We start from the raw sequence: 115343 nt of genomic DNA on the forward strand, positions 1-115343 counted from the left end.
GGGCCATGGCGACCGACCGACCGCGTCGGCGTGCGTCGCGCCCCGGGGCCGGGCGCCCCGTGACGGGCGAGGTGCGTCGACCGCAGGCCGCCGACGGGGTGCGGTCGGTGGTCGCCGGCACGGCGCCCGAGTCCGGGGGCGACGTCGGCCCGCTCGACGACACCATCGTGCGCGGGGTGCCCCTCCAGCTGGCTGTCGCGCCCGAGCGCGCTGCCGGACGACCCGGTGCACCGCTCCGCCCGCAAGGACCGCAGCGGCACCCCACGGGTGGGGGGGCCGCACGGCGCGCGGGCGGCCGCCCGGGCTCGTCGTCGCACCGGGCGTCCGCTCCGCGCCGACGGACCGGGCCGGTCGTGCTCGGCTGCGCGGCGGCGGTGGTGGTCGGCGGACTCGTGGCGGCGTACCTGGTGGTCGGACCGCGGGGCGCGTCGGAGGCGGCCGGTCGCGAGCGGGCCTCAGCGTCCGCGGTGGACGGGTCGCCCCGGCCCACGGCGTCCGCCGTGCCGGCGCCGGACCCGCGCGCCGCCGGCGTCCCGGACCTCGGCCCGACCACGGAGCGCGGCGACCCGGCCGGAGCGGCCGCCGCGCTCACCCGGGCGCGTCCGGGGGTCGTCGCCGGACGCGTGACCGCCGCGGACGTGACCGCTGCGGACAGCCCCGCGCGCGCCGCCGACGACGCCCTCACGCACCGCGTGGCGGGCCAGGGGACGTTCGTGACCGTCCCCGTGGCGGACGTCCGGGCGTCGCGGGTCGTCCGCGCGACCGGCCGTGCCGGCGCGGGGACCGTCGCCACCGTCGACGTCACCTACACGCTGGGCGCCGGCGTGCTGCGCGCGGCCGACGGCTCCACGGTCCGCGTCCCCGGGACGGCGCTCCGGACCGATCGCCTCGACCTCGTCTGGACCGACGACGGGTGGCGCGTGCAGGACGTCGGTTGACCCGTCCTGGGGCCGCCCGCGGCACGCGGCCCGAGGGGTGGTCAGCGGGCGGCGACCCACTCGGCGGCGTCGACGACGGCCGGGTGCTCCCACCGGAAGCCGCTGGCGTGCAGCACGGCGGGCACCTGGCGCCGGGAGGCGACCAGCTCTGACGCGAAGCCGCCCAGACCGACACGCAGCGCGACCTCGGGCACACGCAGCACGGCGGGCCGGTGCAGGGCGGAGGCGAGCGCCCGGACGAGGTCGGCGTTGCGGACGGGCTCGGGCGACGTCAGGTTGACGGGCCCGGCGACCGAGTCGGTGACGAGCAGGTGCTCGCACGCCGCGACGTGGTCCGGGAGCGACACCCACGACCAGTACTGCCGGCCGGTGCCGAGCGGACCGCCGACGCCGGCACGCACTATCGGCAGGAGGCGTCCCAGCGCGCCGCCCGAGCGGGACAGCACGATCGCGGTCCGCAGCAGCACCACGCGCACGCCCGCGTCGGCGGCCGGCGACGCCGACGCCTCCCAGTCCGCGACGACGTCGGCGAGGAACCCGTCGCCGCGCGGTGCCGACTCGGGCAGCGGCTCGTCCCCGCGCTCGCCGTACCAGCCCGACGCCGACGCCTGCAGGAGCACGCGTGGGCGACCGCCGGTCCCGGCGCGCGCGGCGAGGTCGGCGAGGGTGCGAGCGAGCAGCAACGTCCCGAGGGTGCGCGACAGGCGGATCTCGCGCCGGTAGGCGTCCGTCCAGCGGCGGTCCCCGACGCCGACGCCGCCGAGGTTCACGACGGCGTCGGCCGTCGCGAGCACGGCGGGGTCGAGCTCGCCGCGGCGCGGGTCCCAGGGCGCGTCAGCCGGGCCGGGCGGGCCGCCCGGCCGGACCAGGCGCCGGACGGTGTGGCCGCGCCCGGTGAGACGCGCGACGAGCGCCTCGCCGATCAGCCCGTGCGAACCCGCGACGACGATCTCCATCGTCCGAGCCTAGGCGCGTGGCGTCCCGCGGCACGCCGGGCGGGTGACGTCCTGCGGCGACGGGCTGCCCCCGCGACGGCCCGCGCCCGACGGGGGCACCCGACCGACGCGCGACGGCCCCGCCCGGAGCGCGTGCTCCGGGCGGGGCCGTGGGGGAGAGAGCCGCGGTGGCGGCCTTCACCGGGGGACTGTCAGAGGCCGACCTCGGCCTCGAACGCGCCGTCCTCGATGCGCGCCTTGATCGCGGTGAGGAAGCGTGCCGCGTCCGCGCCGTCGACCAGGCGGTGGTCGTAGGACAAGAAGATGTAGCACATCGACCGCACCGCGATGACGTCGTTGCCGTCCGCGTCCTTGATGACCGCGGGCCGCTTGACGATCGTGCCGGTACCGAGGATCGCCGACGTGCCGCCGGGCACGATCGGCGTGTCGATGAGCGCGCCGCCCGACCCGGTGTTCGTGATCGTGAAGGTGCCGCCGGCCAGCTCGTCCGGGCCGACCTTGTTGTCGCGGGTGCGCGCCGCGAGGTCGCCGATCTTGCGGGCGATGCCACCGAGGTTCAGGTCGCCGGCGTCCTTGATGACCGGCACCAGGAGACCGCGCGGGGTGTCGACGGCGATGCCGACGTTCTCCTGGGCGGGGTACGTGATGGTCTCGCCGTCGAACGACGCGTTGACCTTCGGGTACGCCTTGAGCGCCTCGACGGCCGCGAGCGTGAAGAACGGCAGGAACGTGAGGTTCGCGCCCTCGCGCGCCTTGAACGACTCCTTCGCCTTGGTGCGCAGCGCCGCGACGCGGGTGACGTCGACCTCGACGACCGTGGTGAGCTGCGCCTGCGTGTTGAGGGCGTCGACCATGCGCTCGGCGATGATCTTGCGCAGGCGGCTGGCCTTCTCGGTCGTGCCGCGCAGCGGCGACGGCTCGAGCGCGGCGGCCTTCGGCGCTGCCGGCGCGGCAGCGGGAGCCGGGGCTGCCGCTGCGGTCGACGACGTGGCCTCCTCGGCCTGACGTGCGGCCTCGAGGACGTCCTCCTTGCGGATGCGTCCGCCGACGCCCGTGCCCGTGACGGACGACAGGTCGACGCCCTTGTCGGCGGCGAGCTTGCGGACCAGCGGCGTGAGGTACGACTTGCCGCCGGACGACTGAGCGGGCGCGGCGGGGGCGCTCGCCGGTGCGGCGGGAGCGGCCGGCTCCTGGACCGACGCGGGCTCGGGCGAGGGGGCGGGGGCCTCCTCGGCCGGAGCCTCCTGGGCGGGAGCGGCCGGGGCCGCCGGGGCGGGCTGCTCGGCGGGCGCCTCCTGGGCAGGAGCCTCCTGCGCGGGAGCCTCCTGCGCCGGTGCGGCCTGCGCGGCAGGGGCGGCGCCCGAGCCGACGACGGCGAGCACGGTGCCGACGGCGACGGTCTCGTCCTCCTGGACGAGGATCTGCTGCACGGTCCCCGAGACGGGCGACGGGACCTCGGTGTCGACCTTGTCGGTCGAGACCTCGAGGAGCGGCTCGTCGACCTCGACGGTGTCGCCGACCTGCTTGAGCCAGCGGGTCACGGTGCCCTCGGTGACCGACTCGCCCAGGGCGGGCAGCGTGATCTGCTCGCCGTCGGACGGCTGCTCGGAGGAGGCGGCGGGTGCCGGGGCCTCGGGCGCCTCGGCGGGTGCCTCCTGCGCCGGGGCGGACTGCTCCGCGGGGGCGCTCTCCTCGGCGGTCTCCTCGGCGGGAGCGTCCGACGACGCGCCTGCACCCGAGCCGTCACCGACGACGGCGAGGGTGGTGCCGACCTCGACGGTCTCGTCCTCCTGGACGAGGATCTGCTCGAGGGTGCCCGCGACGGGCGACGGGATCTCGGTGTCGACCTTGTCGGTCGAGACCTCGAGCAGCGGCTCGTCGACGGCCACGGTGTCGCCGACCTGCTTCAGCCAGCGCGTGACGGTGCCTTCGGTGACGGACTCGCCGAGAGCCGGCATCTGCACATTTTCAGACATGACCTGAAGGTCTCCTTCGTTGCTTTCAGTTGTGCGCGTGCAGAGGCTTGCCGGCCAGGGCGAGGTGAGCCTCGCCGAGCGCCTCGTTCTGCGTGGGATGTGCGTGGACCAGCGCGGCGACGTCCTCGGGGTAGGCGTCCCAGCTCACGACGAGCTGGGCCTCCCCGACGAGCTCGCCGACGCGTGCCCCGATCATGTGCACCCCGAGGACGGGACCGTCCTTGCGGCGCACCAGCTTGACGAACCCCTGGGTGCCGAGGATCTTGCTGCGGCCGTTGCCGGCCAGGTTGTACTCGAGCGTCTCGACGCCGTCCGCGCCGTGCTGCTCGACGGCGGCACGCTCGGTCAGGCCGACCGACGCCACCTCGGGGTCGCTGTAGGTGACGCGCGGGACGGTGGCCTCGTCGAGGGGCGCCGGGGTGAGCCCGGCGATGCGCTCGGCCACCGCGATGCCCTGCGCGAACCCGCGGTGCGCGAGCTGGAGCCCGGGTACGACGTCGCCGACGGCCCAGACGTTCCCGACGCCCGTGTGCAGGCGCTCGTCGACGACCACGAACCCTCGGTCGAGCGTGACGCCCTGCTCCTCGAGGCCGATGCCTGCGGTCCGCGGTCCGCGGCCCACGGCGACGAGCAGCAGGTCGGCGTCGAGCGTGGCGCCGGACGCGAGCCGGACGTGCACGCCTGAGTCGTCCTCGGCGACCTTCTCGAACCGGTCGCCGAGGGTGAAGCGGATGCCGCGCTTGCGGAACGCCCGCTCGAGGGCCTTGGACAGCGCGTCGTCCTCGGCGGGGACGAGGTGGTCGAGCGCCTCGACGACGTGCACCTCGGCGCCGAACGACCGCCACACGCTCGCGAACTCGACGCCGATGACGCCGCCGCCGAGCACGATGACGGACCGGGGCACGGTGTCGAGCCGCAGCGCCTGCTCCGACGTGACGACACGCCCCCCGATCTCGAGTCCGGGGAGCGTGCGGGGGAACGAACCGGTGGCGACGACGACGTGGCGGCCGACGAGCCGGGCGGGCGCCTCGGCTCCGTGGGCGGCGCGCACCTCGACGGTGTCGGGGCCGACGAGCCGCCCGTGCCCGCGGACGACCGTGATGCCGCGCGACGAGACGAGGCCCTCGAGCCCCTTGAAGAGGCCCGCGACCACACCGTCCTTGTAGGCGGCGACGGCCGCCATGTCGATGCCCTCGAACGTGGACCGGACGCCGAACCGTGCACCCTCGCGCGCACCGTCGGCCAGCTCGGCCGCGTGCAGCAGCGCCTTGGTGGGGATGCACCCGGAGTGCAGGCAGGTGCCGCCGACCTTCCCCTCTTCGACGAGGGCGACGGTCAGACCGAGCTGCGCGGCCCGCAGCGCTGCTGCGTAGCCCCCGCTCCCGGCTCCCAGCACGACCACGTCGAACGTGTCGTCGGGGGTGGGCGCCACGTGCTGCTCCGATCTTCCGTCAGGGTTCTTCCGTCAGGGTGCGGGCCCGGGTCGGGCCACGCCCCATCTTGACACCATCGTTACGTCGACCCCAATCGGCGCGACGTCGCTACGCTAACCACCATGTCCCGGCTGCGTCGCCTGTTCTCCCGCTCGTCCGAGCCGAGCGCGCCGCAGGTCGCGCCCTCCCAGGACGACGCCCGTCGCGCGACGACCGCGCACTTCGAAGAGTTCGTGCGCACCCGCGTGGGGGTGGAGGCGTTCCTGGAACCGCCGACGAACGCCACGGCGATGACCATGCTGTTGGTCGCGACCACGGGGGAGTGGACCCGGCGCCGGGTGCCGGACGAGCGGGCGGCCCGGTCGCTCGCGGACTCGCTCGGCATCCCCGTCTACGACGCCCGCCGCACGGGCTACCCGCAGCGCATGCGCGACTGGAACTCGCGGCAGCGCGCGGGCCGGCGCACCGGGCAGGCGTGAGACTCCTCACACGGAGGGCTCTCGCGCCGCCCGGCACGCGGCAGGGTCGGCTCAGCGGCCCGCGCGGGCCTCGCAGAACGCGAGGAGCGTGCGGACGGCCACGCCGGTGCCGCCCGCGGGCGTGTAGCCGAACGGCGCCTTCTCGTTGAACGCCGGGCCGGCGATGTCGAGGTGCGCCCACGGCGCCGAGCGGGTGAACTCCTGCAGGAAGATCCCGGCGGTGAGCATCCCGCCCCAGCGCTCGGACACGTTGGCGATGTCCGCGACCTTCGACGACAGGCCCTCGCGCAGCTCGGTGGGCAACGGCATCGGCCAGAACTCCTCGCCCGCGGCGCCCGCCGCGGCCACGACCTCGTCGCGGACCTCGTCGGTGCCCATCACGGCGGAGACCCGGCGACCGAGGGCGACCATCTGCGCGCCCGTGAGGGTCGCGACGTCGAGCACGACGTCGGGCTCCTCCTCGAGCGCCGCGACGAGCCCGTCCGCCATGACGAGACGCCCCTCGGCGTCGGTGTTGAGCACCTCGACGGTCTTGCCGCCGCGGATCGCGACGACGTCGCCGGGCCGCTGCGCCGTGCCGGACGGCAGGTTCTCGGCGAGGCAGAGCCAGCCCGTGACGGCCACGGGGACCTCGAGCCGTGCGGCGGCGACGACCGTGCCGAGCACGGCGGCAGCGCCCGCCATGTCGGACTTCATGGCGTCCATGCCCGCGGCGGGCTTGATCGAGATGCCGCCCGAGTCGAACGTGATGCCCTTGCCGACGAGCGCGACGGACGCCGTCGCACCCTCCGGCCGGTAGGCGAGGCGCACGAGGCGCGGCCCGCGCTCCGAACCCTGGCCCACGCCCACGAGGCCGCCGTAGCCGCCCGCGCGCAGCGCGTCGTCGTCGAGGACCGTGACCTCGACGCCCGCGCCGGCCGCCTCCTCGACCGCGACGTCCGCGAACGACGCGGGGAACAGGTGGTTCGGGCTGGCGTTCACGAGGTCGCGCACCAGGTGCACGGACTGCGCGAGGACGCGGGCACGCGACGCCGCGGCGACCGTCACGGCGTCGTCGGCGTCGGGCGTCACGACCATGACCCGCGCCACAGCGGGCTTCTGCTCGTCCGAGCGGTAGCGCGTGAACGCGTACGCGCCGAGTGCCGCGCCCTCGAGCACGGCGGCGGCGTGCACACCGGTCGACGGGAGCGCCAGCGCGACGTCCGCGGTGCCCGCGAGCGTGCGGACCGCGGTGCCGGCGGCACGGCGCAGCGCCTCGGCGTCGTCCGCGTCGCGGCCCACGCCGACGAGGAGGACGACACCCGCGGCGACACCGGCCGGCGCGGGGACGCGCAGCGTCTGGCCCGCGGCGCCGGTGGCGCCCAGGGGCTCGAGGAGCGCCGTCAGCGGCTCCAGCTCGGGCGCGGTCGTGCCGGCCAGGCGCGGACCGTCGTCCGTCGGGACGACGCCGACGACGAGCACGTCGGTCGGTGCGGTGTCGGTGGGAAGGGTGGGGGAGAGGATCAGCTCTGTCACGCGCTCGATGCTATCCCCGGCCGGGTCGCAGGCCTGCGGCCGGTAGGCTTGCGGCCCGTGACCGTCCCCCTCACCGTGCTCGTGGCCGTCGCCGCGCTGGCGCTCGCGGGCTGGGCGGGATGGTTCGTCGCGAAGGACCGCGCGGTGATCCTGCGCCAGCTGTTCGGCGCCGCGGTCGTCGAGGGTCTGCTCGTGGTCCAGGGCGTGGTCGCGGGCGTGCTGCTCGCGACGGGCACCACGACCGGGTCGCCCGGCCTCTTCTGGGGCTACGTGCTCGCGTCGCTCGTGATCCTGCCGTTCGCCGCGCTGCTCGCCTTCGCCGAGCGGACCCGCTGGAGCTCGGTCGTGCTGCTCGCCGCGGCGATCACGATCGTGTTCCTCCAGCTCCGCCTGGTGCAGGTGTGGCAGACGTGACGCACCCCCACCGCCGTCCAGGAAGGACACGACATGCCACCCGTCCCCGGTGAGACGCGCAGCGGCCCCGGCCGCCTGCTCGTCGGCGTCTACGGGGTGCTCGCGCTCGCCGCGACCGCCCGTGCCGGCTACCAGCTCGCGACGCACGGCAGCGAGGCGCCGCTCGCGTACGCCCTGTCGCTGTTCGCGGGCGTCGTCTACGTCGTGGCGACGGTGGCGCTGTGGCGCGGCGGCGCGTGGCGGCCGGTCGCGTGGGCCGCCTGCTCGGTCGAGCTCGTGGGTGTGCTCGCCGTCGGGACGGCGTCGCTGGTCGACCCGGACGCGTTCCCCGACGCGACGGTCTGGTCCGGCTTCGGGCAGGGGTACGGGTACGTGCCGCTCGTGCTCCCGTTCGTGGGCCTGTGGTGGCTGTGGCACACGCGCCCGGCACCGGTAGCTCGAGACACGCAGGAGGACGCATGAAGGTCTACCCGTTCCTGTTCCAGCACGGCTTCCGCCGGATGGACCCGGAGGCAGCGCACCACCTTGCGTTCCCCGTGATCGGGCTGCTGGGCCGGACACCCGGTGCGCGCGGCCTCGCCCGGCGCGTGCTGGCGCCGTTCGCGGAGACGACGACCCGCGGTCCGGGGTCGGTGCAGGTGCTGGGGCGGTCGTTCCCGGCGCCGCTGGGCCTCGCGGGCGGGTTCGACAAGGACGCGAAGGCCGCCCGCGGCCTCGCGACGATCGGGTTCTCGTTCGTCGAGATCGGGACGGTGACGGCGCACGCGCAGCCCGGCAACGAGAAGCCGCGCCTGTGGCGCGAGCTGGACGTGCGGGGCATCCGCAACCGGATGGGCTTCAACAACGAGGGCGCGGCGGCGGCGGCGGACCGGCTCGCCCGGCTGCGTCGGACCTCGGGCGGCCGCGCGGTCCTCGTGGGCGCGAACATCGGCAAGACGAAGGTGACGGCGCCCGAGGACGCGGCGGAAGACTACGCCACGAGCGCGCGCCTGCTGGCGCCGCACGCCGACTACCTCGTGGTCAACGTGTCGTCCCCGAACACGCCGGGCCTGCGCGACCTCCAGTCGGTCGACGCGCTGCGCCCCATCCTGGAGGCGGTGCGCGAGGCGGCGGACGAGGCCACCCGTGCCGCGCGGATCGCCCGGATCCCCCTCCTGGTCAAGATCGCACCGGACCTCGCCGACGACGACGTGGACGCCGTCGCGGACCTCGCTCTCGACCTCGGGCTCGACGGGATGGTCGCCGTCAACACGACGATCGGGCACGACCGGGGCCCCGGTGGGCTGTCCGGGCCCCCGCTGCTGCCGCGCGGCGTCGAGGTCGTCCGGCGGTTGCGGGAGCGCCTCGGCCAAGGACCCGTCATCATCGGGGTCGGCGGCATCACGACCGTCGACGACGCGCGGGCGTACCTCGCGGCGGGCGCAGACCTGCTGCAGGGCTACACGGCCTTCATCTACGAGGGCCCGTTCTGGGCGTCGCGGATCAACCGTGCCCTGACGGCACGACCGAAGCAGCCGGTTGCCGAGCGCGCCGGTGAGGAGGGTGGCGCATGATCCGGCCGCAGTGGACCTGGCGGTTCGTGGGGGCGGACGGCGGCGACGTCGCCGAGCCCGCGAGCCCGCTCTTCACCAACCAGCACGACGCCGAGCTGTGGCTCGGGGAGATGTGGCGGGTCCTCGCCGCACAGGGCGTCGCGGTCGCGACGGTCCTGCACGACGGGGAGCCTGCGGCGCCCGCGGTCCCGCTCGAGATGCCCTGAGGCGGATGCTGCGAGGCCCGGGAGCCCTGCGGGCTACTCGGGGTAGACGCCGTGCTTCTTGTGGGCCGGCTTGGGCAGGCGCGCGCGCCGGATCTGGAAGGCGCGCAGCGAGGCGTACATGACGGTGCCCTTGCGGACCTCGCCGAACTTCGCCTTGAGGCGCTTGCGCAGCCCGCGCCACATCAAGAAGGTGTCGAAGATCGCGACGATCACGAGCGAGTACAGGGCCACGAGCGTGTACACGCTCGCGTAGGTCGACCCCCCGGCGAACAGCATCGTGACGAAGAGCACGAGCGCCACGGGGAGGAAGAACTCGCCGAGGTTCCAGCGGGCGTCGACGTGGTCGCGCACGTAGCGGCGGTCGGCGCCCTTGTCCTTGGCGGCGAGGTAGCGCTCGTCGCCGGCCTTCTGGCCCTGGTAGGCGCGGGCGCGGTCGGCGCGGGACTTGTCGCGCGCGTCGCGCGCCGCGGCCTTCCGGTCCGACGGCACGAGCGGGCGCTTGTTGGCGGCCTCGGCGTCGCGGCGCTTGGGTGTCGCCTTGCCCTTGCCGGCGCTGCCGGTGCTGACCGTGGAGTCGTCGACGACGACGTCCGGCTCCTGGGTCAGGGCCGGCGGCTTGTCGTTGTTCTTGCGGAGGAGTGCCACGTTCCCAGGGTAGTCGAGTCGCGGGGAGCCTCCGGCCGCGTGCCGTGCCCCGGGTGTGCCGGGACGGTGCCGGTCCTGTGCGCGCGGGACGTCGCGCCGTGCGCCGCTCCCGCCCGTCAGCGGGCGGCGACGTCGACCGACGACGCCCAGGCGTGCATCTCGGGCGCGAGGACGGGCTGGTCGACCGTGGTGCCGTGGTGCTCGGCGAGGAACGCGACCACGTCCGGTGCGGCGACGCGGGAGCCGTCGCGTGCCAGGAAGCGTCCGGCCACCCAGCCGCGCGCGGCCAGGTCGTCCCCGCGGTGGAACACCTGCTCGAGGTAGACGACGCGGTCGTCCCAGCCCACGAGCCGCGTCGTGATGGTGAAGCGTTCCCACAGCCGCAGCGACCGTCGGTACTTCATGGTCGACGCAGCGACCACGGGGTACCAGCCGCGCTCGCGCAACGCGCTCAGGGCGCCGAGGTCGGCGAGGTAGTTCGACCGGGCGACGTCCATCATCTGCAGGTACGTGCCGTTGTTGACGTGCCGGTAGAAGTCGAGGTCGCCCGGGTGCACGCGCATCCGCGTGACGGACGGCCCGAGGACGGGGACGGACGGGTCCGGGCGACGTCCGCGCACGGACGCCCAGGTGAGCTGGAGCTGACGGGTCACGGGCTCGAGGCTACGTGCCTGCGACCCGCGGTACCGGACACCTGGGTCGGTCGGAGGCCGGTCGCAGGCCGGTCAGAGGCCGGGCAGCGCCAGCATCTGGTCGAGGGCCACACGGGCGAAGTGCGCGTCGTCGGGATCGACGACGATCTGGTTGACCGTCCGCCCGGCGACGAGCTGCTCCATCGTCCACACGAGGTGCGGCAGGTCGATGCGGTTCATGGTCGAGCAGAAGCAGACCGTCGAGTCCAGGTAGTGCACCGACAGCTCGGGGTGCTGCGCGGCCAGCCGCCGCACGAGGTTGAGCTCGGTGCCGATCGCCCAGCTCGAGCCGGGCTCGGCCGCGTCGAGCGCCTGGATGATGTACTCCGTCGAGCCCACCCTGTCGGCGGCCGTCACGACCTCGTGCTTGCACTCGGGGTGCACCATGACCGTCACGCCCGGCACCGCGGCACGGACGTCGGAGACGTTGCGCTCGGAGAACCGGCCGTGCACCGAGCAGTGCCCACGCCACAGGATCATCCGGGCGTCCCGGAGCTGCTGCTCGGACAGGCCGCCGAGCGGCTTGCGGGGGTCGTAGACGACGCACTCGTCGAGCGGGATGCCGAGCCGCAGCACCGCCGTGTTCCGTCCGAGGTGCTGGTCCGGCAGGAACAGGACCTTCTCGCCCTGCTCGAAGGCCCACCGCAGCGCGACGTCCGCGTTCGACGACGTGCAGACCGTCCCGCCGTGCCGCCCGGTGAACGCCTTGATCGCGGCGCTCGAGTTCATGTAGGTCACCGGGACGGTCCGGTCCGCGATGCCGAGGTCGGCGAGGGTGTCCCACGCGTCCTCGACCTGGTGGATCGCCGCCATGTCCGCCATCGAGCAGCCGGCCGCGAGGTCCGGCAGGACGACGCGCTGCGCGTCCGACGTCAGGATGTCGGCGGACTCCGCCATGAAGTGGACGCCGCAGAAGATGACGAACTCGGCGTCGGGACGTGCCGCCGCCTCGCGCGCGAGCTTGAACGAGTCGCCCGTGACGTCCGCGAAGCGGATCACCTCGTCGCGCTGGTAGTGGTGGCCGAGGACGAACGCCCGGTCGCCGAGAGCGTCGCGCGCCGCGCGGGCCCGCTCCACGAGGTCGGGGTCGCTCGCAGCGGGCAGCGCGCCCGCGCACTCGACGCCGCGCTCGGAGGCGAGGTCGCGGCCCTGACCCAGCAGGAGGAGGGGGGAGGCGGCCGGCTCGACGAACGTGTCCAGGAGTGAGCTCACCGCTGGATCATCGCACGACGGGCGTACGCTGGGCAGGGACGTCCGGACGTCGTCGGGCCGCGTGAGGACCTGGTGGGAACACCACGGTGCCGTTCCACGTTGGAACCGGTGGCCGCCACGGGCGGTCCGTCTGACGTGCACGACGAGCAACGGGGCGCGAGCCCACCCGAGCAGCGGGAGCCAACACATGAGCGAGACCACCGAGGTCGCCACCCACGGCGTCAACCTGACCGACTTCGCCGCGGACAAGGTCCGCAGCCTCCTCGAGCAGGAGGGCCGTGACGACCTGCGCCTCCGGGTCGCCGTGCAGCCCGGCGGCTGCTCGGGCCTGATCTACCAGCTGTACTTCGACGAGCGCGTGCTCGACGGCGACGCGCTGCGCGACTACGACGGCGTCGAGGTCGTCGTGGACAAGATGAGCGTCCCCTACCTCGACGGCGCGACGATCGACTTCGCCGACACGATCGAGAAGCAGGGCTTCACGATCGACAACCCGAACGCGGGCAGCGCCTGCGCGTGCGGCGGCTCCTTCAGCTGAGCCTGCTCGCAGCACACCCGCCGGCGCACGACCGCCGGCACGCGACGCCGCGGACGAGCGGAACGTCAGGGTCCTACCCGGACCGTGACGCGCCACTCGTCCGCGGCGTCGTCGTCCCCGGTCCGAGCGTCGACGTCGACGAGCCGGTGGCCGCGCATCCGGGCCCACGCGGGGACGTCGAGGGCGGCCGCGGGGTCGGTCGACCACACCTGGAGCAGGGTCCCGGGCGCGGCGTCGCGCGCGGCTGCGGCCAGCCGGACGACCGGCAGCGGGCAGCGCAGCCCGCGGGCGTCCACCACGGCGGGCGCCTCGTCCGCGCTCACAGGCCGTCCGCCCCGAGCGTGCTGCGCACGCGCGCGACCGCACCGGGGAGCACCGCCAGGAACCGGTCGACGTCGTCGCGGTCGACCTCCCGGCCGAGCACGACCCGCACGTTCCCGTGCGTGAGCACACCCATCGCCGCGAGCACGTGCGACGGCTCGAGCGCCCCGGACGTGCACGCCGACCCCGACCCGACCGCGAACCCCGCCCGGTCGAGCTCGGTGAGGAGAGCCTCCCCGTCGACGTAGAGGCACGAGAACGTCAGGACGTGGGGGAGCCGGTCGTCCGGGTCGCCGACCACCTCGACGTCCGGGACCCGGGCGACGACCTCGCGCCGCAGGTGCTCGACGAGCTCGCGGCGCCTCGCGTCCTGCGCCGCGCGGTCCGCCTCGACGGCCTGGAGCGACGCCGCGGCGGCGAACGCCGCGGGCACCGGCACCCCGCCCGGGAACCAGCCGTCCTCGTCCTCGGGCCACGTCGGGCGCCAGCGCACGCCGCGGCGGACGACGAGCACCCCGGCGCCCGGCAGGCCGCCCCAGTCCGCGGGGTCGAGGGCGAGGACGTCCCAGGCGTCCCCGAGCGGGACGTGTCCGGCGGACGCGCCGGCGTCGACGAGCAGGGGCACGCCGACGGCGCGCGCGGCCGCGTGGACCTCGTCGACCGGCTGCAACGTGCCGACCTCGCCGTTGGCGTGCTGGAGGGCGGCCAGCGCGACGCCGTCCGTCCGGACGAGCGCGGCGAACCGTGCCGGGTCGGTCGCACCGGTGGTTCCGACGGGCGCGAGCACACGCTCGAGGCCGACGTGGTCGACCGCGTGCAGCACGGCGGCGCGCTCGACCGGGGCCAGGACGACGCGCGTCCCGACGCGCCGGCGCCCGGCGGCCACGGCGGCGACGGCCGCGTGCAGGGCCGCGGTGTGCGAGGGCGCGAGGTGCACCTCCTCGGTGCGGGCGCCGACGACCTCGGCCACCGCGGCGCGCGACGCGTCGAGCATCGCGCGCGCGCGCCGACCCTCGGCGCCGAGGCGTCGGGGGTCGGCCCAGCCGTCGGCGAGGGCCTGCGCGGACGCCTGCAGGGCGACGGGATGGGGTCGCGCGCTACCACCGGCGTCGAGCCAGGTCCGGGGCGTGGTGTCGGTCACACCGTCACCCTAGACGGGGCTCGCCCGTCGCCTCTCGCGCGTGGAGGAAGGGTATCGATCTGACAGATTTCACGACGTCGACAGCAAGAACGCCAAGACGGGCGGTTTCCCCGGGATCGTCCGACGTGCGAGGGCGATTTGCCCTCCTGTGCCCGCGGGCGCCGCGCGCTCGCACACCCGTTCGCGCGCTAGGCTGCGTGTGTCGAGAACGAAGGTCCTGCGGAGGAACGGTGAGCGACACCGGACCGGCCGCTGACGTGACGTGAAAGGCCCCCCTTGCACTCGCACACCCCCCGCCGCCGCACGCGGCAGCTGCTCACCGTGACGGCCCTCGCCGGCGCGGTGCTCCTGCTGACGTCCGGCTGCTCGAGCGACACCGTCAAACGAGGCTTCCTGCCCGGGTACGACGACGGCGGTCCCGTGACGAACCAGACCGACCGCATCACGCACCTGTGGAACGGTTCCTGGATCGCTGCGCTGGCCGTCGGCATCGTGACCTGGGGCCTGATGCTCTGGTGCATCGCGGCCTACCGCAAGCGCAAGGGCGACGAGGCCCTGCCTGTGCAGGTCCGGTACCACATGCCTCTCGAGATCATGTACACGGTCGTCCCGATCGTCATGGTGCTCGTCCTGTTCTTCTTCACGGACCGCGACGTCACCAAGATCCAGGACACCTCCGCGCCCGCCGACGTGAACATCTCCGTCGTCGCGAAGCAGTGGAGCTGGGACTTCAACTACCCGGACGCGAACGTCTACGAGGCGGGCGTGCACGCGCAGGACGTCGGTGGCATCACCAAGGACGACCTGGTCGACGGCGCACCCGGCACCGACAAGGCGTTCCCGACCCTGTGGCTCCCGGCAGGCGAGAACGTGAAGTTCACGCTGACGTCGCGCGACGTCGCCCACTCCTTCTGGGTCCCGGCGTTCCTCTACAAGGAGGACGCGATCCCGGGTCACCCGAACACCTTCGAGTTCAAGCCGCTGCGCGAGGGCACGTACGCCGGCAAGTGCGCCGAGCTCTGCGGCGAGTGGCACTCGAGCATGCTCTTCAACGTGAAGGTCGTGTCGCCGGACGAGTTCGACAAGCACATGGCCGACCTCAAGGCCCAGGGCAACGAGGGTCAGCTGTCCGACGAGTACAACCGCGACGAGAACGCGGCCGAGTCGGCGCCGACGGAAAGCGAGACGCACTGATGGCCGCCCAAGCCGAGACGATCCCCGGGCTGGCGACGAACCGTCAGAGCCTCGGGCGCACCGTCATCAAGTGGATCACCTCGACCGACCACAAGACGATCGGGTACCTGTACCTCATCTCGTCGTTCGTGTTCTTCCTCATCGGTGGCGTGCTGGCGCTGCTGATCCGCGCCGAGCTCTTCGAGCCCGGGCTGCAGGTCGTGCAGAGCCGTGAGCAGTACAACCAGCTCTTCACGATGCACGGCACGATCATGCTGCTCATGTTCGCGACCCCGCTGTTCGCGGGCTTCACGAACGTGATCATGCCGCTGCAGATCGGCGCCCCCGACGTCGCGTTCCCGCGTCTGAACATGGTGGCGTACTGGTTCTACCTGTTCGGCTCCACGATCGCGGTCGCCGGCTTCCTCACCCCGCAGGGTGCGGCGTCGTTCGGGTGGACGGCGTACGCGCCGCTGTCGGACACGACGTTCTCGCCCGGCATGGGTGGCGACATGTGGGTCTTCGGGCTCGCGCTCTCCGGCTTCGGCACGATCCTCGGTGGCGTCAACTTCATCACCACGATCCTGACCATGCGCGCCCCCGGCATGACGATGTTCCGCATGCCGATCTTCACGTGGAACGCGCTCGTGACGAGCATCCTCGTGCTGATGGCCTTCCCGCCCCTCGCTGCCGCGCTCTTCGCGCTCGGTGCGGACCGACGGCTCGGCGCGCAGGTGTTCAACCCCGAGAACGGGGGAGCGGTGCTCTGGCAGCACCTCTTCTGGTTCTTCGGGCACCCCGAGGTCTACATCATCGCGCTGCCGTTCTTCGGCATCATCACCGAGATCCTGCCGGTGTTCAGCCGCAAGCCGGTGTTCGGCTACAAGGGCCTCGTGTACGCGACGATCGCCATCGCGGCGCTGTCCGTGACGGTGTGGGCGCACCACATGTACGTGACCGGCGCGGTCCTGCTGCCGTTCTTCTCGCTCATGACGATGTTCATCGCCGTCCCGACGGGCGTGAAGTTCTTCAACTGGATCGGCACGATGTGGCGAGGAAAGCTGACGTTCGACACGCCCATGCTGTGGGCGATCGGGTTCCTCGTGACCTTCCTCTTCGGTGGTCTGACCGGCATCATCCTGTCGAGCCCGGCGCTGGACTTCCACCTTTCCGACTCGTACTTCGTGGTGGCGCACTTCCACTACGTGGTGTTCGGGACCGTGGTCTTCGCGATGTTCGCGGGCTTCTACTTCTGGTGGCCCAAGATGACGGGTCGCATGCTCAACGAGCGGCTCGGTAAGTGGCACTTCTGGCTGCTGTTCATCGGGTTCCACACGACGTTCCTCGTGCAGCACTGGCTCGGCGTCATCGGCATGCCGCGCCGGTACGCGGACTACTCGCCGCAGGACGGGTTCACCTGGATGAACCAGCTCTCGACGATCGGGTCGTTCGTCCTCGCCGCGTCGATGCTGCCCTTCATGTGGAACGTCTACACGACGTGGCGCAACGCGCCCCGGGTGACCGTGGACGACCCGTGGGGCTACGGCATGTCGCTCGAGTGGGCGACGTCCTGCCCGCCTCCGCGCCACAACTTCACCTCGCTGCCGCGCATCCGCTCGGAGCGCCCCGCCTTCGACCTGCACCACCCCGAGGTCGCGGCGATGGACCACCCTGACGTCCACCCGAGCCCCGTGGCCCAGGTGTACGGCGAGGCGGACCGTCGCGGTCACGCGCAGGCTACGGCCGAGCGTGTGGCCGGGACGCAGCCCGAGAACGACCGTCGTGCGGCCGAGGGTGGCTCCGCCAACCTCACCGAGGAGGACAAGAAGTGAAGCTCGAGTCGAAGATCTTCCTGCTCGGCACCCCGTTCTTCATCCTCGCCGGTGTGGTCTACACCGTGTGGAGCGGTGGCGAGCCGGTCGGCACCGTCGGGATCTTCCTGGTCGCCGCGCTCGTCGCGATGATCGGCGGCTACCTCGCCCTCACGGCGCGTCGCATCGACCCGCGCCCGGAGGACAACCCGTTCGCCGAGATCGACGAGGGTGCGGGCGACCAGGGCGTGTACGCCCCCTGGAGCTGGTGGCCGCTCGCGATCAGCGTCTCCGCGGCGCTGACCTTCCTCGGCCTCGCGGTCGGCTGGTGGCTCGTCGGGATCGGTGTGACGCTCGGCATCATCTCGCTCATCGGGTGGGTCTTCGAGTACTCGCGCGGTCAGCACGCGCACTGACTTCTCCGTGCGCTGACGCTCAGCAGACGTCGTCCTCGCACACCGTCCCGGAACGGCCGGTCCACCTCGGTGGGCCGGCCGTTCTGTCGTTCCCGGCCGTCCCACGGACGGCCGGCCGTGCCCCGGGGCAACCCGCCATCGTCGTGGACCACCGCAGCGCGGAGAGGTTGGAGCCTGCAAGCCCTGCGTGCCCTGAGCCGTGTCGACAGGCTCCAAGGACGTGCCGCGCGCGCCACGCCGTGCCGTCCCTGGGCAGCTGGAGGCGCGTGGCGTCCGCGTGCGCCGACCGGAATGGCGAAGAGGGCCCCGCCCGGCGGAATGCCGGACGAGGCCCTCTTCGTTGGTGCGTGCGCGCCCCTCAGCGGTACTCACCCGCTGTGGCCGGCCGACGTCACGGGACGATGAGCCCCGCGGTCTGGGTGCGTGCGCGGTCGAAGCGTGCGCCCGCGTCGGCCCAGTTGACGATGTTCCACCAGGCGGTGACGTAGTCCGCGCGCACGTTCTGGTAGTCGAGGTAGTACGCGTGCTCCCAGACGTCGAGCACGACGATCGGGACGAGACCGAGAGCGATGTTGCCCTGCTGGTCGTAGAGCTGCACGATGATGAGCTTCTGGCCGATCGAGTCCCAGGCGAGGATGGACCAGCCCGAGCCCTGCACGCCCGCAGCCGTGGCCGCGAAGTGCTTCTTGAACGCCTCGAAGGAGCCGAAGTCCTCGTCGATCGCCGCGGCGAGGTCACCCGCCGGCTCGCCGCCCTCGGGGGAGAGGTTCTGCCAGAACACCGAGTGGTTGACGTGGCCACCCAGGTTGAACGCCAGGTTCTTCTCGTGCAGGTTGACGGCCGCCAGGTCGCCGGCCTCGCGCGCCTCGGCGAGCTTCTCGAGGGCGGTGTTGGCCCCCGTGACGTACGCCTGGTGGTGCTTGTCGTGGTGGAGCTCCATGATCCGACCCGACACGTGCGGCTCGAGCGCCGCGTAGTCGTAGGGGAGCTCGGGCAGGGTGTAGACAGCCATGCTTTCCTTACCTCCTATGTGGTGAGGCCCGCCCGCACGACCGTCCGACGCGAGGTCGGGCGGAGGTGGGGGCGGGCCATGTACCTACTCTGCGGGGAAGTCAGTGCGCTCGCTCGCCGGCGTCCGTCGAGTGGACGGACGTCACGGCAGCGTGCTCCTCGCCCCCGGGCAGGGCGTCGTGCTCGCCGTGCGAGTGCGCGGCGGAGAGCTCGGCCGGGGTGACCGGCTCGACGCGGTCCTCGTAGAAGAACCGCGAGAGGCGGGCCCAGCGCTTCGCGCTCTTGTACTTGCGGTCCTTGGTGCCCTTCGGGCCCGTCGGGGCAGGAAGCTCGAGGGGCTTGTTCGCCGTGTAGCTGACGCGCACCCACCGCTCCTGCTCGTCGAGCGGCCGGTGCACCTCGATGTACTCGCCGGACGCGAACCGGACGATGCGACCCGTCTCGTGGCCGTGGAGGACCAGCTCGCGGTCCTTGCGCTGCAGTCCGAGGCAGATGCGCCGGGTGACCCAGAACGCGAACCACGGACCCACGAAGATCAGCACGCGGAAGATCCAGGTGATCTCGTTGATCGACAGCCGGAAGTGCGTGGCGATGAGGTCGTTCGACCCGGCGAACGCCAGGACGACGAACGCGGTGAGGAACGCGACCCCGAGTCCCGTGCGGGTGGGGACGTTGCGCGGACGGTCGAGCAGGTGGTGCTCCTCCGTGTCGCCCTTCACCTTGGCCTCGATGAACGGGTACAGGGCGAGGAACGTGAAGAGGATGCCCGGCACGACGACCGCGGGGACCAGGACGTTGAGCGACCACGTGTAGTCGCCCCACGACACGAACTCCGCCTGCCCCGGCATGAGTCGCAGCGAACCCTCGAGGAACAGCATGTACCAGTCCGGCTGGGCACCGGCGGACACGGGGGAGGGGTCGAACGGACCGTAGTTCCAGATGGCGTTGATCGTCATCGTCGCGCCCATGAGCGTGAGGACGGCGAACACCACGAAGAAGAAGCCACCGGCCTTGGCGGCGTACACCGGGAACACCGGGTAGCCGACGACGTTCATCTCCTTGCGGCCACCACCCGGGTACTGGGTGTGCTTGTGCACCACGACGAACATCAGGTGCAGCCCGATGAGGGCCAGGATGATCGCCGGGATCAGCAGGATGTGCAGCGTGAACAGGCGCGGGATGATCTGGTCGCCCGGGAACTCGCCACCGAAGATGAAGTAGCTCATGTACGAGCCGATGATCGGGATCGACTTCACGACGCCGTTGGCGATCGCGATGCCGTTGCCCGACAGGACGTCGTCCGGGAGCGAGTAGCCCGTGAAGCCGGCGAGCAGGCTCAGGACCATGAGCGAGAAGCCCACGAGCCAGTTGAGCTCGCGAGGCTTGCGGAACGCACCCGTGAAGAACACGCGCATCATGTGCGTCACGAGGGACGCCACGAAGACGAGGGCCGCCCAGTGGTGGATCTGCCGCATGAGCAGGCCGCCGCGGACGTCGAACGAGATGTGCAGCGTCGACTTGAACGCGTCCGACATCAGGAGACCGTTCATGGTCTCCGGGTGACCGTCGTACACCGACAGGCTCATGCTGGGGACGAAGAACATCGTCAGGAACGTGCCGGTGATGAGCAGGACGACGAACGAGTAGAGCGCGACCTCGCCCAGCAGGAACGACCAGTGGTCGGGGAAGATCTTGCGGGCGAACTCCTTGACGGCGTGCCCGACGCCCGTGCGCTGGTCGAGGTAGTCGGCCGACTTGCCGACCAGGGTCGTCGGCTCCGGGTTCAGCGTGGTGGTCACTTGAGGCGCTCCCAGTAGCTCGGGCCGACGGGCTCGTCGAAGCCGTCGCGCGCGACGAGATAGCCGTCGGCGTCGACAGTGATCGGCAGCTGCGGCAGCGGTCGCTTGGCAGGACCGAAGACGACCTTGGCGCCGTGCGCGACGTCGAAGGTCGACTGGTGGCAGGGGCACAGCAGGTGGTGCGTCTGCTGCTCGTAGAGGGCCACGGGGCAGCCCACGTGCGTGCAGATCTTCGAGAACGCGACGATGCCGTCGTAGTCCCAGCCGGCCTGCTTGGCCGGCGGGTTGAGGTCACGCGGGTCGAGGCGGACCATCAGCACGACGGCCTTGGCCTTCTCGGTGATCCACTCGTCGGTGGTGCGGTACTCCTCGGTGACCTCCGGGATGACGTGCACAGCAGACCCGAGGGTGACGTCGGACGCCTTGATCGGACGGCCCGTGGGGTCGTACGTCAGGCGGGTGCCCTTCTTCCAGAGCGTGTCGCGGAACTTGCTGACGTCCCAGTCGCCACCGACCGAGCTGATGAGCGGCACGGCGATGGTCAGCGGGAACAGCGCGAGCGCCGAGACGACGACACCCTTGAGCACGCCGCGTCGGCCGATGCCCGAGTCCTTGATGCCGTCCTGGAGCTTCTTGACGGCGATCTCGCGCGTCTCACCCGTCGTGCGGGCCTGGTGACGCTCCTCCACCATCTCGTGGTCGTTCATGAGCGTCTTGGCCCAGTGGATGGCGCCGATGCCGATGCCGGCGAGCGCGAAGAAGATCGCGATGCCGAGCGTCAGGGTCGAGGTGCGGACGCCGCCGGTGGTGCCGTCGGGACGGACCGCGAAGTACGCCCAGAGGGCGACGATCGTGCCGATGACCGACAGCAGGAAGAGGACGACGACCTGGCGCTCGGCGCGCTTGTCCGCCTTCGGGTCGATGTCCGCCTGGCGCGGACGGTGCGACGGCAGGCCCGGGTCGGAGAACTTCTCCGGGTGCTCCGCGTCGGGGTGGACGGTGACGTCCGTCTTGCTCTCGCTCACGAGGACTTCGCTCCGATCCACACCGCGGCGCCCACGAGGAGGCCGATTCCGACGATCCAGGCCCAGATGCCCTCCGAGACGGCGCCGAGCGACCCGAGGGTCGCGCCGCCGGGCGAGCCGTCACGCTGGGCGACGAGGTACGCGATGACGTCGCGCTTCTCGTCGGGGGTGATGTTGGCGTCGTTGAACACCGGCATGGACTGCGGGCCGGTGAGCATCGCCTGGTAGATGTTGCGCGGCGACGTCTTGAACAGGGACGGCGCGTACTTGCCCTCGGAGAGGGCGCCGCCGGCGCCGACCGCGTTGTGGCACATGGCGCAGTTGGTGCGGAAGATGTCCGCCCCGGTCGCCGGGTTGCCCTTCGCGGGGTCGACCTGCTCGTCGGTCGGGATGGCCGGCCCGGCACCCAGCGAGGCGACGTACGCGGCCAGCGCCGCGGTCTCGTCGTCGTCGAACTGGCGGGGCTTGACCTGGGCCTGCGGTCCGTTGATCTCGGCGGGCATGCGGCCCGTCGACACCTGGAAGTCCACGGACGCGGCACCGACGCCGATGAGCGACGGCGCGGTCTCGGTGCCCTGGGCGTCGAGCCCGTGACAGGTGGCGCAGTTGGCCTGGAACAGCTTCTTGCCGGTCTCGATGTCCTGCGTGCTGGCGGTGTCCGCTCGCGCCTGGCTCGGCGCGAGGACGGCATAGACGCCGCCAGTGACCAGCAGCGCCAGCAGCAGCAGCACGACCGGTGCGGACCGGTGGTGCCTGCGGGCGGCGAGTGCCTTCACGGGTGATCCTCGTCTCGCGGTGGGGGGATGTTCGGGTTGTCGTGCGGCGCCATTGCCGCGAGGGGTGCGCTGGGAGCGCGTCGCGTCAACGCAGCAGGTAGATGATGCTGAACAGCGCCACCCACACCACGTCGACGAAGTGCCAGTAGTACGAGATGACGATGGCCGACGTCGCCTCGTGATGGCCGAACCGCTTCGCGGAGAACGTGCGGCCCAGCAGGAACAGGAAGGCGAAGAGTCCGCCGAGGACGTGGAGGCCGTGGAAGCCGGTCGCCAGGTAGAACACCGAGCCGTAGGCGCTCGAGTGGATCGACAGACCCTGCTCGACGAGGTCGGCGTACTCGGTGACCTGCCCGGCGATGAAGAGGCCACCCATGATGTAGGTGACGGTCATCCACTCGACCATGCCCCAGCGCTTGACGTTCCACAGCGAGCCGGTGCGGCGGGCGCGGAAGTGCTCGGCGGCGTGGGTACCGGCCTGGCAGGTGAAGGACGAGAGCACGAGGATCGTCGTGTTCACGGCGGAGAAGGGCACGTTGAGCTTGTCCGACTGTGCGGCCCACTCGCTCGCCGGCATCACCGACTTGACGGTGAAGTACATGGCGAAGAGGCCGGCGAAGAACATGAGCTCGCTCGCGAGCCAGACGATCGTCCCCACCTGGACAGGGTTGGGACGGTTCACGCTGACGTGAGGGCGGGGGGCAGCCGTTGCGGTCGACACGCGAACATTATTGCCGACCGAGGGCGGGTCGTGGTCACTGAGCGGGCCTTCCCGGCCTGTCGAATGTCACACTTCCTTCATATTCTGCGACTCCTTCGTGCATCTTCTGACGGAACTCGCGAAGGTGTCACCAAACGAGGACGTTCTCGACCGCCCGGCCGCGGCCCCGTGTCCGTATCGCGAGCGAGTGCCGCCGCCGCGGGACGGCCCTGCCATGATGGGGCGGTCTGCGGCGAAGCCGTCGCCGCGCCCGTCGCGAGGAGTCGGTGTGAGCGTGCCGCCCGTCCCCCCTGTCCCCGGCCGCCCCCAGGCGGCCCCGGCGATCGCGGACCCCACCTGGCCCGATCTCCTCACCGCTCTCGTCGCGCGCCAGGACCTGACCACCGCCCAGACCGCGTGGGTCATGGAACAGGTCATGACCGGGACCGTCTCGCCCGTCCGCCTCGCGAGCTTCCTCGTCGCCCTGCGCGCCAAGGGCGAGACGGTCGACGAGCTGGCCGGCCTGGCGGACACGATGCTCGCGCACGCGCACCGGTTCTCGGTCGCGGGCCCGTCCGTCGACATCGTCGGGACCGGGGGCGACCGCGCCCACACCGTCAACATCTCGACCATGGCTGCCGTCGTGCTGGCGGGCGCCGGCGTGCGGGTCGTCAAGCATGGCAACCGTGCCGCCTCGTCGTCGTCGGGATCGGCCGACGTGCTGGAAGCCCTCGGCATCCGGCTCGACCAGCCGGCCGAGCGCGTCGCGGAGCTCGCCGACGAGGTCGGGATCACCTTCTGCTTCGCGCAGGTCTTCCACCCGGGCTTCCGGCACTCCGCCGTCGCGCGCTCCGAGCTGGCGATCGCGACCGCGTTCAACTTCCTCGGACCGCTGACGAACCCGGCCCAGCCGCGCGCCACCGCCATCGGCGTCGCCGACGCCCGGATGGCCGGGCTGATGGCGGGCGTGCTCGCGGGCCGCGGCACGTCCGCCCTGCTGTTCCGCGGCGAGGACGGGCTCGACGAGCTCGCCGCGACGGCACCCTCGCGCATCTGGGAGGTGCGCGACGGCGTCGTCACGGAGTCCGTGCTGGACGCCGTCGCCGACCTGGGTCTGCCCCGGGTCACGGTCGAGGACCTGCGCGGCGCCGACGCCGCCTACAACGCCGGCGTGGCGCGCGACGTCCTGGCCGGCGCGGTCGGTCCCGTGCGCGAGACCGTCCTGCTCAACGCCGCCGCCGCGCTCGTCGCCGACGGCACCCGGCCGGGCACCGCGGAGGGCTCGCTCGCCGAGCGTCTCACCGCGGGCATCGAGATCGCCGTGCACAGCGTCGACTCGGGCGCGGCCACCGCGGCGCTCGGGCGGTGGGTCGCGGCGTCGCAGCGCTGAGCCGCGCCCGGTCGCACCGGGTCGGGTCGGGCTGAGTCGGGCCGGGTCAGTCCTCGAGCCCGATCGCGAACGCCTGGTCGAGCTGCGCGGGCGAGTAGGCCCGGAACGCGAGCAGCGTCTCGGTGCGCACCACGCCGCGCACCTTCGAGATGCCGTCGGCGATGACGTCCGCGAACCGGTCGTGGTCGGTGACCCGGACGATCGCGACGAGGTCGGCCCGACCGGTCACGGAGTAGACCTCGCTCACGCCGGCGAGCCCGGCGAGCGTCGCCGCCACCTCCGGGATCACGTCGGGGGCGGTGTCGATGAGCACGATCGCGGTCAGCATGGTGCGGTCTCCGAGGTCTGGGACGGTTCGTTCCGGTCGGCCCGATCGTAGGCCGCGACGCGGACGGCTGCGCGAGCGAGGTGCCGGTCGGGCGAGCCGGCGCCGACCGGGCACGACAGCGGGTCGGTCACCTCGACGAGCCGCACGTCGGCCTGGTCCAGCCACGCCAGCACGATCTCGGCCTCGTGCGGGTGGCACGCGGGCGCCGGAGCGTGCGGCGCGTCGACGTGCTCGGCGACGGCCACGAGCGTGCGGACCGCGCGCACGGGATCCTCGCCCGGACGCGTGGTGCACGTGGCCGCGAGCCGCGCGTGCCGGACGACGACGAGCTCCCACCCGCCCGGGACCGGCCGGGCGGCGACGAGCTCGCGACAGCGGGCGAGCGCGCCGACCCGGACCGTGCGGTGCGCCCCCGCGAGGAACGCCTCGAGCCGCGCGGCGACGTCCTGCGCCTGCTCGTAGCGCTCGTCCGCGGACAGCACGGCGAGGCGCTCAGACAGCGCGTCGACCACGGGGGAGGGGTCGACCACGAGGGCGTCGCGCACCCGGCCGACGACGGCGTCGTACTCCGCGCGCACCGCGGAGCCGGTGTCCACGCACGGCCCGGCGCAGCGGCCGAGGTCGAGCAGCACGCACGACGACGCTCCCGGGCCGGCCGTGGCGGGCAGGCGGCGCGCGCACTGCCGCAGCGGGAGGGCCTCGTGGACGGCGTCGACGGCGGCGAGCGCCTGCGAGCGCGAGGCGAACGGCCCGACGTGCGCCTCGGTGCGGCCGTCGCTCTCGGGGCGGACCTCGCGCACGACCGACAGGCGGGGGAACGGCTCGCTGGTGAGCCGGACCCAGGTCATCCGCTCGGGGTGGCGCGAGCGCCGGTTGTACCGCGGCTCGTGCTGGGCGATGAGCCGCAGCTCGCGGACCTGCGCCTCGAGGGTGGTGCCGCACGGCACGACGGACACGGACGACGCGATGCGGACCATCTCGGTGATGCGCCGCCGCTTCTCGGCCGCGGTGAAGTACTGCCGGACTCGCTTGCGGACGTTCGTGGACGTGCCGACGTACAGCACCTCGCCGTCCGGAGCGTGGAACAGGTAGACGCCGGGCCCCTCGGGCAGCCCGTCGGCGAGGTGCCGCTTGCGCCGGACCTCGACGGGCACGGGGTCGGTGGCGTTCGCGAGGTCCTCGAGATGGGTGACACCGAAGGCGGCGTGCCGCTCGAGCAGCGCGTGCAGCACGTCGACGGTGGCGCGGGCGTCGGCCAGCGCCCGGTGCTCGGGCGTCACGGTGGCCCGGAAGAGGGCGGCGAGCGTCGACAGCTTGTGGTTGGGCGCCTCCTCGCGCGTCACCACGCGGCGCGCCAGCGGCACCGTGTCGACCACCTGGAAACCCGGCCACGCGTACCCGTGCGCTCGAGCGGCGGCCTTGAGGAACCCGACGTCGAACGGGGCGTTGTGCGCCACGAGGACGCTGCCGCGCGCGAACTCCAGGAACGCCGGCAGGACGGCCTCGATCCGCGGAGCGCCCTGCACCATCGCCGTCGTGATCCCCGTGAGCCGGGCGATGAACGCCGGCACGGGCCGCCCGGGGTCGACCAGGGTCTGGAACTCGCCGAGGATCTCCCCGCCGCGGACCTTGACAGCGCCGATCTCGGTGATGCCGCTGTCGCCGACCGCCGCTCCCGTGGTCTCCAGGTCCACGACGACGAACGTCACGTCGGCCAGCGGGGTGCCGAGGTCGTCGAGGGTGGGCTGGTAGCTCGTCGGGACCATCGGCATGACGGGCACGCTAGGCGGCGCCACCCACACGGCTCCCGCGCGCGGCCGCGTCGGCGGCCGGGTCAGAGGCCGTGCTGCGACGCGTCGCCGTAGAGCGCGTCCACCTCGGCCGCGAAGTCGCGCAGCACGAGCGCACGCTTCACCTTGAGCGACGGGGTGAGGTACTCGTTCTCGATCGTGAAGTCGGTCGTCAGCACGCGGGTCTTGCGGATCGACTCGGCGCGTGAGACCGCCTCGTTCGCCCGGTCGACGGCCGCCTGGAGCGACGCGAGGACCGCGGGGTCGGTCGCGGCCTGCTCGACGGTCAGCCCGGGGCGGCCGTGCGCGGCGCACCACGCGGGCAGGGACTCGGGGTCGAGCGTGATGAGTGCGCCGACGAACGGTCGGCCGTCGCCGACCACCACGCACTGGCTCACGAGCGCGTGCGCTCGCACCCGGTCCTCGAGGACGGCCGGGGCGACGTTCTTGCCGCCCGCGGTCACGATGATCTCCTTCTTGCGGCCCGTGATGCGGAGGAGGCCGTCCGCGTCGAGCGAGCCCAGGTCGCCGGTGCGGAACCAGCCGTCGTCGAACGCCTCGGCGGTGGCCTGCGGGTTCTGGTGGTACCCGCTGAACACGCCCACGCCCCGGACGAGGATCTCCCCGTCGTCGTCGACGCGCACCGCCGTGCCCGGCAGGGGCGGTCCCACCGTGCCGACGACCACGTGGTCGGGCACGTTGACAGACAGCGGCGCGGTGGTCTCGGTGAGGCCGTACCCCTCCAGGACGGTCACGCCGACGCTGCGGTAGAAGTGGCTGAGCCGCTCGCCGAGCGGCGCGCCGCCCGAGATCGCCCACCGGTTCTGCCCGCCGAGCACGGCACGCAGCCGGCCGAGCACCAGCCGGTCGGCGACGCCGTGTCGCGCCTTCAGCACGACGCCGGGGCCACCCGGCGTGTCGAGCGCGCGCGACCACGCGATCCCGGTTGCGACGGCCCAGTGGAAGACGCGGCGCTTGGCGCGCCCGCCGAGGGCCGCTGTCTGCTCCGCGGAGTTGTAGACCTTCTCGAACACGCGCGGCACGGCGAGCAGGAACGTCGGACGGAACGTGCCGAGGTCCTCGACGAGCGTGCCGGCACCCGGGGCGTGGCCCAGCACGGCGCCCGCGGGGAGCACCACGACGGCGATGAACCGGGCGAACACGTGCGCCATGGGCATGAAGAGCAGGGTGCGCGAGCCCGGGCCGAGGACCTCGTGCATGCGTGCCGCCGCGTTGAGGCACAGCTCGACGAAGTTGCCGTGGGTGAGCTCGGCGCCCTTGGGGCGCCCGGTCGTGCCCGACGTGTAGATCACCGTGGCGAGCGTCGACGTGCGCGCGAGGGCCGACCGTCCCGGGATCTCGTCGCCCGGGACGTCGGTGCCGTCGGCGACGAGCTGGTCGAGCGCGCCGTCGGCGAGCACGAGGACGTCGTCGAGCGCGGGCGCGTCGAAGCGGGCCGCGTCGGCGGTCGCGGCCATGGCGGCGTCCTCGACGACCAGGAGCCGGACGCCGGCGTCCGAGAGGATCCAGGCGACCTGCTCCGCGCTCGACGTCTCGTAGAGCGGGACGGGGACGAGCGCGGCGGCCCAGCAAGCCCAGTCGAGGATCGACCACTCGAGGGACGTGTGCGCCATGACGCCCACCCGGTCGCCGGGGGCGAGGCCGCGCGCGACCAGGCCCTTCGCGACGGCGTCCGCCCGCTCCTTGACCTGGCGTGCGCTCAGGGCCTGCCACGTGCCGTCGGGGAGCTTCTGCTCGAACAGCGGACCGTCGGGGTCACGCTCCGCACGGTCGGCGAGGAACCGGTTAAGGTTCATCGACGGGTCGACGTCGACCAGCGGTCGTGTCTCGGACTCCTGCACGGGCACTCCATCGTCGAGAGCAAGCGGGGCGCGCGGAAGTCTACCGACGCACGGCGCGTCGGCCACGAAGACCCCCCCCGTGGACCGACCCGCAGGGACCGCTGCGCGCGTCGCCGCCCGTCGCCCACACGACCCGCGTCCGGCTCGCTCGCCGGACCGCACCGCACACGTAAGGACGGACCATGCACGCAGTCGGCGTCGACATCGGTGGCACCAAGATCGCGGCCGGGGTGGTGGACGAGGAGGGACGCATCCTCGCCAAGACCCGCCGTTCGACGTCCCCGGACGACGTCGCGAGCATCGACCGCGCGATCGCCGAGGTGTACGAGGAGTTCTCGGAGCAGTACGCGGTCGGCGCCGTCGGCGTCGCCGCCGCGGGCTTCGTGAGCACGGATCGCAACACGGTGCTGTTCGCGCCGAACATCGCGTGGCGCGACCACGCGATCGGCGACGCGGTGCGCGGGCTCGTCGGTGCCGACGTGCGCGTCGTGGTCGAGAACGACGCGAACGCCGCGGGCTGGGCCGAGTTCCGGTTCGGCGCGGGCCGTGACGCCGCCGACATGCTGATGCTCACGATCGGCACGGGTCTGGGCGGCGCGGTCGTCACGGACGGCAAGCTCGTGCGCGGCCGCTGGGGCTTCGCCGCCGAGGTCGGCCACGTGCGCGTCGTGCCGGACGGCCACGTGTGCGGGTGCGGCCACAACGGCTGCTGGGAGCAGTACGCGTCCGGCTCGGCGCTGGTGCGCGAGGCGCGGGCCGCGGCCGTGGCCGACCCCGCCCGTGCGGCCGACCTGCTGCGTCGCGCCGGGGGCGACCCGCACGCCGTGAGCGGTCCGGACGTGACAGCCGCGGCGGAGGCCGGCGACGAGCTCGCCCGGGCGCTCATCGCGGAGCTGGGCCGCTGGATCGGCGAGGGCGCCGCGTCGATGGCGGCGGTGCTCGACCCGGAGATCGTCGTGGTGGGCGGTGGCGTGGCCGACGCGGGCGACCTGCTGTTCCCCTCCGTGAACGCCGGCTTCCTGGCGCAGCTCTCGGCGCGCGGGCACCGGCCGGAGGCGCCGATCGTCGGGGCGACGCTCGGCAACGACGCGGGCATCGTCGGCGCGGCCGACCTTGCTCGTCAGGACTGACCAGCTCGTCAGGGCTGACCCGCTCGTCAGGCCCGGGTGCCGTCAGACGACGGCGCCCGGGCCGTCGTCGTCCTGGCGTTCGTGCGGCATGCGCCACACCAGCACCGCGATGCCGGCGAGGAACAGCACGCCACCGATCGCGCCGACCAGCCGCGGGAACGGGCGCACGACGAGCAGCAGCACGAACAGGACGGCGGGGACGCCCGCCACCGCGCCCCAGGCGAGGTTCTTGAGCGGGTCGCGTCCCAGGACGGGCGGCGGCTCGGGCGGCTGGTAGTGCGACTCCGCCTCTTCGAGCGCCTCGACCTCGTCGGACGCGGGCCAGTCCCGGGGGCCCGGCGTGCGGACCCACGGCGCGACGTCGAAGGTCCCCCACCCGGCGGACGGCGCACCGGGACCGGGACGGCCCTCGGCATCGTCGACGCTCCCGTCGACCTGGAGGTCGGCGACGAGCTCGTGCCAGCGTTCGTCGGCCCAGGCATCGGTCCACGTGGACTCGTCGTGCGCGTCGTCGCGCGGTGTCGGCGTGCCGTTGGGATCGGACATGGAACCACTCTAGAGTCGTCGGGACGTCGCGGAAGGGTCCGCGGCACCGGAAGGCGGACGACGTGTACTACTGGCTGCTCAAGAACGTGCTCGTGGGGCCGTTCCTGCGGCTCGCCTTTCGTCCGTGGTCGCGTGGGGCCGAGCACGTCCCGGCCGAGGGCCCCGCGATCCTCGCGAGCAACCACCTGGCCGTCATCGACTCGTTCGTGCTGCCGCTGACGATCCGCCGCAAGGTCCAGTTCCTCGGCAAGTCGGACTACTTCACGGGCTCCGGGTTCAAGGGCCGGCTCGTCGCGGGCTTCATGCGCGGCGTCGGAACCGTGCCCGTCGACCGCAGCGGCGGCCGGGCCGCGGAGGCGGCCCTGCTCACAGGCAAGCAGATCCTCGCCGGCGGTGACCTGCTGGGCATCTACCCGGAGGGCACGCGCAGCCCGGACGGCCGCCTGCACCGCGGCAAGACGGGCGTCGCCCGGCTCGCGATCGAGACCGGGGCGCCCGTGATCCCCGTCGCGATGGTCGGGACGGCCGAGGCGCAGCCGATCGGCCGCAAGGTGCCTCGGCCCGTCAAGATCGGGGTCGTCTACGGCGAGCCCCTGGACTTCTCGCGGTACCAGGGCATGGAGGACGACCGCTTCATCCTGCGGTCGGTGGCCGACGAGATCGTCTACGCGATCCTCGAGCTCTCGGGCCAGGAGTACGTCGACATCTACGCGGCGACGGCGAAGGCGCGGATCGCCCAGGGCTTCGCGGTCGACGCGGGCCAGGTGCACGCCCCGGCGGCCCCCGGTGGACGACCCGTCCCGGAGGTCGCGTCCGACGCCGCGACCGGTCCGCGGGACGCGCCCGACGCGGTCGCGCCGCGTCAGTAGACTGCAGACCGATCCCCGGCGCGGACCCTTCCCGCGCCACCCGGCAGCCGCGCCCGCGGTCGGCTGCCCTGACGAGAGGTTGGTCGCATGTCGGTCCGTCGTGTCGCGCTGCTCACTGCAGGCGGCTTCGCCCCGTGCCTGTCCTCGGCCGTGGGCGGCCTCATCGAGCGGTACACAGAGCTCGCGCCCGAGGTCGAGATCATCGCCTACCAGTACGGCTACCACGGTCTGCTCACGGGCACGAAGGTCGTCGTCGACGACGAGGCCCGCAAGAAGGCCGGCGTGCTCCACCGCTTCGGCGGCTCGCCCATCGGCAACTCGCGCGTCAAGCTCACGAACGCCGCCGACTGCGTCAAGCGCGGCCTCGTCCAGGAGGGCCAGGACCCGCTGCAGGTCGCCGCGGAGCAGCTCAAGGCCGACGGCGTCGACGTCCTGCACACCATCGGTGGCGACGACACCAACACGACGGCCGCCGACCTCGCCGCGTACCTGCACGAGAACGGCTACGAGCTGACCGTCGTCGGGCTGCCCAAGACGATCGACAACGACGTGGTCCCGATCCGTCAGTCGCTCGGTGCCTGGACCGCCGCCGAGGAGGCCGCGCACTTCGCCGCCAACGTCATCGGCGAGCACCGCAGCGGGCCGCGCATGCTCATCGTCCACGAGGTCATGGGTCGGCACTGCGGGTGGCTCACCGCGGCCGCCGCGCAGAAGTACCGCGAGTGGCTCGACCTGCAGGAGTGGGTGCCGTCGATCGGCCTCAGCAAGGACCGCTGGGACGTGCACGCGGTGTTCCTGCCGGAGCTGGCCCTGGACATCGATGCGGAGGCGGAGCGCCTCAAGACGATCATGGACGAGCGCGGCAACGTCAACATCTTCCTGTCCGAGGGTGCGGGCATGCACGAGATCGTCGCGCAGCTCGAGGCCGCGGGCGAGACCGTGGAGCGCGACCCGTTCGGTCACGTCAAGCTCGACACCGTGAACCCCGGCCAGTGGTTCGCCAAGCAGTTCGCCGCCAAGTTGGGCGCCGAGAAGGTCATGGTCCAGAAGTCCGGCTACTACTCGCGCGCCGCTGCCGCGAACGCCGAGGACCTGCGTCTCATCAAGTCCATGACGGACCTCGCGGTCGACTGCGCGTTCCGCGGCGAGTCGGGCGTCATCGGCCACGACGAGGAGAACGGCGACCGGCTGTCCGCGATCGCGTTCCCGCGCATCGCGGGCGGCAAGCCGTTCGACGTGTCGCAGCAGTGGTTCGGCGACCTCCTCGCCGGCATCGGTCAGCCCCTGGTCGCGGCGACGGCATGACCGTGAGCGCTCCCGGCGTCGGGACGGACGTCACCGGGCTGGACTCGTACCGCGACCGGGTCGCGTTGCAGCAGCCGACCTGGCCCGACGCCGGGGCGCTCGCGGCCGCGACGGCCGAGCTGGCTGCTGCGGCGCCGCTCGTGGTGCCTTCGGCCGCAGACCACGTGCGGGACCGGCTCGCCGCCGTGACCCGGGGCGAGGCGTTCCTGCTCCAGGGCGGCGACTGCGCCGAGTCGTTCGCGGAGGCCAGCGTCGAGCGGGTCCGCAACAAGGTCCGCACCATCCTCCAGATGGCGGTCGTGCTCACGTACGGCGCCTCGATGCCCGTCGTGAAGATGGGACGGATGGCGGGCCAGTACGCCAAGCCGCGCAGCTCCGACACGGAGACGCGCGACGGGGTGACCCTCCCGGCCTACCGCGGCGACATGGTCAACGCCTTCGAGTTCTCCGAGGCGTCGCGCATCCCGGACCCGCAGCGCCTCGTGCAGGCCTACCGGATCTCGGGCGCGACCCTCAACGTGGTGCGCGCCCTCACCGAGGGCGGGTTCGCCGACCTGCGCCGGGTGCACGAGTGGAACCAGGGGTTCATGCAGAACCCCGCCTACGCGCGCTACGAGTCGACGGCCGCCGAGATCGACCGCGCCATCCGGTTCATGGACGCCTGCGGCGCGGACTTCGATGCGCTGCGCACCGTCGAGTTCTTCGTCGCGCACGAGGCGCTCCTGCTCGACTACGAGCGCGCGCTCTCGCGTGTCGACCCGCGCACCGGCGCCGCGTACGACACGTCCGGCCACTTCCTGTGGATCGGCGAGCGCACGCGTCAGCTCGACGGCGCGCACGTCGAGTTCCTCTCGCGCGTGGCCAACCCGATCGGTGTGAAGCTCGGCCCGACCACGGCGCCGGACGACGCGCTGCGCCTCATGGACCGCCTCAACCCCGACGGCGTCGCGGGCCGGCTCACGTTCGTGGCGCGCATGGGGGCGGGGAAGGTCCGCGAGGCCCTGCCGGCGCTCGTCGAGGCCGTCCGCCGCGACGGCCGACCCGTGGTGTGGGTCACCGACCCGATGCACGGCAACACCATCACGTCCGACTCGGGCTACAAGACCCGCCGGTTCGGTGACGTGCTGGACGAGGTCGCGGGCTTCTTCGAGGTGCACCGCGCCCACGGCACGGTGCCCGGCGGCCTGCACGTCGAGCTCACCGGCGACGACGTCACCGAGGTGCTCGGCGGGTCGGAAGAGATCGACGACGCCGGGCTCGCCCGCCGCTACGAGACCCTCGTGGACCCGCGGCTCAACCACCAGCAGTCGCTCGAGATGGCGTTCCAGGTCGCGGAGATGCTCCGGGTCTGACCGGCGCGCACGTCGTCGACGGCCGGGTCAGAAGACCGTCAGCGTGACCGTGCTGCCCTTGGGTGCCTGCGACTTCCCGCCGGGCGACTGGAAACGGACCCGGTCGAAGAACCCGCCGGCGAACTTGGACACCTTGACCTTGAACCCGGCGTCCTGGAGCTTCTTGCGGGCGTCCTTGGTGCTCTCGCCCGTCACGTCCGGGACGTCCACCATCTCCGGACCCTTCGAGACCACGATCTCGACCGTGTCGCCCCGGTGGGCGGCCGTGCCGTCCGTCGGGCTCTGGGACATGACGGTCCCTGCGGGGATCGTGTCGTCGTTCTTCTCGGTCGCCGAGACCTTGAGGCCGAAGTCCGCGAGGGTCTGGGTGGCGACGTCCTCGGTGCTGCCGGTGACCTGCGGCACGTCGACGGGCGCGGGTCCCTGCGAGACGACGACCTTGGCGTGCGTCGTGTGCGGGACCGTGCTGCCCTCCTTCGGGGTCACCGAGACGACCGTCCCCTTCGGGACCGTGTCGGAGTAGGCGCTCGTCGGTGTCGGGACGTCGAAGCCGGCGCGCTCGAGCGCCGAGACCGCCTTGTCCTCGCCGGAGCCGACCACGCCGTCCGGGACGGTGATCTTCTCGATCCCCCGCGAGACGGTCAGGTCGACCGGCCCGTCCTTGTGCGCCTTCTCACCCTCGCCGGGGTCCACGGACACGACGTCGCCGCGCGGCACGTCGTCGTCGAAGGCCGTGGTCACGGCGCTCTCGAGGCCGACCGCCGTGAGCGCCGCCTCGGCGTCCGCCTGGCTCACGCCGACGATGTTGGTGGGCACGGCCGTGTACGCGCCGGGGCCGTAGCCCTGCCACCAGGTCCAGCCGCCGACGGCGAGCGCGAGGACGAGCACGACCAGCAGCGTCCACCGGACGGGGTGCCTGCGTCGCCGGGGAGGGGTGGGTGCGGGCGGCACGCCGAGGTCACGGTGGACGTCGTAGGCACGGGTCGTGGCCGGCACGGTGCTGAACGCGGCGGTCGGGATCGCGTCGAGGGGAGCGCCGTCCGCCCCGGGGGGCGTGTCGAGGGCGGCGTCCGTGGCGCGTGCGGCACCGGCGACGACGCCCGCGGCGAACACTGTCGTCGCCGCGTCGTCGGTCTCGGCCGGGGGGACCTCCGGGGTGGTGCCTGTGGCGCCCGCCACCGCACCGTCCGCCGCCCCGGCGCCCGTCTCGACGGCCGGCGGGTCGACGCGGCGCTCGAGGTCCGCGGGGGACAGCGCGGCCCGCGTCTGGCGGACCAGGTGCAGCGCGGCGGTCGCGTCGCGCGGACGGTCGTCGGGGTCGCGCGCCAGGAGCGCGCACACGAGCTCGTCGACCTCGACCGGCATCCACCACACGGAGCGCGACGGCGGCTCCGCGTCGGCGTTCACGTGCTGGTACGCGACCTGGATGGGGGTGGAGCCGCGGTGCGGGTGGCGACCCAGGAGCATCTCGTACGCGAGCACGCCGACCGCGTAGACGTCCGCCCGGGTGTCGCCCTGGCCGGACGTGATGACCTCGGGGCTGAGGTACGCGACCGTGCCGAGCACGGTCCCGGTCGCCGTGGCCGTGACCTCCGTGACGGCACGGGCGAGCCCGAAGTCCGTGAGCTTGACGCGGCCCTCCTCGGTGAGGAGGACGTTCTCGGGCTTGACGTCCCGGTGGACGAGGCCGACGCGGTGCGCGGCGGCCAGCGCCTCCAGGACCTCCTCCAGCAGCGCCAGGGTGTCGCCGAGCGTGAGGGTCTGCTCGGTGCGCAGCCGGCGGCGCAGGTTGGTGCCGGGGACGAACTCCATCGTGAGGTAGGAGACCTCGCCGTCGAAGCCCTGGTCGTGCACCGCCACGAGCCCGGGGTGGGTCAGGCGGGCCGCGGCGCGCGCCTCGCGGCGGAAGCGCGAGACGAACTCCGCGCCCTCGACGCCCTCGGCGAGGTGCGCGTGCATCACCTTGAGCGCGACGTTGCGGTCCAGCCGACGGTCGACGGCCAGGTACACCGTCGCCATGCCGCCCCGGGCGATCCGGGACACGACCTCGTAGCGTCCGTCGACGAGGGTGCCGACGAGCGGGTCGGAGATCGTGGTGGCCACGGTGGAAGTGTACGGACCGCGAGCCGTCGCGCGTGTCATGGCGCGGCCGTGCGCCGTAGGCTCGTGCCGTGAGCGACACCACCCCACCCGACGCAAGCGCAACGACCGGCCCGACCCTCGACGGGCTCGTCACCGACTGGCTGACCCTGCCCGAGGTGGCCGAGCGCCTCGACCTCGACGTGATGCGGGTGCGACAGCTCGTGCGCGAGCGCCGCGTGCTCGCGGTGCCGCACGGCGATCGGGGCGTCCGTCAGATCCCCGAGCTGCTGCTCCTCGAGGGGTCGCCGTGGGAGGTGATCCCGGCGCTGCACGGGACGGTCGTCCTGCTCGACGACGCCGGGCTCCCGGACGACGAGATCCTCGAATGGTTGTTCACGGTCGAGCCGGCGCTGGGCGTGCGCCCCGTGGACGCGCTGCGCGGGGGCCAGCGGGCCGCAGTCCGGCGGATTGCGCAGAGCCTGGCCTGACGGCGAGCCGTCTTCCTGCGGGAGACGTCAGGCGTCGCGCTCCACGAGCAGGCGCGCGAGCTCGAGCACGACGCCGCGCCCGGGCTCCACGAGGGGGAGCGCCGCGAGGCCCGCGGTGGCCGCGTCGCCGAGCTCCGTGATCAGCGCCTCGACCGACGCGACCGCCCCGGTGCGCACGAGGGCGCCGCGGACCGTGTCCACGTCGTCGTCCGTGAGGTCGCGCCGCCCGAGGGCGCCGCGGACCGTCGCGCCGTCGGCGGGGGAGCCGGCCGCGAGCGCCCGCGCGACGAGCACGGTCCGCTTGCCCTCGCGCAGGTCGTCTCCCGACGGCTTGCCGGTGCGGCTCGCGTCGCCGAAGACGCCGAGCAGGTCGTCACGGAGCTGGAACGCCTCACCGAGACCGAGGCTCACCGCGCCCAGCGCCTCGACCTGGTCCGCCGGGGCGCCCGCGAGCGCGGCGCCGAGCTGGAGCGGGTGGACGACCGAGTAGCAGGCCGACTTGGCACGCAGGACGCCGCGGGCCCGGTCCTCGTCGAGCGCCGGGTCGTCGCCCCACGCCACGGCCTGCGCGTGCACGTCGAGGAACTGTCCCGTCGTGACGACGCGCTGCATCTCGTCGAACAGGTCTCGGGCCGCGCGACGGGCGTCCACCGGGAGCGTGTCGCACGCGTCGGCGAAGACCGCGCCGGCGAGGACGAGCGCGAGGTCGCCGAGCAGGATCGCGGCAGACGTCCCGTAACGGTCCGCGTCGCCGGACCAGCCGGCGGACCGGTGTGCGGCGGCGTGCACCACGTGCGCGCTGGGCAGGCCGCGACGGGTGTCGGAGTCGTCCATGACGTCGTCGTGGAACAGCGCGGCCGCCTGGAAGAGCTCCAGGGCGGCACCCACCTGCAGGGCACGGGCGCGACCGGCACCCTCGGGCTCGCCGCCGTGCGCGCGCCACGACCAGTAGCACAGGGCTGCGCGCATGCGCTTGCCGCCCGACAGCATGGCGGCGAGGGAGTCCGCGAGGACGATCGCGTCGGTGCCCAGGTCGGCCAGCCGGCCGCGCTCCGTCTCGACGACCTGCGCGAGGATCCGGTCGACGCCCGCTCGGACGGCGTCACGGTCGACGAGGGCGGGGGATCCGGGCATGGGCGTCACTCTACCGAGCGGTGGTCGGGGCCCCTGCCAGGTGGTTCCTCACCCGTCCGTGGAGGTCGTGGACGGGCTCGCGGAACGTGTCGCCGACGCCTTCTTCGTCGTCGCGTCCCGGGGCGCCGGGACCTGTCCGCTGATCGTCACGAGGCGGTCCGACGTCTCGTCCACCACCGCCACCACGAGGAAGTCCGCGAGCTGCACGTCGCCGACCTCGCCCGTCGCCGTCGTCGACGTCGTGCGCCGGAACGTCGCGCCCGCGTCCGCGCCGCCCACCCGGTCCGACACGCGCGTGAAGCCGTGCGCCTCGAGCGTGCGGGTGCACGCCGCGAGGGCCGACCTCGTCGACGCCGACGTCCGCAGGCTCAGCGACACCTGGAGGTAGGCGCCGTTCTCGACCGGTTCGGCGGAGCTCGACAGCACCTGCGCACCGGCGAGCTCGGGGACGAGCTCGGCCGGGTACGCGGTGGTCAGCGCTCCCGCCGTGGACCCGGCGGCGTACGAGGGCAGCGCCGACCCGGAGGCGGCGGCGCTCGGTGCGGTCGGGCCGGGGTCCGACAACGACCCGACCTTCCACGCGAGCCCGCTGACCACGAGCCCGAGTCCCACGACGAGCATCGCCCGGACGACGCGCCGTCCGCGTCGTCCACGGCGCTCGTGGACCCGCCGGGACCGGCGGGTCGGCGGGGCGCTGCTCGGGGTGGTCATCGGGTCACCGTAACGGGTCGGCGGGTCGACGCCCCCATCCGTCGTCCGGTCGCCGACCGTGGCAGCGGGCGTGAAGCCCGACGCCGCCGCGCCGGGCCGTCCACAGGTGGTAGCCGCCGCCGCAGGGGGACGTCCCTGGGTGCTGCGATCGCTGCATGGAACCCCACGACGACACGCTGACCGTCTCCGTCCGCGACCCGCGCGACCTGCTCGCGTACGTCCCCTACCGGCTCGGCTTCCGGCCGCGCGACAGCGCCGTGGTCGTCTCGTTGCGCCCGCCCCGGTCGCGGGTGGGCCTCGTGGTGCGGGTCGACCTCGCCGACCTGCTCGACGTGCGCCGCGGCCGGCCGCTCGCCCGGACCGTCGCGCACCACCTCGCGCGGGACGGCGCCGAACGGATCGTCGTGGTCGCCTACGCCGACCGGGTCGACGACCGGGTGCGGGAGGCCCTCGACGTGCTCGACGACGAGCTGGCCGTCACCGCACCGGTGACGGCCCGGTGGGCGGTCACGGCGACCGGCTGGTCGAACCCGGACTGTGACGACCCGACGTGCTGCCCGCCCGGCGGTCACCCGCTCGCCGAGCTCGACGCGAGCCCCGTCGCGGCCGAGCTCGTCCTCGCCGGCGTCTCGGTCGCCGCGTCGCGCGACCACGCGTACGCGCTGCCCGTCGCGGACGAGCCCGCCCGCCGGTCCGCCCGCCGGGCGGCCGGCCGCTGGAGCACGACGCACGGACGGCCCCCGCTCACGGCCGACGCCCGGTCGGCCGGGCTCGCGGCATGGCGCGCCGCGCTCGACCTCGTCGTCACGGGTGCGGACGTCCCCGCGCCGGCGGCGGGTCGCGTGCTCGCCGCACTGGAGGACTCGACGGTGCGCGACGCTGCGCTGCTCTGCCTGGTGCCCGACGCGGGCGACCACCCCGAACGGCTCGCGGCCGCCGACGGACCGGGGCTCGTCGGCTGCGAGCCCGCCACCGTCGACGCCCTCGCCCGCATCATCGGTCCCCGCGGCGAGGCGCCGGAGGCCGACCTCGTCGAGCCCGTGCGCAGGCTCCTCACGACGCTCGCCGCCCACGCCGCCGGGACGCGCCGGGCCCCCGTCCTGACGCTCCTCGGCTTCCTGGCCTGGTGGACGGGCGACGGGGGGCTGGCGCGCGCCCGCGTCGACGCGGCGCTCGCGGTCGACGGCGGTCACCGGCTCGCCGTGCTCCTCTCGCAGATGCTGGACGCCGGCATGCCGCCGGGGTGGGTCCGCGCGGAGCACGCGCTGCTCCGGTAGCGTCGGACCGCGGGCGGACGCGAAGGAGGAGCATGACGATCGTCGTGGGGCTGTTCGAGACGGCTGAGGGGCAGGCCGCGGTGGCGGCCGCGACCGCGGAGGCGGCGCGCCGCGGTTCCGCTCTGGTGCTGGTGTGCCCGTCCGCGCAGGACGAGGCGGCGCTCGCGGCGGTACGGTCCGCGGCCGAGCGGGACGCGGTGGCCCTGGACGTGGTACCCGCGGACGTCGGCGACGACCTGGCGTCGACGATCGTCGACGTCGCGGCGAGCCGCGGCGCGGAACGGGTCGTGATCGGCCTGCGCCGCCGCAGCCCCGTCGGCAAGCTGATCCTCGGCGCGGGCGCGCAACGCGTCCTGCTCGACTCGCCGTGCCCCGTGCTGGCGGTCAAGCCGGACGGGTCCGTCGTCCGCTGAGCCCGTCCGGCCCCGGCAGGAATAAGCCCGCGACCGGCGGGGTTGTGAACTGACGTCCCCGACACGCCTGTCGGGATGCCGCCGACGGCGCGCCGACGCGGCCGTCCGGGGCGTCCTGGTCGGTACAATAGGGGGGAGCCGTCGGCACCCCCGACCCATGACCTCGCAAACCGCCCCCCTGTCGAAAGGTCGTTCGTGGCGCCCGTGACTTCTGACAACACCCTCCCGCGCGAGTTCGAGAACCCTGCCCTGCGCGACCTGCTGCAGCGTGGAACGTCGCTCGGCAAGGTCGACGCCCAGAGCGTCCGGGTGGCGTGCGACGAGGCCGGGATCTCCGACCCGAAGCGGCTGCGTGCCGTGATGCGCGCCCTGGCCGGTGCGGGCGTGGAGGTCGAGCTGGGCGCGGCGAAGGTCGCGGCTGCGACGAGCAGCACGTCCGGTGCGACGACGCGTGCCCGCGCCCCGCGCAAGACGGCGGCTGCGCCCAAGACCACCGCCACGGCCTCGGCTGCCGCCGACGCCGAGCCCGCTGACGACGAGGCCGCACCCGCGAAGCCCGCCCGGACGCGCGCTGCCTCGACCGCGAAGGCCGCGGGCACCAGGGCCGCTGCGACCAAGGCGGCTGCGACCAAGACCACCGCCGCGAAGACGACGGCGGCGGCGAAGGCGAAGGCTGCCAAGGCGGCGAAGGACGCCGACGCGGACGACGAGAACATCGACGTGAGCGACCTCGAGGTCGACGAGTCGACCGAGTCGACCGACGCGGAGGGCGCCGAGAAGCCCGCTGCGGCCACGTCCGACTCGGACGACGAGTCGGGTGACAGCGGCTTCGTCTACTCCGACGCGGACGACGACGACGCCCCGGCCCAGCAGGTCGTGACCGCCGGTGCGACGGCCGACCCGGTCAAGGACTACCTCAAGCAGATCGGCAAGGTCGCGCTCCTCAACGCGGAGCAGGAGGTCGAGCTCGCGAAGCGCATCGAGGCCGGCCTGTTCGCCGAGGAGAAGCTCGCCAAGGAGTACCCGAGCTACGACCGCACCAAGGCGGACGCCACGACGCGCACCCTGGTGCGCGAGCTGCAGTGGATCTCCGCCGACGGCAAGCGTGCGAAGAACCACCTCCTCGAGGCGAACCTGCGTCTCGTCGTCTCGCTCGCCAAGCGCTACACGGGCCGCGGCATGCTGTTCCTGGACCTCATCCAGGAGGGCAACCTCGGTCTGATCCGCGCCGTCGAGAAGTTCGACTACACCAAGGGCTACAAGTTCTCGACGTACGCGACGTGGTGGATCCGCCAGGCGATCACCCGCGCGATGGCCGACCAGGCGCGCACCATCCGCATCCCGGTGCACATGGTCGAGGTCATCAACAAGCTCGCCCGCGTGCAGCGCCAGATGCTCCAGGACCTGGGCCGCGAGCCCACCCCGGAGGAGCTGGCCAAGGAGCTCGACATGACGCCCGAGAAGGTCGTCGAGGTCCAGAAGTACGGCCGTGAGCCCATCTCGCTGCACACCCCGCTCGGCGAGGACGGCGACAGCGAGTTCGGTGACCTCATCGAGGACTCCGAGGCGGTCGTGCCGGCGGACGCGGTGAGCTTCACGCTCCTGCAGGAGCAGCTCCACGGCGTGCTCGACACGCTCTCCGAGCGCGAGGCAGGCGTCGTGTCGATGCGGTTCGGCCTGCAGGACGGCCAGCCGAAGACGCTCGACGAGATCGGCAAGGTCTACGGCGTGACGCGTGAGCGCATCCGTCAGATCGAGTCGAAGACGATGTCGAAGCTGCGTCACCCGAGCCGCTCGCAGGTCCTGCGCGACTACCTGGACTGAGCCGCCCGCACCAGCAGACCCAGGGGCCCGGACGCCGTACGACGGCGTCCGGGCCCCTGTCTCGTGCCCGGGGCGGGGTCGTGCAGGCTAGGCTGCCGCGGTGCCCCCACGTCGTCCCGCCCTCGTGCGCCGGCACCTGCCCGGGCTCGTGGTCGCCGGCGTGTTCTTCGTCGTCGCGACCGTCTACGCGCTCAGCCGCTACGCCCAGCTGCTCGACGGCGCGTACGACCTCGGGATCTTCGACCAGGTCGTCCGGGCGTACAGCCACCTGCGCGCCCCGATCGTGCCGATCAAGGGCGACGACTACCTGATCTTCGGCGACCACTTCCACCCGATCCTCGCCACCCTCGCGCCGTCGTACTGGGTGTGGGACGACGCGCGCGCCCTGCTCGTCGCCCAGGCCGCGCTGCTCGCCGCGTCCGTCCTCGTCGTGTGGCGGTTCGCTCTGCGCCGCCTCCGGACGCGCTGGGTCGCCACTCTCGTCGCGATCGGGTACGCGTTCGGCTGGGCCGTCCAGGGCATGGTCGACTTCGACTTCCACGAGGTGGCGTTCGCCGTCCCCCTGATCGCCTGGGCGATCGACGCCCTCGACCGTCGCCGCGACGGCGAGCTGTTCGTCGCCGCCGCGCTGCTCCTGCTGGTCCGCGAGGACATGGGCGTCGTCGTCGCCGCGCTCGGCGCGATCCGGCTCGTCCGCGGCCTGGTCGCCCGCGGACGGTCGTCACGGATCTGGCCGGGAGCGGTCCTGGTCGTGGCGGGGACCGCCGCGTTCGTCCTTGTCGTCGGCGTGGTCGTGCCCGCCCTCAACCCGCACGGCACCTACTCCCACTGGGACTACACGGGCCTCGGCCCCGACATCGGGTCGTCACTGCGAGCGATGGTCACGCACCCCGCGCACGCGCTGCACCTGCTCGTCACACCGTCGGTCAAGCTCTGGACCCTGTTCTGGCTGCTGCTGCCGGTGGCGTTCCTGCCGTTGGCCTCGCCCTACACCCTCGTCGCCGTGCCCCTGCTCCTGCAGCGTTTCCTGGACGACCGGCCGTTCCTGTGGACCGTCCACTTCCACTACAACGCGCCCGTCTGGGTCGTGCTGGTGCTCGCCGCCGTGGACGGCTGGTGCCGGCTCCCACGGACCCTGCGCCGCCCCGCCGTCGGGCGCCCGCTCGTCGTCGTGCTCGCCGCCCTCCCGCTGGTGGCGTCGCTCGTCCCCGTCGCCTCGTGGACGAACCAGTTCCCCTTCGGGCGCCTCGTGACCGGTGCGGCGTTCCGCACCCCCGCGCACGCGGGCGACGTCGCCCGCGCCGTCGCGTCCGTCCCGGCGGGCACCTGCGTCGTCGCGAGCTCGTCCCTCGCGACGCGCCTCGACCGCGACCACGTCGTCACCCTCACCGAGGTGTCGGCCCGCCACCAGGACTACCTCGTGCTCGACCTCACGGCGCACGAGGGCGACCGGTTCAAGCTCGTCGACGACGTCGCCGACATCCAGCCCGGGCCGGTCTACCAGCGGGCGCTCGAGGACGGGTGGACGGTCGTCGAGCGGTCCGGCCCGGTCGTGGTGCTGCGGGCTCCGGACCGCTGGGAGCCGTCGGCGGCCTGCACCCCCTGACCTACCGAGCGCTGCGGCAGGGCTTCCGGGCGTCCGGTACCCGTGGGGGACGAGCGAGGGCCCGGCCGGAGATCTCCGGCCGGGCCCTCGGGGCTCGGTTCGCCGACGCGGCGGTGGACGCGTCGGACGGTGCGCTCAGCGAGCGCCGTGCGCTGCGAGCAGCTTGTCGGTCTCGTCGTGGACGTGGGTGGCAACCCCCTCGTACGCGCCGGCGTGCTCGCGTGCGTGGTGGGCGCAGAAGAGGAGCTCACCGACGGGAAGGCTCACGCGGACGTAAGCCTGTGCCCCGCAACGGTCGCACCGGTCGGCTGCGGTCAGGGTCTGGGTCGTCGTGCTCACGAGAACATGTAACCATCCGCGGCCGCGTCGCATGCCCGTACGGCGCCGCGTTCGCCCACCGCGTAGAAGTGCAACGTCCTGTGACCTGGCCACCGGGTCGGTGCGCAGCCCTTGCGGAGCGCCGCGCACGGCGTGTCCCCTCCAGCGCCTACGCTGGGACCCGTGACGACCACCTCCGCCGAGTCCAGCTACACCGCCCGGCACCTGTCCGTCCTCGAGGGTCTCGAGGCGGTGCGCAAGCGCCCCGGCATGTACATCGGCTCGACCGACTCTCGCGGTCTGATGCACTGCCTGTGGGAGATCATCGACAACTCGGTCGACGAGGCACTCGGCGGCTTCTGCACGAAGATCCGCGTCGTCCTGCACGCCGACTCGTCCGTGACGGTCGAGGACGACGGTCGCGGCATCCCCGTCGACATCGAGCCCAAGACGGGTCTGACGGGCGTCGAGGTCGTCTACACCAAGCTGCACGCGGGCGGGAAGTTCGGCGGCGGCTCGTACACCGCGTCCGGCGGCCTGCACGGCGTCGGTGCGTCGGTCGTGAACGCGCTGTCCTCGCGCCTGGACGTCGAGGTCGACCGCGGTGGCAAGACGCACCGCATGACGTTCCACCGGGGCGAGCCGGGGACGTTCGCCGACCCGAAGGCCGGTCCAGGCCCCGAGAGCCCGTTCACGCCGTTCGTGGACCGGTCGGAGCTCACCGTGGTCGGCAAGGTCGCCCGCGGCCGCACCGGGACGCGCGTGCGTTACTGGGCCGACCGGCAGGTCTTCCCGAAGTCCGCGGTGTTCTCGTACGACGAGCTCGTGACGCGCGTGCGCCAGACCACCTTCCTGGTGCCGGGGCTCGCGATCACGGTGCGCGACGAGCGCGGGGTGCCGGGCACGCCCGGCGAGGACGGACCGCACGAGGAGACGTTCCAGCACAGCGGGGGAGCCGTCGACTTCGTCGAGTTCCTCGCGCCGGACGCGGCGGTGACCGCGACCTGGCACCTGGTGGGCGAGGGCACCTTCAAGGAGACCGTGCCCGTCCTGGACGAGCGGGGGCACATGTCGCCGCAGGAGGTCCAGCGCACGTGCGAGGTCGACGTCGCGCTCCGCTGGGGCACGGCGTACGAGACCGAGGTCCGCACGTTCGTCAACATCATCGCGACGCCGAAGGGCGGGTCGCACCTCGCCGGGTTCGACCAGGGGCTGCTCAAGGTGGTCCGCAAGGCCGTCGAGACGAACGCGCGTCGACTCAAGATCTCCGCGAAGGACGCCGGCGACCGCGTCGAGAAGGACGACGTCATGGAGGGCCTGACGGCCGTCGTGACCGTGCGTCTCGCCGAGCCGCAGTTCGAGGGCCAGACCAAGGAGGTGCTCGGCACGGCGCCGGTGCGCGCGATCGTGGCGCGGGTCGTCGAGCAGGGCATGCAGGGGCTGTTCTCGTCGCCCAAGCGCGACGACAAGACGCAGACCTCGCTGCTGCTCGACAAGGTCGTGGCCGCGATGCGCACGCGCGTGTCGGCGCGCAAGCAGAAGGAGATCTCGCGGCGCAAGAACGCGCTCGAGACGTCGTCCCTGCCCGCGAAGCTCGCCGACTGCCGCAGCGACGACGTCGAGCGGTCCGAGCTGTTCATCGTCGAGGGTGACAGCGCCCTCGGCACGGCCAAGCTCGCGCGCAGCTCCGACTTCCAGGCGCTCCTGCCGATCCGCGGCAAGATCCTCAACGTCCAGAAGGCGTCCGTGTCGGACATGCTCCGCAACGCGGAGTGCGCGGCCATCATCCAGGTGCTGGGCGCCGGGTCCGGACGCACCTTCGACCTGCCGGCCGCGCGCTACGGCAAGGTCGTGCTCATGACCGACGCCGACGTCGACGGCGCGCACATCCGCACCCTGCTGCTCACCCTGTTCTTCCGGTACATGCGGCCGCTGCTCGACGCCGGGCGCGTGTACGCCGCCGTCCCGCCGCTGCACCGCGTCGAGCTCCTCGGGTCCGGCTCCCGCAAGGGGGAGTACGTCTACACGTACTCCGAGGCCGAGCTCACCGCGACGCTCAAGAAGCTCGACAAGGCCGGCCGCCGGTACAAGGACGACATCCAGCGGTACAAGGGCCTCGGTGAGATGGACGCCGACCAGCTTGCGGAGACCACGATGGACCCGCGCCACCGCACCCTGCGCCGCATCACGTCCGCGCACGCCGAGTCCGCCGAGCGGGTCTTCGAGCTGCTCATGGGGTCCGACGTCGCGCCGCGCAAGGACTTCATCGTCGCCGGGGCGAGCGAGCTCGACCGCGACCGCATCGACGCCTGACGCAGGTTTCCGCGTCCCAGGGCGCACGTCCGATCACTCGGGCGTGCGCCCTCTCTGCATGCCCGTGGGGCCCCGGAGGCCGGCGCGCGCTCAGTGGTCGAGGGGGTCTTCGACGAGGTGGGTGGTGCGGGTGACGACGGTGAGGTGGTGGGTGGGGCTGGTGGTGGTGGCGGTGCCCGTGGCGTCGTGCCAGGTGGTCTGGCCGTGGACGCGGAAGCGGACGGTCCAGGTGGTGGTCAGGGTGATGGTGGTGGGTCCGGTTTGCTTCCGTCCGACGTGCCAAACGCCATGACCTTCCATCCAGCAGTCGAGAAGACGACGGTGGCGCGGACCTTCGCGACGGCCGGTGCGTGACGGTTCTCCTTCCCCGAGACGATGACGACGGCAGCGTCCTGTTCGACGGTTGCGTCGACGACACGGGCGCCCGTCAGCGGGTCAGCGGATCCCACGTGCGTGACGGTTGGCCGGATCGCTCCACCCGTGTAGCTGTCTCCCTTCTCGCGATGGTCCGCGGACGCCGTGCGCACGCGCCGGCAGTACTCGCTCGTGTCGTAGTTGCACATCGCGTCGAACGCGGTCATGTCGTGGGTTGCCATCACGTAGGGATACAGCGAGATGAAGTAGGCGACCGCGGCCCGTGCCCCGGCAGCGGTGTCGCGGTTCATCGCTGCGGGCCGTTCGGGCGCCTCGTCCGCCGCCGTCGCCGAATGCTGTGTGGACGAGGGGCGGGTGCTCGGGGTGGGGCGCGCCGTCGTGGTCGGCGCCTCCCACGGCGTGGTCGCTCGCGGCGTCGTCGCGGCCGTCGGCCACGGCTTCTCGGCGCGGGCGTCGTCGCCCGTAGTGCACCCGCCGAGCAGCACGATTGCCGCCGAAGCGAGTACCGCACCGGCCATGAGACCGGCAGTGCGCGGCCGGCGCCGACCGGAACGTTCGGGTGCCGGAGAGACGGGCACAGGGCCGGCGGGTGCGGAGCGGACGGGTCTGGTGCGTGCGGTCATCGGTCCCCCTGACGTCGATGTCGTGGGTGAAACCTACCGAAAGCCGCACTTCGTGCACACCAGTTGATCCGCCCTGTGGACAACCCGGTGTCGGGTGGCCAGAGGTCCCGCGGAACCGCGAGAGCCGCTACGCGTACGCCTGCTCGACCTGCTGGATGACGAACAAGTCACGGAGCAGCAGCTCGGCGGGGTCGACGTCCGAGGCCGGAGGGGTGAAGACACCGAACCCGACGTCGCGCAGCCGGACGTGCGCCGCTGCGACCTCGACACGCAGCACGTCGCCGGGCAGCGCCGTTGTCCCGCGCTGGGCGCGTCGCTCGACGAGGCTCCGCAGGACGGCGACCGGCGCGGGAACACCGGCCACCCCGTCGGCAGACGGCCCGGCTCCGTCGGTGGCGGTGCCCGCGGCGCTGCGAGCGTCCGGTGTCCCGGCAGCCAGGAGCTTCGCGACGAGCCCGGTGCGGGCGCGGGTGCGGCGCGGGACGTCGTCGAAATGGAGGACGTCGACGGGATCCGCCGGTCGGGCCGGGTCGATCACGCTCAACGGCTCGCCGACGAGCCGTCCTCGCGTCCGGCGGACCCGGACGACCACCAGCGCGTCGGCCGGCAGCGAGTCGCCGAGCCTTTCGATCCTGTCGACCGCGTGCGCGTGCAGTCGGGACCACGGCAGCTCGACGTCCAGCACCGCGCCCTCGCCGTCGGCGAGCTGCCAGCGCACGACCTGCTCCGCCGGGTCCCAGCGGGCGTCCGACGACGACGCCGGACGGAGCACGACCCACGCCTCGGCGGCGTCGCCCGCCCCGGTGAGCCCGCGGACCGGGTCCCCGCCGAGGGTCTCCCAGGTCGTGCGCACGGGCAGCCGGTCGACGAGGGCGGAGCCGTCCAGCGGGGTCGCCCGCGCACTGACCGGACCCGCGCCCGACAGACGCCCGTCCGCGCTGAGCCGCGCACCCGTCAGGGTGATCGCCCGGCCCGCGGTGTCGGCGGGGCTCGACAGGCCGGACCACGGCGCCGGCTGGACCCATCGGGCCCGCGGGTCGAATCCCGCGAGGTCGACGGGACGGGCGTCCGTCCGCGTCAGCATCCGGCCCAGCGTGGGGCTCCAGAACACCGCCGTGACGCCGTGGTACCCGGTGCCGCTGCGCCACGGCACGCCGCCGAGGCCGACGAGGTCGAGCGGCCGGGTGCCCTCGTAGGCGGTCCGCGCGCGTCCCACGAGCGCGGCGGGCGCGCGTCCGTCCGCGGCGGCGGTGTCGAGCGCGACGACGAGGGCGTGCGCCGCCGCGACCTCGTCGAGCAGCGCCAGGTCGTCCGCGCGCGCCGACCGGGCGAGCACCAGGTCGGCCTGGTCGGCGACACCCCGCAGCGCACGGGCCAGGCGGTGGTACTCGACACCCTGCGCCCCGACGGCAGCCGTCGTGAGGCGGTCGACCACGGCGGGGGACAGGTGGGACACCCCGATCCGGACGGTGTCGCGCAGCACCGCCACCACGGACGCGCGCACGCGGTCGCGGGCTGCGGCGAGCGACTCCTCCGCGGCGCTCGGCCGGGTGCGTGCCGAGGGCGCGGCGGGCGGGGGGAGGACGAGTCCGTGCGCACGCTGCCACGCGAGGACGGCGGCGACGCGGTATCGCTCGGGCGCGCGGACCGGGGCGTCGAGCACGACGCCGGCGACGCCGCCGCCGGGGTACCGGGCCACGAGGGCGGGGTGCGGGAACCGGACCTCGAGCGCCCGTCCCCGCGTCACGGTCGGTGCGTCGTCGAGGTCGTCGAGGATCTGGTGCGCGGAGCGGCAGGCCGCGAGCCCCGCCGCAGCGCGCAGCGCGGTCTCGTCGAGCGCCATGAGCTCGTCGTGCAGGACGTCGACCATCCCGTCGCGCGGCCCGTCGTCCGCTCCCACCGGCGACGCGCCGGTGCCTGACGGGTGCTCGGCGAGCCACAGCCCCGCCGCGACGACGTGCTGGCACACGACCGCGCTCGGGCAGGTGCACCGGGCCGTCGCGGGGCCGTCGGCGGTCATGGTGACGGTGTGGGCGCCGACCGTGAGCTCGACCGCCACGTCGGTCTCGTGCTGCACGGCGACGGCGACCGTCCCGAGGTCCTTGCGCGCGCGTCGCAGCAGGCCACGGTTCGCGACCGCGGACCAGGTGTCGTCGTCGTACCGGGCGAGGAGTGCTGCCAGGTCGGCACGGACGGTGGCGCTCACCGGGCCGTCACCTCCGCGAGCCACTCGGCGAGCCGACCCGGGGTGAGCGCCGCGACGGGCATCCCGACGTCCACGAGGCGCTGCGCGGTCCGGCGGTCGTACGACGGGTGGGCGTCGGTGTCGAGCGACGCCAGGCCGATCGTCGTGACCTGGGCCTCGACCAGCCGCCGCACGGCCGCGACGAGCTGGGAGGGCGGCCCGCCCGCGCAGAAGTCCGTGACGAGCACGACGACGGTGCGGTGCGGGTTCACGACGAGCCCCTCCGCGTACCGGACGGCCTGGGCGATGTCCGTGCCACCGCCGAGCTGGACGGACAGGAGCATCTCGACCGGGTCGTCGGACACGGCCGACAGGTCGACCACGGACGTGTCGAACACGACGACGCGCGGCCGGTAGGTCGGCAGCCCGGCGAGGATGCCGGCCATGACCGCCGAGTGGATCACCGAGCCCGCCATCGACCCGCTCTGGTCGACCAGCAGGATGACGTCCCACGGGACGCGGCGGACGTTCCGCTCGAAGAACAGGGGCCGGTCGACGACCATCCCGCCCCGCGCGGCGTCCCAGTTCTTCAGGTTGGCGCGGATCGTGCCGCGCGGGTCGAAGCTCTGTGCGGACGCGACGGGCGTGTGCCGCTGCGTCCCGAGCCGGCCCGTGAGCGCGCGGCGCACCTCGCTCTCGAGCCGGCGCCGCAGGTCGTCGACGACGGTCCGCACGACGCGCCGCACCTCGCCGAGCACCCGGTCGTCGAGCGAGCCGCGCAGCGCGAGGAGCGTCTTGAGCAGCGACTCGTTCGGCTCGAGCCTCGCGAGCACGTCCGGGTCGGTGACGAGTCCGGTGAGCCCGTACCGGTCCAGCGCGTGCCGTTCGACGACCTCGACGGTCTCGCGCGGGAACAGCTCGCGCACCTCGCCGAGCCAGGCGACGAGGTCGGGCGCCGAGGCGCCGAGGCCGCCCGGCCCGGGGCTGTCGCCCGCGGCGTCGTCGTCGCCGCGTCCGCCGCGGCCCGCGTACTCGCGTCCGTAGAGGCGTTCGAGCGCATCCTCGCGGCGCCGGTCGTCCGGGTCGCCGGGGGCGGGAAGGCGGTCGTGGGCGTAGCGCCCGAGGACGAGCCGCCACCGGTCCGTCGTCGTCATCGCGGGTCACCGCCAGCCGGTGCACCGGTGAGCCACGCGCCGAGGAAGTCTCGGGCGAGCACGGCCTCGACGGCCTCGGCCACGCGGGCGTGGTCGTCGAGGGTCGCGGCGTCGACGTCGTGGCGCACGCTCACGTCGGGGCGCTCGCCGCCGTGCCGTGCGGCGACGAGGTCGGCGACACGGTCGGTCTCGCGGGGGGTCAACGCCGCGAACGCCAGGCGCAGCTCGGGAAGTGCCGCATGGAACGTCGCACGCTCCCACGCGGTGAGCCGGTCGTCGAGCGCGTCGACGAGGCCCGACGCCTGCCACGCGGACTCGCGCGCGGTGAGCAGCAGCCCGCGGACGAACGCGACGGCGTCGGCGGCCGGCACGGTGCCCGCCAGGTGGCCCGACACGGCACGGGCGAGGTCGTCGTCGGTGAGCCGGCCGCGCGTGGCGGCCACGCCGGTGGCCGCGCCGCGCACGGTGGCGTCCGGGTGGTCGTCCCGGAGGAGGGCGACCAGCCGGTCGAGCCCGTCGGCGTCGAGGTCGGGGTGCGACACGACGAGCTCGCGCAGCCGGGCGAGAGCCGCGGCGACGTCCTGCGGCGGCTCGTCCTGGTCGACCAGCGCCGTGCCGAGGTACAGGGCGCGTGAGCACGCCGCGACGAGCAGCGCGTCGATCCCGGGGACCGCCGCCGCGTCGAGGGGCTCGCGCCCGTCGAGCACCAGGCCGAGCGTGCCCGCCGCCTGGACGACCGCCGCGAACGACGGCTCGGCGGACACCGCGTCGCGCACCAGGGTCACGCCCGCGCGCGACCGGTCGTGCAGCCCGGAGACGAGCGCCTGCGCGAGGAGAGCCACGGCCTCCACCGCACCCGGCTGCCGACCGTCGTCGGTCGCCTGCGCGAGCATCTGTGCGTACCGGGTGTCGACGGCCTCGGCGAGCGTCGACCCCAGCATGGACAGCTCGGCGAGCCGGCCCTCCGTGGCGGGCGACCACAGGACCTCCCACCGCTCCTGGACGCGCGCGAGGCCGGTCCCGCGCACGAAGTCCGGGCCACCGGCATGGGTCGCGAACGGCACGCCGAGCATCCGCAGCCCGTGCAGGACGCGGGACGTGCGCCGGTGCGCGACGTTGCGGTACAGGTCCAGGGCGACCAGGCGGGGTTCGGCGCCGTCGACGTCGAGCCGCAGCGCGCGCAACCGGTCGAGGGTGTCGCGCACGAGCGGCGGCGTGCCCGCGCCGGGCGGCACGCGTCCGACACGGTCCCCCGTGAGCACCGCGCGGGCGGTGTGCCGGACGCGCAGCCCGTCGACGTCCGCGTCGCCCTGGACGAAGCAGCTCGTCACCGCGTCGAGGACGTCGCTGCGCAGCGGCGCGGGACGCTCGCGCAACCGGGCCAGCAGCACGGCCTGCGCGTGCGCCGCACCGACCGTGGGTGTCGCGACCGGGTCGGCGCGGCGGTCGTCGCGCAGCCGGGACGCGACGTCGAGCAGGACGTCCAGGGCGGCCTCGTGACGTGCCGCGGCGACGGTCGCCCCCGCCTCACGCAGCTCCCACACCCGCTGGTGCCACGCCGGAGACGCCATCCCGGACGCGTACCCACCGAGGCGGTCGAGCCGGTCGAACGCGTACCGGACGAGCGCGGTCCCCGACGCTCCGCCCACCGCAGGCCGCGGCAGCTCCGCCGGTCTCGGCACGGACGCCGTCGTGGGCGGGGTGGCTGCGGCCGCCGGCGTCCCGGGCGCGTCGTCGGCCGTGAGCAGGAGGTCGGGCAGCGCGACCGCGTGGAACCCACCCAGGACGACGAGCACCGGCCCGTCGCCCGGTGCCCGCGCCGCGACCGCCTCCCGGACGTGCCGGACCATCTCGGCCTCGCGGGCCCGCGTGCCGTCCTCGTCGAGCTCGTCGTCGGTGTACCCGTGCCGGGCGAGGAGGCAGTAAGCGGTCAGCGCGGCGCGGTGCGCGTCGGGATCGTCGGGGCCGGCCTCGACGAGGAGCTCCCACAGGTCGTCCTCGTCGCGGCAGCCGAGCCGGCGGGAGAGCAGGTCGAGGGACCTGCTGTGCGTGTAGCGGTCGTCGCGGACGATCGCGCCGTCGCCCGGCAGCACGCGGGCGGTCGCGGCGGCGGCCTGCTCGGCGACCTCCAGGTCGCAGAACGCGGCGGGCACGCCCGCGGCGCGGGCGAGGCGCAGGGCGACGAGCTCGGGGGAGTAGTCGCAGAACGGGAAGTACCCGCCGTGGCGCTCGTCCGGTCCGGCAGAACCTCCCGCGGGGTGCGACCACGCGTAGACGGCGAGAGGCATCTGCGCCTCGGGGTGGCACAGCAGGTCGACCAGGGGGGTGAAGCTCCGCGGCCCCTCGACGAGCACGCGCGAGGGACGGTGGCGCTCGAATGCGTCCCGGACGGCGCGCGCGCACGCCGGCGAGTGGTGGCGCACCGGCACGACCACGAGCGCGTCCGAGACGAGCCGTGCTGCGAGCTGTCGGACGTCCTCGCCAGACGGCGCCTCCTCGCCCGACGGTGGCGTGCCGGCGCCCGGTGGCGTGCCGGTGCCCGCGGGCGCGTCGTCGGTCCGGTGCGTCACCGGTCGAGCTCGCCGCGCGCGTCGAGCGCCGCACGCCACCCTGCGTCGCGTCGGGCGCGGTCGCGCACCACGACGTCGAAGTAGTGCCGCAGCTTCGCGCCGTCGTCAGGGTCGTCCTTGAGGACGGTCCCGACGAGCTGGCGGGCCACGTGCCGCCCGTCGGCGCTCGCGTCGTCGAACCAGTGGGCGTCGAGCGCGGCCGCGTACCCGACGGCGACGGCCTCGGCGGAGCTCATCACCGCGGACGGCTTCTCGACGACGACCCCGTCGGCGGTGACGCCGTCGCGCAGGTCGTGGAACGCGGTGACGAGCAGGTCGACGACGTCCGGCTCGAGCCGCGCCGGGACGCCGGCCCGTTCGAGGAGAGCGCTCGTCTGCTCGGTCACGAGCCGCTGCTCGAGCGCGCGGTCGCGGATCGGCCGGACGGTCTCGAAGCTGAAGCGCCGCTTGAGGGCCGACGACATCTCGTGGACGCCCCGGTCGCGCAGGTTCGCCGTCGCGACGACGTTGAAGCCGGGCGTGGCGAACACGACCGCGTCGTCGCCGTCCAGCTCGGGCACGTGCAGCACCTTGTCGGACATGACGCCGATGAGGACGTCCTGGATCTCGGGCTGGACGCGCGTCACCTCCTCGAACCGGCACAGGCCGCCGGACGTCAGGGCGCGGTGCAGGGGTGCGCGCACCAGGGCCCGGGGCGAGGGACCCTCGGAGAGCAGCAGCGCGTAGTTCCAGGAGTAGGTGATCTGGTCGGTCGTGGTGCCCGAGCTGCCCTGCACCGTGCACGTGGAGTCGCCCGAGACGGCGGCGGCGAACAGCTCGGACAGCATCGACTTGGCGGTGCCGGGCTCGCCGACGAGCAGCAGGCCGCGGTTGCTCATCAACGTCACGACGCACCGCTCCACGAGCGCGTCGTCGCCGAAGAACTTGCGGCTCACGCCGAGGCGCTCGTCACCCACGACGAACGCCCGCACGGCCCGCGGGGTGAGGCGCCAGCCGTCGGGCCGCGGGCCGGTGTCCGCGGCCGCCAGGCGTTCGAGCTCGGCCGCGTACGTCGTCTCGGCCGGCGCTCGCAGGACCGCGGACGGGCCGCCGTGCGGTGCGGTGGGGGTCGACATGTCAGTACTCCGTCTTCTTCGCCCAGTCCGGGTCGAAACCCGGTCCGTCGGCCGCCATGGTCCGCGCGTCGTTCCAGCACTCCGAGACGAGCACGGCGGGCACGTCGCCCACCGTGAGATCCGCCTCGCGGCCTTCGGGCAGGAGCCGGTGGAACGTCAGCGCTCTCAGCGCGACGAGCCGGTCCTCCTCGGGCAGGAAGTTCCCGGTGAACTCCACGCGGGCGACGATCCCCAGCGTCTGGAACCGCTTGTCGTAGCCGTAGAACCAGCCGGCGTCCTCGGTCTGCCCGCGCCCGTACCCGAGGCGCGTGGCGCGGCTCCGCAGCGCGTACGAGCCGACGACGTGCCCCTCGAAGTCGCCGAGCCCTCGGGCCTTCGGGTCGGCGGTGTGCACGCCGCGTCCGAGCTGCTCGAACAGCGGCGTGACCTCGTAGTCGGCCAGGTGTGCCGTCCACCGGGCGACGTCGTCGGGCGCGAGCAGGCTGTCGTGCGCGATGCGGACGCGCGCCCCCGCCGGCAGGTCGACCGGCTCGTCGTCGGCGTCCGTGAGGGTGCCGTCGTCGAGGGGGCGGAACGTCAGCGCCCCGCCGTCGTCGTCCGTCGCGACCCACACGAGCCGTCGCACGAGAGCCCCGACGACGGAGTGCTGCAGCAGGTGCTCGGTCCAGTCCTCGGCGGACCACGAACGCTGCGTGCACAGGGCCTCGTAGAGCCGGTCGCGCTGCAGCCGCTCGACCGCCTTGAGCTCCTTCCTGGCGGCGGTCAGGGCCTTGCGCGACGCGGCCGCGACCTCCGCGTCGTCGGTCTTGCGCGGTGTCGGGAGGGTGCGCACGGCGGCGCCGTCCGGGTCGCGCAGGTCGATCGTGAGGTCGGGTCGCAGGCGGGCCGTGAACGTCCGCGGCCCGTACGACAGCTCGAGCACGCCGTCCGCGACGAAGCCTGCTGCGGGGACGGTCCGGTCGGCCAGCTCGTCGAGGGTCCAGCCGCGGCGTTCCGCGAGCTCGCTCGCGAGGCGGGTCGCCTCGTCCTGGAAGCTCTTGGTGCGAAAGCGCGACCCGACCGACAGCACGAGCTGGGTGGCCGACCGGTCGTCGACCCACGCCAGCATCGCGAGGAGCGCCTTGCCCTGGGCCGCGCGCTGGCCGTACCACTCGCGCAGGTACCGCTCGCTGGGGGCGACGACGTCGCGCCCCCCCAGTGCGGCGACGACCGCGAGCACGCCCTTGCTCGCGGTCGCGGACCCTGCGGGCTCGCGCAGGTAGCCCGGCAGGAGCCCGGGCAGGAGCGCGTCGCGAGCCTGCTCGACGGTCATCCCCTCGTACTGCTGCCCGGGACGCGTGAGCCATGTCGCCGAGCTCGTCGCATGCTGCAGCGCACGCTGCTCGGCCTCGTGCGGTGGCACCGGGCGCAGGTCCTCGCGCATCCACGCGGCCAGCAGGTGCGCCGCGAGACGCTCGCGCCCGTCCGTCTCCAGCAGGCTCGCGTAGTAGCGCAGCACCGCGTCGGGCTCGGGGGAGCGGGCCTTGACGGCGGCGACGCACAGCCAGCCCACCACGACGCGCGGGACCGCGTCGCCGCTCGACGCCCAGGTGACCTCCGGCAGCGCGTCCAGGTCGAGCCACGACACCGACGCCGGGAGCCCCTTGGCGAGCGCCTTCTCGGCGGCGCGCAGGGTGGTCGCCGGGTCGAGGTGGTCGGCGGCGTCGTCCCCGAGGGCCGTGAGCGCGTCGAGCAGGGCGCCGCGGACGACGTCCTGACGCTCGGTCCTCCAGGCGGCGCGCAGAGCGGGCAGGGACTCCGGGTCGGCGATGCGGGTGAGCCACTGCGCCGCCACGAGCCGGACCTCGCTCTTGCCGTCGCTCAGCGCCGCGACCGTACGCGCCGTGCGGCCCGGATCGCGGGCCAGCGCTTCCTGCGCCGGGCCACGGTCGGTCTTGCGGGTGCCGAGCGCCGCCGCGTAGAAGTGCTCGACGACGCGTCGCGGCGGGGTCTCGAGGGTCGCGACCGCGGAGTAGACGGCCGCCGGATCGGCCTCCCAGACCGCCCGCGTCCGGTCGGTCTCGGCGAGGATCCAGTCGAGGTTGCGGCGCACGAACGGCGCCACGTCCTCGTCGGGCCAGTCGCGGGCCAGCGGGGACCACCGCCGCGCGTACGCGGACCACAGCACCTCGCGGCCGTCCACCCCCGCCGCGTCGAGCAGGGCCTGGACGGTCAGGAGGTCCGTGCCGGGGGTCCGGCGGTGGACGTCGGCGAGGACGGAGCCGTGCTCCAACCGATAGCGAGAGCCGCCGAAGAACCCGAGGAACACCATGAGCTTGACCGCCGCGACGGCGCCCAGGTCGGTGCTCGCGGCCGCGGTGCCGAGCCCCGCGCTGAAGTGGTGCAGCGTGGCGGCCGGCTCGAACACCTCGGGGGCGTCGTCCGAGCGCAGCATGCCGACGAGGTCCGTGACCCCGCGCCGGCCGAGCATCGGCCGCGGTCGCTGCTCGCGCACCGGGAGCCCGCGGGACCGCTGGAACTCCGTCATGCGGGCGACGTGGCGGTTGAACGACGTCGCGTGCGCGTCGATCGCGGGGACCACCCGTTCCGCGATCCGCTGCGCGTCCTCGGCCGGGACCGCCCAGGACACCGCAGGAAGGTCGGGCAAGGGCTCCTCCTGTCCGTCCGCGTCGTCCGCGGCAGCGGCGGCCGCGAGCTGCGCGGCGACGGTCCGCACGCTCGCCGCCCGGTCCGCAGCGGCGGTGGACACCGCCCACTCCCGCTGGTCGGGCCGAGCACCCAGCAGCGTGAGCGCGTTGCGCCGCTGCTCGGGGTTGCCGCCGGTGGCGACCTCGCGCAACGGCTCGACCGCCGCGTCGCCGAGCCGGACCAGGAGGGGACGCGCCGCGTCCCGGACCTGGCCGCTCGAGCCCGTCGCCGCCGCGACGGTGGCCGGCGCGAACGGCACCAGGCCCGCGTCGTCGACCGCGCTGCCGAGCAGGGCGAGCACGCACTCGCGACGCACCACCGAGCCGCTCGTGACGGCGGCCTGGACCAGCGGCTCGTGCTCGCGCAGCGCGTCGACGAGTCCCGGCAGGGGCGCGAGGCGCACGTACCAGTCGCGGCCAGAGCGGTACGTCGCGTAGTCGCCCACGTCGAACATGCACGCCAGCAGGTCCGCCCGTGTGCGCCCGTCTGCGGCCGCTGCGGCCACCAGGTCGTCGAACCCGAGCGGCAGCGGCCGGGTCGTGCCCGCCGCCTCCGTCGCGAACCACAGCACGAGCTCGGGCCACCGCTCACCGCCCAGCTCACCGAGGACGAACCCCCACCGCCCGTGCCCGGCGACGGCGTCGAGCACCCGGCCGAAGCGGCGCAGCACCCCGGGGTCGCCCGCGAGCCCCGCGCACACCTGCTCGGCGTCGGACCCCGCGAGATGCGGGAACCGGTGGAACGACGTGCGGGGGAGGCGGGCGAGCACGTCGGCACCCTCGCCCGTGAGCACGTACCGCACCGCGTCGTCGCCGCCGTGGGGCTCGAGCACCCGGCCCAGCGCGTCGCGCAGCGCGTCGTCGGCGCTCTGCGCACCGGACCCCTTCGCGGCGTTCTTGCGGCGCGTGCGTCCGAACAGCGGCATCCGTGCTCCTCTCGTCGCGGCACCCGGACCGCAGCGTCGACAGCACCCGTCCTGGGTGTGTGTGCGGCAGGCTAGCGACCGCCTCGGACACCCCGTGCCAGGCACGTGCCCCGGTGACCTATATGTCCGGTCCTCGAACGCCCGACCCGTCGCCCGGGGACCGTTCGTACGATGCTGGCATGACCTCCCACCCCGCCACGAACCGACGTCTCCGCACGACCGCCGCGCTCCTCGCGCCGCTGGCCCTCGCCGCCGGGCTGCTCGCGGGCTGCTCCCACGACGACCCCAGCCCCTCCGGTGCCGGGCAGACCGCGGCCTCCGCGACGCCCACCTCGTCCGCCACCTTCACCAAGGACGCGAACGGCAGCGTGACCGGGGTGACCTACCCTGGTAAGGACGGGATGACCGCGCTCGAGCTGCTGCTCGCAGCCGACCCGTACGCGCAGGTGTCCGGCTCGAAGGACCAGGCGTTCGTCACCGGCATCGGCGGACGCACGGCCGACGACTCGAAGAAGGAGTTCTGGGCGCTGTCCGTGGACGGCAAGGAGGCCCAGGTCGGCGCCGGCGCGCTCGAGACGAAGGACGGGGAGACCATCACGTGGAAGCTCACGACGTACTGACGCCTGCGCAGCACCGGCAGGGTCCCCTCGCGCTGCGCGAGCTCGCCCACCGGTGGTGGCGGCCCGCGCTCGTCGTGGCCGCGGTGGCGCTCGCGGTGACGTTCCGGCTCGTCAAGGACGACCTGGGTGCGCCGTCGAACCTCGAGCTCGTGACGTCCGCGGCGTTCTTCGGCGCGATGCTGCTGCGCAACCGGGTGGCGGCAGTGTTCCCGTTCGTCGTCGCGGTCGTCAGCGACCTGGCGCTGGGGAACACGTCCATCCTGTGGTTCACGTGGTCCGCCTGGGCCGTGGTCGGTGTCGCGTCGGTGCTCCTGCCGCGCTGGACGGGCTGGCGCCGGTACGCGGGCGCGCTCGGGTTCGGCATCGGGTCGTCGGTCTGGTTCTTCCTGTGGACGAACTTCGGCGTCTGGCTCCTCGGTGACGGGTCCTGGTACCCGCGCACGGTCGGTGGCCTCGTGGACTGCTACGTCGCCGGTCTGCCCTTCCTGCGGCCCATGCTCGTCGGGAACCTCGTCCTGGTGCCGCTCGCGGCGGGTGCCGTGACGCTCGTGGAGCGTCTCGAGCGCGCCGCCCAGCACGCGGGCGTCGTCGCGCGCTGAGCCGGCGAGCGCTGAGCCGGCGAGCGCTGAGCCGTCAGGCGGCGCCTCGGTCGGGGGCGCCCATGTCACCGGTCGCGGGGACGCCGTCCGCCAGGCCGTAGCGCAGCAGCACCGTCCCCGACGGGCTGGGCGCCGGCGGCTCGAGCAGCGTGAGGGTGGTCGGCACCGCGCCGCCGTCGAACACCTTCTTGCCGGTGCCGAGCAGGATCGGGTGGACCCACAGGTCGAGCACGTCGAAGAGCTTGTCGCGCAGCAGGGTCTGCACGAGGTTGAGGCTGCCCACGACCTTGACGTTCTCGTGGCGTTCCTTGAGCTCCGCGACCGCGGCCGCGAGGTCGGGGCCCAGCTGTGACGATCCCGCCCAGTCGAGGTTCGGCCGCCCACGCGACGCCACGTACTTCGGGATCCCGTTGAACAGGGTGGCGATCTGGTTGTCCTCCTCGCCCGCGTACTGCGGCCAGTACCCGGCGAAGATGTCGTACGTCCGGCGGCCCAGCAGCAGGGCGTCCGTGCCCTCGTACGCCGCGGCGACCTGGGCCCCGGCGACGTCGTCGATCAGCGGCGCCTGCCACCCGCCGAACGGGAACCCGATCGGGTCCTCGTCCGGTCCGCCGGGGGCCTGCGCGACGAGGTCGAGGGTGGCGAACAGCTCGATCTGGATGATGCCCATGGTGTGGTCCTCCGTGTGGTGTCCGGCTGTCACTGCCGTCACTGTCGACCGACCGCCGTGAGGTCGGAAACTCGTCGCCCGGGCGAGAAGGGGCGCTCGTCGGGCCACGGCGCGGCAGGGCCCCTACGCTCGTCGCCATGGCCCTGGACTGGAAGTTCGTCGAGACCGGATGGGTGGCGGGGGAGCGGGGCGGCGGGTATCGCGTCACGTTGCTCGGCAACGGCACGTGGGAGCTCGACTACCCGTTCCCCACGACGGACCACACCGGCATCTTCGCCACCGTGGACGAAGCGAAGGCGTGGGCGGAGCAGGAGCACCGGCGCCACCTCACGGCCTGACGTTCCGGACCCCGCGGGCCTCTGCCGCCGGCGCAGTCCGTCGTCGGGTCGTGCCAGACTCCGACGATGGCATCGACCAAGCAGGGGGGCATCGGATGGGGTGGGAAGGTCGCGATCGGCGTCGTCGTCGCGGTGGTCGGGGCTGTCGTGCTCGTCGCGGCGGCGTTCTTGCACGGGCTCGACGAGTGGGCGGACGCCAACCGCAGCCTCTCCGTGCCGGTGCCCGGGGGAACGACCACGCCGGACGGCTCGCCCGGGCCGGGCTCAGGGGGTGCGGCCGACCGTGCCGGACCGGAGGGTGACGGGCCTGAGGTCGCGCCGGGGAACGCCGACCAGTGGCACGGCACCGCAGCGCCGGATGGTCCGCTCCCTGCCGACGACGTGGTGGCCTCGGTCGCCCGGCTGCCCTGGGATCCCTCGGCCGCCGGCGCGCGGGCCGCGGGCGTCGCGGCCGTCGAGCGGGTGGTGCCCGCGGGCACGCTCGTCCAGGCGGAGCTCGGTGACGACGCACTCGTCGTGACCGCAGGGGTCCCCGGGACGAGCGAGTGCGTCGTCGTGGTCCGCCCGGCGCAGGGCAAGGCGTTCCTCTTCTCGGACTTCGACCGGATCCTGCTCGCGCCGGGCGAGGGCGGCTGTGCCCCCTACCTCTACCTCGCCCCCGTGACGACGCACTGACTCCCGACCGACCGCCCGGCCGCCCGGTGGCCTGCGTCGCCGGCCGGCCCGGAGTGGTCTTGCCCGCAGCGGTCAGCGCTCGTGCGCGAACACCACGACGTTGTCGACGAAGTGGCCGGTGCTGCGGTCGAACGCCCCGCCGCACGTGATGAGACGCAGCTCAGGACCCTTCGTGTTGCGGTAGACGGTCTCGACGGGGAAGTCGTCCTTGGGGTACGACGCCACCCTGTCGACGACGAACGTCACGGTCGTCCCGTCGGCGCGCGCCACGTGCACCGCCGCGCCGGGCTTCACCGCGCCGAGCGCGTAGAACACGGACCGTCCGTCCGGGCCGTCGACGTGCCCCTCGATCACGGCGGGGCCGTCCTGCCCCGGGCGGGGCGATCCCTCGTACCAGCCGGCCTTGTCGTAGTTCTTGCCGGGCGTGGAGACCTCGATCGTCCCGTCCTTCGCGAGCCCCATGGTGAGCAGGGGCGACGTGATGCCGACGGAAGGGATCGAGATCTGGGTCGGTCGCGCGACGTGGGCGGCCGGGCGAGCGGTGGGCGCAGCGGCCTTCGCGGGCGCCGGGACCGCGGCGCCGCCGCCTGCGGCACCGGTGGGACGGGCGGTGGGATCGTCCGACACCTCGGGCGTCGTCGCGGGCGCGGCGTCGGTGGCGAAGGCTGCGGGGGGAGCCGGAGGGGAGGGGGTCTGTGTCGCGAGCCCGACCGCCACCGCGGTGGCCCCGCCGACGAGCAGGGCCACCGCGGCGACGGTCCACGCGCGACGCCGCCCGCCGCCCGGGGTGCGTGCCGCGTCGCCGCGGTCGTCCCGGGCGCGGGCGTCGTCGTCGGACATCAGCGCTCGACGTCCGCGGTGCGGCGACGGCTGCGCGTGGCCACGGCGGCGGCGGTGCCGGCGAGCAGCGCGAGGCCGCCCCCGACGAACAGACCGGTGTGCTCGACGCCCGTCGTCGACCCCGAGCCGGTCTGCGCCCCACCGTCAGGCATCATCGACATCTGCGAGGCGCCGATGATCCCGCACAGGGCCGGGTCGGTCGCCTCGGTGGGCAGAGACGGGTCGAGGTCCGACTTCGTCGAGCCGTCGTACTTGCCGTCCTTGTTGTAGTCGACGCCGTGCACGACGATCCCCGCGCCGCCGGACAGGATGTCCTTCGCGACGGCGTCCGAGACCTTGATCGACCCGCGCTGGTAGTCGATCGTGCCGCCCTTCGCGGTGTCGAACCGCTTGACGTCGAGCGCCGACTTGGCCGACGTGTCGCCGGAGGTGGTCAGCGAGACCTCGATCATCCCGTAGGCCTTCATGCCCTCGGAGGTGTTGATGTGGCCGTCGCCGTTCGTGTCGTCAGCAATGACTGGACACCGGTGCTGGGAGTCGTCCGCGAAGTGGATGTGCGCGGCGTGCGGGCTCCCGGCGAGGAGGCCGGTCGCCTTGTAGGTGACGGTGAGCACGTCGTCCTTGATGGAGACCATCGCCGTGCCGGACGCGTCGACGCCGTTCCCGACGACGGGACGCAGGTCGGCCTGGCCGGAGCCGGACTCCGCGGCCGACGCCGGACCGGCGACGGCGAACAGCGCCCCGACGGCCAGCGCCGGGACGGTGAGGAGAGCTCGCGTGCGGTTGTTCATGTGCCATCCCTTCGGTTCACCCGCGGGCGGGTGTCCGCCGTCGGGTGTCGTGCCGGGTGCCGCACGGTGGCGGCCTTGCACGGGGTTCGGCGCACGCGGGGGTGTGGATGGGTCTCAGGTGCGGATCTCGTCGTACCGGTTCCAGAACTGGTCGCGCAGCTCGTAGCGGGTGTGGTCGGAGAGGTCGTAGATGCCGAGCGCGTCGCTCGCGTCCAGCAGGAGCGCCTTGTCGATCTCGCGAGGGATCGAGGGCCGCCCGCGCTCGAGCCCCGACCAGGACTCGGCGGTGGCGCTGCGCTCGAGCGACTGCAGCACCCGGTCGACGACGGCGGCGACGACCTCGGACGGGTCGTCCAGGAGGTCGTCGTGGTGCGTCGGACGGCTGACGCTGCCCGTGCTGCTCGAGTACACGACGACGGGGCGCGGTTCGCTGGACGTCGGCCGGCCGATGCTCGACGCGATGTCCTTGGGCGTCGGCCCGACGGGCGCCGGGCGCGCCGTCGTCGCGCTCGCGGGCTCCGCAGGGGCCTCGACCTTCATCACCGCGCCGTCGATCGCGTCGGGGGAGAGCGTGACGAGCTCGTCGGCCGCGCGGACCAGGTGGCGGCTCACGCCGTGGGCCTTGCCGGCGACGGTCGGGACCGCCATGACGACGACCTGGACGCCGTGGACCTGCGACTCCTCGACGGCCTCCGTGAGGTCGTCGTCGCCGGAGACCAGGACGAACACGTCGGCCGCGCCGTTGCGCGCGTGCGTCACGAGGTCGAGCCCGAGCCGCAGGTCGACGCCCTTCTGCTGGCCGTCGACCCCGAACCGGCCGAGCCGCAGCTTGACCTTGGGCAGCTCGCCGATGCGCTCCTGCTGGGCGTCCGGGACGGCGTTCTTCGCCGAGTCGTACCAGTGGACGCGGAGCACCGGCAGTCCGGAGAGCTCCTGCGCCTGCGCGATCAGCGCCTCGATGAGCCGCCGGTACTCGACGTGGATACCGCTGCGGAGCGAGGTGCCGGTGACGCGGGTCGCGATCGAGGCGAGGAGGTACCCGGCGTCGACGAAGACGGAGCAGTGGGAGCGCACGCGCACAGCATGACAGGGGACGCCCTCAGGCGTCGTCCGTCGTGGCGTCCGGCGCGGGGATCTCGTGCGGGCGGTAGGAGGGGAGGCGGCTCGCCGGGATGATCGCGAGTGCGCTCATGCCGGCGAGCACGAGCAGCCCGGTCTGGAGGGTCGAGGCGGCCCTGTTCGTTGACGGCGACGGCGGCGGCGACCTGGAGCGGGGTCGCGTCGGTGTGTGCGAGCGCGTCGTTCGACGCGAAGGGGGTGTTGTCGAGGTTCACGTGGGCGATCAGTGGGGGCGGGCAGCGGGCCGGTGGCTGCGTCCTGCGCGACGCCCTGCACGTCGAGGTCCATCGTCCTCCCGCCCGTCGCGGGGGTGTGCGGAGCGGTGCGAACCTCGGGCGCATCGTGCCGCGGCGCGACAGCTGCCTCGGTGTCACCCGGATCGGGCCATGAGGTCCTCACGCAGGTAGCGCGCGTAGCCGCCCGGGGTGCGGCCGTGGCTCCGTCCCGACGTGCGGACCCAGCACGCGTCGGTGGCGACCGTCCTGGCGCCCGCGCGGCGGAGCCGCGCCACCAGCTCCACGTCCTCGTGCTCGGGCAGCGGCTGGAAGCCGCCTGCAGCCAGGTAGAGGTCGGCACGGACGCCGAGGTTCGCCCCGTGGACGTGCCCGTTCGCCTGGCCGGGGACGTGGCGAGCGTGCCACGCCTCGCGCTGCGCCGGGGTCAGGTCGGCAGGATCCGGCCGGACGGTGCCGATCATGACGTCGGCGCCCCCGCGTGCCAGGTCGAGCTGCGTCGTGAGCCAGTGCGGCGGCACCACCGAGTCCGCGTCGGTCGCCGCCAGCCAGACGCGATGCGGGTCCTGTCGGGACGGGACCGCTGCCGCCTCGAGCGCGTGCCGGTACCCGGCGGCCCGCGCGGCACCGACGCTGCGCCTCTCGACGACGGCGGTGTCGAACCCGGACGCCGACGCGATGGCAGCAGAACGGTCCCGGCAGGCGTCGAGCGCGACGACGACCTGGTACGCGACACCGATGTCGTCGCGCGGGCCTGCGTCGTCGGTGGCGCGGACGCGGTCCGGGACGGCGTGGTCGACGGCGCGGCGGAGCGACGCCAGGCAGCGCGGGAGGAGCTCCTCCTCGTCGTGCACCGGGACGACCACGACGACGAGGTCGACCGCGTCCGTGGTGCCACGAGGCCGGGGCGGCGTCACGCGAGCCCCTCGACCTGCGCGACCGAGCGGCCAGGTGGCGGCGTGAGCACGTCGAGCAGGAAGTCGGCCTCGTCGTGCCGGGCGACGCGGTCCAGGTCGCCGCGGGCCGCCAGCGCGTCGTGCACCGCGTCACCGCCGAGCGGGTACTCGGCCACCGGGTGCCGCCAGTGGCACGCGACGACGACGCCGTCGGGCGTCAGCGCCCCGGTGACGGCGTCGAGCAGGCGGTCGAGGTCGGCGCGCCCGAGGTAGTACCCGACCTCGGACAGCACGACGAGGTCGAACCGGCCGTCCGGCCAGTCGTCGGGCAGCGCGCGCTGCTCGAACGAGGTGACCGCGTCCCAGGGGGTCCCCGCGAAGCGACGCCGGGCGACGGCGAGCGGTGCCGCCGCGATGTCCACGCCGAGCAGCCGGTCGCAGCGCGGTGCCAGGTCGAGGGTGAGACGCCCCGTGGAGCACCCGACCTCGAGCGCCGACGTGAACCGCTCGCGCGGCAGCGACGCGACGGTGAGTGCGCGCTTGCGCTGCTCGTACCACCGCGTCTCGAACCCCCAGGGGTCCGACCTGCCGCGGTAGAAGTCGTCGAAGAAGGCCCGGGGCAGGGAGTCGCCGTCGGATCGGCACCCCGGCGCGCTGTCCGCAGGATCGGCGCGGGCCGATGACGCGTCGGTCCGGACGAACACCTCGAAGGGTCGGGCGAAGTGCCCGAGCATCTCGGCGTGCAGCAGCGCCTCGTCCCCCGGCGCGGGGGACAGCGGACGGTGCTGGGACGCATGGGCGGCGACAGCGCGCGACTTCGCGTCGCGTTCGTCGCCCGCCAGGTCGAGGCGTCGTAGCGAGCGCACCGGGAGGTCGCCCGGCAGGCTGTCCGGCGAGCCCCAGTGCCAGAACCAGACGGGGTATTCCAGCAGGGTCACGCCGGCGCGACCCGCCACGGCCGCTGCGGCCGCGCCGGCGACGCGGTGGTCCCGGTGGCCGTCACCGCGCCACGGCGCGCACAGGAGCACGCCCGACCTGCGCGCTGCCGGCCCGAGGGCGGCCTCGATCTCGTCCTCGAGCGTGCCGGCGTGCTCGCGCAGGCCGCCGTCGGGCAGGGCGAGGAACCTCAGGGCCACGCGGCGCCCGAGCGCGCCGACAGCGGTGACCACCTCGCGCCGCCGGGTCGCCGCGAGGTCCGCCGGGGTGTGCGCCGGGGAGGCCGGGTGGGAGCCCTCGCCGTCGGACGCCACGACGACCGTCACGGCGATCCCGAGGGCCGTCGCCCGTGCGACGAGCCCGCCCGCACCGAGGCTCTCGTCGTCGGGGTGGGCGGCCACGACGACGACCCGGCGCACGTCGTCGAGCTCCAGAGCCGGCAGGTCGGACCACCAGTCCGTCGCGAGCCACCGCTGCTCGGGGGTGCCGGGCTCGCGGTGGTCGAAGCTCACCATCCGGTCCCGTCCGTCGCGAGGAGCTCACGGCCGAGCGACGCGTCGTCGCGCTCGGCGTGCCACTGGCGCACGTAGACCGCGAGGTCGGCGACCCGTCGCGCGTGCCGTTCGTCCTGCGTGAGCGGGCCCGGGCCGAGCCCGTGGGCGGCGCGCTGCAGCGTCTCCTCGACGGTGCGCGCGACGACGCCGCGCACGCGCTTGGCGAGCAACGACGGCGCGGTGTCGGCGGAGACACCGTCGCGCTGGGCGTCGACCAGGTGGGAGGCCTCCGCGAGGGTCGTCCGGGCGGCGTGGAGCGAGACGTCGACCGCGCCGAGGTGCGCCTGGGCCACCTGGTCGGGATCGCGCGTTCCGCCGGTCGCGACTGCCGCCAGGTCCCGCGCGACACCGACGGCGCCGCCCCACCAGCAGGCGGCCACGCCGATGCCGCCCCACGCGAACCCGGGACGCCGGAGATACCACTCCGGGCCGCCGACGGGGACGGCGGGCGCTCCCGAGAACGACACGGGTGCGCTGACGACCTGCTGCAGTCCGCGCGAGACCCAGGGTCCGGTCGCGGCCTCCACACCGGGCCCGCGCAGCGCCACGGCGAACAGGCGACGGCCCTCGTCGGTCCACGCGGTCACGAGGGCGTGCGACAGGTCGCCGGCGAGCGAGCACCACGGCTTCACCCCGTCCAGCACCCAGACCCCCTCGGCGGCGGCCGCGCCCAGCTCCGGCGAGGCCGTGAGCCGGACGCCTGGTCCCTCGGCGGCGAAGACGCCCCACGTGCTTGCGGCGTCGGCGTCGACCCGCGAGAGGTCGACGGGGTCGGGCGCCTGCGCGAGGACGGCGACGGCGTCGAGGTGCGGCTCGAGGATGCGAGCGACCCCGACGTCGAGCGCAGCGGTCGACGCCAGCAGCTCCCATAGCTCCCGGGTGCGTCCCGATCCCGGGTGCGGTGCCCAGGCACCGATCTCCCGCGCCCAGTCGAGCGTCGCGCGGACGTCCGTGCCGAGGGTGTCGACCGTCCCGAGCGCCGCCGCGAGCCGTCGCGTGGCGTCGGCCGACTCCGGGGTGGCCGTAGGCCCGAGCCGGACCGGTGCACCCGTCATGCGGGGTCCAGGGGGTCGCTGCGACGTCCGCGTCCGGCGGCGAGACCCTCGAGGACGCCGCGGAGCGCCTCGACGGCGTCGTGCCGGGGCGCCCACCCGAGCACGTCACGCGCCCGGGAGGTGTCCATGACGGGCGCGCCCATCGCCATGTCGAGCCAGCCTGCGTCGGCCCGGACGGCGTGCGCGGACCAGGCGAGGGCGAGCACCCGTCGGACGAGCCCGGGCGGGAGGTTGAGCACGTGCCCGTGGTCGAGCACCTCCGCGACCGCGCGGCCGTCGAGGACGGGGGCCGCGGCGACGTTGAACGCCCCCCGGGCGGCCGCGCCTCGGACGATCGCGGCGACGTACGCGCGGGCGACGTCGTCGGCGTGGGTGGCCTGGAGCCGCAGGCCGGCCGGCAGGGGCACGACGGGCAGCACCCCCGGCCGGACCAGTCCGCGCGGCACGAGCGGTCCGAGGAAGTAGCGGTCGATCTCGGCGCCCGCCCCCGGTTGGAAGATCAAGGACGGGCGCAGGCGGGTGACGACGAGGTCGTCGTGCTCCCTCTCGAGGCCGTCGAGGACGCGCTCCTGCGCCGCCTTGTCCACGCTGTAGTGCGAGGTGGGCACGCCGCCGGTGGGCCAGGACTCGTCCCGCGGCGTGTCGTCGGCGACGGGCGAGTACGCACCGACCGACGACGCCACCACGAGGTGCCGCGCCCCCGCGCGCGCCGCGGCCTGCCCGACCCGGCGCGTGCCGTCCACGTTGGTGCGCCGCAGGAGGTCCCGGTCCCGGTTCGGCTGGATCGCCCACGCGAGGTGCACGACCGCGTCGACGCCGTCGAGCGCGCCGGCCAGGCGGTCGACGAGCCCGTCCTCCTCCACGGGCGACGTGGTCGCCTCGCCGACGTCGGCCGTGACCCAGCGCGCGCCGTCGAACGGCGGTGACGACGTGTCGGGCCGGCGCCGGGCGATCCCGACGACGTCCGTCACCGACGGTTCGGCGGCGAGCGCGCCGAGCAGCGCCGAGCCGGAGTTGCCCGACGCACCGACGACCGCGACCCTCACGACGCCGCCCCGTCCTCCGGCGTCCCGTCGGGCGGTCGGACGCCGCCTGCCGGGAGGGTCGGGTCGAGCACCACCTTGACGCACCCGTCCTGCTTCTTCTGGAACATCTCGTACGCGGCCGGCGCGTCCTCGAGCGCGACGCGGTGGGTACGCAGGTCGAGGACGCCGAGCGGGTCGGACTCGTCGGCGACGAGCGGCAGGAGGTCGTCGACCCACCGCCGGACGTTCGCCTGGCCCATGCGCAGGGTGACCTGCTTGTCGAACAGCTCCATCATCGGCAGCGCGTCCCGCGCGCCGCCGTAGACCCCGGACAGCGAGATCGTCCCGCCGCGCCGGACGATCGCGATCGCCGAGAGCAGCGCGGCGAGCCGGTCGACGCCGGCCTTCTCGATCAGGGGCCGGGCGACGACGCCGGGCACGTACGCCGCGCCGCGCTGCAGCAGCTCGCTCACGGGCGAGCCGTGCGCCTCCATGCCGACGGCGTCGATCACCGCGTCGGGGCCGCGCCCCGAGGTGCGGTCCCGGATCGCGGCGGGCAGGTCGTCGACGGCGCCGAGGTCGAGCACGTCCACCCCGTGGCGGGCGGCCATCGCGAGACGTTCCGCGACCAGGTCGACGCCGATCACGGTGGCGGCGCCCCGGTACAGCGCCACGCGCGCCGCCATCTGGCCGACGGGACCCAGCCCGAGCACGACGACCGACCCGCCGGGGGGCACGTCGGCGTACTCGACGGCCTGCCAGGCGGTCGGCAGCACGTCGGAGAGGTAGAGGTAGCGCTCGTCGGGCCAGCCGTCGTCGGGGACGCGGACCGGTCCGTACTGGGCCTGCGGGACCCGCAGGTACTCGGCCTGCCCGCCGGGGACCTGACCGTAGAGGCTCGTGTAGCCGAGGAGGGCGGCGCCCTTCGAGCGGGAGCGCACCTGCGTGACCTCGCACTGGCTCTGCAGCCCGCGCGCGCACATCCAGCAGGAGCCGCAGGAGACGTTGAAGGGCACGACGACGCGGTCGCCGGGCCGGAGGTGGGTGACACCGGGGCCCACCTCCTCGACGACGCCCATCGGCTCGTGGCCGAGGACGTCGCCGGGTGTGAGGTAGGCGGCCAGGACGCCGTAGAGGTGGAGGTCGGAGCCGCAGATCGCGGTGGAGGTGATGCGGACGATCGCGTCGGTCGGCTCCAGGATCCTCGGGTCGGGGACGGAGTCGACGCGCACGTCCTGCACGCCTTGCCAGGTCAGAGCTCGCACGGTGGCCTTTCGCTGGGCGCGTGAGCGCCACGGACGGGCCACCTGCTTGACCCGTCAGCCACGTTACGAGGACCGGTGGGCCGACGCAGGACGTACGGGGTTCAGATCGTCCGGTTCTTGCGGGCCGAGCGTCGCGTGCCAGCCACGATCGCCGTCCCGACGAACAGGATGACCCCGATGATCCCGAGCCAGAGGATGCCGTGGACGGCGAACCCGACCACGGCCAGCACCAGCCAGAGCACCAGGAGCACTACCACGAGTGTCAACATCTTTCCGACGCTACGCCGATGGCGTGGCGACGCGCGGCGACCGGGTGCCGGGCATCGAAGGTGAGGGATGGAGCGGACGACGACGGTGCGGCTGCGGGAGGTGCGCGACGCCGACCTCCCGGGACCACGCGAACGGCCGGGGCGCCGAGGTCGAGGAGCTGCTCCTGACGCTGCGGGCCTGACCTCGGCGTGGTCCGGGTCCGACCCGGCGCGGCGCGACTGGTCCGACCCGGCACGACGTGGCACTGCCCGGCACGGTGCGGCGTCTGGACTGTAACGCGGTCGACACATCGGCACACACCGTGGAAACGCAAACTGTATACCGTCGCGGCATCCGAGAGGGTGCAGCGCTCCCTCGGCCGAGACCGTCCGCCGAAGGAGAGCCACCATGTCGACCTGGGCGTCACCCCTGCTGGAGCCGGGGTCCACGATCCTCGACGACCGTCAGCGCGCGGTCGTCGAGACGGTGTCGGCCGCGGAGCGGGCCCACATCCTCGCACTGCCGAGCGACGACCTCCTCGACCCGCGGCGGCGCGCCCGGATCGAGGCCACCGGTCCCGAGCTGTTCGCCCAGCCCGAGGCGGTTCGGGCCACGCTGCTCCGCAACGCCAACACTCTGGACGCCGTGGCCGAGCGCCTCGCAGCCGGCTTCCGGCGCGTCGTGCTCGTCGGCGCCGGCGACTCGCTCGCCGTCATGGCCGGAGCACGCCTCGCGCTCGAGCAGATGCTCGGCGTGCCGTGCGAACCGGTCCAGAGCCTGGAGTTCGCCTACTACGCGGCGCACGCGCTCGACGCCTCGACCGCGGTCCTGGCCCTGTCGAGCTCGGGGGAGACGACCCGCACGGTCGAGGCGCTGCTCGTCGCCCAGCGGCACCAGATGTATACGGTCGCGCTGACCAACACGCGCGGCTCGACGCTCGAGCGCGAGGCGACGACCGCGCTGCAGGTCGAGGCGACCCGCGTCGGCTGGCCGACGCAGTCGTCCACCGCCGCGCTGGCGCTCCTGCTGGAGCTGGCGGTCCGGGTCGGTGAGCGCCGGGGCGCGACGGGCGCCGGCGAGCTCCGGTCCGCGCTCGACGCCCTGCCCGGCCTCATGGCCGTGACGCTCGGGCGCACGGACGCGACCGTGGCGGCGATCGCCGAGCGCGAGGTCCGGTCGCGCACCGTGCTCTTCGCGGGCGGGGGCCCCAGCGCCGCCGCCGCGACCATGGGCGCCGCCAAGGTCAAGGAGTGCACCCCCGGCCACGCGTTCGCGGTCCAGGTCGAGGAGTACCACCACTACACCTCGCAGAAGCCCGACGAGCCGCTCGTCCTGCTCGCCCCGTCCGGGCCCACGGTGCCCCGCGCCACGGACACCGGACGGGACGCCCACCGCTGGGGCGGCCGGCTGTACGTCGTGACCACCGAGGGCGAGCGAGCCTTCGACGACCTCGACGCCGAGGGCGTGCTGTTCCTGCCGGCCGTGCCGGAGCCGCTGTCCCCGCTGCTCTTCGTGCTGCCCGCGCAGCTCGTCGGCTACCACCTCGGGCTCGCCGGCGTGCGCGCGGCCGAGACGGACGCGGCGGTGGCGCGTGCCTGAGCGCCCGACCCTCGTGTGCGCGGGGAACGTGACGCTCGACGTCGCCGTCGCTCCCGACGGGCGGCGCACGACCGCGGTGGGGGGTGACGCGGTCTTCGCGTCGCTCGCCGCGCGCCTCGCCGGCGGAGAGCCTCAGATCCTGGCGCCGCTCGGCAACGACGTGCCCGACGCTGTCGCCGACGTCGTGCGCCTGGCCGGCACGCCGCCCGAGGACCTCCCGGCGCGTGACCTCCCGACCGTCCTCGACGTCGTGCGGTACCGGGCCGACGGCAGCCGCACCTGGGAGCTCGTCCACGGCGAGCGGCACTTCGAGGAGATGTCGCCCGGCCCGGCGGACGTGACGCCCGCGATGCTCGCCGCAGACGGCGTCCTCCTGTCCGGGATGGCGCTCGCCGCGCAGCTCGCGCTGTCGTCGTGGCTGCGCCCGAGGACGTCCGCGACCGTCTACCTCGACCCCCAGGAGGACTACGTGCCAGGCAACGAGAGAGCGCTCCTGGAGGCCGTCGCGGCGTGCGACGTCTTCCTGCCGAGCGAGGTGGAGGCGCTGGCGCTCGCGCGGGTCGACGACGTCGAGGACGCGATCCGGTGCTTCCTCGAGGTCGTGCCGGTCGTCGTCGTGAAGCGCGCCGAGCACGGGTGCCTCGTCGCGACGCGCAGGGGCCGCACGCCCGTGGTCGTCCCGGCGGAGCGCGTGGTCCCGACGGACAGCACCGGCGCCGGCGACGCCTTCTGCGGGGCGTTCGCCGTCGAGCACCTGCGCAGCGGGGACCCGGTCGCCGCCGCGCGGGCCGCGAGCGCGGTCGCGCGCGTCGCCGTGTCGGGCGTCGGGGTCGACGCGCTGGCGGACGCCGTGCGCTCGATGGAGTCGGAGGTGGCGCGCTGATGCGGCTCACCGTCGTCAACCCCAACGTCTCCGACGAGCTCACACGCAGGATCGCGGGAGCGGCCGCGGCCGTCGCGCCCCAGGACGTCGACGTTCTCGGGGTCCATCCGAGCGGGGGCGTGCCGAGCGTCGAGAGCCACGCGGAAGAGGTCGTCGCGGCGGCCGGCGTGCTCGAGCAGGTCCGTGCGCACGACGCGACGTCCGACGCGTTCGTCGTGGCGTGCTTCGGGGACACGGGCGTGGCGGCGGCCCGGGAGGTCGCGTCCGGTCCTGTGGTCGGGATGACCGAGGCCGCACTGATGGCCGCGTGCCTCGTCGCGCACCGCTTCACCGTCGTGACGCTGCCCACCCGGACGCGGGCCCACTCGGAGCGCGTGGTCCGCGCGCTCGGGCTCGAGCACCGGTGCACCGTCCGCGCGGTCGACGTGCCCGTCGCGCATCTCGAGTCCGGGTCGACCCACCTGTTGGAGACGTTCGTCGCCGAGAGCCGGGCGGCGCTGGAGCTCGACGCGGCCGAGGCGGTCGTGCTGGGCTGCGCCGGCCTGGCCGACCTGGTCGACCCGTTGCAGGCCGAGCTCGGCGTCCCGGTGATCGAGGGTGTCGCCGCCGCGGTCGGCATGGCGGTCGGGCTGCACCGCATGCGGCTGGGCACGTCGCGAGCGAGCAGCTTCGCCGCCGTCCCCGCTCTCCCGGAGGTGCTCTTCCCATGACGCTCGTGTTCACCGACGTCCTCGTCTACGACGCCGCGGCGCCGAGCGGCATGCTCGGCCCGACCGACGTCGTGGTCGAGGGGAACCGGGTCGCCGCGGTCGGTCCGTGGGACCGGCAGGGCGCTGCGGACGCCCGGGTCGTCGCGTGCGACGGACGTTGCCTGCTCGTCCCCGGGTTGGTCAACGCGCACTTCCACTCGCCGGCCAACCACCTCAAGGGCTCCGTGCGGAGCCTGCCGCTCGAGCTCTTCATGCTCCAGGAGTCGCCGGCGGACGCTGCCCTCGCGCCCACGGCGCGCGAGGCCTACCTGCGGACCATGCTGGGCGCGATCGAGATGCTGCGGCTCGGCGTCACGAGCGTGCAGGACGACGCCTTCCTGATGCCGGAGCCCGTCCCGGAGGTCGTGGACGCGGTCGCGTCCGCGTACCGCGACAGCGGCATGCGGGCCACCCTCGCGCTCGACCAGCCCGAGCTGCCGGAGCGGGACAAGCTGCCGTTCCTCGACGAGCTCGCAGATGTGCGGTCGACGCTCGACGCGCCGGCCCCCGCGCCGGCGGCACGGCTGCTCGAGGCGTACGACCACCTGCTGACGACCTGGCACGGAGCGGCCGGCGACCGCATCCGCGCCGCGGTGTCGGTGTCGGCGCCCCAGCGGGTCAGCCCGGAGTACTTCGCCGCGCTCGACGACCTCGCCGAGCGGCACGGCCTGCCGCTGTTCGCGCACATGCTCGAGACCAAGGCGCAGCGCACCCTCGCGGACCAGCAGCCGCGGTTCGCCGGCCGCTCGCTGGTGCGGTACACCGCCGACCTCGGCCTGCTCCGGCCCCACACGAACGTCATCCACGCCGTCTGGGTCGACGACGACGACCTCGACCTGGTCGCCGCCGCCGGGTCGACGATCGCGCACAACCCGGTGAGCAACCTGCGCCTGGGCAGTGGCGTCATGCCGTGGCGGGCGGCGCTCGACCGCGGCATCCCGGTGGCGCTCGGCACCGACGAGGCGATCTGCGACGACACGGTCAACGTGTGGTCGGTCGCGAAGACGGCCGGGCTGATCCACAACGTGTCGGGGCTCGACAGCGACGACTGGCCGACCTCGACGGAGATCCTGACGGCCCTGTGGGAGGGCGGCGCGCGCGCCCAGGGACGGGCGGGCGAGCTCGGTGCGGTCCGCCCGGGGATGCTCGCCGACCTGGCGCTCCTGGACCTGGACGCCCTCGCGTTCACGCCGCTCAACGACCTGCGCGAGCAGCTCGTCCACTGCGAGGACGGGCACGACGTCGTCATGACCGTCGTGGACGGGCGGGTCGTCGCCGAGGACGGTCACGTCACGACCGTCGACGAGCGGTCCCTGCTGGCCGAGGCGCGCGAGCTGTTCGCCGCGCGACGACCGGCCGTGGACGCCGCGCGCGACGCGGCACAGCACCTGGTCCCCGCCTACCAGCGCGTGGTGCGCCGGGCAGCGGCGACAGACGTCGGATTCACACGATGGGTGGGCACACGATGAACGCACGCTACGAGTACCGCAGCATGCCGGACCGACCGCGCGGGACCTGGCCGGGGGGCGCCGGCCTCGCCGTCATGGTCTGCGTGGGCGTGGAGGAGTACCGCTTCGGCGACGGGCACACCGAGGACGCGCTCCCGGGCGTACCGGCCCCGGACCTCGTCAACACCGCGTGGCGCGACTACGGGAACCGGGTCGGCGCCTTCGCGCTCTTCGACACGCTCGAACGCCTCGGCGTCCCGCCGACGGTCCTGCTCAACACGGACGTCTACGACACCGCGCCGGACGTCGTCCGGGCGGCGCGGCGCGTGGGCGGCGAGATCGTCGCGCACGGGCGCAGCAACTCCGACTCGCTCGCGGGCATGACCCCGGACGCCGAGGGCGACTACCTGCGTGACGTCGCGGCACGGATCGAGCGCCACGAGGGCGCACCGCCCGGCGGGTGGTCGAGCCCGTGGCTCGCGCACACGCCGTCGACGGTCGACCTGCTCGTCGAGGCCGGGTACCGGTACCTGCTGGACCTCCGCCTCGACGACCAGCCCGTCTGGCTCACGTCGCGCTCCGGGCCGCTGCTCTCGATCCCGTACAACGCCGAGATCAACGACTCGAGCACCATGATCGGGCGCGAGACCCCCGCGCGGGCCTTCGCCGACATGGTCGTGGACGAGTTCGACGCCCTGCTCGAGGCGTCCGCGGAGCGCCCGCTCGTCATGAGCGTGGTGCTGCACTCGTTCATCACGGGGGCGCCGTTCCGGCTGCGAGCGGTCGAGCGCGCGCTGGCGCACCTGGCAGCACCCCGCCCCGGCGTCTGGCTGACCACGCCCGGCGAGATCCACCGTGCCGTCCTGGCCACGCCGGACCTCTTCCCGGGCCTCGCCCCCTCGGCTCCGTCGGCCCCGTCGGCCCCGTCGGTCCGGGCGGCGCTGCGATGAGCGCCGTCGCGACGCAGCCGGAGACCGTCCGGCACGAGGCCGTCGAGCCTGTCGCCACCGTCGAGGGCTTCTCGCTCTCGCTCGTCCGGGACGGCGCGCGTACCGAGGTGCTCCACGACGTCGACCTCGTGATCCGTCCCGGCGAGGTCCTCGGACTGGTCGGTGAGTCCGGGTCCGGCAAGAGCGTGCTCGCGCTCAGCCTCCTCGGCCTGCTGCCGCAGGCGTCCCGGCCGCAGAGCACCGGCACGGTCAGCGTGACCGGGGTCGACATGGTCGCCGCCGACGAGGCCACCCGCCGACGCGTCCGCCGGGACGCCCTGGGCGCGATCTTCCAGGACCCCATGACCTCGCTGAACCCGACCATGCGGGTCGGCCGCCAGCTGCGGGAGGTCACCCACGACGACGACGAGTCGGTCCGCCTGCTTGAGACCGTCGGCGTCCGGGACGCGACCCTCCGGCTGCGGGTCTACCCGCACGAGCTGTCGGGCGGCCTGCGCCAGCGCGTCATGGCGGCGATCGCGGTGGCGGGCCGGCCGCGGCTCGTCGTCGCCGACGAGCCGACCACGGCGCTCGACGTCACCGTCCAGGCGCAGCTCCTCGACCTGCTGCGCGAGCTCCGCGACGACTTCGGGTGCTCCGTGCTGCTCATCACGCACGACCTCGCCGTGGCCGACCAGATCGCCGACCGGCTCGCCGTGATGTACCGCGGGGAGCTGGTCGAGGTCGGTCCTGCCGCGCAGGTCGTGCGCGCGCCACAGCACGACTACACCCGGTCGCTCCTCGCGTCCCGCCTCTCGTTGGGATCGCCCCGCGACGAACGGTTCGCCGCGCCGGGCGCGGACGCCCCGGCCGCGGTCGTCGTCGAGGGGGCGCGCCGCGAGTTCGGCACCCGTCGCCGGGGACAGACCGTGGCGGCGGTCGACGGCGTCGACCTGCGGATCGCCGCGGGGGAGGCCCTCGCGGTCGTCGGCGAGAGCGGGTCCGGCAAGTCGACCCTCTTGCGGATGATCGCGGGGCTCGACCGGCCCACCTCCGGCACGGTCGAGGTCGTGGGCGGGGGCGGCGCGCAGATGGTCTTCCAGGACGCCGGCTCGTCCCTGACGCCCTGGCTCACCGTCGGCGAGACGCTCGCCGAGCGCCTGCGCGGTCGCCGGCTCCCGCGGGCCGACGTCCGCGCGCGCGTCGAGGACGCCCTGGCGGTCGTCGGGCTCGGTCCCGAGGTCGCCCGGGCACGGCCGGCGCAGCTGTCCGGCGGGCAGCGCCAGCGCGTGGCCCTCGCCCGCGCGACGATCGTGCCCCCGTCGGTGCTGCTCTGCGACGAGCCGACCAGCGCGCTCGACGCCGCGCTCGCGAAGAGCGTCCTCGCCCTGATCCGCGACCTGCGGGCGCGCTTCGGGATGACGGTCGTGTTCGTCACCCACGACCTCGCGGTCGCACGGCTCATGGGCGACCGGATCGCCGTGATGAGCGCCGGACGCGTCGTCGAGGTCGGGCCGCCCGACCAGGTGATCGACGACCCCCAGCACGACTACACCCGGAGCCTGCTCGCCGCCGTCCCCGAGCTCGTCGGCCGCACCGAGGGAGCCGCCTGATGTCCACCACGTTCGTCCCCCGGGCCCGCCTGCGCCCCGGCACCGTGTCGGGGCTCGACATCGCCCGCCCCGTGAACCTCGCGCTCGTGGGGGTGCTCGTCCTCGTGACGCTCGTCGCCGCGCTCGCCCGCGTGCTCGCCCCCTACGACCCCATCCAGCCCGTCGGGCCGCTGAACCTCCCGCCCTTCAGCCCTGGCCACCTGCTCGGCACGGACTCGATCGGGCGCGACCTGCTGTCGCGCACCCTGGTCGGCGTCCAGTCGAGCTGGTTCAGCGCCCTGGCCGTCGTCGCTGTCGGCCTCGTCGTCGGCGGGACCGTCGGCGTCGTCGCCGGCGCGAGCGGGGGCCGCGTCGACGCCGTGCTGATGCGCGTGACCGACCTCTTCCTCGCGCTTCCCGGCGCCCTCGTCGCGATCGCCATCGTGGCGGCGCTCGGACCCGGCCTCACGCACACCCTCGTCGGTGTGGTCATCGTCTGGTGGCCCTACTACGCCCGCATCCTCCGGGGCGAGGTCAAGGCGCTCGCCGCCCGGCCGCACGTCGAGGCGGCCCGGCTCGTGGGGACGGGCCGGTTCCGGCTCCTGTCCCGGCACCTGCTCCCGGGCGTCGTCCCGACGGCGATCGTCACCGCGAGCCTCGACGTCGGCAACGTCGTCCTGCTGCTCGCGGGGCTCTCGTTCCTGGGGCTCGGCCAGCAGGCGCCCGCCCCCGAGCTCGGCGCCGACACGTCGCGGGCGCTCAGCCAGCTCCTCAGCCAGTGGTGGGTGCCCGGGATCCCCGGCCTCGCCGTCCTCGTCCTGACCCTGGTGGCGAACCTGGGCGGCGACGCGATCCGCAACCTCGTCTCCGGGAGGCGATGACCGTGCTCCGATTCCTGGCCAGGCGCCTCGGCGCGGCGGTCGTGATCCTGCTCGTCCTGTCGTTCGTCGTGTTCTTCCTCCAGCAGGTGTCGCCGGGCGACCCGGCCCGCGCGTACGTGGGTGCGAACGCGTCCACGGCGACCGTGGACGCCGAGCGCGAGCAGCTCGGGCTCGACGACCCCTTCTTCGTCCAGTACGGCCGGTTCCTGGCCGGCGCGGTGACGGGCGACCTCGGGCGCTCGCTGCGGACGCGCCATGCCGTGACCGACGACCTGCAGACCTACCTGCCGGCGACGGCGGAGCTCGTGCTCGCCGCGTTCGGCCTCGCGCTCGTCCTCGCGGCGCTCTTCGCCCTGTCGGCGACGCGGCGCTGGCCCGGCGCGGCGCCCCTGCGCGGCGTGCTCCTCGTGCTCGCGTCCGCGCCGCCGTTCCTGCTCGCGCTCGTCGGGATCATCGTGTTCTTCGGCAGGCTCGGCTGGCTCCCGGCGGGCGGGAGGGGCGACTACGTCGACCCCGGCCCCACCGGGATGCTGGTGCTCGACACGCTCCTGCACGGCCAGACGGACGCGTTCCTCGACGCCGTGTGGCACCTCGTGCTGCCCGCGACGGTCCTCGCGATCGCTCCCGCCGTGGCGATCGGGCGCATCTTCCGCGCCTCGCTCGACGGCGCGCTCGAGACCGACTACGTCCGGACCGCGCGGTCGAAGGGGCTCACCGAACGGCGGGTCCTCGCGCACCACGTCGTACGCAACTCCGTGGGACCGACCCTGGCGATGGCCGGCCTGCAGCTCGGGTTCATGTTCGCCGGGGTCGTCGTCGTCGAGCAGGTGTTCTCGTGGCCCGGCATCGGCAACTACCTGGCGGCGTCGATCCCCGTCGCCGACTTCCCCGCGATCGCGGGCGTGACGCTCGTGCTCGGGGCCGTCTACGTCCTGACCAACACGCTCGTCGACCTCCTCCAGGCGGTCTGCGACCCCCGGGTGGTCGCCGAGTGAGCCGCCGCACCGAGCGGCCGTCCGCCCTGCCCGCACCGTCCTCCCCGCACCACGCCCGTCATGCACCGAAGGAGAACATCGTGTCCCACCGCACCAGGAGATCGTCGACCCGCCTCGTCGTCGCGGGCGCCCTGCTGCCGCTGCTCGCGCTGTCCGCGTGCAGCTCCGGCACCCGGACCGACGCGAGCGCCCCCGGGAGCAGCGCGTCGGGCGACAGCACGCTCACCGTCGGGCTGCTCGGCGACATCGGCCAGCCGCCGGACCCGGACATCTACTACGCCAACAACGGCACGGCGATCATGACCAACGTCTACGAGGGTCTGGTCCAGTACAAGAACGACACCGACACGGTGCAGATCGCGCCGCGGCTCGCCACGTCGTGGGAGGTGAGCAAGGACAACACCGTCTACACGTTCCACCTGCGCGACGGGGTGACGTTCCACGACGGCACGCCCTTCACGTCGGCGGCCGTCAAGGTCGCGTTCGACCGCCGCATCGCCGTCAAGGGTGGCGCCGCCTACATGGTCGAGGGGGTCAAGAGCGTCGCGACGCCGGACGCGTCGACCGCCGTGGTGACCTTGGCGTCCCCGAACGCCGCGTTCCTCAGCTACCTGGCCTCGCCGTTCGGGCCCAAGATGGAGTCGCCCACCGGGCTGACGAAGCACGCGGGCGGCGACGACGCCCAGACCTACCTCGCGTCGCACGACCTCGGCACCGGGCCCTACACGCTCTCGTCCGCGGAGACCGGCGTGCGGTACGTGCTGAAGCAGTACCCGGGCTACTGGGGCACGACGTCGCCGTTCACGACGGTCGACCTGCCCGTGTACACGGACGAGTCGGCCCTCGAGCTGGGCTTCGACAACGGCAAGGTCGACGCGATCGTCGCCGCCCTGCCGTCGTCGAGCCTCGACAAGTACGCGAAGGCGTCGTACGCGGCCAACTACTTCCTGCCGACGCTGCAGGGCGCCATGGTCACCGTGAACTCGTCGCACGCCTTCTTCGCCGACGCCGACGCCCGGGTGGCGTTCCTCCAGTCGATCGACCAGTCTCAGCTGGTGAGCCAGGTGCTGGGCAAGCGGTCGTCGGTCGCGACGACGATGTATGCCAAGGGGATGATCCCGGGCGGCGGCGACAAGCAGGCGATCAGCCACGACCCCGCTGCGCTCACGGACTACCTGAAGGCCCACCCGGCGGGCGGCACGAAGCTCGTCGTCGGGTACGCCAACGGGAACGTCAACGCGCAGCAGATGGCGAACATCGTCGTCGCGAACCTCGTCGCAGACGGCCTGAAGGCGACCGCCCAGGGCTACGACACCTCGACCGTGTTCGGGTGGATCAACGACCCGACGAAGGGCCCGGACGCGTTCATCGACGGGAACAACGGACCCGACGGCGGCGACCCGTACATGTGGGGGCACGTCTTCTGGGACGCGTCCGGCGGGATCAACTACTTCGGCTGCCAGTCCGCGGACGTCAACAAGACGCTGGACGACGCCGTGAAGACGGGCGACGTGGACGCGTACCTCGCCGCGGGCGAGGCCTACGGGAAGACCGGCTGCTTCCTCAACCTCTCGTACAACCGCGACTGGGTGCTCGCCCAGAAGTGGCTGACGGGCGTCGCGGAGGCACAGAACATCGGTGCGAACGAGCTCGACTTCTCGAAGCTCGGGGTCGCGAAGTGACAGGAGGCCGGTCCTGATGGACGACGCCACCCGGAGGGCATCATGACGACGACGACGACGGCGCCCGCGACCGCGCCCGCGCGCTCGCTCTCGCGCCAGATCTACGACACCGTGCGCGAGCGGATCATCCTCGGGCACTACCCCGAGGGGAGCCGGCTGCCGGAGCAGCGCATCGGTGACGAGCTCGAGGTCTCGCGGGTGCCCCTGCGCGAGGCGGTGCCGCTCCTCGAACGGGACGGGTTCGTCCAGACGTTCCCGCGGCGGGGCGCGATGGTGACGACCTGGGACACCAAGGCGATCGACGACCTGTTCGACGTCCGCCTGTGCCTCGAGGTCGGCGCCGCCGGGCACGCCGCCCGGCAGATCGCGCTCGGAGGCTCCATGGCACCGCTCGACGAGGCGCTCGCCGCCTCCCGTCGGGTGGTCCAGGAGCGGGACGCGTACGCCATCGCCCAGGCGAGCACCGCCTATCACGAGACGATCGTGAAGACCGCCGCGAACGACCTCATGCTGAAGATGATGCGCACCATCTCGGGGCGCATGACCTGGCTGTTCTACCGGACGAGCGGTCTGCCAGTCGACGACGCCCTCGACGAGCACGTGAGCCTGCGGGACGCCATCGCGTCGGGCAACGAGCGGGTCGCGGAGGCCGTCGCGTACGCGCACATCGAGCGCGACCGGGAGCCGTCGTTCGCGGCGCTCGCGCAGGGCGGGCCCGGGACGCCGGGCGACTGACCTCCTGTGTGGTGCCGCGTGGCAGGTCGAGATGAAGCTCCTGGCGGACCACGGCTACCGAGCGATCGCGCACGACCGCAGGGGGCACGGCCGCTCCGCGCAGCCGTGGGACGGCAACGACATGGACACGTACGCGGCCGATCTCGCCGCCCTGGTCGAGGCGCTCGACCTGCGCGACCTCGTGCTCGTCGGGCACTCGACGGGCGGCGGCGAGGTCGTCCGGTACGCCGCGCAGCACGGCGGCGACCGGGTCGCGAAGATCATCACCGCGGGCGCCGTCCCGCCCGTCATGGTCAAGTCCTCGTCCAACCCTGAGGGCACGCCGATCGAGGCGTTCGACGAGATCCGCGCCGGCGTGCTCAAGGACCGCTCGCAGTTCTACCGCGACCTCGCGTTCCCGTTCTTCGGCGCCAACCGCGACGGCGCCGAGGTCTCCGAGGGCGCCCGGGAGGACTTCTGGCGCCAGGGCATGCTCGTCGGGCTCCAGGGCGCCTACGACTGCGTCAGGGCGTTCTCCGAGACCGACTTCACCGACGACCTCAAGGCTCTCGACGTACCGATGTTCGTCGCGCACGGCGACGACGACCAGATCGTGCCGCTCGCCGACTCGGCGCTCAAGACGGCCGAGCTCGTCCAGGACGTCACGCTCAAGGTCTACCCGGGTGCGCCGCACGGGATCTACGGCGCGTACCAGGAGGCTCTGGACCGCGACATCCTGGAGTTCATCCGCTCCTGAGGGCGCCGGCACCCCGGATGCAGCCCGTGCGTGCGCGTGCCAGGGTGACCAGCATGTTCGTCGCCCTGCGCGACCTCCGCTTCGCCCGGGGTCGCTTCCTGCTGATGGCGTCCGTCATCGTGCTCATCACCTACCTCGTCGTGTTCCTCGCCTCGCTCACGCAGGGGCTCGGCGCGGACTCGACGTCGGCCGTGACGCAGCTCCCCGCCGACCACCTCGCGTTCACCGTGGCCGACGACGCCGAGCCCGCGGGCCCGGGCGGCGGCCCGACGTTCACCGGCTCGCAGGTGACCGAGGAGCAGTGGAAGGCCTGGGCCGACGTCGACGGCGTCACGGACGCCCAGCCGCTCGGCATCGCGACGGCGCGCGCCACCTCGGCGACCACGACCGCCGCGGTGACCGCGTTCGGCGTCGAACCGGGCTCCGGTCTGCTGCCCGACGACAGCACCGACGTGGCCGCCGGAACGGTCCTGCTCTCGAGCGGCGCGGCCGACGACCTGGGCGTGCACGCCGGCGACGCCGTCACGGCCGGCGACCTCGACCTCACGGTGTCCGCCGTGCTCGGCGACACCGCCGCGTACGCCCACACCCCGGTGGTCTGGCTCGCGCTCGACGACTGGCAGAGCCTCGGCGCCCACCTCGCCCCGGGGGCGTCACCGACGACCGTCGCCACCGTCGTCGCCCTGACCACCGACAGCAGCGCCGACCTCGCCGCCGCCGACCAGAAGATCGGCACGGTCACCGAGACCCGCCGCGCCGCGAAGAGCGCCATCAGCTCGTACTCCTCCGAGCACGGCTCGCTGCTGCTCATGGAGGTCTTCCTCGTCGGCATCTCCGCGCTCGTCGTCGGGGCGTTCTTCACGGTCTGGACCATCAGCCGCAGCGGCGACATCGCGGTGCTCAAGGCCCTCGGTGCCTCGACGCGCTACCTGCTGCGCGACGCGATCGGGCAGGCGCTCGTCATCCTCGTGATCGGCGTGGGTCTCGGCACCGTCCTGGCCGCGGTCACGGCCGTGCTGCTGCAACCCGTGGTGCCCGTGCTGGTCTCCGCCGGGACCGTGCTGCTGCCCGCCGTCGTCCTCGTCGTGCTCGGCCTGCTCGGCGCCGCGCTCGCCGTCGGCCAGATCGCCCGCGTCGACCCGCACGCCGCGCTCGCGGCCCGCTGATCGGGAGCCCTCATGGACCTGCACCTCGAGCACGTCACGCTCGTCTACCCCGACGGGGAGTCGACGCTGACCGCGGTCGACGACGTGTCCCTGACGGTCCCGTCGGGCACGACGACGGCTCTGCTCGGACCGTCCGGATCGGGCAAGTCGAGCCTGCTCGCGGTCGCGGGCGGCCTCACGCCGCCCACGTCCGGCAGCGTCACCCTCGGCGACGGCGAGCCCCTGTTCACGACCACCACCACGCGCGACGTCGCGACGCGGGCACGGCTCGACCGGATCGGCTTCGTGTTCCAGCAGCCCCAGCTCATCGCGTCCCTGACCGCGCTCGAGCAGCTGGAGCTCCTGTCGCACCTGCGCGGCAAGCGCCCGTCGGCCGCACGAGAGCACGCACTCTCGGTGCTCGACGCCGTCGGGCTCGGGCCGTGGGCGCACAAGCGGCCCGGCACGCTGTCGGGCGGGCAGCGTCAACGCGTCGCGATCGCGCGGGCGCTCGCCGGGTCGCCCGACGTGCTGCTCGTCGACGAACCGACGTCGGCCCTCGACCACGAACGCGGCACCGAGATCATCGAGCTGATCACGTCGCTCGCGCGCGAGCTCGGCGCCGCCACGCTGCTCGTCTCGCACGACGAGTCCACGCTCGACGCGGTCGACCGGCGCGAGCAGCTCGTCGACGGTCGGCTGGTGGAGACGTCGCCCCGCACGTCGCCGGGCACGTCGCCGGGCACGGGAGAGGCGGCGTGACGTCGGCTCGCGGTACCGCGGCCCGAGGACACCCGGTCAGGGCGCGAGGTCGATCCGACGACCCTCGCCCATGTCGTCTCCCTTGAGGCGGCGTGTTCCGGCGGCTCTACGCGGGCTGCGCGCTGTGGGCGGGGACGGCGCTGACCGGGTGGACAGGGCGACCTCGAGGGCGTCGTCGGCGGGGCACGGGAGGTCGGGGACGACGCCCGTGCCCTCCCAGTTCGTGCCCGTGACGGCGTTGACGGACCGCGCCGTGGGCACGTGGAGCTGCAGGTGCAGGCCCAGGTCGAAGGCATCGCGGGGGTGGGCGCCGCCGCCGGTGGTCTCGCCGACGACGCGGGCGCGGCCGAGGGCCTGGAGGTCGTAGGCGAGCTCTTCGCCGCCGCTGAACGTGCGCGCGCTCGTGAGGACGTCGACCGGCACGTCGAGCGGGAGCCGGGGCGCGACCGACGGCGTGGTCCAGGTGGGAGTGACCGTGCCGTCGCGCGTGACGAGGTCCTGCAGGTGGACCGGCTCGTCGCCTGTCAGGTGGCTGACGATCAGCGCGACCGACTCCGGCACGCCGCCCACGCACTCGCGCAGGTCGAGGACCATGCGGGTGACGCCTCGCAGCAGCGTGAACGCCGCGGCAGCGGCCGGCCCGACGTCCTCGGGGAGCAGCACGACGGGTCCTACGTCGATGAGCCCGATGTTGCCGTCGAGCCGGCGGACCTGCGTGATCCCGGGTCCGTGCGTGCGGGCCTGCTCGACGAGCCAGGCCCGGGTCGACGCGTCGTCGTCCGCGGGGGGCACGCCGTCGGGGTAGTGCCGGACGCGGAGGTGGCGGTCGCCGTTGACAGACTGGAGCGCGGCCGTGAGGGTGACGGCGGTCCCGGCGTCGTCGGCGCCGGCGAGGCGGACGCCGTCGAGCGCGGCGCAGATCTGGCGGGCGACGTCGGGGAAGACGTAGTGGTCGCGGACGAGGTCCTGGATGCGGGAGATGAGCATCACGCCAGCCAACCGGTGCCGTTGACAAAGCGTCTAGCGCTCTTGACGCTTGATGACATGACCGACGACACCGAGCGCACCACCCCCGCCCAGGTGGCCGCCCTGGGACACCCGATGCGGAGCCGGATCTGGCGCGAGGTCGGCTCCGAAGGCGCCACCGTCAGCCAGCTCGCGAACCGCCTGGTGACCAACAAGGGCAACGTGGCGCACCACGTGAAGGTGCTGGTCGCGGCCGGTCTGCTGGCCCCGGGGCGCACCCGGACCGTCCGCGGCGGCACCGAGCAGTACTACGTCACGGTCGCGTCCCGGTTGGTCCTGGACGACCGGGCGACCGATGCGACGCTCGCCCTGCTCGGCTCCGTCGCCGAGGAGATCGCGGCGGCGCGCGAGCCGCTGCTCAACCACCGGACGATCCGGCTGACGCGCCGCCAGGCCGACGCCCTGGTCCGGCACCTCGACCGCGTCATCACCGAGCTCGAGCCGGCGGGGGAGCGGGAGGCGTCCTACGGCGTGCTCGTCAGCGTGTACGCGCGGTAGGGAGCGGGCGAGACGCTCAGAGCGAGCTACCGTCTGGCACGTCAGTCGCGCCCGTGACCGGATCCGTTCGAGAGACGAAGATCTGGTAGTCGTCTTCTTCGGTGCTCACTCCGATGCTCACTGTCCGGTCGACGTCGGACGCGACGAACTCTGGAACAGCCCACGTGAGTCCGAGACCACTGATATCAAAGTCGACCCCGAGCCGAACGCGTGTCCACGGACCGATAGCGGTGGAGGACTGGACGCTCAGCAGGAACTCGCCTGTCGACGACACCACACCTGCGGTGCGCGCGCTGTCGAGCCAGGCCTCCTGCAGACGGCGCATCTCGGTCCCGTCGTCGGTATCCGGGATCCGCCTGGCAGGTATCGCCGAAACGACGACGAAGGCTCTCCATACGGACCAGACGTCCTCGGCTGAGCCGTACGACCCCGTCACGGTGAGTCCCGATCGCTCCGCTGCGCTGACTGTCTCGTCCATTGATCAGATCCCTGCACTACAGGTATTTCGCCACGTCCGAGCTCGGAGGCGCCGAGAAGGGTCGGCGAGGTTGCGGCCTCTGGGCCTCAGCGCGTACCCAGGCCGCTGAGAAGGTCGCTGAGCGCCTCGGGCAGGTGATCTGGCGTCAGTCACTCAAGTCCTCAAGATCCTCCTTGAGGCTTTCGATGAGCTCCCCTGCCCAGCGGGGATCCCAGGTGCGCGAACCGATGACTTGAACGATGACCTCGCGTGGGAGAAGTTCGGACGATGAGATCTCCACCATCGCCTTGAGCTCAGCCTTCTGAGCCCCTTCGTCGTCTTCGATGGAGAGGGTTACAGCGAGGGCGCGTACCAGGGGTTCGATCCTTCGGGGCGTGGCGGCAGACGAGATCCAGGCCGCAAGTCCGTCTGCTGCGCTCGCTTTCATGGCTGCGTCTGGGTCGTTCAGGTCACGAATGATCGTGCGGAAATCGTCGGCATCGCTCACAGATTGTCGCCCTTCCACCATGGGCAGTTCATGCTGTTGCTCCGCGCGACATATTCGTCGAACGACATCCGCTGCGTGGGATAGACCGTGTGGTGGTCGAACGCACCAGGGCTGCCGTTCTCCGCGCCATCCGCGACGGTAGCCAGGCCATCGGGGAGGGCCTTGGAGGGTCCTCGGGCCGGACCTCGTAACCTGACTCCTTGTGCGTTGCAACCGGTCGAAAGTCCTCGGCCGTCGCCAGGTCCATGCTGCGGGCTCGACCGGCATCAGAGGGAGAGGCCCCCGGCGTACGCCACGACTTCCTGAGCCGAGACGTCCGCCAGGCCTGGGACGCTATCCGGGAGGAGCGATCGCAGCCGTTCACGTTGAGCGTCGCCGCCGATGACGACGCAGCCGCCCCAGGGATGCAGGTTGAGGGGGACCAGGGCCGCGTAGCCGAGAGGGCTTGTGGCAGCAAGGTAAGAAAGGGCCGCGAAACGGTCCATAGCTGTGATGTCGATCTCGGGTGACATCTGACGGAGCATCGACCGCTGCAGTGTCGCGGCCGACGCGGCAAACCAATTGCCTGGCGAACCGTCCGACGGCGCGATCGCAAGAGCGGAACCGAGACCGCGTGAAAGACGGGTGGCGGCGAAGAAGTCGTAGAGCGATGATGCTCCGGGGTCGAGCGCGCACCATTCTGAGTGCTGTGACACGCCCCGAGGCGTGATCAGGTGACTGTCGCCGATGCTCTCCCGGCACAGGCCTTCATACCGGGCCGCAAAGCCTCTGCCGGCAGCAGCCGTAGCTGCTCGCAGCCGCCAGGTCGCAAGCCCGTACCAGGCCTCGTCTCGCCACGATGCACAGAGCTCGGAGAACATCTCGGGCTCGTCGTCGAGCTCGGCCGGCAGCCAAAGGGCCGAGGGGAGCGTCGTCGACGTGTCCTCGGGCCAGCCGCATAGTGCTAACAGTGCCTCGCCGTCGATGGTCGTGATGGCTACCATATTCTCTCGCTTCCGTAGAAGAGGTGCTCTCCGTGAGGTCCGTGATAGTGCGGCAATGCGTAGGTATTGTTGTCCTGGAAGTAGTGCCCATTTGCGTGATGCTCGATCACGATCTCATCGAGGTCGTCAAACGCTTCACCGCGGTCGACGTATGCATGGAGTTCCTCCCACGGCTCACCCTGGGGACCGTTGAGGTTGGGGTTTCGGCCGTACATGGCGCGGGAATCGACGAGCAACTCGTCGGTCACACCGTGGGCCTCGAGCACTGCCGCTCGCGCCTCTGCTTGTGTGGCGAAGTAGCGGTCCGCCTTCTTCGAGACGATCTCGGTCGCGTCTTTGCGCGCAGCGAGTCCGGTTTGTCCTAGGCGGTGCGTCCCCATGTTGTGGACGAGGACGGGGTTGGCACCGGCGAGGACGTAGTAGGTGTGGAAGGCGCGGACGTGGATGTTGTAGACGGGCACGCCGCCGTCGGCATCGGTCTCGCCCGCACTCGCGGGGTCGACGTGCTCGATGTCGATGACGTCGAGGCGGACCGTGCCGGCGTGTGAATCGGCGGCGGTGACCAGGTGGTCACCGGGGCGGAGGTCGCGGGCCGCGATCCAGCCGAGGCCGTGGACCATCAAGGGGTGCTCGTCGGTCGTGGTGACGACGTGCCCACCGATGGTCAGGTGGTAGAGCGTGGAGGTCTGTCGGACGAAGGTTTCCTCGATGGTCTCGATGAGGTCGACACCGGCGGTGAGGTCGTGGGTGAGGACCTTGTCGCCGGCCCGGAGGGTCTCGATCGGTTTGTGCCCGTCGGGGGTGCGCACGAGGGTGCCGGCGGTGAAACAGGTCCCGAAACCGACCTTGCACGCGGCCTTGCGGCCGAAGCCCTCGAGCCCGTTCTTGATCCCGCCCTTCGCCAGCCCCTTCAACCCTGCCAACGATTCGCGGGCACCGGCTTTGAGGGCGACCTTGGAGATCCCGGTCGCGGCCTTCGCTGCCGCGCCGAGGCCGATGACGGACAGGGCGGCGCCGGCGATTGCGATCCCGGCGTCGGTCCACGACCGTTCGCCGGTGGCCGCCAACGCGATGTTGGCTAACGCGGACACGATGGCCGCGACCGCCGCGACGACCAACAACACTCCGGCGAGGGCGGTGCCGACGACCGGGATGAACGCGACCACGATCGCCAAGATCCCCGCGATGGTGGAGATGACGTCGGCGATGTCCGCGATCGCGGCGACGACCTTGGACCCCCAGTTGTCCCACCACGAGTCGTTCAGATCATCGTGTGCCGTGATGTCGGTGATCTGGGCGATGGCGTTGTCCGCCGCCCGGTCCCGGTCCGACACCGCGGTGTCGATGTCACCCTTGGCCGCGTTCACCACGCCGTGCGCGACGGACACCCGGTCCGACGCGGCGTCGGCCTTGTGCTGGTAGACGGTCTTCTCATGCGGGTCGGTGGCGTCGTCCGCGAGCTGCTGCCACCGGGACTTGGTCCCGGTCGCGTCCGCCGACTCGTCCAACGCGCCGATGGCCTTGTTCAACGCCGCCAGGGTGTCGGACTGGACCCTGTCCAGCACCCCCGCATACGACACCAAGGCGTTCCCCGCGGCCTCGTAGCGGCCGTGCGCCTTCCGGATGTCCGAGATGACATCTTGCTTGCGGTCCATCACCGCGTCCACCGCCGCCGACACCGTCCCGTCCACCGACAGGCGGTCCAGAGCCGACGCCGCGTCGTCGATCGCCGACGCGACATCCAGGTAGTCCCGGCCACCCGCCAGCACCAGCACCGGATCACCCGGCGTCGGATCGATATCCAGACCCACCGGCGACCAATCAGCCGGACGACTCACCGCGAACCACCGTCCACCGCACCCGCTGCCGGCACCGACGCCCGCGCCTCACGCCCCCGCAACCCCCTGCGTCCCATGACGCGCGACCCTACCCGCCCGACAGCGGTCGCCACGATGGGGAGTACTGCCCTGTGGACAGCGAGCTGCCTCAGCGCCAGCCGAGCGCCGGGGCGACGTGGGTCAGCACGGACTCGATGACGTGCGCGTTGTAGTCGACGCCGAGCTGGTTGGGCACGGTGAGCAGGAGGGTGTCGGCTGCGGCGATCGCCTCGTCGCGCCGGAGCAGCTCGACGAGGACGTCGGGCTCGTCGGCGTACGAGCGTCCGAACACGGCGCGGGTCTGGGCGTCGATGTTGCCGAACTGGTCCTCGCTGTCACCGCTCGCGAGGAAGTAGCGGCGGTCGAGGTCGTTCACGATCGGGAAGATCGACCGCGACACCGACACGCGCGGCTCGAACCCGTGGTCGTGCTGCGCCCACTCGTCGCGGAACGCCTCGATCTGCTTGCGCTGCTGGACGTGCAGCGGCTCGCCCGTCTCGTCGAACTTCAGGGTCGACGACATGAGGTTCATGCCCTGCTGAGCGGTCCAGCGTGCGGTCGCGTCCGAGCCTGCGCCCCACCAGATGCGCTCGCGCAGGCCCTCGGAGTGCGGTTCGAGGCGCAGCAGCCCGGGCGGGTTGGGGAACATCGGGCGCGGGTTCGGCTGCGCGAACTGCTTGCCGGTGAGCAGGTCGAGCGCGATCTCGGTGTGCCGGCGGGCCATCGCGCCGTCGTCCTCGTCCTCGGCGGGGGAGTACCCGAAGTACCGCCACCCGTCGATGACCTGCTCGGGCGACCCGCGCGACACGCCGAGCTGCAGCCGTCCGCCGGCGATGAGGTCGGCCGCGCCGGCGTCCTCGACGAACGCCAACGGGTTCACGTAGCGCATGTCGATGACACCGGTGCCGATCTCGATGCGGCTCGTCCTCGCCCCCGCGGCCGCGAGCAGCGGGAAGGGGGAGCCGAGCTGGCGGGCGAAGTGGTGGACGCGGAAGTACGCGCCGTCCGCCCCCAGCTCCTCGGCCGCGACCGCGAGGTCGATGCTCTGCAGCAGCGCGTCAGACGCCGTCTGCGTCTCGGACGTGGGGTGGGGCGTCCAGTGCCCGAACGACAGGAACCCGATCTTCTTGGTCACGTCCGGGCAACGCGCGGCCCGCGGCAGCCATTCCGATGCGTGTCGGCGGGTCCGGCTACCGTGCACGCATGCGTTCCTTCCGGTGGCTCGACGGCGACGAGCTCCTATCCCGCCCACTCGGGCGGGCACGAGCACCGAGGAGCACACCATGTCGGATCCTTACTACGCCCGCGACTTCCTGAACACGCCCGGCCACCACGGCGGGGCGTACGTCCTCGCGACGGTCGAGACCGACGCCGACACCGCGGGGGAGTCCCTGGTCGGACCGAGCCTCGATGCGCGCCTGACTGTGTCGGACTGCGGGCGCGTCACGACGTTGAACTTCGTCTGCTACGAGGCGGACGACATCGACAACGCCCTGCACAAGGCGCGGCTGCTGCGGCGCACCGTCGACGAGTTCGCCGCCGCGCTCGAGGAGCACGCCGTCGAGTTCCGGCGCGTGCTCGAGGAGCACGTCCCCGCTGAGTGAGCTCCTGCTGCACGCGGCGCCCGCACCTCCCGGGAGGGCTCGGGCGTCGCGCGCACCCAGGCGGCGCTAGCCCACCGGTCGTACAGGGTCGTCATCAGCCCGACGACGTAGGCGAACAGCAGCGCGTCCGCGACCGCGACACCGTTCGCGCGTCCCGGCACGAGGACGCCGAGCGCCGCCATGGCGACGAGGCTGACCGCCATGTTCGCCGCGAGCTGCCGCACCGCGGTCGCTCGCCCTGGTCGACCCCGTCGGGCGCGGTGGTCCAGGAGCGCGTACCCGACGACGGTCGCGACCACCACGACCCAGACCGCCCACCACCGCGAGTCGACCCGCGGGTACGAGCTGGCGAGGATCGTGGTGACCTGCGCGGCCAGCACCGCCTTCTCGACGATCGCCCACCGCGTCACGACCCCCGCCCGGAGGTCCGGACGAACGGCCGCGCCGCCGCATGCGCTGGGCGTCGATCCCGCGTCGAGCGTGAACGGGCGGTCTGCGTCGGGAAGCCGCGGCGACAGCCAGCGCGCGAGCAGCACCACGGCGACGACGAGTGCGACGAGGACCACGAGCACCCACGGCCGGTTCGAGAACCCGGCAGCCAGGCCGTCGTCGGGTCGACGCCGAGCACGCGGCGGGAGAACTCGTCCGTGAAGTCGAGCTGTGCGACGTGGATCCACCACTCCTGCGGCAGCTTGACGACGACCCATATCTCCGCCGCCAGCCACTGCAGCGCCGACCGCGAGAGGCGTCGCGGGTCCCACCGCGTCCGGACGACCTCGACCGCGACGACGAAGTACTCGAACGTGTTCGGGAAGGCCAGCAGGAGCCACCGGAGTCCCGTGAGCTCGAACGCGAGGACACCGACGAGCCGGCATTACCAGAGTGCGGCGGACACCCCGGCGGCGAACCGGTCCGGCCAGTTGCGCAGCACCGCGAGGTACGTGATCGCCAGGTAGTAGATGTCGAGGGCCTTGTCGTACGACTGGTAGTCCGACAGGTCGAGGTCCGTGGTGGCCTGGAAGATCGACTTGTCGACACCGTCGATGACGAGCGAGGCGAGGATCGCCGGCAGCGGGAAGCGGCCGATGAACAGCGGGACCACGAGACGCGCCCCGACGACGAGCACGAAGACGACCACGTCGACCGAAGAGGCGCCGGACATGGTCGGACCCTGGTGACGCGGCCGTCCGCGCGCCGCCGTCTCGACGCCGAGTCCCGTACGCCGGATCTCAGTCCCACCAGAGCATGAACCATTCGCCGCGGCTGGAGGCGAGCGGATCCGGCGGGCCGGGCGTCCGAGGAAGGATCTTGTCCGGGCCGCGCTCGGGGTCGAGACCGAAGTCGTCACGAGCGATCCGGAGCAGCTCTGCGCACTCGCACCAGTCGAGGTGTTGATAGAGGTCGTCGCCTACGTCGGCTGGCGGCAACTGGAACTGGCTCGGCCCGACGGAGATCCGCACCGGACGCGTTGGGCGCACGTAGACCGTCGAGAGCGCAGGATGGGTCGGCTCGTCCAAGAGCCGACCCAGCGGGCTTCGGACCCGATCGGGCTGGGCGGCGATCGCCCTGAGGATCGATCTCGTCGTCGGCCCTCCGTTCCACCGCGACTCCAGCTGGTTCTCGTCGAGTCTCGCCAGATGTTCCCGTGCGTCGTTCCGTGCCGTCGCGCGCGCGGTCTCTTCCCGTGTCGTCCCCACTGCTGCTCCTGTCGTCGACGTCACCTCCTGTCGTCGAGGTCACCGCGAGTGTGGCGTTGCTCGACAGGTGTCCGCGATATTGCGTCGGACGATGGGGATGGCGTGGGTTCCTTCGGGACTGTGGACGAGGCGTCACCGGCGTTCGACGGTGACCCTGCCAGCGCTCGATGTCGGAGGCGCACGGTGCCGAGAGTGAAGTCCGCGCCTACGGTGAGAGGGTGGACTTGGAAGATGACTCGTTCGCCAGTCTCGAAGAGGCGCTTCGTGATCGACGGGTCCCGGTCGAGAACTGGGACGTGATCCGGCGTGTGGTCACTGCGATCGGCGTCGGCTCGTACCGCCGTGCGAGCGCGGGGGTTCGCGCCGATCGGCTCGACGGCGGTCCGCACCTGATCATCGCGTACGGCTGGACGAACGGGTTCAGGACCTCCGACGAGGCTGCCACTGCATCGGGCGGGATGGCGGCTGTGTACGAGTCGAGGTCGAGACGAGGCAGCGGACGGTGGGGGATCGAGCATCCCGTGAACAAGATCCGGGCTGGTGGCGAGGAACGGTCGCGGAACGCGGAGCCAATCGACCCCGAGACATGCCCGGTCTGCCACCTGGCCTACTCAGCGACGGGAGCATGCGGCTGCGACTGACGAACCCTGGCCGGCGGCGGCGACATCGCTCGCCAACAGCGACTGGTCACGGGCCGTCGTGCCGACCGTTGACGCGGTCCCGGTGGCGATCGAGCACCGCCTGCATCGCGACGACCTGGCGGGACTCTTCGGTGAGCTCGCACGCGGCGAGCAGGCGCTGCCGTGCGGGGAGGTACTTGTCGCGCAGCATGCGTGCGGCGCGCTCCGGGTCCTCTCGGGCAAGGTCGGGGTTGCACGTGACGTTCCACGCGTTGTCGGCGAGCTTGACGTACCGACCGAGAGGGTCGGCGCAGGCGCGGGTGATGAGGTCGGCGTAGGACTCGTCGGACCGCCGCGTCACCGAGGTCACCGCGGAGACGATGTGCTCGGGGACGTCGTGCTCGGTGAGGTCCTGCGGCGTGGTCGACGTGTCCTCGATGATGTCGTGCAGCCAGCCGGCGGCTTCCGCGTCGACGCCGAACACACGCGCCGCTTCGGCGATCGGTGCGAGGTGCGCGTCGAAGTACGTGCGCCCGAGCTTGTCGACCTGGCCGTCGTGCTGCTCCGCGGCGAGCTCGCGGATGCTCTTCATCGCGCCGATACCGATGGGACGGGCCGTCCCGGCGGCAGCGTCGGTGGGTCGTCCGGTGCGCTCGGCCAGGTAGGGGAGCACCTCGGCCCAGCCGGGGAAGGTCCCGCCGCCGATCACGACGACCTCGCCGACGAACCGGTCGGCACCGTTGTGGAACGGACGGTCGTCGACCAGGTAGTCGCCGAGGTTGAGCTCCTTGTGGTGGGTCAGGATGACGCGCTTGTACAGCGGGGAGGCCTCGTCGGCGCCGAAGTGCCGGTGGATCCAGTCGACCTTGTCGTGCCAGGCGCTGGGGTTCTTCCACGGTGCCGTCGACAGCACGTACGTGTCGTACAGCTCCGCCAGCTCGGTGACCGCCTCGACCGCGCCCGGCAGCGGGTCCATGAGGGCGAAGATCCCGGGGATCTCGTCCTCGGCACCGGCATACTGCTCGAGCACTGCGGGGGACTCGACGCGGGCGAACGCCGTCGGGAAGTCGACGATCGTGTTGTCCATGTCGACGTAGAGGATCTTCTTCGTCATCGTCGCTTCCGGTCGTTGCGTTCGGTGGTCACGTGCGGTGGTCGCCGAGCGGCGTGAGCTCGTAGCCGGGCAGGGCGCGGGCATGGACCCAGCACCACAGCAGGTCCGCGGCCTCGGACACGGTCGGCACGAGGTCGCCCGATCCAGCGTCCCGCCCCGGCCCGGGCAGCGCGACCGCACGCCGGACGAAGCAGTCCGGACCTGGGACGCCGTTGACCTCCACGACGTAGCCGCCATCGACCCGCATGGTCTGCGCCCAGCGGACCGACGGCGTCTCCAGCACGCCGAACGCGCCCTGCCCGAGCGCGGCGACCAGGGACGCGAGGTGTGCGGCGTCCCGCACGAGCGTGACGCGACCCCGGCGGACCCAGCTGACCTCCAACCGCGGACGCGGCTGTGTGCGGAGCCATGCCTCGGCTTCGGCGGCGACGTCGGTGGTGAGCTCCGCGCCTGGCCCGGAGGTCGCGTCGGTGTCGAGCGAGGGTCGCGCGGTCACGGGACGTGTCAGGACGTCGAGCAGTGCGGGCATACGGGCTCCGGGTCGGCAACGAGAGATCGGACAACGAGGGATCGGAGCGGCGACGGCCGTGTCGGCACTCGGTCAGCATCCCGCCGAGAGCCGGTCGCGGTCCGGCCACGCCAGGCTGTCCGACGCGGGAGGTTCGCTCCGTCGTCGACGTTACGCCGAGCCACTGACACGCCGACCCGGGTGGTCAAGGCGACCTGATGCGGACACGATGGTCCGGACGCCGTCCGCCGCGGACGGACCGACGCCGTCGTCAGGAGGTCGCGTGCTCCGCATGGTCGAGTCGCCCTACGGGGCTCCGGCGCTCGCCGCGCTGCGGGAGGTCGTCTCCGACGTCAAGCGTGACGACCCCATGGCGTCCGTGGTCGTCGTGGCCCCGACGCACCTGGCGGGCGTCGTCGCCCGTCGCCATCTCGCGCGCCACGGGACGTCGCGACCCGGCCGCGGCGTCGCGGGCCTTGGACGTCACGACGCTCGCCCGGCTGGCCGAGGGTCACCTGGGCGAACGTCCGGTGGTTCGATCGTCCTGTGCGTGGCTGGTGCGCTGCGCTTGCCCGCCCGCCGTCGTCTGACGACGGGCCACCGGCGACGCCGTTCCGACTGGGGGTCGGTGAACTGGCCGCCGGCAGGGATCCTCGCGTGTGGTGCGTCGCTGCGGGCAGTCATCGTCAGACGTGGTCGTCGGTCGGCGTGGGTGTGTGTCCGGTCTCCGGGTCGGTGCGGGAGGTGAATATCCAGTACTCGTCCTCGTCTGTGAACACTGCCATGCACGCCTGCCGGGCGAGGTCCGAGGCGACGAATTCAGGCTGGTACCAGTCAAGCCCGAGACCGGAGATGTCGAACGCGGGGCCGAGACGGACGTGCAGCCAGGGTCCGACCGAAGTGTGCGACGTCTCGATGCTGAGCAGGAACTCATCCGCTCCGGAAATCACCTGCGACTCTCGTGCGCGAGCGAGCCACGCGCGCTGCAGATCGCGCATGTCACTGTCGTCCTCAGTCGCCCGAACTCGTACGGTGGGGACAGCCCGGCCGGAGGTGAACGCTCTCCAGACGGAGTGAGCATCTTCCGGCGACCCGACCTCGCCGAGGACGACGAGTGCAGCGCGTGTTGCGGCGGCTCTCGCCTCGAGAACGTGGTCGTTGGCCATCTGTCAGCTCCCCGCTGGGTAGTAGAAGTGGTGCTTGTCTCCCACGGCGTTGTAGGGCTCGAAGTCTTGACCCCAGCCGAAGTCGACTCCGCTTCTCGAGGCCTCCGCCGCCGTCCCGTCCACCGACAACCGGTCCAATGAGCTGGCCGCATCATCGATAGCCGACGCGACGTCCAGGTAGTCCCGGCCCCCGGCCAGCACCAGCACCGGATCACCCGGCGTCGGATCAATATCCAGACCCACCGGCGACCTAGGGACCGATAGCGGTGGATGACTGGACGCTCAGCAGGAACTCACCGGTCGACGAGAGCACACCTGTGCTGCGCGCGAAGTCGAGCCAGGCCTCCTGCAGACGGCGCATCTCGGTCCCGTCGTCGGTATCGGAGATGCGCCTGGCAGGTATCGCCGAGACGACGACGAAGGCGCTCCATACGGACCAGACGTCCTCGGGTGAGCCGTACGACCCCATCACGGTGAGTCCCGATCGCTCCGCTGATTGCTTCGTCCATGATCAGCCCCCTGCATCACATGCGTTACGGGTCTTTCGCCACGCCCGAGTTCGGGGGTGTGCCAAGAAGGGTCGGCGCGCTTGCGGCCCTCCAGGCTTCTGAGCCCGTTCGTTGGCTTCGATGGACCAGGTGACAGCTCGGGCGCGGACCACGGGTTCGAGCCTTTGGGGCGTGCGGCAGACGAGATCCGGGCCGCGAGTCCGTCTGCGGCGCTCGCTCTTCTGGGCGTCCGGGAGTACAGCACCCTCCCGATCAGATGGCCGGAAGGAAGGTCTCTTGGATGACTTCGACGGTCGACGACCAATGTGGCAAGCCTGCCCGGACGACTGTAGGACCGTCCGACCCGTAGTCGGGCGGGGTGTCCGCTATGCCAGGCACGTCGAACACGAAGAACGTAGCGCTCGCCCCCTCGCTCGCCCACTGCGCATCGGGCCACATGCCGAGGTGAAAGTGGACGAGTCCCGATGGGCGGGTTGTCCGGCTGCTGACGACGGTCCACGCTGTTGGCGGTTTGGGTGGCTGTTCGGTCTGCCACTCCGCGGAGCGCACCCCGTGGACGACGAGCATCGCGAAGTTGCCGACCTCGAACTGGAGTGCGGTTCTGAGGTCGAGAAGGATGGCGGCGATGGACGAAACCGCGTCAACGCGGGCATCGAGCACCTGGGCTTCTTGGAGAACGTCATCCTCAACGAAGGGATCCACGTCAGGATCCACGGGCGCACTGCTTCGTGAGAAGCGCTGCAGGAGGTCGTCGGCTTGTGTCATGAGAGTGGCAAATGGTTGTAGGGACTCGACTTGGCGAGTGTTTGGCCGGTTATCGGGTGCACGGACTGTCCCGCCTTGTTCATGTAGACGACGTAGCCACGCGGGTAGAGGTACCTGCCCTCCGTGACAGGGTCCATTATTCGCACGTGCGTAACTCGTGGATCGATCCCCACTGTGCCGGTAGGGATCTCGTAGACGAATCCCTTGCCGCTCCTGACCGGAACGCCCGTTGCCCCGTGCGGCAAGAACAACGGTGTCCCGTCGGGACCGGCCACCGAACTGACGGCGCACTTGCTGTTGTGGACAAGGACAGTGTGGCTGCCGGCGAGGACGTAGTAGTTGTGCTGGGAGCTCACGCATATGTTGTAGACCGTCTCGATTCGACGCTCGATGTTGACGGCGTCGAGTCGGACCGTGCCGGCTTGCAGGTCGCCCGCGGCGGTGACGAGGTGGTCGCCGGGGGTGAGGTCGCGCGCGTGGATCCAGCCGAGGCCGGCGACCATGAAGGGGTGTTCGTCGGTGGTGGTGACGACGTGCCCGGCGATGCTCAGGTGGTAGAGGGTCGTGGTGGTGCGGACGAAGGTTTCTTCGATGGTCTCGATGACGTCGAGACCCGCGGTGAGGTCGTGGGTGATGACCTTGTCACCGGGGCGCAGGGTCTCGATCGGCTTGTCACCGTCGGGGGTGCGCACGAGGGTCCCGGCGGTGAAGCAGGTCCCGAACCCGACCTTGCACGCGGCCTTCCTCCCGAAGCCATCGAGGGAGTTCTTGATCCCGCCCTTGCCCAGTCCCTTCAACCCGGCGAGTGATTCCCGTGCCCCGGTCTTCAGGGCGACCTTGGAGATCCCGGTCGCGGCCTTCGCTGCGGCACCCAGGCCGATCACGCTCAGTGCGGCGCCGGCGATCGCGATCCCGGCATCGAGCCAGGACCGTTCCCCGGTCGCCGCGAGGGCGATGTTCGCTAGAGCGCTGACTATCGCGGCCACCGCAGCCACGACCAACAACACTCCGGCGAGCGCGGTCCCGACGACGGGGATGAACGCGACCACGATCGCCAGGATCCCCGCGATGGTCGAGATGACGTCGGCGATGTCCGCGATGGCGGCGACGACCTTGGACCCCCAGTCGTCCCACCACGAGTCGTTCAGATCATCGTGTGCCGCGATGTCGGTGATCTGGGAGATGGCGTTGTCCGCAGCCCGGTCCCGGTCCGACACCGCGGTGTCGATGTCACCCTTCGCGGCGTTCACCACACCATGGGCCGCAGTGACCTGGTCACCCGCCGCATCAGCCTTGTGCTGGTAGACCGTCTTCTCGTGCGGATCCTGGGCGTCGTCCGCGAGCTGCTGCCAGCGTGACTTGGTCCCGGTCGCGTCCGCCGACTCGTCCAGGGCGGCGATCGCCTTGTTCAGTGCCGCGAGCGTGTCCGACTGGACCCGGTCGAGCACCCCCGCATACGTGACCAACGCGTTCCCTGCGGCCTCGTACCGCCCGTGCGCCTGACGGATGTCCGCGATGACGTCTTCCTTGCGGTCCATCACCGCATCCACGGCCGCCGACACCGTCCCGTCCACCGACAACCGGTCCAACGCCGACGCCGCATCATCGATCGCGGACGCGACGTCCAGGTAGTCCCGACCACCCGCCAGCACCAGCACCGGTTCACCCGGCGTCGGATCGATATCCAGACCCACCGGCGACCAGTCCACCGGACGACTCACGTGCGAACCCCCTGACAGGGACGCCCCTCGCCCCGCGGGAAGACTACCCAGACCTGCCGGCCACCGGGACGTGGATCACCGATCTGTGGATGGCTGCCGCGTCCGCGGACCGCGTTCAAGGCGATGCGATGACCCTGGGGACGTACGGTGAGCCCGTGGCCTCTCAGATCGCGTGGCTCGACGCGGACGCCGCCGATCAGGCGCGCATGCGCGAGATCATCAGGCTCTTCACGGATCGCGACAGCCGCGACGAGCTCGGGTTGGGTCAGGTCCGAGACGTCGTCTCCGAGGGGCTCTTCCCGGGGACGTCGGTGCTCTTGACCCGGGCGCGCTACCTGCTGTTCGTGCCGTGGTGCTTCCAGCTCGCTGCGGGCAAGCCCGAGCCACACGCCGCAGCGGAGAAGAACGAGCGCACGCTGATCTCGACCCGCTGAGCATCCGGTCACGACGACCTGGCAGGGTTGCGGGGCGCGGAGCCGGGCAGGCGCTCCACACGTTGCCCTCGACGATCTTCTGGGGGACTCAGCGACGCTGGGGCATCGTCGGGGATGAGCACGTCTGGAAGGGTGAGGCGTTGCGGCCGATCGCTCACGGGCGCTGGCGGGTACGAGGGACTGTGTCAGGCGTCGGGGCGGTCGAAGGGGTGCTGCTCGCGGGCGGCCATTTTGTGCTGCTGCTCCCGCGCCGGGACGTGGCATTTTCGCCAGGTTCTGAGAGGGTGACGACATGACACAGCCGTCGGCGGAGAGCCGCCTGCCGGAATCCTCGCTGACGTCCGCAGAAGCGGCACGGCCCTTCCTCGACCACCTCTACGGTGACCAGCTCTCGGTAATCGAACCCTCGCGCAGGATCTGGACGGCGGAAGTGGCCGAGGAAGTGCGGCATCGCATCGAGGACGCGCCCGACGAGGGCCCGGAGTCGACGTGGGTGAAGTTGGGCAACCAAATGGCCGGTGCCTCGCGCGAGGCGATCCTCCTGGTCGCGGAGATGACGTACCTGCGTGAGCTTCCTCTGGTGCACGAGCAGGTGCTGCCGTCAACGAAGCGTGAGCACGTCCACGACATCTTGTCCTGGAGCGAGAACCCGCCCTCGATCCCGCCGTCGATGGAGCGGGGGTTCGAGGCTCCCGGGGAGTGGCACGGCGGGATGGGGTACCTGCAGTACCTCTGGGCGCACCTCGTGTGGCTGGCGAAGTTCGTCAAGGTGTGGAGTGCCCTCACGCCGACCGAGCAGGAGGCCGCGCGTCGGGATCCGTGGGCGCTTCACGGGGTCGCGGACACGGTCAAGAGAGACATTCCGAGTATCAGGGCCTGCTTGCTCTACCTGACGTTCCCCGATATCTACTTGCCGTCGGTCAGCGCCCGGCACAAGCGACAGATCCGTGATGCCTTTGCCCACGAGATCCGCGGCGCAACGGGGAACAACGATCTTTCCGTCGACAAGGACCTGTATGAGATCCGTCAGGTGCTCGAGCGAGCGAACGGTGGAGCGATCGACTTCTACCTCGAGCCGTTTGCTGAGACTTGGAGGCATAGAAGGAAGGTTGATGAGCGAGCGTGGGCCGTTCGACAGAGGCCGGGAGGGCACGAGCTTGAAACCTGGTTGGCCGAGGGATTCGTGTCGCTTGAGGCGGCGCACCTGACGCGTCTGGGCGACGACGCCACGAAGGCCCAGGTCAGGGATGCAATCGACTCGGGTTACGAGCACGTCGACTACGTGCAACGGATCGGTCTCACCGAGGACTACTTCGCCTTCCTCACACGCATGAAGCACGACGACCTGGTCGTCGCGCGCCGCGACGACCAGGTCTGGCTCGGCCGCATCAGTGGACCGCCGGAGTACACCGATGACGAGCCGCGCCTGCGTCGCGCCGTGGAGTGGCAAGGCAACCCCGTCGACGCCGCCGCTCTCCCGCCCGCAGCGTCGAGCCTCCTGGCCACGCCGTCCCGGAACGTCATCGACCTGACCGACTCCCACGACGCGCTGGAGCAGCTTCTCGTCGACGAGGACGGGGGTGACCTTGAGGGAGCTGGCGAGCCTGCTATCGACGGCGCGCAGACTGGACCGCAGCGTCTCCGACGCGGCGACGACGCGCTCGCCCGAGCGCTCTTCACCGGGGCAGCCTGGATCGACGATTACATCGCACTGCTGGAGTCGCGGCGGCAGGTCATCGTGCACGGGCCGCCCGGGACGGGCAAGACGTTCGTGGCCCGGAAGATCGCACGGCACGTGGCAGGCGACGACCAGGTGCAGCTCGTGCAGTTCCACCCGTCGTACGCCTACGAGGACTTTTTCGAGGGGTTCCGACCGCGCGCGCAGCCGGACGGAAGCCTGACGTTCGACAAGGTCCCGGGACCGCTGCGGCGGATCGCTGCCGACGCCGCGTCCAATCCTGGCATTCCCTACGTCTTGATCATCGACGAGATCAATCGGGGGAACCTCGCGAAGGTGTTTGGGGAGCTGTACTTCCTGCTCGAGTACCGGGACGAGAACGTCACTCTGCAGTACTCGCCGGAGACGCCCTTCACGTTGCCCAAGAACCTCTTCATCATCGGGACGATGAACACCGCCGACCGGTCGATCGCGATGGTCGACGCTGCGATCCGACGTCGCTTCTCCTTCATCGAGATGCACCCGGACGTCGAGCCGGTCCGAGGCTTGCTGACGCGCTGGCTCGAAGCGACGGGTCAGGGGGACTTCCGCGCAGACCTGCTGGCGGCCCTCAACGCTGAGATCGGGGAGGAAGACCGCGAGTTCAAGATCGGTCCGTCGTACCTGATGCGGGATCAAGCAGCCACGCACGGCGGCTTGGAGCAGGTATGGCGGCACGACATCCTGCCTCTGCTCGAGGAGCACTACTACGGGCGCCTGACTCGCGCGCAGGTGATGGGGCAGTTCTCCCTGGATGCGCTCAAGCGCCGGATCACACAGTCGGAGCTGGCGACGGCAGGGTCGGACGAGGCACCCGAACCCTCGGATCTCTGATGCGCATCGAGATCTCGGAGAACGATACGAACAACCTTTCCCGAGCGATGAGCAGCGATCACGCTGCGGCGCTCGCGGCGACCGGCCTGATGGACGTGTCTCCCTCCGGCGTCGGGATGTGGCGACTCGCGACCGCCACCAATCGTGTGGGTGCGGTGCGGATAGGCGACCTCGACGTGGTCGTGCGTCCAAAGGCGACCTTCGGATCGGTGCTGTTCATGCTGGGTTACGCGCGGGACCCGGGGTTCACCGCCGACGAGGTCGACGGGCTCGACGCCGATGACGTGTGGCCTGCGGTCGCGGAGACGCTGGTGCGCCTCGCCGAACGCGCCTTAAGACAGGGAGTGCTGCAGGGCTACGTGACACGTGAGGAATCGCTCGCGGTGCTGCGCGGGCGGATGAGGGCGGCAGACCAGGTGGCACGGCGCCCCGGGATGCTGCTGCCCTTGGAGGTCACCTTCGACGAGTACGAGGTCGACATCCCCGAGAACCGGATCGTGCGCGCAGCCCTGCGGCGGATGGCGCTGGTCCCGCGGCTCGACAGACCTCTGCGGGCGCGGCTCGCTCACCTCGCAGGTCGTCTGGACGGTGCCTCCGACCTCGTACCAGGGGCGCCGCTGCCGCAATGGTCGCCGTCGCGGGCGAACAGCCGGTATCAGCCCGCGCTGCGGCTCGGGGAGCAGGTGCTCCGCTCTGTCGGACTGTCGACGACCGCAGGCGGAGCATCGGTAGCGGCCTTCGTCGTGGACATGGCCGTGGTCTTCGAGGACTTCGTCACGGTGGCCCTGCGTGAGGCGTTCGGTGTTCTCTCGCCTCTTGGCCGCACGGTGGGTCAGTTCGGTGCATGGCTCGACGAGCGGTCCCGAGTACGGGCCAGGCCCGATGTCGTCCATACCGTGCGAGGGGTGCCGAGGCTGGTGTTGGACGCGAAGTACAAGCTGGGGTACTCCGACGGTTCGTACCCCACCGCCGACGTCTACCAGCTCCACGCGTACTGCACTGCGCTGGGCCTGCTCCGGGGATACCTCGTGTACGCAGGTTCACGACGCGTGGGCGCAGCACCCGTGGAGCACCGTGTGTTGAACACAGAAATCGACGTCGTGCAGTGGCCGTTGGACGTCTCGGTGCCGCCGGCGCAACTCGTGGCACAGGTCGCGGAGCTCGCGGCGGCGAGCGTGGACGTGACCGCCGCGAGGACGCCGGCCACGGACGCCCCCGGATGACGAGGTGACGAGACACGCCGCGGCGAGCTACGACCGGGCGACACAGTCCTTGCAGGCTGCTTTGGCGGTCAGGCCCTCGATCATCGTCGGGTCGTCGGTGACGACGGTGCTCCCGTTGCACAGGTCGCGCCACGCGCCAGGACGCAGAACGCGCCCCCACCGGGACCTGTCCGCGTCGCCCTTGTGTGGGCACCCGGGCAGGTGCCCGACGCGGGCCGGAGACACCTCGACGACGGCGTTCACCGGCGCGGCTGGCCTGGCTGCAGCGATGGCGTCGGCGAGCTCGTGCCACGCCACCGGAACGCCCCCGAGTCGCACGACGGTGGTGAGCTGCATGCTGGACTGTCCGGTCGCGGCGACGTCGTCGCCGCGGAGGACGTAGAACTGCCACGCGCTGATGTCGAGGCCGTCGTAAGGATCTGCTGACGTTGTGGTGTGCACCGCGAACACGTAGACGTCGGCGACGAAGCCAGCTTCCATCGTGGCGGTATCTGCATGCCAGGACTGCTTTCCGGGACGGCCGGGCAGACCACCGAAGCGGATCGACGGCTCGGAGCGGCGCTCCCAGGCCTGGCTGTAGCCGCTCGCCTTGACCTCGATCGTCGTGCCGTCCGGGGCTGCGACGTCGTAGGCGTCCCATTCGATCCGAGGTCCTGTGGCGCGGACGGCTCGGGCGACGAGGTACTCGGCGAGCACGCCACGCGTGGCGTTGGACTGCAGGTCGGACATGGCGTACGACCAGAAGTCACGGACCGGCATCCCGATCGGATCGAAGGTCTCGTCGCCAGTCAGCACTGGCCGCGAACTTGTGGGCACGACGGCAATGTACTGCGATCGCTCGCCCGGTTCGGGGTGCGCCCTGGATTCACATTGCCGATCGGCGACGGTCGCCGTGAGACACGCGGGCGGTGTCCGCTCTGCCGTGGTTTCCTGCGTTCCGAGTGGTCCTTGTCTTCCTATGGCTGTGGGGAATTTCGAGCGATGAAGAGCAGCGGCACGGTCGTCGAGATCGCGCGGGAGAGGTGGAAGGTCGAGCTGACGACGGCCCTGGAGCCTCGTTTCCTCACCGACGGGTGGTCCTACGAGTCGACGGTCACGCACAGGTGCCCGCGGTGTCGGGGCGGGCTGCACGCGCTGCGGAAGCCGTACACGATGCATGGCCGCACGCAGAAGTACGTGGCGGTCGTGTGCCCGACGTGCGCTGCGGCGTTCACGCTGAAGCAGCTCGGCCTGTCGTCGTTCGCGCAGCTCCTTGGCGAGCCGTCCGGCACCCCGGCCGCGCCTCCGCGTCCGAGCCCGGTGCCGGACCCGCGTCGTGCACCCCGGGTCGACGCGGGTGGGCATGAAGTCGTGCGGTATTGGCGCGCGGTTGAGCTCTTCGGCTCGGCTCCCGCGTTGCCGGACCGGCCGGTGGAGCGCCCGAGCGATGTCGAGCGGCAGTACGAGGTGGCCGGGCTGTCCGCTGCACCGTGGGAGCCGGGCCACCGGCTGCGTCGAACCGGGTGGCACCGCGCGACGCACGAGTGGCGGCACGTCGTGTTCGGCGGCACCTACCAGGTCGACCGCGTCCACGCCACGCTGGGACGAGTGTTCGAGGACGACGGATACGACGTCGACGAGCGCACCCCCCGTGGCCGGAGCGCACTATTCGTCGTGTCGGTGGCCCCCGACGGGCGGCTGCTCCCGAACACCCTCGTCCTGTCGTCCGCGGCGTGGTCTCTGGGGCGCGCGCTCTCCCCAGGACCCACGTCACCCACCTGGCTCGACGGCTTCGATGGCGCCCAAGAGATGCTGAGAGACGCGCTCACGCAGCGTCTGGTGGCGGCCGAGGAAGCCGCCGCACTGCTTGCTTCGATCAGCCGGGGGCTCGCGGGGACCCGGGCGGTCGCGGTCGACGTGGTCGTGCGCTTCGTGGAGCACGTCGCGAAGGTCCTCGGGATCGCGGATGCCCTCCTTCCCGTGGGGATGCACGTGCGATCCCGGCTCGTGCGCACCGGACAAGATCCGGAGACCGCGCAACCCGAGCTGCTCAACAGCTTCTACGCTGACGACCTCGGAAGGATCTCGGCTGCCCTCGCGACAGGGAGGGTCGGTTCGGCGCTGGTGCGCTACCTGTCTCCGGTGCGCACGGACGAACGTCGGGACGTTCGTGCGCCGGAGCACCTGGACGCCGTCCTGGATCTGCTCAGTCCCGCACGCGTTCCACGCGGGCGCTGGCCCGAGGACCCGCAGCATCCGCTGACTACCTCACAGCAGCTGGCGATCAACCACGTCATGCGCGACCTGGCGACCGAGGACGGCGTGTTCGGTGTCAACGGGCCTCCAGGCACCGGCAAGACGACGATGCTCCGGGACCTGGTGGCGGCGGTCGTCACGGAGCGCGCGAGCGCTCTCGCCGAGCTCCCCACCCCGACGGCGGGGTTCGAGACGTCCACGACGGGTTGGCGGACCAGCACGCGGGCCGTGAAGTTCGCGGCGCTCGCACCGCGGCTGACTGGGTTCGAGATGCTTGTCGCGTCGCAGAACAACGGTGCTGTGGAGAACGTGACGCGCGAGCTGCCGGCGACGTCAGCGCGTCACGCGCGATGGGCGAACTTCGACTACTTCGGTCGTGAGGCGACCCGTGTGCTGGGTGAGCCGGCGTGGGGCCTCGTCGCGGCGACGCTCGGAAGGAAGTCCAAGCGCGACGAGGTCGTCAAACGGCTCTGGTTCGACGCGGACGACCCGCACGCCGAGCTCGACGGTGACGCCAGGTCGGCACGGTGGCTCGCGACCGCGCAGCGGTCTGCCGCACCTGGGCTGTGGCGCACGGCAGTCGAGGCATTCCGCGCCGCAGTCGGACGTGAGGAGTGGATCCGGGCCGAGCGACAAGAGGTCTGGGAGGCGGTGCGCGGCCTGCCGGAGGCTGAGCGGGCACTCCGTGAGGCCGGGCAGGAGGCTGATCGCGCCGACGAGAACGCACGCCTGTGCCGCGCGCGTCTCTCGACCGCACAGGCCGCGTTGGCGGAGGCGGGCCCCGCCGCCGACGTCGCACGCAGGCGACGCAGCGAGCACCGCGCAGTCAAGCCCTCCGTCCTCGAGATCCTCCTCACGCTCGGGCGGACGCTGCGACGCTGGGACTCGGAGGACGTGGACCTCGCTGCGCGAGAACAGAGCGCGGAGCGGTGTGAGCAGAAGTGCGCGAGCGATCTGAGTGATGCTCGCGACGACCTTGTCCGCGCCGACGAGCGTCGTGAGCGTGCGCAGGTCACCGGTCGACGCGCCCATGCGGAGGTGGCGCGGATGCGTGCCATCGTCCAGGGGTTCCATGAGTCGTCGGACGTGCAGATTCCTGATGGTGACTGGCAGCGGACGACGCGCGGACGTGAGCTGGTAGCTCCCTGGCTCGACGAACGCTGGAACGTGGCGCGCACCGACGTGTTCCTCGCCGCCTTGGACCTCCATCGGGCGTTCATCGCGGCCGGCGGTCCGAAAGTTCGCGCGCTCCTGGGTGCGGCCATGGACGCCGTCAAGGGAACGATTCCGCACGACGCACCGGCCGAGGCGCTCGCCGCGGCCTGGCAGGGACTCTTCCTCCTGATCCCCGTCGTGTCCACGACGTTCGCCTCCGTCGGACGCATGCTCAGGGACGTCGGCCCGGGGACCTTCGGATGGTTGCTCGTCGACGAGGCCGGGCAGGCCACCCCGCAACAGGCGGTCGGTGCGATGTGGCGGAGCCGCCGCGTCGTCGCGGTCGGCGACCCCCTGCAGCTCGAGCCAGTCGTCACCGTGCTCCACAGCACCGACGCCCGACTCCGCACCAGCCTGGGCGTTGACGACGCTTGGGCGGCGGACCGTGAGTCCGTGCAGACACTCGCAGACCGCGTCACGACGCTGGGCACGACGCTGCGCGGACCGGACGACGCCCCGCTGTGGGTGGGTTCTCCGCTGCGGGTGCACCGCCGTTGCGACAATCCCATGTTCACGGTGGTGAACGAGGCGGTGTACGGCGGGCTCATGATCCACGGCGACCCCGGGGCTGGTGAACGGTACGACGTGGCGCATCACGGGATCCTTCCGAGCGCGTGGTGCGATGTCCGGTCCGAGGAGTCCGACGGTCACTGGATCCCCGCGGAGGGCCGGGCGCTCGCCGCGCTCCTGCGACGGCTGCGTGCCGACGGTGTGCCGCCGGAGCAGATCATGGTCATCGGCCCGTTCCGCCAGGTTGCCGCAGGGATCCACGGCGTGGTGCGCAGCGTGTTCGGTGCCGACGACGCGCGACGGCTCGTGCACGGGACGGTCCACGTCTCGCAGGGCAAGCAGGCGGACGTCGTCATCGTGGTGCTCGGTGGCAACCCCGCGCGTCCTGGCGCTCGGGCCTGGGCGGCGGAACGTCCGAATCTCATGAACGTCGCGGTGTCGCGAGCCAAGCACCGGATCTTCGTCATCGGTGACCGTCAGGGGTGGCAGAAGCTGCCGCACTTCTCGCAGCTGGCACGTGAGCTCCCGGTGCACTCTGGGGCGTGAATTAGCGTCCCGCAAGGTCGACACGGCCCGCGAGGTACGGTCGGGCGGTCGGCTCCGGGACCTATCGGGTGAAATCATCGAGGCCCCGAGCGTGCGCCGGGCGCGCAGATGCGCCGATATTGGTAGGCGTTGCAACATATCCGTCGAAGGTGGCGCACGCCCGTAAGTCGCACCCTCGTTCACGGTCGTTCGAGCGCGTGTTTCCCGGTTGTACGGTGTGGCCTGTGACCGAGCTCCAGGCCGTTCCCGTGGCAGATCAAGCAGGCGACGAGGTTGTCGCCGTGGACCCGGCCCGAGCTGTCGTCGCCCGCCTCTCGGCGAGCGTCACGGAACACTGGTCCTGGGCCGCGTCCTGTGCTCGGGTCCCGCAGATCCGCGACTTGTTCGTCGAGCTGTCAGCCTCGGTGGCGCAGGTGCGTTTGACGATCACGCTCCAGGACGGTGAGGAGCGGTTCGGTGGGCTGAGCCGGGAGCTGGGGGCGCTCGCCGAAGGCGCGACGCCACCCGTGTCGTGCGCGGTCCCGCTGTCTGCGCAGGCAATGGCGCAGGTCGACGAACGCCGTGAGGCGGTGTGCGTCATTTCCGTGGAGGACGTCGAGTCCGTGAGCTGGCTCGGCTGGAGCGACCCGTGTACCTCGCTCCTCGAGACATATGGTTCTGGCTCGGTGACCCGAGCCGGGCTGCCCTCTACGCGCGCTACGAGGCCGACGTGCAGGAGCTGAAGGCGCTGTGCGAGGGCGGTGCTGTCGCCGACGCGGAGGTGGACCGCCGGTTCGTGGAGGCAGTGCGGCGCCGGAACGATTTCGCATCGCGGTCGGGCGAGCTGGCGAGGTCGTTGCTCGCCTCGTTCGTCCGGCCGAATCACCCCGAGGTCGCAGTCGTCGCCCGGGAGTCCGCTGAGCGGCTGGGCAAGGCGACCGGGTCTCAAGAGTTCGCGGCATTCCAGGCGGCTACCTCGGGCGAGGCGACGCAAGCTGTCGAGGCGTCGATCACCGCGATCTACGACGCGCTGCAATTGCGGCAGATCGCCTATTCGGTTCCCCCGCCTGGCTGGGACTACGCCCGCGAGGGGCAGCGGATCCGCGATCACGGAGTGGTCGCCCGCGCGGGACTCGGAACGTGCATGGACACGACCGTGCTGATGGCTGCCGTCGTCGAGCACGTGGGGCTGCATCCCGTGCTCGTGCTCGTCCCGGGCCACATCTTCGTCGGGTACTGGCGGCATGACCCGTCCCGGGGCCGGGGCGAGCGACCGGACTGGTACCCGGGTACGCCCGTGATCGACGGCAGCCGGGCCGTCCAGCTCGTAGACGGCGGGTGGCTCGGCCTGATAGAGACCACCACCTTCACCGCCGGCAGCGGCGTCGCCGCCCGAGAGGCGCGGGTCATCGCTCGGCAGGCTCTCACCGAGCACGCGAACGACGTCCAAACTGCCGTGATCGACGTCGCAGCCGCTCGCCGTTTCGGCGTCTCTCCGTTGCCCACGGTGCAGCAGCGCGCAGACGGTGTCACGGAGGTCGTCGAGTACCGGGCGGGAGGTGCGCGCGAGCGTGAGGCGGTCGCCACCGTCGCGCCCGCCATGGACACGGGGACGTTCGCGCGCATCGTCGACGACCAGCCGGCGCGCTACCGGACGTGGAAGTCGTCGCTGTTCAGCCTGAACGCGACGAACGCTCTCCTGAACCTCGGGAAGGGCCCGGGCGTGCAACCGCTCGTGCTGCCGCCCGAGGGCCTGGGCGTCCTCGAGGACCGGCTCAACGAGGACGTGGAGTTCGCGCTGCGGAGCGGCTTCGACCTGCCGGAGGTCTACAGGGCGCGCGAGGTCTACAACGCGGCTCAGCTCGAGGAGTGCGAGGTCCTCGACCACCTGTCGCAGCGGGCGCTCTTCGTACAGCGGTTCGCCTCGACCCGTGCTGAACCTGAACCGGTCGCGGTGAGCCGGACGAAGTTCACCGCCGAGATCCGGTCGATGATCCGGCGCGCCAAGGAGGCGCAGGACGAGCGCGGCATGAACCCGCTCTTCCTCTGCATCGGCACGCTGCGGTGGCCGTACAAGCCCGGGGCGTCGGCGGCGGCGCCGCTCATCCTCGTCCCCGTGAAGATCACGGCACGACGCGGGCACGCGGCTTTCACGCTCGCGCTCGACACGGCCGGCCAGACCACGCCGAACATGGCGTTGCTCGAGTGGCTGCGTCGCGAGCATGGGCTCGCGATCCCGGAGCTGGCGGAGCTCGCTACCGACCGGGGCGGCATCGATGTCGACGGGACGCTCGCGGCGGTCGAGCGAGCCGTCGCACAGCGCGGCCTCGACCTGGGGATCGTCCGCGAGGCGCACCTTGCGCTGCTCGACCTGTCGTCGTTCCGCATGTGGCAGGACCTCAACCGTCACGCCGGCACCTTCCTCGAGCGTCCATTGGTGAGCCACCTCGTGCACACGCCGACCGAGGAGTTCGTGGACGCCGCCGCACAGGGTGCGGAGCGGGTCAGCACGGAGGAGCTCGAGGCCCTCGAGACTCCGATCCCCGCGGACGCTACCCAGAAGACTGCCGTCCTGTGGGCGCGAGAGGGGCGGTCGTTCGTCCTTCAGGGACCTCCGGGGACGGGCAAGTCGCAGACCATCACGAACATGCTGGCCGCGTGCGTGTCCGCGGGGAAGCGGGTGTTGTTCGTCGCGGAGAAGCAGACCGCCCTCTCCGTCGTGCAGCGCAGGCTCGACGCGATCGGCCTCGCGCCGTTCACGTTGAACCTGCACCACGAGGGGTCCAACGCTGCCGAGGTCCGCGCTCAGCTCAAGCGCGCGCTCACCGTGCGTGTCTCGCCTGACGGGGTCGCGCTGGAGAACGCGCTGCGACGCCTGCGCAACTCGCGCTTCGAGCTCGGTCGGTACCCGGAGCACCTGCACCGGACGAACGCGGCAGGGCTCTCGGCGTACTCGGCCCACGACGAGCTGCTCGTCCTGGGGGACGGGCCCCGTGTGGAGATCCCGGCTCCGGTGGTCGCGCACGGATCGGAGCGGATCTCGACGTTGCGTGACGTCTTCGCGAGCGTGCAGCCGCTCGCGTCGGCCGCTGCGCTGCGCCCCGATCACCCCTGGAGACTGATCGGCGCACCGCCCGCGGAGCCGTGGTCGTTCGACGCCGCGGCGTCGGTCGTCGGGGGAGTGCTCGACGGGTCGGCGTGGGCTCGCGGCGTCGCCGGCCCGCTCCGTGACGCGCTCGGCGCCGTCGAGCGCCCGGAAGGGTTGAGGGCGTTCGTCGCCGCATCGGACCCCGCGCTGCCGGACGGCGAGGTTCTCGCGCGCGTCCTCGCCCCGGGCTGGCACGGGAACGTGACCAGCGAGCTCACCGACGCCGAGAACGCGGTGAGCGCGTGGTCGGACCGACTGGCCGGCTTCCGTCCTGAGGTGCTCCAGCTGGACCTCGGCGGGCTCGCGGCCGCGTTCGAGGCTGCGACGCGGTCGGGGATGCTGGGACGCGGCAAGCGGCAGGCCGCCGCCCTCGAGCCGCTCCAGCCGTTCGTCCTCGACGGGACACCGGTGGCTGTCGTGTCCGCCGGCTCGGTGCTGTCCACGCTGCTCGAGGCCCAGCGGCTCGCCGCGACGGCGCACGCCCGCTTGTCGTCCCTGCCGGGGATCCACGTCGAGGGAACGCTCAACCCGTTCGTGCCCGGCGCCTTGTCCGCCGTGCGTCGGCAGCTCGAGCGGCTCGCGGCGCTGACCGCGCCGCTGCGTGACAGCTCCGGCGACGTCGCCCGAGCGGCGGACCTCGCGCGGCAGGGACACCTGCGCGGTCACCACGACGCGCTGGCCGGGTACGCCGACGCGTGGTCCCGGATGTGGAGCGCCCTGGGCGTCACCGACGACGACTTCGACGTGTGGCGTGGCGGCGCAACGTTGAGTGTGGCCACCGCACGGCACGAGGCCGTGTGGCGTCAGCAGCTGGAGTACGAGCGTCTGCTCCCGCTCCAGCGATGGGTCGCCCTCGTCCAGCACCTGGAACCTCTCCGCGCGAACGGGCTCGCGGCGGCGCGCGACGACCTCCTCGAGGGCCGACTCCCGGCGCACGCCGCGGAGGAGGCGTTCGAACGCGGCCTCGCCGTCACGTCCAAGGTCGAACGCATCGCCGCCGAGGGCCTCGACCGCTTCGACTCGGTCGCTCACGACGAGAGGGTCCGCTCCTACGCCCAGGCGGAGGCGGAGGTGCGTCGCCAGTGGGTCACCTCCGGCCCGGCGGGCTTGCTCGACCAGCGCGGCGGGCGCGGAGCGGGCCAGCACACCGGCGGACTTGCCCGTGAGCTCGAGAAGACGCGGAACCGTCTCGGTACTCGCGCGATCCTGCGCCGCTACAGCGACGCCGTCCAAGAGATCACGCCGCTCGTCCTCGCGAGCCCGTCGTCCGCGGTCGACCTGATCGAGCCCGGCTCGATGGACTTCGACCTCGTGATCTTCGACGAGGCGTCACAGATCACCGTCCCCGAGGCCGTCGGGGCGATGGGCCGGGCGCGCGCGGTGGTCGTGGTCGGCGACAAGCACCAGATGCCGCCCACCCACCGGGTCGGCTCCCAGGCCGCCGTCGACGAGGACGTCGACGACCCGGACGCCGAGGAGATCGTCGAGGACCAAGAGTCGATCCTGAGCGAGTGCGAGCTCGCACGCGTCCCCGCACTGCAGCTCTCCTGGCACTACCGCAGCCAGGACGAGGCACTGATCTCGTTCTCCAACAACGCCTACTACCGCGGCGAGCTCAGCAGCTTCCCGACCCCGTCGCTCCTGTCCCTCGAGACGGGCGTCGAGCTGCGTCGCGTGGACGGGCGGTTCATCCGCACCAGCAGCACCGAGAAGCGTGAGCTTCGGGACGGCGTCACTGCCGGGCGGGGGACGAACCCGGAGGAGGCGCTCGCGATCGTCGACGCGATCACCGAGATCCTCCGCGACGACCCGCGCCGCACGATCGGCGTCGTCACGTTCAACGAGCAGCAGCGCCAGCTCATCGCCGACCTCCTGGAGAAGTCGAACGACGCCGGGGTCAAGGCGGCGATGGACGAGTCGGCGATGGGCCCGGCGGACGTGCTCTTCGTCAAGGCTCTCGAGCAGGTCCAGGGCGACGAGCGGGACGTCGTGCTGTTCTCGATCGCGTTCTCCAAGCAGCAGAACGGCAAGATCCCCCTAAACTTCGGGCCCCTGTCACGGGTGGGGGGTGAGCGCCGGCTGAACGTGGCGGTCACGCGAGCCCGGCGCAAGAACCTCGTGTTCTGCAGCTTCGAGCCGGACGAGCTCGACGCCGAGAGCGCGTCGTTCCGGGGCGTGAAGGACCTCAAGCAGTTTCTCTTCTTCGCTCGCGCCGCCGGACGGTCGGGCGAGGTTCCCGAGGTCCCGGGCCGCGCAGCCGTACGGGACCGCCACCGGGACGAGGTCGCGGCCGCGCTGCGTGGCGCCGGACTGCACGTGATGAGCGACGTCGGCCTGTCCGACTTCCGGCTCGACCTCGTGCTCTCGCGCCCCGAGTCGCCGGAGCGGGTCGTCCTGCCGGTGCTGCTCGACGGCCCGTCGTGGCAGCAGCGGCAGACCGTGTCGGACCGTGACGTCCTGCCCGTCGAGGTGCTGCGCAACCTCATGGGCTGGCCGGCCGTCGCTCGGATCTGGTGGCCGATGTGGCTGCAGAACCGGGACGAGGTCGTCCAGCACGTGCTCGCCGAGTTCGAGCGCGCCGCGGCGTCGCTGGAGGCTCTTGCGCCCCAGGGCCCCGGATCGGACCCTGTCCCGCCCGCCCAGCCGGCGGACGACTCCTCGGAAGACGACTCTCCGGAAGGCCCGCGGGTCCCCGTGGTGTCGCCTTTGCCGCCATCCGGTGCGGTGCCGGCCTGGCTCAGCCCGACGCCCGCGGTGGCGGGGTCGGCGATCGCGTCGTCGTCCACGACGGCGCCGCCGGTGACAGTGCCCGACGATGCGTCCCCCGTCGGGGCAACGGTCTTCGTCCCCGCCGCGTCGACAGTGGTCGGCGACCTCGAGGTGCTCGACTCGCTTCCGCAGCGGCGTGCCGTCGCGGCTGTGCGCGAGCAGATCCTCGACATCGTCCAGAGCGAAGGACCCGTCGAGCTCGGACGACTCGTGCGGATCGTCGGACGGCGGTTCGGACTGCAGACCGTGCGAGCGAACAGGGTCGCAGCCATCCAGCAGGTCGTGCCCCGTGTTCAGGTCCGCAAGAGCCGGCACGGCGACTTCGTCTGGCCCCAGGGTGTCGATCCGGCGACCTGGACCGGGTATCGGTCCGCCGACGCGGACATGTCGCGGACGCTCGACGAGGTCGCGCCCGAGGAGATCGCCAACGCGATACGTGCGCTCGTCCGGGACGGCCGGGGGACGACCGACGAGGAGCTGCTGCGTGCGACGGCCGAGGTGTTCGGGATCGTGCGGTTGGGAGCGAACGTGCGAACCCGCCTTGAGGGCGTGTACTCCCTACACGTGCGCTAGAAGCGTTTTCCCGCGGTGTCTCGGTGAATCCGGTTCGACGCGGGGATGGGACGCCAGAGAGGTTCTCGAGGGATGCCTGAATATGCCGTCGCTGATCTGAAGCGCTTCGTCGGGTTGATCGCCCATGAGCTTGCCACCCGTGCTGAGGCAGGTGACCCTCGTGCGCTTCTCAGTGATGCGCGAGAGCAGTGTCCCGGTAGTTGGTTGGTCGCCCGAGCGGACTCGCTCGCGAGGCCGCTGGAGGATCCCGAGCCCGTTTGGGCGGTATGCGTCAACGGCGTGGTGTTGGCGGGGATTGTGGGCCCCTGGCTGTTCACTGCGGCAGGGGAGTCAATCAACCTCGGCGTCCGGCTCAAGACGGCTCACGACGCAAGGGCGCTGGTTGACCTCGTTCTCGGTATCGAGGGAGATCTCAGTGATCCGCCTGGAATGATTCATGTTCCCGACGGGGATTTCGCGATGCTCGGTGACCCGAGACAGGCGTCTGACTGGAGCAGATTCGCGTACTCCTACGACGCGTACAGGGCGTACTTTCCGACGGGCGACGCGATGAATCGCCTCATCGAAGAGGTGCGACGCGGAGCCGCCGAGGGAGCGCTTGACCTCAAGGGCTACGGAGCCGACTCGCTGCGTGCCCTGCTGTTCTACGGTCAGAGGTACGCCCACTGGGTCGATTCATGGAAGCTCTTTGATGAGTTCATTGCCTCGGAGGTCGTCGAGGAGCTGCGGGGCAGGATTCGCGGACCCTTGCCGATCACCGCCGCGTGGGATGAGCCTAGTGAACGTCGGGACGCCAGGCTGTTGGCCCATGTCGACGCGTTCGCGCGGCGGCTCGAAGGAGGTTCCGCCAGTGTCCTTGCTCGAGGGCGTCTGGCAATTGCCGTAGAGCTCGATCGCGGCGACGTTGTCAAGGAGATCACGGTCTACGTTCAATGGCTCGTCCACCTGTTGCGACAGGTGGCGGACTCACCGAGCCGCCGCGACCAACGGTGGGTGGCGTCAGTACGTCGGCATCTAGAAGCGCCTGTCGGCGACCTGTTCGCGGTGTGGTCCGTCGTGGTGAACGTCGACGTAGAAGCCAACCGGAAGTTGTTCGAGCGGGCGAAGCGCCTCGCGGCGGATCTCGGATGGGAGACCCTGCTGGCAAGCGTTCCGGATGAATGGCTTGACGGGATCCGACGCCGCTGGGCACAGGTGCGGAGCGGCGCCAACCCCGCCAGCACGCAATTTCAGATTGTGTGGACTCCGCCGTTCACGGGTCAGCTTCCCGACGCGCACGGTCGGTGGTTCTACGTCACTGGTCAGGGCTACTACTGGACGGACGACGACCATCTCGTCGGTGTCCTCGAGGTAGGTGAGTCCTCCGCCGTCAAGGATCTGAATCAGCTCAAGGTGAGCGTCGAGCACGAGGGAGGCACGGCGACGGATGCGTTTGATGCGGCTCGTCGTCGCGCAGAGTCGTCCGTCGGCCCTGTTGATGTCGTTTCCGGAGCGTTGGGGGACCTCCCAGACCTCGTCGAGCTCGCACGCGGGCAGCTCCGCGACACGCTGGAGGTCCAGCCGGCGTGGAGGTTGGCCATGGGCGACACCGGCCCCTGGACTCGCGAACTGAGGACGGCGTGGCGTGCGGCGGCCAATCCCACTTTGGACGAGCGCCTCCCGGCCCTTCCGGGTGAGCCGGGACTCGTCGATCGCGTCGCGTACTGGTCGCCGCTTCTGCACCTGCTGGTCTACGGGTTGGGTTGGCAGCGCCCGGATTTTGGGCTCGCTGCATGGCGACAGGCGGGTTTTCCGGTAGATGACCCGATCCTGAATGTCGTCAGCAGGTGGTGGGGCCACGACGGGGTGGCGGACGTGCTGTCCTGGTGCGTCGAGCGGGGAGGCGTGGCGGTGAACCTCCGCGCCATCTCCGGCACGCATCCGGATCTCGCCGACGGGCCGCCGGAGCGCCGTGTTCCGGATGACCGCGCGCTCGCGGAGCGTCGTGCTTCGTCAGCGTGGCG

The 115343-nt window shown here is 72.5% G+C and carries 101 protein-coding genes (2 of these 101 only partly in view); 48 read left to right on the forward strand and 53 right to left on the reverse strand.

Going from position 1 to position 115343, the window contains the following annotated elements:
* A protein-coding gene (locus CLV34_RS10100) for a protein kinase (protein ID WP_100350151.1) crosses the window boundary here: on the forward strand, positions 1–938 show its 3' portion. 757 nt of this gene lie to the left of the window's left edge; 938 of the gene's 1695 nt are visible here — the last part of the coding sequence; its start codon lies beyond the left edge, outside the window; its stop codon occupies positions 936–938.
* A gap of 41 nt (positions 939–979) precedes the next feature.
* Here CLV34_RS10100 and CLV34_RS10105 read toward each other — a convergent pair whose 3' ends face one another.
* The 3 genes from CLV34_RS10105 to lpdA all read right to left on the reverse strand — a co-directional run bounded on the left by CLV34_RS10105 (position 980) and on the right by lpdA (position 5302).
* Positions 980–1894 carry a TIGR01777 family oxidoreductase gene (locus CLV34_RS10105; protein WP_100350152.1) on the reverse strand — a complete coding sequence of 305 codons (915 nt, stop codon included), beginning with the start codon at positions 1892–1894 and terminating at the stop codon, positions 980–982.
* A gap of 191 nt (positions 1895–2085) precedes the next feature.
* Entirely contained in the window at positions 2086–3870 is a 1785-nt protein-coding gene (gene sucB / locus CLV34_RS10110) for a 2-oxoglutarate dehydrogenase, E2 component, dihydrolipoamide succinyltransferase (protein ID WP_100350153.1), read from the reverse strand.
* Between the two features lie 25 nt (positions 3871–3895).
* Entirely contained in the window at positions 3896–5302 is a 1407-nt protein-coding gene (gene lpdA, locus CLV34_RS10115) for a dihydrolipoyl dehydrogenase (protein WP_100350154.1), read from the reverse strand.
* A 123-nt stretch (positions 5303–5425) separates the two neighbouring features.
* Between lpdA and CLV34_RS10120 the strand changes: the two genes are divergently transcribed.
* Entirely contained in the window at positions 5426–5782 is a 357-nt protein-coding gene (locus tag CLV34_RS10120) for an oxidoreductase (RefSeq protein ID WP_100350155.1), read from the forward strand.
* Between the two features lie 51 nt (positions 5783–5833).
* Here CLV34_RS10120 and CLV34_RS10125 read toward each other — a convergent pair whose 3' ends face one another.
* Positions 5834–7297: a leucyl aminopeptidase gene (locus CLV34_RS10125; RefSeq protein ID WP_100350156.1), complete on the reverse strand. Its 1464-nt coding sequence runs from the start codon at positions 7295–7297 to the stop codon at positions 5834–5836.
* Positions 7298–7354: 57 nt separating this feature from the next.
* Between CLV34_RS10125 and CLV34_RS10130 the strand changes: the two genes are divergently transcribed.
* The 4 genes from CLV34_RS10130 to CLV34_RS10145 are packed head-to-tail and all read left to right on the forward strand — an operon-like array spanning position 7355 to position 9470.
* Entirely contained in the window at positions 7355–7711 is a 357-nt protein-coding gene (locus CLV34_RS10130) for a hypothetical protein (protein ID WP_100350157.1), read from the forward strand.
* A 33-nt stretch (positions 7712–7744) separates the two neighbouring features.
* Positions 7745–8173 (forward strand): hypothetical protein, encoded by a 429-nt coding sequence (locus CLV34_RS10135; RefSeq protein ID WP_100350158.1) that lies wholly within the window; start codon positions 7745–7747, stop codon positions 8171–8173.
* Entirely contained in the window at positions 8170–9264 is a 1095-nt protein-coding gene (locus CLV34_RS10140) for a quinone-dependent dihydroorotate dehydrogenase (protein WP_100350159.1), read from the forward strand. The genes CLV34_RS10135 and CLV34_RS10140 overlap by 4 nt, the downstream gene beginning before the upstream one ends.
* Positions 9261–9470, forward strand: coding sequence for a hypothetical protein (locus CLV34_RS10145; RefSeq protein ID WP_100350160.1), 210 nt, complete (start codon positions 9261–9263; stop codon positions 9468–9470). Before CLV34_RS10140 ends, CLV34_RS10145 begins: the two co-directional genes overlap by 4 nt.
* A gap of 33 nt (positions 9471–9503) precedes the next feature.
* Here CLV34_RS10145 and CLV34_RS10150 read toward each other — a convergent pair whose 3' ends face one another.
* From CLV34_RS10150 to nadA, 3 genes are all read right to left on the reverse strand, one after another.
* On the reverse strand, positions 9504–10115 hold the full coding sequence (locus CLV34_RS10150; protein WP_245859168.1) for a DUF3043 domain-containing protein: 612 nt from the start codon (positions 10113–10115) through the stop codon (positions 9504–9506).
* Positions 10116–10231: 116 nt separating this feature from the next.
* Positions 10232–10768, reverse strand: a complete 537-nt coding sequence (locus CLV34_RS10155; RefSeq protein ID WP_100350161.1) for an acyl-CoA thioesterase — start codon at positions 10766–10768, stop codon at positions 10232–10234.
* A gap of 72 nt (positions 10769–10840) precedes the next feature.
* Positions 10841–12019 carry a quinolinate synthase NadA gene (gene nadA, locus CLV34_RS10160; RefSeq protein WP_100350162.1) on the reverse strand — a complete coding sequence of 393 codons (1179 nt, stop codon included), beginning with the start codon at positions 12017–12019 and terminating at the stop codon, positions 10841–10843.
* Positions 12020–12206: 187 nt separating this feature from the next.
* On the opposite strand from nadA, the gene erpA reads away from it, so the two are divergent.
* On the forward strand, positions 12207–12557 hold the full coding sequence (gene erpA / locus CLV34_RS10165; RefSeq protein ID WP_100350163.1) for an iron-sulfur cluster insertion protein ErpA: 351 nt from the start codon (positions 12207–12209) through the stop codon (positions 12555–12557).
* Positions 12558–12622: 65 nt separating this feature from the next.
* Here the strand turns inward: erpA and CLV34_RS10170 are convergent, their stop codons facing one another.
* Together CLV34_RS10170 and CLV34_RS10175 are read right to left on the reverse strand one after the other, a co-directional pair.
* Entirely contained in the window at positions 12623–12880 is a 258-nt protein-coding gene (locus tag CLV34_RS10170; protein WP_100350164.1) for a sulfurtransferase TusA family protein, read from the reverse strand.
* The gene (locus CLV34_RS10175; RefSeq protein ID WP_100350165.1) at positions 12877–14019 is read right to left on the reverse strand and encodes a cysteine desulfurase family protein; all 1143 of its coding nucleotides are present in this window, start codon (positions 14017–14019) and stop codon (positions 12877–12879) included. Before CLV34_RS10175 ends, CLV34_RS10170 begins: the two co-directional genes overlap by 4 nt.
* A gap of 276 nt (positions 14020–14295) precedes the next feature.
* Here CLV34_RS10175 and ctaC point away from each other — a divergent pair, with 276 nt between their 5' ends.
* From ctaC to CLV34_RS10190, 3 genes are read left to right on the forward strand one after another with little or no spacing between them, the layout of a single operon-like run.
* Positions 14296–15213 (forward strand): aa3-type cytochrome oxidase subunit II, encoded by a 918-nt coding sequence (ctaC, locus tag CLV34_RS10180; protein ID WP_170044647.1) that lies wholly within the window; start codon positions 14296–14298, stop codon positions 15211–15213.
* Complete coding sequence (gene ctaD / locus CLV34_RS10185; protein WP_100350166.1) at positions 15213–17024, forward strand: aa3-type cytochrome oxidase subunit I; 1812 nt, start codon at positions 15213–15215, stop codon at positions 17022–17024. The genes ctaC and ctaD overlap by 1 nt, the downstream gene beginning before the upstream one ends.
* Positions 17021–17419 (forward strand): cytochrome c oxidase subunit 4, encoded by a 399-nt coding sequence (locus CLV34_RS10190; protein ID WP_100350167.1) that lies wholly within the window; start codon positions 17021–17023, stop codon positions 17417–17419. Before ctaD ends, CLV34_RS10190 begins: the two co-directional genes overlap by 4 nt.
* Positions 17420–17810: 391 nt before the next feature.
* Here CLV34_RS10190 and CLV34_RS10195 read toward each other — a convergent pair whose 3' ends face one another.
* From CLV34_RS10195 to ctaE, 5 genes are all read right to left on the reverse strand, one after another.
* The gene (locus CLV34_RS10195; protein WP_100350168.1) at positions 17811–18431 is read right to left on the reverse strand and encodes a superoxide dismutase; all 621 of its coding nucleotides are present in this window, start codon (positions 18429–18431) and stop codon (positions 17811–17813) included.
* Positions 18432–18531: 100 nt separating this feature from the next.
* Positions 18532–20229 carry a cytochrome bc1 complex cytochrome b subunit gene (gene qcrB / locus CLV34_RS10200; protein ID WP_100350169.1) on the reverse strand — a complete coding sequence of 566 codons (1698 nt, stop codon included), beginning with the start codon at positions 20227–20229 and terminating at the stop codon, positions 18532–18534.
* The gene (gene qcrA, locus CLV34_RS10205; protein ID WP_100350170.1) at positions 20226–21254 is read right to left on the reverse strand and encodes a cytochrome bc1 complex Rieske iron-sulfur subunit; all 1029 of its coding nucleotides are present in this window, start codon (positions 21252–21254) and stop codon (positions 20226–20228) included. Before qcrA ends, qcrB begins: the two co-directional genes overlap by 4 nt.
* A complete protein-coding gene (qcrC, locus tag CLV34_RS10210) occupies positions 21251–22030 on the reverse strand; it encodes a cytochrome bc1 complex diheme cytochrome c subunit (protein ID WP_100350171.1) in 780 nt (259 codons plus the stop codon). Before qcrC ends, qcrA begins: the two co-directional genes overlap by 4 nt.
* An 85-nt stretch (positions 22031–22115) precedes the next feature.
* Positions 22116–22751, reverse strand: coding sequence for an aa3-type cytochrome oxidase subunit III (gene ctaE, locus CLV34_RS10215; protein ID WP_100350172.1), 636 nt, complete (start codon positions 22749–22751; stop codon positions 22116–22118).
* A gap of 274 nt (positions 22752–23025) precedes the next feature.
* On the opposite strand from ctaE, the gene trpD reads away from it, so the two are divergent.
* Positions 23026–24120 carry an anthranilate phosphoribosyltransferase gene (trpD, locus tag CLV34_RS10220; RefSeq protein ID WP_245859177.1) on the forward strand — a complete coding sequence of 365 codons (1095 nt, stop codon included), beginning with the start codon at positions 23026–23028 and terminating at the stop codon, positions 24118–24120.
* 46 nt (positions 24121–24166) lie between these two features.
* Here the strand turns inward: trpD and CLV34_RS10225 are convergent, their stop codons facing one another.
* The 3 genes from CLV34_RS10225 to CLV34_RS10235 all read right to left on the reverse strand — a co-directional run bounded on the left by CLV34_RS10225 (position 24167) and on the right by CLV34_RS10235 (position 28100).
* Positions 24167–24448, reverse strand: a complete 282-nt coding sequence (locus CLV34_RS10225) for an Lrp/AsnC family transcriptional regulator (protein WP_100350173.1) — start codon at positions 24446–24448, stop codon at positions 24167–24169.
* Positions 24442–26220, reverse strand: coding sequence for a DEDD exonuclease domain-containing protein (locus tag CLV34_RS10230; RefSeq protein WP_100350300.1), 1779 nt, complete (start codon positions 26218–26220; stop codon positions 24442–24444). Before CLV34_RS10230 ends, CLV34_RS10225 begins: the two co-directional genes overlap by 7 nt.
* Positions 26221–26282: 62 nt before the next feature.
* A complete protein-coding gene (locus CLV34_RS10235) occupies positions 26283–28100 on the reverse strand; it encodes an AMP-dependent synthetase/ligase (protein WP_425436225.1) in 1818 nt (605 codons plus the stop codon).
* Positions 28101–28282: 182 nt separating this feature from the next.
* Here CLV34_RS10235 and CLV34_RS10240 point away from each other — a divergent pair, with 182 nt between their 5' ends.
* Entirely contained in the window at positions 28283–29230 is a 948-nt protein-coding gene (locus CLV34_RS10240; RefSeq protein ID WP_100350174.1) for an ROK family glucokinase, read from the forward strand.
* Between the two features lie 42 nt (positions 29231–29272).
* On the opposite strand, the gene CLV34_RS10245 is transcribed toward CLV34_RS10240, so the two are convergent.
* Positions 29273–29776, reverse strand: a complete 504-nt coding sequence (locus CLV34_RS10245; protein ID WP_100350175.1) for a hypothetical protein — start codon at positions 29774–29776, stop codon at positions 29273–29275.
* A gap of 62 nt (positions 29777–29838) precedes the next feature.
* Here CLV34_RS10245 and CLV34_RS10250 point away from each other — a divergent pair, with 62 nt between their 5' ends.
* The 3 genes from CLV34_RS10250 (at position 29839) to CLV34_RS10260 (ending at position 33302) form a co-directional block, all read left to right on the forward strand.
* Positions 29839–30645 (forward strand): lysophospholipid acyltransferase family protein, encoded by an 807-nt coding sequence (locus CLV34_RS10250; protein ID WP_100350176.1) that lies wholly within the window; start codon positions 29839–29841, stop codon positions 30643–30645.
* 87 nt (positions 30646–30732) lie between these two features.
* Entirely contained in the window at positions 30733–31950 is a 1218-nt protein-coding gene (locus CLV34_RS10255; RefSeq protein ID WP_100350177.1) for a pyrophosphate--fructose-6-phosphate 1-phosphotransferase, read from the forward strand.
* Positions 31947–33302, forward strand: a complete 1356-nt coding sequence (locus CLV34_RS10260) for a class II 3-deoxy-7-phosphoheptulonate synthase (RefSeq protein ID WP_100350178.1) — start codon at positions 31947–31949, stop codon at positions 33300–33302. Before CLV34_RS10255 ends, CLV34_RS10260 begins: the two co-directional genes overlap by 4 nt.
* Before the next feature lie 27 nt (positions 33303–33329).
* On the opposite strand, the gene pknB is transcribed toward CLV34_RS10260, so the two are convergent.
* The gene (gene pknB, locus CLV34_RS10265) at positions 33330–35405 is read right to left on the reverse strand and encodes a Stk1 family PASTA domain-containing Ser/Thr kinase (protein ID WP_100350179.1); all 2076 of its coding nucleotides are present in this window, start codon (positions 35403–35405) and stop codon (positions 33330–33332) included.
* 68 nt (positions 35406–35473) lie between these two features.
* Here pknB and CLV34_RS10270 point away from each other — a divergent pair, with 68 nt between their 5' ends.
* Positions 35474–35872 (forward strand): Rv2175c family DNA-binding protein, encoded by a 399-nt coding sequence (locus CLV34_RS10270; protein WP_100350180.1) that lies wholly within the window; start codon positions 35474–35476, stop codon positions 35870–35872.
* Between the two features lie 27 nt (positions 35873–35899).
* On the opposite strand, the gene CLV34_RS10275 is transcribed toward CLV34_RS10270, so the two are convergent.
* Entirely contained in the window at positions 35900–37006 is a 1107-nt protein-coding gene (locus tag CLV34_RS10275) for a polyprenyl synthetase family protein (protein ID WP_100350181.1), read from the reverse strand.
* Positions 37007–37054: 48 nt separating this feature from the next.
* Positions 37055–37717, reverse strand: coding sequence for a hypothetical protein (locus tag CLV34_RS10280; RefSeq protein WP_157803788.1), 663 nt, complete (start codon positions 37715–37717; stop codon positions 37055–37057).
* 155 nt (positions 37718–37872) lie between these two features.
* Here CLV34_RS10280 and CLV34_RS10285 point away from each other — a divergent pair, with 155 nt between their 5' ends.
* From CLV34_RS10285 to CLV34_RS10300, 4 genes are all read left to right on the forward strand, one after another.
* Positions 37873–38994: a DUF4192 domain-containing protein gene (locus CLV34_RS10285; protein WP_100350183.1), complete on the forward strand. Its 1122-nt coding sequence runs from the start codon at positions 37873–37875 to the stop codon at positions 38992–38994.
* A 32-nt stretch (positions 38995–39026) separates the two neighbouring features.
* Positions 39027–39407 carry a universal stress protein gene (locus CLV34_RS10290; protein ID WP_100350184.1) on the forward strand — a complete coding sequence of 127 codons (381 nt, stop codon included), beginning with the start codon at positions 39027–39029 and terminating at the stop codon, positions 39405–39407.
* 195 nt (positions 39408–39602) lie between these two features.
* The gene (locus CLV34_RS10295; protein WP_245859169.1) at positions 39603–41231 is read left to right on the forward strand and encodes an RNA polymerase sigma factor; all 1629 of its coding nucleotides are present in this window, start codon (positions 39603–39605) and stop codon (positions 41229–41231) included.
* 100 nt (positions 41232–41331) lie between these two features.
* Positions 41332–42837 carry a DUF2079 domain-containing protein gene (locus tag CLV34_RS10300; RefSeq protein WP_100350186.1) on the forward strand — a complete coding sequence of 502 codons (1506 nt, stop codon included), beginning with the start codon at positions 41332–41334 and terminating at the stop codon, positions 42835–42837.
* Between the two features lie 135 nt (positions 42838–42972).
* On the opposite strand, the gene CLV34_RS10305 is transcribed toward CLV34_RS10300, so the two are convergent.
* On the reverse strand, positions 42973–43209 hold the full coding sequence (locus tag CLV34_RS10305) for a DUF7455 domain-containing protein (RefSeq protein WP_100350187.1): 237 nt from the start codon (positions 43207–43209) through the stop codon (positions 42973–42975).
* A 129-nt stretch (positions 43210–43338) separates the two neighbouring features.
* On the opposite strand from CLV34_RS10305, the gene CLV34_RS10310 reads away from it, so the two are divergent.
* Complete coding sequence (locus CLV34_RS10310) at positions 43339–45468, forward strand: DNA gyrase/topoisomerase IV subunit B (protein WP_100350188.1); 2130 nt, start codon at positions 43339–43341, stop codon at positions 45466–45468.
* Positions 45469–45704: 236 nt separating this feature from the next.
* Here the strand turns inward: CLV34_RS10310 and CLV34_RS10315 are convergent, their stop codons facing one another.
* The 6 genes from CLV34_RS10315 to CLV34_RS10340 form a co-directional block, all read right to left on the reverse strand.
* Positions 45705–46466, reverse strand: a complete 762-nt coding sequence (locus CLV34_RS10315; protein ID WP_342747217.1) for a DUF6318 family protein — start codon at positions 46464–46466, stop codon at positions 45705–45707.
* A 127-nt stretch (positions 46467–46593) separates the two neighbouring features.
* Positions 46594–48672, reverse strand: a complete 2079-nt coding sequence (locus CLV34_RS10320; protein ID WP_157803790.1) for a hypothetical protein — start codon at positions 48670–48672, stop codon at positions 46594–46596.
* Positions 48669–49805, reverse strand: coding sequence for a VWA domain-containing protein (locus CLV34_RS10325; RefSeq protein WP_100350191.1), 1137 nt, complete (start codon positions 49803–49805; stop codon positions 48669–48671). The genes CLV34_RS10320 and CLV34_RS10325 overlap by 4 nt, the downstream gene beginning before the upstream one ends.
* A complete protein-coding gene (locus tag CLV34_RS10330; protein WP_100350192.1) occupies positions 49802–52375 on the reverse strand; it encodes a DUF5682 family protein in 2574 nt (857 codons plus the stop codon). Before CLV34_RS10330 ends, CLV34_RS10325 begins: the two co-directional genes overlap by 4 nt.
* Positions 52372–53490: an ATP-binding protein gene (locus tag CLV34_RS10335; RefSeq protein ID WP_100350193.1), complete on the reverse strand. Its 1119-nt coding sequence runs from the start codon at positions 53488–53490 to the stop codon at positions 52372–52374. Before CLV34_RS10335 ends, CLV34_RS10330 begins: the two co-directional genes overlap by 4 nt.
* Before the next feature lies 1 nt (position 53491).
* The gene (locus tag CLV34_RS10340; protein ID WP_100350194.1) at positions 53492–57103 is read right to left on the reverse strand and encodes a DUF4132 domain-containing protein; all 3612 of its coding nucleotides are present in this window, start codon (positions 57101–57103) and stop codon (positions 53492–53494) included.
* Positions 57104–57282: 179 nt separating this feature from the next.
* Between CLV34_RS10340 and CLV34_RS10345 the strand changes: the two genes are divergently transcribed.
* On the forward strand, positions 57283–57723 hold the full coding sequence (locus CLV34_RS10345) for a DUF4430 domain-containing protein (RefSeq protein ID WP_100350195.1): 441 nt from the start codon (positions 57283–57285) through the stop codon (positions 57721–57723).
* Entirely contained in the window at positions 57702–58322 is a 621-nt protein-coding gene (locus CLV34_RS10350) for a DUF6580 family putative transport protein (protein WP_245859170.1), read from the forward strand. Before CLV34_RS10345 ends, CLV34_RS10350 begins: the two co-directional genes overlap by 22 nt.
* A 34-nt stretch (positions 58323–58356) precedes the next feature.
* Here the strand turns inward: CLV34_RS10350 and CLV34_RS10355 are convergent, their stop codons facing one another.
* On the reverse strand, positions 58357–58992 hold the full coding sequence (locus CLV34_RS10355) for a dihydrofolate reductase family protein (protein ID WP_100350196.1): 636 nt from the start codon (positions 58990–58992) through the stop codon (positions 58357–58359).
* 137 nt (positions 58993–59129) lie between these two features.
* Between CLV34_RS10355 and CLV34_RS10360 the strand changes: the two genes are divergently transcribed.
* Both CLV34_RS10360 and CLV34_RS16375 read left to right on the forward strand, forming a co-directional pair.
* Positions 59130–59330, forward strand: a complete 201-nt coding sequence (locus CLV34_RS10360) for a hypothetical protein (RefSeq protein ID WP_100350197.1) — start codon at positions 59130–59132, stop codon at positions 59328–59330.
* A gap of 66 nt (positions 59331–59396) precedes the next feature.
* Entirely contained in the window at positions 59397–60005 is a 609-nt protein-coding gene (locus CLV34_RS16375; protein ID WP_157803791.1) for a hypothetical protein, read from the forward strand.
* A 72-nt stretch (positions 60006–60077) separates the two neighbouring features.
* On the opposite strand, the gene CLV34_RS10370 is transcribed toward CLV34_RS16375, so the two are convergent.
* The 9 genes from CLV34_RS10370 to CLV34_RS16380 all read right to left on the reverse strand — a co-directional run bounded on the left by CLV34_RS10370 (position 60078) and on the right by CLV34_RS16380 (position 68988).
* The gene (locus CLV34_RS10370) at positions 60078–60845 is read right to left on the reverse strand and encodes a class F sortase (protein ID WP_100350199.1); all 768 of its coding nucleotides are present in this window, start codon (positions 60843–60845) and stop codon (positions 60078–60080) included.
* Positions 60845–61636, reverse strand: a complete 792-nt coding sequence (locus tag CLV34_RS10375) for a hypothetical protein (RefSeq protein ID WP_100350200.1) — start codon at positions 61634–61636, stop codon at positions 60845–60847. Before CLV34_RS10375 ends, CLV34_RS10370 begins: the two co-directional genes overlap by 1 nt.
* Before the next feature lie 114 nt (positions 61637–61750).
* A complete protein-coding gene (locus CLV34_RS10380) occupies positions 61751–62710 on the reverse strand; it encodes an NYN domain-containing protein (protein ID WP_100350303.1) in 960 nt (319 codons plus the stop codon).
* 415 nt (positions 62711–63125) lie between these two features.
* Positions 63126–63905: a glycosyltransferase family 2 protein gene (locus CLV34_RS10390; protein WP_100350201.1), complete on the reverse strand. Its 780-nt coding sequence runs from the start codon at positions 63903–63905 to the stop codon at positions 63126–63128.
* Entirely contained in the window at positions 63902–65335 is a 1434-nt protein-coding gene (locus CLV34_RS10395) for a bifunctional PIG-L family deacetylase/class I SAM-dependent methyltransferase (protein ID WP_100350202.1), read from the reverse strand. The genes CLV34_RS10390 and CLV34_RS10395 overlap by 4 nt, the downstream gene beginning before the upstream one ends.
* On the reverse strand, positions 65329–66429 hold the full coding sequence (locus tag CLV34_RS10400; protein WP_100350203.1) for an acyl-CoA dehydrogenase family protein: 1101 nt from the start codon (positions 66427–66429) through the stop codon (positions 65329–65331). The genes CLV34_RS10395 and CLV34_RS10400 overlap by 7 nt, the downstream gene beginning before the upstream one ends.
* Complete coding sequence (locus CLV34_RS10405) at positions 66426–67475, reverse strand: NAD-dependent epimerase/dehydratase family protein (protein ID WP_100350204.1); 1050 nt, start codon at positions 67473–67475, stop codon at positions 66426–66428. The genes CLV34_RS10400 and CLV34_RS10405 overlap by 4 nt, the downstream gene beginning before the upstream one ends.
* Complete coding sequence (locus CLV34_RS10410; RefSeq protein ID WP_100350205.1) at positions 67472–68719, reverse strand: zinc-dependent alcohol dehydrogenase; 1248 nt, start codon at positions 68717–68719, stop codon at positions 67472–67474. The genes CLV34_RS10405 and CLV34_RS10410 overlap by 4 nt, the downstream gene beginning before the upstream one ends.
* A gap of 101 nt (positions 68720–68820) precedes the next feature.
* On the reverse strand, positions 68821–68988 hold the full coding sequence (locus CLV34_RS16380; RefSeq protein WP_157803792.1) for a hypothetical protein: 168 nt from the start codon (positions 68986–68988) through the stop codon (positions 68821–68823).
* Between the two features lie 388 nt (positions 68989–69376).
* On the opposite strand from CLV34_RS16380, the gene CLV34_RS10415 reads away from it, so the two are divergent.
* The 13 genes from CLV34_RS10415 (at position 69377) to CLV34_RS10475 (ending at position 83104) form a co-directional block, all read left to right on the forward strand.
* Positions 69377–70567: an SIS domain-containing protein gene (locus CLV34_RS10415; protein WP_100350206.1), complete on the forward strand. Its 1191-nt coding sequence runs from the start codon at positions 69377–69379 to the stop codon at positions 70565–70567.
* Positions 70560–71450, forward strand: a complete 891-nt coding sequence (locus CLV34_RS10420) for a carbohydrate kinase family protein (RefSeq protein WP_100350207.1) — start codon at positions 70560–70562, stop codon at positions 71448–71450. The genes CLV34_RS10415 and CLV34_RS10420 overlap by 8 nt, the downstream gene beginning before the upstream one ends.
* Complete coding sequence (locus CLV34_RS10425; protein WP_100350208.1) at positions 71450–72160, forward strand: aspartate/glutamate racemase family protein; 711 nt, start codon at positions 71450–71452, stop codon at positions 72158–72160. The genes CLV34_RS10420 and CLV34_RS10425 overlap by 1 nt, the downstream gene beginning before the upstream one ends.
* Positions 72157–73668, forward strand: a complete 1512-nt coding sequence (locus CLV34_RS10430) for an amidohydrolase family protein (RefSeq protein ID WP_100350209.1) — start codon at positions 72157–72159, stop codon at positions 73666–73668. Before CLV34_RS10425 ends, CLV34_RS10430 begins: the two co-directional genes overlap by 4 nt.
* The gene (locus CLV34_RS10435; RefSeq protein ID WP_100350210.1) at positions 73665–74597 is read left to right on the forward strand and encodes a polysaccharide deacetylase family protein; all 933 of its coding nucleotides are present in this window, start codon (positions 73665–73667) and stop codon (positions 74595–74597) included. The genes CLV34_RS10430 and CLV34_RS10435 overlap by 4 nt, the downstream gene beginning before the upstream one ends.
* Complete coding sequence (locus CLV34_RS10440; RefSeq protein WP_100350211.1) at positions 74594–76189, forward strand: ATP-binding cassette domain-containing protein; 1596 nt, start codon at positions 74594–74596, stop codon at positions 76187–76189. The genes CLV34_RS10435 and CLV34_RS10440 overlap by 4 nt, the downstream gene beginning before the upstream one ends.
* Positions 76189–77049: an ABC transporter permease gene (locus tag CLV34_RS10445; protein ID WP_100350212.1), complete on the forward strand. Its 861-nt coding sequence runs from the start codon at positions 76189–76191 to the stop codon at positions 77047–77049. Before CLV34_RS10440 ends, CLV34_RS10445 begins: the two co-directional genes overlap by 1 nt.
* Positions 77046–78044 (forward strand): ABC transporter permease, encoded by a 999-nt coding sequence (locus tag CLV34_RS10450; protein WP_100350213.1) that lies wholly within the window; start codon positions 77046–77048, stop codon positions 78042–78044. Before CLV34_RS10445 ends, CLV34_RS10450 begins: the two co-directional genes overlap by 4 nt.
* Positions 78045–78124: 80 nt before the next feature.
* The gene (locus tag CLV34_RS10455) at positions 78125–79726 is read left to right on the forward strand and encodes an ABC transporter substrate-binding protein (protein ID WP_211289412.1); all 1602 of its coding nucleotides are present in this window, start codon (positions 78125–78127) and stop codon (positions 79724–79726) included.
* Positions 79727–79768: 42 nt separating this feature from the next.
* Entirely contained in the window at positions 79769–80461 is a 693-nt protein-coding gene (locus CLV34_RS10460) for a GntR family transcriptional regulator (RefSeq protein WP_100350214.1), read from the forward strand.
* Between the two features lie 4 nt (positions 80462–80465).
* A complete protein-coding gene (locus tag CLV34_RS10465) occupies positions 80466–81197 on the forward strand; it encodes an alpha/beta fold hydrolase (protein ID WP_281255190.1) in 732 nt (243 codons plus the stop codon).
* Positions 81198–81250: 53 nt separating this feature from the next.
* Entirely contained in the window at positions 81251–82363 is a 1113-nt protein-coding gene (locus CLV34_RS10470; RefSeq protein WP_100350216.1) for an ABC transporter permease, read from the forward strand.
* 12 nt (positions 82364–82375) lie between these two features.
* Positions 82376–83104 (forward strand): ABC transporter ATP-binding protein, encoded by a 729-nt coding sequence (locus CLV34_RS10475; RefSeq protein WP_100350217.1) that lies wholly within the window; start codon positions 82376–82378, stop codon positions 83102–83104.
* A gap of 36 nt (positions 83105–83140) precedes the next feature.
* Here the strand turns inward: CLV34_RS10475 and CLV34_RS10480 are convergent, their stop codons facing one another.
* Entirely contained in the window at positions 83141–84091 is a 951-nt protein-coding gene (locus CLV34_RS10480; RefSeq protein WP_100350305.1) for a S41 family peptidase, read from the reverse strand.
* Between the two features lie 57 nt (positions 84092–84148).
* Between CLV34_RS10480 and CLV34_RS10485 the strand changes: the two genes are divergently transcribed.
* Positions 84149–84628, forward strand: coding sequence for a winged helix-turn-helix domain-containing protein (locus tag CLV34_RS10485; protein WP_100350218.1), 480 nt, complete (start codon positions 84149–84151; stop codon positions 84626–84628).
* 16 nt (positions 84629–84644) lie between these two features.
* Here the strand turns inward: CLV34_RS10485 and CLV34_RS10490 are convergent, their stop codons facing one another.
* The 5 genes from CLV34_RS10490 to CLV34_RS10510 form a co-directional block, all read right to left on the reverse strand.
* Complete coding sequence (locus CLV34_RS10490) at positions 84645–85106, reverse strand: hypothetical protein (RefSeq protein ID WP_100350219.1); 462 nt, start codon at positions 85104–85106, stop codon at positions 84645–84647.
* A gap of 145 nt (positions 85107–85251) precedes the next feature.
* Positions 85252–85593, reverse strand: a complete 342-nt coding sequence (locus CLV34_RS10495) for a hypothetical protein (protein ID WP_100350220.1) — start codon at positions 85591–85593, stop codon at positions 85252–85254.
* Between the two features lie 266 nt (positions 85594–85859).
* Positions 85860–86576 carry a hypothetical protein gene (locus CLV34_RS10500; protein ID WP_100350221.1) on the reverse strand — a complete coding sequence of 239 codons (717 nt, stop codon included), beginning with the start codon at positions 86574–86576 and terminating at the stop codon, positions 85860–85862.
* A complete protein-coding gene (locus tag CLV34_RS10505) occupies positions 86570–88387 on the reverse strand; it encodes a polymorphic toxin-type HINT domain-containing protein (RefSeq protein WP_157803793.1) in 1818 nt (605 codons plus the stop codon). Before CLV34_RS10505 ends, CLV34_RS10500 begins: the two co-directional genes overlap by 7 nt.
* 175 nt (positions 88388–88562) lie before the next feature.
* Entirely contained in the window at positions 88563–89588 is a 1026-nt protein-coding gene (locus CLV34_RS10510) for an LLM class flavin-dependent oxidoreductase (RefSeq protein ID WP_245859171.1), read from the reverse strand.
* 148 nt (positions 89589–89736) lie between these two features.
* Between CLV34_RS10510 and CLV34_RS10515 the strand changes: the two genes are divergently transcribed.
* Positions 89737–90057 carry a hypothetical protein gene (locus tag CLV34_RS10515; RefSeq protein WP_100350224.1) on the forward strand — a complete coding sequence of 107 codons (321 nt, stop codon included), beginning with the start codon at positions 89737–89739 and terminating at the stop codon, positions 90055–90057.
* An 874-nt stretch (positions 90058–90931) separates the two neighbouring features.
* On the opposite strand, the gene CLV34_RS10520 is transcribed toward CLV34_RS10515, so the two are convergent.
* Both CLV34_RS10520 and CLV34_RS10525 read right to left on the reverse strand, forming a co-directional pair.
* A complete protein-coding gene (locus tag CLV34_RS10520; protein WP_100350225.1) occupies positions 90932–91219 on the reverse strand; it encodes a hypothetical protein in 288 nt (95 codons plus the stop codon).
* Between the two features lie 67 nt (positions 91220–91286).
* Complete coding sequence (locus CLV34_RS10525) at positions 91287–91778, reverse strand: phosphonate C-P lyase system PhnL family protein (protein WP_157803794.1); 492 nt, start codon at positions 91776–91778, stop codon at positions 91287–91289.
* A gap of 194 nt (positions 91779–91972) precedes the next feature.
* On the opposite strand from CLV34_RS10525, the gene CLV34_RS10530 reads away from it, so the two are divergent.
* Positions 91973–92395, forward strand: coding sequence for a hypothetical protein (locus CLV34_RS10530; protein WP_157803795.1), 423 nt, complete (start codon positions 91973–91975; stop codon positions 92393–92395).
* Between the two features lie 46 nt (positions 92396–92441).
* Here the strand turns inward: CLV34_RS10530 and CLV34_RS16730 are convergent, their stop codons facing one another.
* The 6 genes from CLV34_RS16730 to CLV34_RS10575 form a co-directional block, all read right to left on the reverse strand.
* Positions 92442–93488 carry a 5' nucleotidase, NT5C type gene (locus tag CLV34_RS16730; RefSeq protein WP_211289413.1) on the reverse strand — a complete coding sequence of 349 codons (1047 nt, stop codon included), beginning with the start codon at positions 93486–93488 and terminating at the stop codon, positions 92442–92444.
* A gap of 28 nt (positions 93489–93516) precedes the next feature.
* A complete protein-coding gene (locus CLV34_RS10545; protein ID WP_100350228.1) occupies positions 93517–94017 on the reverse strand; it encodes a hypothetical protein in 501 nt (166 codons plus the stop codon).
* 665 nt (positions 94018–94682) lie between these two features.
* Positions 94683–94994, reverse strand: coding sequence for a hypothetical protein (locus tag CLV34_RS10555; RefSeq protein WP_100350230.1), 312 nt, complete (start codon positions 94992–94994; stop codon positions 94683–94685).
* A 171-nt stretch (positions 94995–95165) separates the two neighbouring features.
* Positions 95166–95405: a hypothetical protein gene (locus tag CLV34_RS10560; protein ID WP_157803796.1), complete on the reverse strand. Its 240-nt coding sequence runs from the start codon at positions 95403–95405 to the stop codon at positions 95166–95168.
* A gap of 518 nt (positions 95406–95923) precedes the next feature.
* The gene (locus tag CLV34_RS10570) at positions 95924–96385 is read right to left on the reverse strand and encodes a hypothetical protein (protein ID WP_100350233.1); all 462 of its coding nucleotides are present in this window, start codon (positions 96383–96385) and stop codon (positions 95924–95926) included.
* Positions 96386–96432: 47 nt separating this feature from the next.
* Positions 96433–98130, reverse strand: a complete 1698-nt coding sequence (locus CLV34_RS10575) for a polymorphic toxin-type HINT domain-containing protein (protein ID WP_170044649.1) — start codon at positions 98128–98130, stop codon at positions 96433–96435.
* Between the two features lie 182 nt (positions 98131–98312).
* On the opposite strand from CLV34_RS10575, the gene CLV34_RS10580 reads away from it, so the two are divergent.
* The 3 genes from CLV34_RS10580 (at position 98313) to CLV34_RS10590 (ending at position 102365) form a co-directional block, all read left to right on the forward strand.
* Positions 98313–98591: a DUF6361 family protein gene (locus tag CLV34_RS10580; protein ID WP_157803798.1), complete on the forward strand. Its 279-nt coding sequence runs from the start codon at positions 98313–98315 to the stop codon at positions 98589–98591.
* Between the two features lie 292 nt (positions 98592–98883).
* Entirely contained in the window at positions 98884–101142 is a 2259-nt protein-coding gene (locus tag CLV34_RS10585) for an McrB family protein (RefSeq protein ID WP_100350236.1), read from the forward strand.
* Positions 101142–102365 (forward strand): McrC family protein, encoded by a 1224-nt coding sequence (locus CLV34_RS10590; protein ID WP_157803799.1) that lies wholly within the window; start codon positions 101142–101144, stop codon positions 102363–102365. Before CLV34_RS10585 ends, CLV34_RS10590 begins: the two co-directional genes overlap by 1 nt.
* 27 nt (positions 102366–102392) lie before the next feature.
* Here CLV34_RS10590 and CLV34_RS16385 read toward each other — a convergent pair whose 3' ends face one another.
* Positions 102393–102806 (reverse strand): hypothetical protein, encoded by a 414-nt coding sequence (locus CLV34_RS16385; RefSeq protein WP_157803800.1) that lies wholly within the window; start codon positions 102804–102806, stop codon positions 102393–102395.
* Between CLV34_RS16385 and CLV34_RS10600 the strand changes: the two genes are divergently transcribed.
* The 4 genes from CLV34_RS10600 to CLV34_RS10615 form a co-directional block, all read left to right on the forward strand.
* Positions 102801–106871 carry a DEAD/DEAH box helicase gene (locus CLV34_RS10600; RefSeq protein WP_157803801.1) on the forward strand — a complete coding sequence of 1357 codons (4071 nt, stop codon included), beginning with the start codon at positions 102801–102803 and terminating at the stop codon, positions 106869–106871. The genes CLV34_RS16385 and CLV34_RS10600 overlap by 6 nt on opposite strands.
* Positions 106872–107095: 224 nt before the next feature.
* Positions 107096–107593: a hypothetical protein gene (locus CLV34_RS10605; RefSeq protein ID WP_100350240.1), complete on the forward strand. Its 498-nt coding sequence runs from the start codon at positions 107096–107098 to the stop codon at positions 107591–107593.
* The gene (locus CLV34_RS10610) at positions 107581–113340 is read left to right on the forward strand and encodes an AAA domain-containing protein (RefSeq protein WP_100350241.1); all 5760 of its coding nucleotides are present in this window, start codon (positions 107581–107583) and stop codon (positions 113338–113340) included. Before CLV34_RS10605 ends, CLV34_RS10610 begins: the two co-directional genes overlap by 13 nt.
* A 72-nt stretch (positions 113341–113412) precedes the next feature.
* Positions 113413–115343: the 5' portion of a hypothetical protein gene (locus CLV34_RS10615; RefSeq protein WP_157803802.1), read on the forward strand. Its footprint extends 340 nt past the window's final position; the window shows 1931 of its 2271 coding nt (coding positions 1–1931); its start codon is at positions 113413–113415; the stop codon falls past the right edge of the window.

The organism is Luteimicrobium subarcticum, assembly GCF_002798015.1.
Taxonomy (GTDB): domain Bacteria; phylum Actinomycetota; class Actinomycetes; order Actinomycetales; family Cellulomonadaceae; genus Luteimicrobium; species Luteimicrobium subarcticum.

Bases quoted from the DNA above. Each gene is read 5' to 3' on its own strand.
- CLV34_RS10105 (WP_100350152.1), bottom strand. From the start codon at position 1,894: ATGGAGATCGTCGTCGCGGGTTCGCACGGGCTGATCGGCGAGGCGCTC.
- sucB (WP_100350153.1), bottom strand. From the start codon at position 3,870: ATGTCTGAAAATGTGCAGATGCCGGCTCTCGGCGAGTCCGTCACCGAA.
- CLV34_RS10120 (WP_100350155.1), top strand. From the start codon at position 5,426: ATGTCCCGGCTGCGTCGCCTGTTCTCCCGCTCGTCCGAGCCGAGCGCG.
- CLV34_RS10135 (WP_100350158.1), top strand. From the start codon at position 7,745: ATGCCACCCGTCCCCGGTGAGACGCGCAGCGGCCCCGGCCGCCTGCTC.
- CLV34_RS10140 (WP_100350159.1), top strand. From the start codon at position 8,170: ATGAAGGTCTACCCGTTCCTGTTCCAGCACGGCTTCCGCCGGATGGAC.
- CLV34_RS10145 (WP_100350160.1), top strand. From the start codon at position 9,261: ATGATCCGGCCGCAGTGGACCTGGCGGTTCGTGGGGGCGGACGGCGGC.
- erpA (WP_100350163.1), top strand. From the start codon at position 12,207: ATGAGCGAGACCACCGAGGTCGCCACCCACGGCGTCAACCTGACCGAC.
- ctaD (WP_100350166.1), top strand. From the start codon at position 15,213: ATGGCCGCCCAAGCCGAGACGATCCCCGGGCTGGCGACGAACCGTCAG.
- CLV34_RS10195 (WP_100350168.1), bottom strand. From the start codon at position 18,431: ATGGCTGTCTACACCCTGCCCGAGCTCCCCTACGACTACGCGGCGCTC.
- CLV34_RS10225 (WP_100350173.1), bottom strand. From the start codon at position 24,448: ATGCTGACCGCGATCGTGCTCATCGACACCGCCCCCGACGTGATCCCG.
- CLV34_RS10230 (WP_100350300.1), bottom strand. From the start codon at position 26,220: ATGCCGATGGTCCCGACGAGCTACCAGCCCACCCTCGACGACCTCGGC.
- CLV34_RS10240 (WP_100350174.1), top strand. From the start codon at position 28,283: ATGCACGCAGTCGGCGTCGACATCGGTGGCACCAAGATCGCGGCCGGG.
- CLV34_RS10245 (WP_100350175.1), bottom strand. From the start codon at position 29,776: ATGTCCGATCCCAACGGCACGCCGACACCGCGCGACGACGCGCACGAC.
- CLV34_RS10255 (WP_100350177.1), top strand. From the start codon at position 30,733: ATGTCGGTCCGTCGTGTCGCGCTGCTCACTGCAGGCGGCTTCGCCCCG.
- CLV34_RS10260 (WP_100350178.1), top strand. From the start codon at position 31,947: ATGACCGTGAGCGCTCCCGGCGTCGGGACGGACGTCACCGGGCTGGAC.
- CLV34_RS10275 (WP_100350181.1), bottom strand. From the start codon at position 37,006: ATGCCCGGATCCCCCGCCCTCGTCGACCGTGACGCCGTCCGAGCGGGC.
- CLV34_RS10280 (WP_157803788.1), bottom strand. From the start codon at position 37,717: ATGACCACCCCGAGCAGCGCCCCGCCGACCCGCCGGTCCCGGCGGGTC.
- CLV34_RS10285 (WP_100350183.1), top strand. From the start codon at position 37,873: ATGGAACCCCACGACGACACGCTGACCGTCTCCGTCCGCGACCCGCGC.
- CLV34_RS10290 (WP_100350184.1), top strand. From the start codon at position 39,027: ATGACGATCGTCGTGGGGCTGTTCGAGACGGCTGAGGGGCAGGCCGCG.
- CLV34_RS10305 (WP_100350187.1), bottom strand. From the start codon at position 43,209: ATGCGACGCGGCCGCGGATGGTTACATGTTCTCGTGAGCACGACGACC.
- CLV34_RS10315 (WP_342747217.1), bottom strand. From the start codon at position 46,466: ATGACCGCACGCACCAGACCCGTCCGCTCCGCACCCGCCGGCCCTGTG.
- CLV34_RS10325 (WP_100350191.1), bottom strand. From the start codon at position 49,805: ATGACGACGACGGACCGGTGGCGGCTCGTCCTCGGGCGCTACGCCCAC.
- CLV34_RS10335 (WP_100350193.1), bottom strand. From the start codon at position 53,490: ATGTCGACCCCCACCGCACCGCACGGCGGCCCGTCCGCGGTCCTGCGA.
- CLV34_RS10340 (WP_100350194.1), bottom strand. From the start codon at position 57,103: ATGCCGCTGTTCGGACGCACGCGCCGCAAGAACGCCGCGAAGGGGTCC.
- CLV34_RS10345 (WP_100350195.1), top strand. From the start codon at position 57,283: ATGACCTCCCACCCCGCCACGAACCGACGTCTCCGCACGACCGCCGCG.
- CLV34_RS10355 (WP_100350196.1), bottom strand. From the start codon at position 58,992: ATGGGCATCATCCAGATCGAGCTGTTCGCCACCCTCGACCTCGTCGCG.
- CLV34_RS10360 (WP_100350197.1), top strand. From the start codon at position 59,130: ATGGCCCTGGACTGGAAGTTCGTCGAGACCGGATGGGTGGCGGGGGAG.
- CLV34_RS16375 (WP_157803791.1), top strand. From the start codon at position 59,397: ATGGCATCGACCAAGCAGGGGGGCATCGGATGGGGTGGGAAGGTCGCG.
- CLV34_RS10370 (WP_100350199.1), bottom strand. From the start codon at position 60,845: ATGTCCGACGACGACGCCCGCGCCCGGGACGACCGCGGCGACGCGGCA.
- CLV34_RS10375 (WP_100350200.1), bottom strand. From the start codon at position 61,636: ATGAACAACCGCACGCGAGCTCTCCTCACCGTCCCGGCGCTGGCCGTC.
- CLV34_RS10395 (WP_100350202.1), bottom strand. From the start codon at position 65,335: ATGGTGAGCTTCGACCACCGCGAGCCCGGCACCCCCGAGCAGCGGTGG.
- CLV34_RS10400 (WP_100350203.1), bottom strand. From the start codon at position 66,429: ATGACGGGTGCACCGGTCCGGCTCGGGCCTACGGCCACCCCGGAGTCG.
- CLV34_RS16380 (WP_157803792.1), bottom strand. From the start codon at position 68,988: ATGTTGACACTCGTGGTAGTGCTCCTGGTGCTCTGGCTGGTGCTGGCC.
- CLV34_RS10415 (WP_100350206.1), top strand. From the start codon at position 69,377: ATGTCGACCTGGGCGTCACCCCTGCTGGAGCCGGGGTCCACGATCCTC.
- CLV34_RS10425 (WP_100350208.1), top strand. From the start codon at position 71,450: ATGCGGCTCACCGTCGTCAACCCCAACGTCTCCGACGAGCTCACACGC.
- CLV34_RS10430 (WP_100350209.1), top strand. From the start codon at position 72,157: ATGACGCTCGTGTTCACCGACGTCCTCGTCTACGACGCCGCGGCGCCG.
- CLV34_RS10435 (WP_100350210.1), top strand. From the start codon at position 73,665: ATGAACGCACGCTACGAGTACCGCAGCATGCCGGACCGACCGCGCGGG.
- CLV34_RS10440 (WP_100350211.1), top strand. From the start codon at position 74,594: ATGAGCGCCGTCGCGACGCAGCCGGAGACCGTCCGGCACGAGGCCGTC.
- CLV34_RS10445 (WP_100350212.1), top strand. From the start codon at position 76,189: ATGTCCACCACGTTCGTCCCCCGGGCCCGCCTGCGCCCCGGCACCGTG.
- CLV34_RS10450 (WP_100350213.1), top strand. From the start codon at position 77,046: ATGACCGTGCTCCGATTCCTGGCCAGGCGCCTCGGCGCGGCGGTCGTG.
- CLV34_RS10460 (WP_100350214.1), top strand. From the start codon at position 79,769: ATGACGACGACGACGACGGCGCCCGCGACCGCGCCCGCGCGCTCGCTC.
- CLV34_RS10470 (WP_100350216.1), top strand. From the start codon at position 81,251: ATGTTCGTCGCCCTGCGCGACCTCCGCTTCGCCCGGGGTCGCTTCCTG.
- CLV34_RS10475 (WP_100350217.1), top strand. From the start codon at position 82,376: ATGGACCTGCACCTCGAGCACGTCACGCTCGTCTACCCCGACGGGGAG.
- CLV34_RS10480 (WP_100350305.1), bottom strand. From the start codon at position 84,091: ATGCTCATCTCCCGCATCCAGGACCTCGTCCGCGACCACTACGTCTTC.
- CLV34_RS10485 (WP_100350218.1), top strand. From the start codon at position 84,149: ATGACCGACGACACCGAGCGCACCACCCCCGCCCAGGTGGCCGCCCTG.
- CLV34_RS10490 (WP_100350219.1), bottom strand. From the start codon at position 85,106: ATGGACGAGACAGTCAGCGCAGCGGAGCGATCGGGACTCACCGTGACG.
- CLV34_RS10500 (WP_100350221.1), bottom strand. From the start codon at position 86,576: ATGGTAGCCATCACGACCATCGACGGCGAGGCACTGTTAGCACTATGC.
- CLV34_RS10515 (WP_100350224.1), top strand. From the start codon at position 89,737: ATGTCGGATCCTTACTACGCCCGCGACTTCCTGAACACGCCCGGCCAC.
- CLV34_RS10520 (WP_100350225.1), bottom strand. From the start codon at position 91,219: ATGTCCGGCGCCTCTTCGGTCGACGTGGTCGTCTTCGTGCTCGTCGTC.
- CLV34_RS16730 (WP_211289413.1), bottom strand. From the start codon at position 93,488: ATGACGAAGAAGATCCTCTACGTCGACATGGACAACACGATCGTCGAC.
- CLV34_RS10545 (WP_100350228.1), bottom strand. From the start codon at position 94,017: ATGCCCGCACTGCTCGACGTCCTGACACGTCCCGTGACCGCGCGACCC.
- CLV34_RS10555 (WP_100350230.1), bottom strand. From the start codon at position 94,994: ATGCGCGATCTGCAGCGCGCGTGGCTCGCTCGCGCACGAGAGTCGCAG.
- CLV34_RS10585 (WP_100350236.1), top strand. From the start codon at position 98,884: ATGACACAGCCGTCGGCGGAGAGCCGCCTGCCGGAATCCTCGCTGACG.
- CLV34_RS10590 (WP_157803799.1), top strand. From the start codon at position 101,142: ATGCGCATCGAGATCTCGGAGAACGATACGAACAACCTTTCCCGAGCG.